Raw genomic sequence first — 112548 nt, forward strand, 5'->3', positions numbered from 1 at the left:
GGGAAGTGTGTCTGAACGACGGGAAGTGGTTAAAAAGTAGGCAGTTTAAACCGTGCCAATAGGTTTTTAGTAGCATTACGTCTTGGGTAAGATACTTGCTGAGGTGCTATGAGAAATCCGGGCTAGCATAGGTGTCGGGTCCCGTGTGATTGACCACTCGTTTAGTAAATAACTCAGGTCGCTTGGCTTGCCACTCCTTCATCGCCGCAGTCGGCGATTGATGATGCAGCGCCTTCTGGGGGATGTGGTGATTGTACAGCCAAGTGTAGCGTTTGAGCGTCTGCTCCAGATCCTCGCCTGAGGTATAGCGCCGAGTCGCCAGTACATCGCTGATACGACCGTTGAAGCGCTCCACCATACCGTTTGTCTGCGGCCTTCCCGGCTTGATCAGTCGGTGCTCGATATCCTGGGCCTGGCACTCTTGGTCAAACGGGTGGTTCCCGCTGGGCTTGCGCTCACCTGCCCGCGTGAAGCGATCGGTGAATGACTTGCCGTTGTCGGTCAGTACCGTCTGGACCTTGAAGGGAGCCTTTTCCGCCACCCGCTTCATGAACGCCCGCGCATCCTTCGCGGACTGGCTACGTCTCACCTCCAGATGGACCCAGCGCGTGGCGCGATCAATGGCGACGTACAGGTAGCGTTTTTGCTCCTCGTCGGGCATCTGGGGCAGGTGCTTGATGTCGATATGCACGTAGCCCGGTTCATAGTCTTTGAAGGGCTTGTGCCGGGGCTTCTCATCATCGCCCGCATCCCGTCGAGCCAGCTCTGCCAGCGTCGGCACCTCGCGCCGCTTGAGCATGCGATGCAGACCAGAACGTGACAAGCCAGGATTGAGAAACTCACGCGCCACGACGAGCAGATCATCCAGGCCGAGGCGAAGGAATTCGCGAGCGGCGATCAGCACCTCCTCTTGCTCGGGCGTGAGGGTGGCCAACAGGTTGTGGCGTGTGTGCGGCCGGTCATGGACATCGTCACGGTACCGCCAGCGCCGTATGGTCGCCGGGGAGACGCCATACTGGCGGGCCAGCTCGCTATCCGTGGTGCTGGAGGGGGCCGCCTGGATCTCGGCCCGGATCTTCGGTGTCGTGGTTGCCTGCTTATGCAGCTTGATGTCCATGAACCTGCTCCCGAATGAATTGCTGTAGAAGCTCTCTGGCTGCCAGCAGAGGATAACTCCTATAGCTCATTTGATCATCAGGGACCCTACACATAGGTACTACTCAATATCCTGGATTTGAATATAGATAGAAAAAATAAAAACAAATAAAAACAAATACTTAATTTAACAAGAAGGAAATAACCATTGCCCTACTACCCAAACTGCATGGGCATAAGCTAGCAAGCAACCGGCCAGTTACTAAATCATGATCGCCAAAATATTCAGGTTTCTCGCTCTGTTCCTCCTGGCAATCATGGCTGGTTCTTCCGTAACCGCAATGACAACGATGTGACCATTGTCTTGCGCGTGGACGGAGATTATGGCGAGTTAGTGAAGGCCCTTTAACGGACTAGCCCCTAGTGCTCTCTAGAGTGCTAGGGGCTTCATGACTGTCATACATCGTTAAACAATTAACGCACTTTATACTCAAGAGCCTTGATACCAATAGCATCTGTTTCAGCCAAAAAAAGAAGCTTTTTTGAGAGCTACCACATTGGGCAGCTCTTGCTTTACCTCCCGTATCACTACAAATACCCCAACTCCGCAAATGACTGGCACCCTTCGCTCGCCACCACTACGTGATCAATCACCTTGATATCCATTAGCTCCAAGGCTTCCTTCAGGCGCTCAGTGATACGCCGATCCGCATCGCTAGGCTCAGGATCACCGCTGGGGTGGTTATGAACGAGGATGACTGCGGCGGCGTTGTAGGCGAGTGCCGCCTTTAGTACCTCTCGTGGGTACACGCTGGCTGAATCAATGGTTCCGCGAAACAGCTCTTCAAAGCGGATAACACGGTGTTGGCTGTCGAGAAACAACACGCTGAAGACTTCGTACTCATAGTCCTGCAGCAACAGCTGCAGGTGCTCAAATGCCTGCGAAGGCTGAGTAATCTTGCGGCCTTTGGCGAGCTTGCGGCGTGCGAACCGCTTGGCCATGGCGATGATGTCAGTTTCCGTGACAGGTGACGTGACTAAGTAGGTGCCCGCCACTTCACCGGCTTTGAGCTTGCTATGGGGCATAATGACCTCCAAAAAAATAAAGATGTCGGGGTGGTGACCCCGGCATCTATGTCGTTAGTAGTGAGTAAGTGTTGTGATTCAGTGGGTAAGTCACGCTGCCATCACTTGGCTGATGCGTCGCTCCATCTCTTCATGAAAGACCTCAACCCGCTCGGCAATCGTGCGGATCAGAGCCTCGTCTCGGTAGGCACGTTTCACAAACAGCGGCATACCCGGCCAGTAGCTCACAAAATCGATCCATTCCCGTTCACTGACCCAGAGCCCTCCCTGGCATTGGGGCACGTGTTCGTCGGGTATTTCCCCACTGAGCAGTACCTCGATCTGAAACTTGGGCAGCTTGGTTTTGATCTCCAGCAGGCCGTTTGTCCCAATCAAGCTATCCGGTGAGTAGCCTACGTTGTGGTTAAGGATCAGGCCCACTTCTTTAGGCTTCGGTGCGCCGGTCATATCGCGATACAGCGAGCGGGCGACGCTCTCTAGCTCCTGGCCCCGCTTGGTGTGGGCATTGCCTTGAAACGGCTCGGCCAGCTCGCCGGTCATACGCTCGCCGATCAACTGGTGCATGTAGGTAATGGCTCCGGTACCCAACCCACCGGGGCCTTTGCCGTTCACCAGCAGTGCCTTGAGTTCTGACATGGTGACGCGCCCAAGACGCGCCGCCAGCCACTCAGGAGAGCCTTGTGGCATGGTGAGTATCTTCATAACGCCTCCTGTAGGCGGTGAGTGAGCAGGCTGCGCCGCTATTTCACGGCTCGCTTGGTGAGGGATGCACGGAGCTTGTCGAAATCTGCCTGAGGCACCTGAACTGCAGTGCCGTATTTGCCGCTGAACCACTCTTGGGTTGTGGCTGGGCATTGGCTGATCAAACGCTGAATCTGCCCCGCTTGAAAAGCTGTAACCCTCTTCACGGCTGCACGTGTGCTGGTCTGACCGTTATCGTCTTGCCCGCGAGTGGTGATGTTGAGCAAGGCGCACAGTACGTAGCGCTTGCCGTAGCTGGTGGACGATCCAAAGGCTTGGACCGCGTTTTTGTTACCGCTCATGTCCGCAGGTAATAGCATGCTGGTCTCTTCACGGTGACCGTCCTTGTGCATCAGCACGCCCGTCACTTGAATGCCGCGTTCCTGTGTCTGAATACGGAAGCTCACTGCGAAGCCGTGCTTTTGTAGGATGGGCCGTACGGTATCGACAATGTCTTCCAGCGTGGCATAGCAACCGTTGTTGGTTTGGCCACGCTCTTCAATGCTGGGCAACTCTGTCTGCATCCCTGCCATAGCAGCGCTGTAGGCCATCATGGCTTGACGATCCATTACCCGTTCCTGCATTTGCAGCAGGCGCTCCATTTTGTCGATATCGACGTCAGGGTTAAGCGCCGCGCGCTCGATCACTTGGATAATGGCGGTACTGTCAGTGGTCGATGAAGAAGAGGTAGGCGGCACCGCCTGGAGAGATGATGCCTCTTGAGTGACCATGTTTGTCTTGTTCGCCATGACGGCTCTCCTTAAAAACGGTATGGGGGTTAGATATCGCTGGGCAACTGGTCGGGGGAGACCGGCACGAGCCTAAGCTCCGCGCGGTAAAACTGGCCTTTCGCCATGACGTAGGTGGTGGCTTGGGTTTGGTCTTGGGTCAGCAGGCGCTCCGTGAGCTGGGTAAGGGCCACGTCGAGATCGTGGTGTAGCGTTGCCATATAGGCCTCCAAACAAAAAAATGCCCAGCCGGTTAAGGGCTGGGCGTTTATGGGGTGAAGGTAGAGAGGTAAATCAGAAGGTAACGTGGTGATCACGCGTTAATGGTTAGCTGATCAGTGCCAGCGCCGTGTTGAGCGCCTCCTGCTTCATCTGTGCGCCTTGGCCGAACCAGGCAGAGTCCATACGGGTATCGTTACTGCGAGCGCGCTTTTCATGGTAAACGTATTCAGTCACGGCATTGAGCAAGCCCCAGGCCGTGTCCTTTGCGGTCACCAAGTGAGCACCACGCCCTTCGCCCTGGTAGAGCTTCTGTACCTTGTTGAGCGCTCGGTAGTTGGGCAGTTTGGAAGGATCGTCTAACGGCGTCTCCACGCCGCACATCACCGCCTGGAAGTAGTGTTGGGCTTCACGGTGATCAATTTTCCGCTCGGCTAGGGCTTTCATGCGATACATGAAGTCATTCCACTGCGACACCGAAATGCCAAGCTGACGCTTCACGGCACGCGGATCAAACTCTGAACGGTGAGGCACCTTCACCGCTTGTGACGTACCATCGACGGCAATTTGCAACGTGTTGTTGCACACCACCCGCACCGTGGTCGGCGTGGCCATGGTGGCAAGGGTGCCATCGCAGGAAGTGGCCAACAGCAAATAGTCATTGACCTCATCCTGACCTTTGAGTGACGTGCTTAAGCCGCTACGGGCTAGCGCCCAGAACTTACGACCGCCTTTGAGCACGCCAGCGGTTTCTAGCTCATACCCGGCGTACTCGGTCAGGTCACGGTAAAACTCTAAAATCTCCTCGGGCTGCACCACCTTATAGCGCTGCGACACCACCGACAGCGGTGCTTTGGTATCTGAGCGGTAGAGCACCTTTTGCTCAGGGAATGAGTGAATGCTGCCCAGGTGGCTAGCTCCTTCGGCGATAAAGCGCACCGGCGCTTCTTCGATATGCCAGTTCATACCGGCCTGTTGCTGCCAGACCTCTAACGGTTGATGACGAGACAGCTGTTGCCCCAGGCCATGCCAAGGGGTATCGCCAACGTAAGCCATGTGTTCAACGAGATGTGCCATGAGTCATTCTCCAGACATAAAAAAAGCGCTGACCAAAGGCCAGCGCGAGAAAGTGAATAAGCGGATCATTCGCCCCACACAGGGCGAACAACGATAGGTTAAGCGTTAGGTGCTAAAGGCGGGTAGGCGTCGCGGTAGGTGCAGCCGCAAGACAAGCATAACCACGGTGTCCCGCTGCCAACTGGCAGCCACTGTTCAAACAGCGAGGTGGCCATGCGTGAGCCGGTTTGACCTCCGGCCACGGCACCCATCATGGCGGCAGGCAGTTTTGCCAATGGAAAGCGAGTCAACGCCAATGGCAGTGGGCCGGTGATGGCCGTCGCGCGCCATGCGCCAATAGCACCGCCGATCAAGGTGCTGCCTACTACGCTCACACGTTGGGCAGTCTCCAGGTTCAGCATGCGCGTTGATGCACAACGCTTACAAAGTGGGGGCATATTGAAGCTCCTATGCAGAGGAAAACGATTCCACGGGGTAGATGCACAGGAGTGATATAGATCTGAAATTGGGTGGGATACGCCGATGAGGTATTGCGTTCAGTGAGTACTTTAAAGATACTGTTTTTATATACAGCTTTTTAATGGAGGTGCCCATGACTTTGCCGGTAACATTGCTGGGACAAGCGGACGCTTTTACGGTATCGCAGCCCTTGCCGCTCTATTCCTGTGCCGTGCGCGCAGGCTTTCCCTCGCCTGCAGATGACCATTTGGATACCGATCTAGATCTTCACCGTTATGTAGTGAAACGGCCTGCTGCAACGTATTTCGTACGTTCTGAAGGAGATTCCATGATTGGTGATGGAATTCATCATGGGGATTTGCTGGTGGTGGATCGCAGTCTTGAGGCCTTGCCAGGGCGTATTATCGTGATCTGCGTGGACGGCGAGCTCACAGTAAAGCGCCTTGAGCGAGTAGGGCAGCGAACCTATCTCCGGGCAAGTAATCCTGCTTACCCGCCCATTCCCTTAGATGGTCGTGAGGCGCACGTCTGGGGCGTAGTGACTCATGTGCTTCACAGCTTTCCAGGGGCAACGCTGCAATGATGGCCCTGATCGACTGCAACAATTTCTATGTCTCTTGCGAGCGGGTCTTCAACCCGTCACTGGAAGGTCGTCCCGTAGGGGTACTATCCAATAACGATGGTTGCGTCGTCGCACGCTCTAACGAATTAAAAGCGCTGGGCGTTGAAATGGGGGCTGCCATGCACCTGTTAACGCCGGAAGTGCGCCGCCAAGCCGTCCTGCTATCCAGCAACTATGCGTTGTATGGTGACATGTCCCAACGGGTAACTGAGGTGCTGGGGGAGTTTTCACCCCATGTAGAGGTGTACTCCATCGACGAAAGCTTTGTCGGGTTTCAGGGATTTGAGGTAGACACCCTGGAGCAACGAGGCCAAGCTCTGCGGGATACGGTGAAGCAGTGGACAGGTATACCTGTGTCAGTGGGTTTTGCGCCGACTCGGGTGTTGGCCAAGGTCGCCAATCATGCCGCTAAAAAACACCCTGCATATAGAGACCAAGGTGTATGCACGTTGCTTGCAGAAGGCGCGCCTACTAAAGCGTTGTTGAAGCAGTTGCCTGTCACCGAACTATGGGGCATTGCACGCCGCACCAGCGAGCGATTACGCGTCATGGGCATTGAGACTGCCTGGGACCTGCGAGAGGCAGACCCGAAACATATCCGTCGGCAATTTAGTGTGGTGCAGGAGCGCATTGTCTGGGAGTTGCGGGGGCAACCCTCCATTCAGCTAGATGACATGAGCCAGCCTAAACAACAGATCATGGTGTCTCGTTCGTTTGGGCGGCTTACCAACGATCCCCATCAGTTAAGGGAGGCGCTACGGCATCATGCTGCCAGGGCGGGCGAAAAACTTCGTAAGCAGCAAAGCGTCACCAGCGCCGTCATGGTGTTTATCCGCACAAACTCGTTTCGGACAGATTTACCCCAATATCGTCAACGAATGGTCATTTCTCTGGATCGGCCCACTGATGATAGTCGTGAGATCATCGCCGCTGCGGTACAGGGTTTGCGTCGTCTCTGGCGAAAAGGGTACGCCTTTCACAAAGTGGGTCTCATGCTGCTTGATCTATCGCCTAAAGCTAACCGACAGCTCACCCTCACTGAAACCCTTCAGACTGATGAAGAAGACAAACGTAGCGAACGACTGATGAACACTATGGACATGCTTAACCGTGAGCTAGGCAGAGGTGCTGTGCAAATTGGCTTGGCGCGCTCTAACAACGCATGGTCACTGCGAAGCGAGCGACGAACGCCGCGTTACACCACTCAGTGGGGCGAGCTGCTAATAGCAAGGACTGGATTCAAAAAATTAAGAACACCTTAGCCATCAGGGAAGCTCTCAGATCCATGCTATGATATTTCTTTTGAGTCTATCTTTAGATTCGTTAAGATGAGAGCCCCTGCGATCAGGAGAGTCTAGCCCACTGCATCAATCACCGACTGATCAAGTCTGTTAGGTTGCAAATGAATTGCATGGTGGAGTACCTCAACAGCCGTATTAGCGACGTGCTGACGACTCGTCGCTAACTTTAGGCAGAAAATCTGGAGCATACGCGACAAGCGATACTGTTAGCTGATCAGTCACCCTGCCTTGTGGAAAGTGCTACATCATCAATCGCCGATCACGGGGATGAGGAAATGGCAGGCCGAGGGCCCCGGGTTATTTGCCAAGCTGGCAGGCAATCACATAGGGCCCTACAGCTATGACCTTGGAGGGAGCTTCTCTAGACCAAATGGGTAGTATATTGGGTAGTGAAATTATTTTTTTTATGTTTTTTTGTAATATTTAATTGATTTTTAAGATATTTTTTTATAAATCAATATTAAGATTCAGAATATTGAGTGATGAACATGAGTCGAGCGATAGCTTGGAGTGCAAGGGAGGTAGAGGCAACCGTTGCTACCTACCGGCAGATGTTAGTAGCGGAACTGAGCGGGCAAAGTTATAACAAGCGTGCACTTAACCGAACACTGATGGCACAGCTTGATGGCCGCTCGGCCGGTGCCATTGAGTTCAAGCACTGTAATATCAGTGCAGTGTTGCGCGATGCTAACTGCCCCTATGTCGATGGCTACAAGCCTCGTAGTAACTATCAACAAAGCCTAGTTGACGTTGTCGAGGAGCTGTTGCTAGGCAACGAGCTCGTTGATCGAGCAGCACGTTTGGCTGCTGATCTCCCAGTGGTGGATACCGTTGGCATCGTCGATGAACGTATCATTGTCGAACCTCCTAGAACGACACCACCGCAACAAGGCGTTCGCGAATTTCATGCTGATTATTCGGTCCGCCCGCCGCAAAAACGCGACTACCTGGCTCGGGAAACCCGCAATCGTGAGCTAGGGCTTGCAGGTGAGCACCTAGTGATGCGGTTTGAGCAGCATCGGCTGCTCCAAGCAGGGCTGGATAAGCTGGCTGAGCGGGTAGAGCACGTCGCGGTGACTGAGGGCGATGGATTAGGGTTCGATATCCGCTCCTTCGAGCCTGACGGCCGTGACCGGCTGATCGAAGTCAAAACAACCGCGTTTGCCAAGGAGTGCGCGTTTTTCATCACACCTAACGAGCTAAACTGTTCGCGCACCCATTCTGAACACTATCATTTGTTCCGCCTGTTCAACTTCCGTAAGGGCCCGAAACTATTTTTCCTGAAAGGCGATCTCCACGAACAGCTCTGGCTGGAGCCCGATAGCTACCGCGCGGGAGTGCGTTGAGCCAGATGGTTGAGTAACGCGATCAGCTTAGTTCGTTGACGTTCAACCGCTGCTCAAACTTCTAGACCCTCTTTGAGCACCTCTTCGATGGAGGAGGGCTGTTTAGCGGCGAGGGTATTGGGTTGGGTCAGCGCATAGAGCCGTGCCAGGTCATCCAGGCTTTGCCAGAGCAACAGCAGTTGGCGAAAGGATATCTGGCCGGTCGTTTCGAATTTCTTGATGGTGGGGGCGGGCACGTTGCTGCGCTGCGCCAGCGCCGCACGGGATAGCTTGGCCTGCTCACGCAACCTGCGTAGGTGGGCAGCAAAGGCCTGCTGAACATCGGTATCGTCTAACAACAGAACACGGGGCATAAGCTCACTTTCTTTATCTGGATACTACTATATCCATTTTAGGCTATTTTAGCCATTTATGGACATGGTTATATCCATCTTATGGCTGCTGAATACACCTTCTTTCAGCGCTCTTCTCCATTGCCTCGCTCACAGCCCCAACAACTCCTCAACCGGCAAATGACTGGTCGCTTTCATTTCCCTCAGCGAGAGGTTGGAGCGGATGCTCGATACCCCAGGCAGCTGGCGCAGCACCGTTTCGACGAAGTGGCTGTAGTCGTCCAGGTCTTTGGCGACTACCTGTAGCAGGAAGTCGGCCTCGCCGGTGGTGTTGTGGCAGCTTAGCACCCGAGAGCTTGATTGGATGATGCGCTCGAACTCCGCCGTCGCGGCTTCGCTGTGTTGGTTGCAGGTAATTTGCACAAAGGCCAGAACGCTGGCACCGACTTTGCGTCGATTGAAGATGGCTTGGTAGCCTTCGATTACCCCCAGTTCTTCCAGGCGTTTGTGCCGTCGCCAGCAGGTGGCTTCGCTCAGATGCAGCTGTTCAGCCAGTCGCGCATTGGGCATCCTTCCGTCTGACTGAAGTAATTCTGCTAATTTGGCGTCTTTTTTATCCAGTGAGCTCATATTGCAAGTCCCTTTCTTATACACATTATAAAAAGAAAGAATGCTTCACATTGGTTAGTGTTGTCCATGATATGGAAAGCTCATTTCAGGTCAGGCTCGCTATAGTCACTTTAGCGAATCATCCGCCTAGATATTGAGGAGTGGCCCATGAAAGCCGTCGTATTCGAGCAGTTCTCTACCCCGCCCACTATTCAGCAGGTGCCGGATCCGACTCCCGAGCCCCACGGCGTCGTGGTCAAAGTCATGGCCAACGGCGTATGCCGCAGCGATTGGCACGGTTGGATGGGCCACGACCCGGATATCCAGCTTCCCCATGTGCCGGGCCATGAGCTGTCCGGCGTGGTGGAAGCGGTAGGCAAAGACGTGACGAAGTGGCGGGTCGGGGATCGGGTGACCGTGCCGTTCGTGGGCGGCTGTGGCACCTGCCCGGAGTGCAACGCGGGTCACCATCAGGTGTGCGATCACCAGTTTCAGCCGGGCTTTACCCACTGGGGCTCGTTTGCCGAGAATGTGAGCATTCACTACGCCGACGTAAACCTGGTCGCCCTGCCGGACACCCTGACGTTCGATACCGCCGCCAGCCTGGGCTGCCGGTTCGTGACCTCTTTTCGTGCGGTGATAGACCAGGGCCGCGTGTCCGCCGGGCAGTGGGTGGCCGTGCACGGCTGTGGTGGCGTGGGGCTGTCGGCGATCATGATCGCCAGCGCAGCCGGTGCCAACGTGGTGGCGGTGGATATTTCCGAGCAGGCGCTGGCCCTGGCGCGCCAGCTAGGGGCGGTGGCTACGGTGAATGCCAATCAAGTGGCCGACGTGGTGGAAGCGGTGGTCGAGATCACCCAAGGGGGCGCGCACGTCTCGCTGGATGCGCTGGGCCACCCCACCACCTGCTTCAACTCTATTAGCAATTTGCGCAAGCGCGGCAAGCATGTCCAGGTAGGGTTGATGCTGGCAGATTACAGCACGCCTGCCATCCCCATGAGCAAGGTGATTGCCAACGAGCTGGAAATTCTGGGCAGCCACGGCATGCAGGCGCATCGCTACGGTGCCATGCTGGCGATGATCCAGTCGGGCAAACTGGCACCCGAACGGCTGATTGGCCGCCGCATTACGTTGGAGGAGTCGGTGCAGGCGTTGATCGATATGGATAAGTTCGAAGGCGTGGGAGTCACCGTCGTCACGAAATTTTGATAAAAGAGGGGGAGTTCGTTCTCATCAGAGGGTTTGCCAATGTCCCCGCTCCGCATTCTTATCCTGTACATGCTCTCGGGCCTGATTTGCCTTGTACCCCTCACTGCTCAGGCCAACACCGCCACCTGGCAAGCCCTCCAAGAGGGCGGTTTGGTCATTCTCATGCGCCATTCGCTGGCGCCCGGCATTGGCGACCCGCCGGGGTTCGTATTGGAGGCGTGCGAGACCCAGCGCAACCTCTCCAGCGAAGGTCGCGCCCATGCCGTGGCAGCGGGGCAGGCGTTACGGGAGCAGGGCGTGGCGATCGATGCAGTGTACAGCTCCCAGTGGTGCCGAGCGCTGGACACCGCTGAGCTGATGGCGGTGGGGCCTGTCATGTCTGCGCCGTGGCTGAATTCGTTCTTTCGCGGGCGTGGGGATCAGGTGGCCATTACCCAAGCGGCTCGTGAACGTATGGCGGGGTGGCAGGGGCCGGGGAATCTGTTGCTGGTCACGCATCAGGTGAATATCACGGCGCTGACCGGCGGCGGCGTCAGCTCTGGAGAAATGGTGGTCGTGCGCCCCCAAGAGGAGGGTTTTACGGTGGTGGGGCGGCTGAACGTTCCCAGCCGCTAGCGGTTTCTGTGCATTTCCTTCAATGAACCGGGGTAAATTATTCGCTCCTCATCCATCAACTGAGGTTTTACGCTGGGCGTATCGATAAGGAGGACGTTATGTCATCAGCCAATACCCCATCCGTTCGCCGCGTGGTCGCTCAGCATGCGGCTCGTCGGGACGACATCGGCGATTTGGTCACCCGTCGGCCGCTGCCGGGGCCGGGGCTGGATCAGCTCGATCCGTTTCTGTTTTTGAACCACCACGGCCCCCAGGTGTACCCGCCCAATAACCAGGGGCTGCCGTTCGGGCCGCATCCGCACCGCGGGTTCGAGACGGTCACCTTCATTTTGGAAGGCTCGCTGGCCCACGCGGATAGCGCCAAGCACCAGAGCGTGATTCACGCAGGCGGCGTGCAGTGGATGACGGCAGGCAGCGGTATCGTGCATGCGGAAATTTCGCCGGAGGAGTTTCTGCGCGAGGGCGGGCCGCTGGAAATCCTGCAGCTGTGGGTCAATCTGCCGTCACGGCTGAAGATGAGCGCGCCGCGCTATGTGGGCCTTCAAGAAGACGGCATTCCCGCCGTTCCGCTGGCAGGCGGCGGTACGCTCAACCTGATCGCCGGGGAGTGGCAAGGGCAGTCAGGCCCTATCGAGTCGCTGACCGGCGTATTCATGTCCACACTCGCCCTGCCTGCGGGTACGCGTGAGCAGCTTCCCGTCGCCCCTGGGCGGCAGGTGTTTCTATACGTGGTGAGTGGCGACGTGACGGTGGGTGGCGAGCCTGTCAAAGCGCACCATTTGATCGAAGTCGACCGCGACGGTGACCACCTCACCATCGAGGCCGCCAGCGACGCGCGCCTGCTGTTTGGCCATGGCGACGCGATCGATGAGCCGGTCTACTCCCACGGCCCCTTCGTGATGACCACCCGCGACGAGATCGTCCAGGCGGTGGAGGATTACCAGAACGGCCAATTTGGCGGGCTGGACGCGTAAGACGCCGCATGGCGGCAGAATGAGCGGTGCGCGGACCCAGCGTCGCGCGCCGTTTTCATGCCTATTCGTCCGATTTATTTGATGATTCGTCGGAATCTCGCCGTTCTTCGTTCCCTATCATGGCGCGAAATGGTTAATTTTTGTTCGCTGGCTAGACTCAAGATAGTGACTTTGCAACGCCGTGAACGAATGACAATAACCGGGACTGGGAGAGACCAATGATCAACCTGACCATCAATGGGCAGTCGCATTCACTCGATATCCCCGACACGATGCCCCTACTTTGGGCGATTCGCGATGTCGTGGGTATGAAGGGCACCAAATTTGGCTGTGGCATTGCCCAGTGCGGTGCGTGCACCGTGCATATCGATGGGGTGGCGACGCGCTCCTGCGTGATGCCGGTCTCTGCCGTCACCGGTGAAGTCACCACCATCGAAGCCATGGCGGACGACCCCGTTGGCCAAAAAGTGCAGCAGGCGTGGCTGGACCTAGGGGTCGCCCAGTGCGGCTACTGCCAGGGTGGCCAGATCATGAACGCGACGGGGTTGCTCAAGCACAACCCGACGCCGCAATCCCAGGAGATCATCGACGCCATGTCAGGCAACCTGTGTCGCTGTGGCACCTACAACCGCATTTTGGCGGCGGTGGAGCGCGCCGCCGGTGAGGAGGCCAACTCATGAGCGATTCTCGCAATGCATTGCTGCTGGCCAACGTCAGCCGTCGGGGCGTGTTGAAAGGCATCGCCGGTATGTCGGCGCTGCTGCTGGCGGCTCGCTGGGACATGAGCATGGCCAATCAACAGGCGCAGTTTGGGGCGGGCGCCATGCCGGGTGGCTGGGTGGACGATCCCAACGTGTTCATCCAGATCGATACCGATGGCCTGGTGACGTTCATCAACAATCGTGCCGAGATGGGCCAGGGGATTCGCACCAGTCTCGCGATGGTGGCGGCCGATGAGCTGGGCGCGCAGTGGGAGCAGGTGCGCGTGCAGCAAGCACCCGCCGACCAAGAGAAGTACGGTAACCAAAATACCGACGGTTCCCGCAGCATGCGCCACTGGTACGATCCGATTCGCCGCGCTGCGGCTGCGGCACGACTCATGCTACAGCAGGCCGCTGCCCAGCGGTGGGAAGTGCCGGTCTGGGAAGTCCACGCCGACTTGCACAAGATGACCCATCCGGCCACCGGGCGGGAGCTGGGCTTTGGCGAGCTCGCCGAGGCGGCGCGTGAATTGGACGTGCCGAGCAGAAATGATCTGGTGTTGAAGTCCGATAGTGAGCTGCGCTTCGTCGGCAAGGAGAGCGGCTGGGTCAACGGTGAGTTGACGTCGTCGTCGCCCAAGGCATCGGATGGCGAGGATATTGTCAGCGGTAAAGCGATCTTCGGCGCCGACGTGGCGCTGGACGACATGCTCTACGCCGTGGTGGCTCGCCCACCGGTGTACGGGGCGACCATCCAAAGCGTCGACGACAGCGAAACGCTCAAGGTGCCCGGTGTTCAACGAACGATGCGCATCGACACGGCGACACAGCCCGCGGCATTCAATCCGCTGGGCGGCATTGCGGTGATCGCCTCGAATACCTGGGCGGCCATCGAGGGGCGCAAGGCGCTGAACATCGAGTGGGATACCGGCGCCGCGGGCGATAACGCCGACTATCGTTCAGAAGCTTACCGGCAAGCGCTGGAGCAGGCGGCGCAGTCGCCGGGTAAGGTGGTTCGTCAGTCCGGCGATGTGGACGCCGCGCTGAGTAGCGCCCACCGGCGCGTCGCGGCGACGTACTATATGCCGCACATGGCGCAGGCCCCCATGGAACCCCCGGTAGCCATCGTGCGTGTCCAAGACGGCAAAGCCGAAGCGTGGGCGCCGGTTCAGCACCCCAGAGCCGCCCGCGAGGGGGTGGCCAGTGTGTTGGGGCTTGAGCTAGAGAACGTGACCGTCCATCAAACGCTGCTGGGTGGTGGCTTTGGGCGTAAGTCCAAGCCGGACTTCGTGAGCGAAGCGGCCTGGGTGGCCCAGGCGTTCGAGGGCCGGCCGGTCAAACTGCAGTGGACCCGTGAAGACGACGTGCAGCACGCCTTTTTTCACGCGGTCTCCGTGGACCATCTGGAGGCGAGTCTCGACGCCGACGGTAACGCCACGGGCTGGCTCCACCGCACCCTGTCGCCCAGCATTGCCTCGCTGTTTGCCCCGGACCCTGAGCATAAGCAAGCGTTCGAGCTGGGGATGGGCCTGAATACGATGCCGTTCGACATTCCCTCGGTGCGCCTGGAAAACCCGCCTGCCCCCGCCCATGTGCGCATCGGCTGGTTTCGCGCCGTCTACAACCTGCCTCACGCCTGGGCGATCCAGAGCTTTGCCCATGAAATGGCCGTGGCCGCTGGCCGCGACCACAAAGAGTACGCGCTGGCGTTGCTCGGCCCCGACCGCAAAACCGATAACCTGACCCTGGGGGACGGCTGGAATTACGGTGAAAACCCTGACCTGTATCCCATCGATACCGCGCGCCTGCGCCGGGTCATCGAGCGCGCCACCGAGCAAGCGGGCTGGGGCCGCGAGATGCCCGAGGGGCGTGGATTGGGGCTGGCGTTTCACCATAGCTTCGTGTCGTATACCGCGATCGTCTTCGATGTGGAAGTCGACAGCGAGGGCGGCGTGATCATCCATCAGGCGGACATCGCCTTCGATTGCGGCCCGCAGGCGAACCCCGAGCGGATCCGCTCGCAGCTCGAAGGAGCGTGCGTGATGGGAATCGGTATTGCGCTGAAGAGCGAAGTGACCTTTGAAGACGGGGTCGCCCAGCAGAGCAATTTCGACAAGTACCTCATACCCCGCATGCAGGATGCGCCCAAGGTCGTGAGGGTGCATCTCATCGACAATCCCGGTGATGCCATGGGAGGCGTCGGCGAGCCCGGCTTGCCGCCGGTCGCTCCTGCCTTGTGCAACGCGATCTATGCGGCGACGGGCAAGCGTATCCGGCAATTGCCCGTTGCTGACCAGCTGAGTACTTGAGCATGCAGAGTCTGGATGCCCAAGTTGTCGCGCAGGCCCTTGAGTGGGCCAGGGGCGGCGACACGGTTTGGTACTGCACGGTCCTGTCGACCTTTGGCTCGTCCCCACGGGAGCCGGGCTCCATCATGGTGGCCAACGCCAGCGGTGACCACGTGGGGTCGCTCTCCGGCGGGTGTGTCGAGGAGGATTTCCTCGCACGGGTGATGGCCGGTGAGTACACGATGCCCGCCGTGATCGTGCGCTATGGCGCCCCCGGGAGTGGGGATGGCCATCCCCAGGTGCGCCTGCCCTGTGGCGGCATACTCGATGTGCTGGTCGAGCGACGCGAGGCGGCGTCGGCGAACGTTCAGCATTTCGAACAGCTCAGCGCGGCGCTGGCCGGTGAGCAGGAGTTGCTGCGACGCGTCAGCCTGGCCGATGGCGCCGCGTCGCTGGCGCCCGCGAGCGCTGGCGGGCCGCGTGTGTGCTACGAGGCGCATGGGGAGAGCGTGCTCCTGCGCGTGGGGCCTGTGGCCAAACTCATTCTCGCCGGATACTCCTCGGTGGCCGAAGCGTGCGCGCACTTCGCCCTGCGGTTGGGGTATCAGGTCGTGCTATGCGATCCGCGGGAGGAGGTCACGGCCAGTGTCGAGTGGCCCGAGGGGATGACGTTCGTTCCCCAATTGCCGTCCCAGTACATTGCCCTGCCGGGGATGTGTACGTCGTCGACCGCCGTGGTGGCCGTGACCCACGATCCGCGAATCGACGACCTGGCCATGATGGAAGCGGTCAAAACCCCGGCGAGCTACATTGGCGTCATGGGCTCTCGACAAACCTCCCGAGCCAGGGCCGCGCGCCTGCGCCGAACCGGCGGGCTGAGCGAGGCAGAGATCGAGCGTATCCACATGCCCATCGGCCTCGATTTGGGCAGCAAAACCCCGGCGGAAATCGCCCTGGCGATCATGGCGGACGTTCTTCGCGTGCGACGAGGGCGCGTCTCGGTGGATAGCCAAGGCTACGAGGAGGGCGCTGACGATGACGCCATACGCGCAGGGCCAAGTCGATAAGCGCTGCTTCTACACCGGCTCGCCGCGGTAGTAGTGCCATAAAAACAGCGACCCTACGCTGCGCCAGGGCGACCAGTGCGCTACCAACTGTCGGGCCTGCTTCGGCGTAGGTTTCTCTTCCAGGCCCTTCAACCGGCCCAGCGCGACACGTAACGCAAGATCGTCGGCGGGGAAAATGTCGGGGCGCTGGAGCGAGAACATCAGGTAGATCTCCGCGCTCCAGCGGCCAAACCCACGCAGTTGGGTAATCGCGGCAATGGCCTCGTCATCGCTGAGATGCGCCAAACCATCGGCGCTAAACGTACCCGCAAGCTCCGCCTCTGCCAGTCCTTTGGCGTACTCGATCTTACGCCACGATAGCCCTGCATCGCGCAGTGCTTGGCCTTCTACGTCCATCACCGCCTTGGCATGCAGTTCGGGCAGCAGCGTATTCACCCGGCCCATGATCGCCCGAGCGGCCTCGGTGGAGATCTGCTGGCTGACGATGGTCGAAAAGAAGGTGGCAAACCCCGGGTCGCGCTGGCGCGGGTTGGGCGCGCCGACCAAGGGGTAAGCGCGGGCAATGTCGGGATCGGCGCTGGTCAAGGCCTGCATGGCGCGCTCGAGGGCACAGGGAGTCATGGCCACCTCTCTTGATCAATAGAGCATCGTAACATCCTAGCAGTTGCTACTTTGATGATGACGCGAAAGTGCAGAATGCCTTGCCCTTTGCATGCTAACTTTTTTAGCGTCGTATATTTATACTTTCGTCTAATCCTGCCATCATTTGCGGTTAACCAGGATCGTTTCAGTGAACAGGCGCTTTACACAGCGCCTGGGGAGAGAGGTATGCAAGCATCATCAACGGAGCTGGCGCGGCATCCGCGATGGGCGGAGTTCGTGCTGGCGCTGGGCGGGTTCGGCATCGGCACCAGCGAATTCGTCATCATGGGGTTGATGAACCGCGTGGCGGAAGACCTAGCCGTGAGCGTGCCGCAAGTAGGCTACTCCATCAGCAGTTATGCGCTGGGGGTCGTGGTGGGGGCGCCGCTAATCTCGACACTGGCCGCGCGGGTGCCTAAACGAGCCCTGCTGATCGCACTGATGTTGGTATTTGCTTTGGGCAACATTGCCAGCGCTATGGCCCCGGGATTTTGGTCGTTCGTCGGGCTGCGCTTTTTAGCAGGGTTGCCCCATGGGGCGTATTTTGGTGTGGCGGCGCTAGTGGCCGCCGGCGCGGTGCCGGTCGATCAACGGGCGCGGGCCATTGCCCGCGTCATGATGGGGCTGACGGTGGCCATTCTAATCGGTGCGCCGTTGGGCACCTGGGCGGGTAACCTGTTGGGCTGGCAGATCGCCTTTGCGGCGGTCGGCGGCATTGCGCTGCTCACGGCGCTGTTGATTCGCCTGTTTGTGCCTGTGCAGCCTGTCGATGCTCACGCCAGCCCGTTGCGAGAGCTTTCCGCACTGGTCAAACAGCGCGTGCTGGTGACCATTGCGATTGCCTGTATCGGCTGCGGCGGTATGTTTTCGATCTTCAGTTATGTCATGCCGACGCTGACCCAGCAGGCGGGCATGAGCGAAGCGCTGGGACCTTTGGTGTTGGTCATCTTTGGCCTGGGCTCCATCGCCGGTAACTTGGTGGGCGGGCGCATGGCGGATAAAAACCTGATGCGGGCCATTCCTACCATTTTGGTGTGGTGCGCTGTGGTGCAGGGGCTGTTCTACTTTGCTGCCAACCAGGTGTGGTCGGGACTGCTGTTCGTGGGGTTGGTGGGCACCAGCATGGCGCTGGCCCCGTCGTTGCAAACGCGGCTGATGGACGTGGCCGAAGATGCCCAAACCATGGCGGCCTCCATGAACCACGCGGCATTCAACGGTGCCAATGCGCTGGGCGCGTGGCTGGCGGGCTTGGCGATTAGCGCTGGGTTTAGCTGGTCGAGCACGGGACTGGTCGGGTCGGGGCTTGCGCTGTGTGGCCTGGTGATTTTTGCTTGGGGGCGCTGGCTGGAGAAGCGCACGGGGTCAGCGCAACCAACGGTTGCTCATGGTTGTAAATAAGGTATGGCTAAATAAATGCTGATGTCATTTAAAGTGGCAAAAAGCGCGTATCGTTCCTAGGGTGTAAAGGTGCAATCCATAAGGAGGTGACCTATGCATACTTCAGTGAATACTTCGCGTCTTGTCACGTTGAGCGCCATTGCTGCACTGACCATCGGGCTGGCGGGCTGTGGTTCCACGACCGGTGAGCGGGCAACCAGCGGTGCCGGTGTCGGGGCGGCGGTTGGTGCAGGGGCCGCTGCCGTGACCGGTGGTAGCGTCACACAAGGGGCTGTCATTGGTGGTGGTGTGGGTGCCGCCACGGGGGCAGCCACCGATGAAGAGGATATCAACCTCGAATAACTCACCTGCCTAGCGGCATAGGCTAAAACCGCGCATGCCTAGATGAAAGTGGTCGGCATGCGCGGCGTTGTACTCAGGACCAAGTACATTGCCGAACGTCTCACACGCGCCATCCCGCGCGGCTCGCAAAAACGCTCCCGCGTTACCCGTATCGTCCCAGTCGCTAATGAGCGATATTCGCTGGCCGTTCTCGAACTGAAACCCCACCACATCCAGCGCTTCGGCGGTCGCGTGCTCGCTACGTCGCCCCGTCTCACGGCCATATACGTTGCGGCAGGCAAAACTACCCACATGGTTCACTTGGGCGACCCGGCTACCCATGATGGCCTGTGCGGCAGGCTGCAACGCATGGCGTTCATACATCACCCACGCCAGCGCTAGCGGGCAGGAGGCCACGAAACTCTGGTTGAAGCGCACGCTACTGCGTTGCATGCGTACGGTATTGCTGAGTGGGCAGCTGGCGGTAGGGGTGTAATCGGCCAGTGGCGTGTAGCGCAGTTCGCCTTCGGGCACGGTGTCGAGCGCTGCGAGGCAGGCGGTGCGGTCGTCGTTCAAGCGCTTGAGCTTCAGTTGGGTAATGGGCGTGATAGGGTCATCGACGTGTAACTGCGCCCAGGGAGCCCAGTGCCGGGGAATCTCGATCATCCCTTTTTGCAGCGCCACTCCCAGCGCAATCAAGCATAAAATGAACAATGTGCTGCGCATGCTGACCTCCTTGCGGCTGTTTGGAAACGCTACAGTCCCTGCCATGGGTGTGCGATACTGCGCACCCTATGACGTCGGCAGTGGCCAGCCTGCGTGATGACGAACGACCATTTTGACTAACTAGGGAAGCGCTTCATGTCCCAGGGTACGCTGTTTATTGTTTCTGCCCCGTCGGGCGCGGGTAAAACCAGCCTCGTTCGTGAGCTGATCGAAAGCCTGGACGGTATTCAGGTGTCGGTGTCGCATACCACGCGTGCCAAACGCGAAGGTGAGGTCAATGGCGTCAATTACCACTTTACCCAAGTGCCTGACTTCGAAGCGATGATCGACCGCGGCGACTTCTTCGAGTATGCCAAGGTCTTCGACAATTACTATGGCACTTCGCGTCAGTCGGTCCAAACCTTGCTAGACGCGGGGCAAGACGTCATCCTAGAGATCGATTGGCAGGGCGCGCAGCAGGTACGCGAGCAGATGCCTTCTGCCGTGTCGATCTTCATCCTACCGCCATCGCGTAGCGAGCTGGAGCGACGTCTCTCCAGCCGTGGCACCGACGAACACGCGGTGATTGCCCGACGCATGCGCGATGCAGTCAGTGAGATGTCCCACTACGACGAGTACGACTACCTGGTCATCAACGACGACTTCACCACGGCGCTTCAGGAACTCCAATCGCTGGTGATCAGCCGCCGCTTGACGCGCGCCACCATGCAGGAACGCCACGCGCCGCTGCTCGATGCACTCTTGTCACAGGCGCCTAGCGTCGAGTAATCTATCAGGTCCTATCACCACTCTTTTCGCTGGGTCGGCGACGTTGTTCAACAACGCCGGCCCGGCGTCGTCATTACAGGAAGGCCCCATGGCTCGCGTAACCGTTGAAGATTGTCTGGAAAATGTAGAAAACCGCTTCAAACTGGTGATGATTTCCACCCAGCGTGCTCGCCAGCTGGCCCGCGGCTCCCGCGATGCTCAACTGCCCTGGGAAAACGATAAGCCCACCGTCATGGCGCTGCGCGAAATCGCCGCAGGCCTGGTGGATCACAGCGTTCTGGACGAGCCGGTCGAAGCGCCGGTGCGCGCGCGTCCCGCCATGACGCCTAGCACTCAAATCGACGATTAAGCAGGCAGCGATTAGAGGCGCGGTACATGTTCACCATCGATGACCTGGCCGATCGACTCGGCGGCTACTTACCCCCGGACGAGATCCAGCAGGTCAAGCGCGCCTTCTACTACGCCGAGCAGGCCCACGATGGCCAGCGCCGCCGCTCGGGTGAACCTTACGTCACCCATCCGCTGGCGGTCGCCAATATTCTCGCCAACATGCACATGGACCATCAAAGCCTGATGGCCGCCATGCTGCACGACGTGATCGAAGACACCGGCGTGTCCAAAAAAGCCCTGGCGGCCCAGTTCGGCAAGCCGGTAGCCGAGCTCGTCGACGGTGTTTCCAAGCTTACCCAGATCACCTTCGAAGACAAAGCCGTTGCTCAGGCGGAAAACTTCCAGAAGATGGTGCTGGCGATGTCGCGGGATATTCGCGTCATCATCGTCAAGCTGGCCGACCGACTGCACAACATGCGCACCTTGGGCGCGTTACGCCCTGACAAAAAGCGCCGCATCGCCCGGGAAACCCTGGAAATCTATGCGCGTATTGCGGGTCGGTTGGGTATCAATACCATTCGTGTCGAGCTGGAAGACCTCTCGTTCCAGGCGATTCACCCCATGCGCGCCGAGCGTATCAAGCGCGCCGTGGCCAGTGCGCGGGGCAATCGTCGCAGCGCCATGCGGGAAATTCAGTCATCTCTGCAGCAGAGCCTCGACGATGAAGGCCTGAAAGGCACGGTGATTGGTCGCCAAAAGCACCTGCTCTCGATCTACAAGAAGATGCGCGATCAGCGTAAGCCCTTCATCGAGATCATGGATGTCTTCGGTTTTCGGATCATCACCGAAGACGTGGCGAGCTGCTATCGAATCCTAGGCGTCGTGCACAACCTTTATAAGCCGGTGCCGGGGCGGTTCAAAGACTACATTGCGATTCCCAAAGCGAACGGCTATCAAAGCCTGCACACTACGCTGTTTGGCCAGCGGGGCATGCCCATCGAAGTGCAGATCCGCACCCGAGAGATGGAAGCCATGGCCAATAACGGGATCGCTGCCCACTGGCTCTATAAAGCCGGCCAGACCGCGCACCCGATTGCCGAAGGTAGCCACGCTCGCGCCCGCGCCTGGGTGAAGGGGCTTTTGGAGATGCAGCGCCACGCGGGGGATTCGCTGGAGTTCATCGAGCACGTCAAGAACGACCTGTTCCCCGACGATATCTACGTGTTCACCCCGAAAGGCGACATCATGGAGCTGCCCCAGGGCGCCACGGTGATCGACTTCGCCTACAGCGTACACACCGATATCGGCAATAACTGCATCGCCTGCCGGATCGACCGTCACCTCGCGCCGCTCTCCACGCGGCTGGAAAGCGGCCAGACGCTGGAGATCATTACTGCCCCCGGCGCGCGTCCCAATCTGGCGTGGCTGAATTTCGTCACCACGGCCAAGGCGCGCTCCGCCATTCGCCATGCGTTGAAGCATCAGCAGCAGGCGGAGGCGGTGATGCTGGGCCGTCGACTGCTCAACAAGGCGCTGGCACCGTTCGAAACGAGCCTGGAAGAGCTCGACGAAAGTATCTTCGAGCAGGCGCTCGAGCAGCTGGACGCACCGTCGCTGGATGCCTTGCTCGAGTCGTTGGGGTTAGGCAACCGCATGGCGCACGTGGTCGCGCGTCGCTTGGTGGATGTCGCCCATGGCGACAGCTTCGATAAGACACTGTCTGACAGCAACGACAAGGCCGTGGTCATCAGCGGCAGCGAAGGCATGGTGATCAACTTTGCCCGTTGTTGCCACCCCTTGCCCGGCGACCCGGTGGTAGGACATCTCTCGGTCGGTAAAGGGCTGGTGGTACACCGCAGCGAGTGTAAAAATCTCGCCGAGCGTAAAAACGATCCCGAAAAGCTGTTTGCGCTGGAGTGGTCGGAACACATCGACGAAGACTTCCCGGTGGCACTGCGTATCGAAATCGAAAGCCGCCGTGGCTTAGTGGCCGAGCTGGCGGGACTGGTGACCGATGCCGATGCCAATATCGAGCGCATTGGTATCGAAGAGCGCGACGCGCGCCTCTCCACCGTCAATCTCACGCTGTCGGTCAAAGGGCGTGTCCACCTCGCCCGCATCATTAAACGCATCCGTAACCTGCCCAACGTTGGCAAAATTACCCGTACCGCTAACTAAACACCCATGCGTCGACGGCTGGCGTTTCAAGCTGGCGGCGTCAGCCATGGCGATAATAAGCAACGTTTCATTTTTACAGGAGAAGGACACCCCATGAGCAACAAAGCGGTTATCAACACAGAAAAGGCCCCTGCCGCCATCGGCCCTTATTCCCAGGCCATCAAAGCAGGCAACACGGTGTATCTGTCGGGCCAGATTCCGCTCGACCCAGACACCATGGAAATCGTCTCGGACGATTTCGAAGCTCAGGCGCGTCAGGTCTTTACCAACCTGCAGGCCGTGTGTGAAGAAGCCGCTGGGTCGCTGGGCGATATCGTCAAGCTCAACCTCTATTTGGTCGATCTGGACAACTTTGCGATCGTCAACAAGGTGATGGAAGAGTTCTTTTCCACGCCGTTCCCGGCGCGTGCGGCGGTCGGCGTGAAGGCGCTGCCCAAAGGCAGCCAAGTAGAAGCCGAAGCCGTGATGGTGATCGGCGACTAAACGGCGTGACACCGACGCATACAAAAAGAGCGAGCCTATGAGGCTCGCTCTTTGCGTTTTCTAGCGTTCCAATCGACTCGCGGCTGGAGCGCTAGGCTTTTTGCAACTCTAAAAAACCGCCCTCTTTCAACACCTGGGCATAGCCCTCTTTGTAGGTCGGATAGCGGAAGGTGTAGCCAGTTTCGAGAATACGGCGGTTGTCGCAACGCTTGCTGGCACGACGGCGCAGCGGCGACTGCATGGTGTCGGTGGACTCCACCTTCAACTGTTTGGCCAACCACGCCATCACGTTGTGCATGGTCACCGGTTCGCAGTCGCTACCGAGATAAAGGTCGGCCAGCGGTGTGCCGCTCTCCTGGCAGCGGATCAGGTGCGCCAGAATGCCGGTGCAGTCGTCCCGATGGATGCGGTTGGAGTAGATCACCGGCGTGACGGCGGCCAGTCGGCCTTCGGCCACTTGGTGAATCAAACGATCACGCCCTGGGCCATAAATACCGGAGAAGCGCACCACGGTGCCGGGCAGCGGGTGATTGAGCAGCGCCTGTTCGGCCTCGCACATCAGGGTGCCGGAGAAACTAGTGGATTCCGTGGGGCTCTCCTCGTTGACCACCTCGCCCTCTTGCTGACCATAGACACTGGTAGAGGAGACGAAGAAGATGCGCCGTGGCGGTGTGTCGTGCTGCTCCAGTACGCTGAGCACACGCTTGAGACCGTCTGGATAGGCGCTTTGGTAAGCACTCTCTTCGAAGCGGTCTGCACTGACGGTGTAAATCACGTAGTCGGCTTGGGGCAGGGCGCTGGCGTCGGCTCCTTCCAGGTCGTTGAGATCGAGGGATAGCGGCTCGATGCCGGTATGCTCTAATGCGTTGGCTTGGCGGCGCACACCTATCACGCGATGCCCATCGTTTAGCAGCTCTTGTCCAAGCGTGACGCCGATGTCTCCACAGCCGATAATCAGTACCGTTAGTTTCACCTTGCTCACCCCTCTTGATAAATATTCCCTATCAGATACAAAGTCCCTATGAGATGTGCCATCTTCAATAGGGCTTGTCTGTCCTTTTCCGTCTCGCTAACACGATGACTCGAGCTGCAACGAGAGGATGCCACTGGCATTGCTATGACTTTAACAGAACTTCGCTACATCGTAACCCTTGCCCAAGAGCGCCATTTTGGCCGCGCCGCCGAGCGCTGCCATGTTTCCCAGCCGACGCTCTCGGTCGCCGTGAAAAAACTCGAAGACGAGCTGGACATTCCGCTGTTCGAACGCTCTAAATCCACCGTGCAAGTCACGCCCTTGGGCGAAAAGATCGTTGCCCAGGCCCAGCGCGTATTGGAACAGAGCGGTTTGATCTACGAGCTGGCCAGCGCGGGCAAAGACCAGCTCGCTAACCCGCTGCGCATCGGCGCGATTTATACCATTGGACCTTACCTATTCCCCCATTTGGTACCAGCACTGGCCAGCGCTGCCCCGCAAATGCCGCTGTATATCGAAGAGGGCATGACCGGCACGCTGCGCGCCAAGCTGCGTAGCGGCGAGCTGGACGTGATCATCGTGGCCCTACCGTTTACCGAAACCGACGTGGTCACCAAGCCGATCTACGACGAGCATTTCGAGGTGTTGATGCCTGCCAGCCACCCGTGGGTCGAGCGCGAGGCGATCCATAAAGAGGATCTATTGGAAGAGCGGCTGCTGCTGCTGGGCGAAGGCCACTGCTTCCGCGACCAAATCCTCGAAGCTTGCCCGGCGATTACGCAAAAGCTCAACAGTCCCAACAATACCCTGATTGCCGAAGGCGGCTCACTCGAGACGATTCGCCATATGGTGGCGTCCAAACTCGGCATTACCGTGCTGCCGCAGTCGGCGCTCGGCACCGACCAGTACGAGAACGCCATGCTGGTTAGCCGCCCCTTCGTGGAACCGGCACCCTCGCGCACGGTGGCCATTGCCTGGCGTGCCAGCTTTCCGCGCCCGAAGGCCATCGATGCATTGGCCAACGCGATCAGCCAGTGCCAGCAGCCGGTGCATAAGGTGAAGCAAGCCCCATGAGTGAGCTGTCCGCACCGGTGACGGCGCTCAAGGGCGTAGGCGAGGCGCTGGCCATCAAGCTGGCCCGCCTAGGCGTGGAACGCGTGAGTGATCTGCTGTTTCACTTGCCGCTACGCTACCAGGATCGCACGCGACTCACCCCCATTGGCCTGCTGCGGGCAGGCCATGAAGCGGTGGTCGAGGGGGAAGTCACCGCCAACGATATCGTCAAAGGGCGACGGCGCAGCCTGCTGATTCGTCTGCGCGACGGTAGCGGCATTTTGAGCCTGCGCTTTTTCCACTTCTCGTCTGCGCAACAGCAGCAGCTTCGCCCCGGCGTGACCGTTCGGGCGTTTGGCGAAGCGCGGGCAGGGGCCACGGGGCTAGAGATCTATCATCCGGAATACCGTCTTAGCGGCGGTAGCGAAACGCCGGTGGAGGAGTACTACACGCCGATTTACCCCACCACCGAGGGGCTGCACCAAACTCGCCTGCGTGCGCTGACCCAGCAGGCGCTGCGCCTGTTAGAGCAGGCGCCCGAAGCGCTGCCCGATGTGATTCCCGATGCCCTGCGTCAGCGCTTCCAACTGCCGGGGCTGCACGCTAGCTTGCAGTTACTGCACCAGCCGCCGCCGGACGTGGATTTGGAGCAGCTGGCCCATGGCCACCACCCCGCCACGCGACGCCTAGCGTTGGAAGAGCTGTTGGCCCATCAACTGAGCCTGCGGGAAGTGCGCCTGCGTATCCAGGCCGACGGCGCACCGGAGCTACCGTCGGGGCGCAGCCTGCAAACGCGCTTTCTGGCGCAGCTACCGTTTGCGCTCACCGGTGCCCAGCGTCGGGTGCTGGAAGAAATAGCCCTCGACCTGGCCCGCCCCGCGCCCATGCTGCGCCTAGTGCAGGGGGATGTAGGGTCGGGCAAGACGGTGGTGGCTGCTATGGCGGCGCTCTCGGCGCTGGCGGGCAACTGCCAAGCGGCGATGATGGCGCCCACGGAGATCCTCGCCGAACAGCACTACCGCGCCTTCAAAGCGTGGTTCGAGCCGCTGGGCATCGAAGTGGCGTGGTTGGCAGGCAAGCTAAAGGGCAAGGCGCGGCTGGATGCCAAAGCCGCCATTGCCGACGGCCGAGCGCGTATGGTGGTGGGCACCCACGCGCTGTTTCAAGACGACGTGCATTTCCAGTGTTTGGGGCTGGCGATCATCGATGAGCAGCACCGTTTTGGCGTGCACCAGCGCCTTGCCCTGCGTGAAAAAGGCGAAGCCGGTGGATTGACGCCCCATCAGCTGATCATGACCGCCACGCCGATTCCCCGCACCCTTGCCATGAGTGCCTATGCGGACTTGGATGTCTCGGTGATCGACGAGCTGCCGCCGGGACGCACGCCGGTGAAAACCGTGGTGGTGTCGGACGAGCGCCGCCCCGAGGTGGTCGAGCGTATTCGCAACGCCTGCCGTGACGGTCGCCAAGCGTACTGGGTGTGTACGCTGATCGAAGAGTCGGAGGCGCTGCAGTGCCAGGCCGCTGAAGTGACCCGCGATGAACTCACCCAGGCGCTGCCGGAACTGGCCATTGGGCTGATTCATGGGCGTATGAAGGCGGCCGAAAAGGCCGAGGTGATGGAGGCCTTCAAAGCCGGTGAGCTCGACCTGCTGGTGGCGACCACGGTGATCGAGGTGGGAGTCGACGTGCCCAACGCTAGCTTGATGATCATCGAAAACCCTGAGCGTTTGGGGCTTTCCCAGCTTCATCAGCTGCGCGGCCGGGTGGGACGCGGCAGCACCGAAAGCTTCTGCGTGCTGCTTTACCACCCGCCGCTCTCCAAAAGCTCTCGGGAACGGCTCGGCGTGATGCGGGAAACCACCGACGGCTTCCGTATTGCTGAAAAAGACTTGGAAATCCGCGGCCCTGGCGAGGTATTAGGGACTCGCCAAACCGGCCTCGCCCAGATGAAAATCGCCGATCTAGAGCGCGATGCCGACCAGCTAGAGCGGGTCACCGCCCTGGCTCAGGCGCTCCAGGGCAACACCGAGGTCACTACCGTGCTGGTGCGCCGCTGGCTGGGCGAGGCGGCGGGCCGCTACGGGCAGGTGTAATGGCGGTGTAGTGAGGTGGCATCGAGGCGTGGCCAAGGGTCACGTGGCCGTATCGAGCGCGTGCAGCGACTCTGCGTTCGAATCGGTCAAACGATGGGCGGCATCGCTCAAGGGGCCAAGCTGCTCGGCAATCAGGCGCAGTTGGCTTTGAATGGGCCGATAGAGCGTGATGGCCTTCTCTTCTCCGCTGCCGCCGTGCTCCCCTAGCTGGCTCAGCAGCTCGTTGGCAGGCGCGGTCAGCGGCTCCACGGGTAGGCGTTTATCCAGCTGTTCCGCTAGCTGTTCCAGTAAGGCGCTGATCCGCTTGGCCTGCGGCACGAGGGTGGCATCGTCTTCATCCTCTGCCAGCCGGTGGCGGTGGGCACCTAGCGCGGAGAGGTGGCTGAGCAGCGTGTTGGAGAGCACCAAAAAGCGCAGCCCGTTGTCGGCATCCTGCTTCCGGTAGTGCCCCGGCTCGTGGAGCATGTTGGTGAGCAGGGTCGAGAGCGCCGCATCCGCGTTGTGCGCATTGCGCCGTGCCAAGCGGTAAGCTAGGTCGTCCTGCTTGCCCTCTTCGTACTGGTGGACGATTTCGTCCAAGTAGCGGCGGTGGTTGGTCAGCACCTTGGCGGCCTCACGGTAGAGGCGGCGGCCCTGCCAGTCCGGCAGAATGAAAAATACCGCCAGTCCCGCAATCAGCGAGCCGATCAACGTATCGAACAGCCGCGGCCAGATAAGGTCGAAGCCATCCCCCACCTGGTTGAAACTGCACAGCACCAGCAGGGTGATCGAGGCCGTGGCGATCACGTAATGTTTTTCACGATTGGCAAAGAATGACACGCCCGCCGCCACGGCAATCATGCTCTGGATCAGCGGTTGGGGAAACAGGCTGATAGAGGCCCAGCCTGCCACCAGCCCGAGTACCGTGCCCACTATCCGCTGGGAGAGAAAGCGCCGCGTGGTGGCAAAGTTAGGTCGACATACGAACAGCGTGGTCAGCAAAATCCAGAACCCTTGCTGGGGGTCGAGCCACTGCAGCAGCCCATAGCCCGCTACTAGCGCGGTGGTTAGGCGCACCGCGTGGCGAAAGGTAGGCGAGCCTAGCGTGATATTGAGCCGCACCCGTTTCCAGGCCTCCTGCAGACTCGAGGGAGAGCGGTCGTAGAGCGCGCTATCTCGGCGTTCGTCGTCGGTATCCGGGTTGTGGGCGCTGGCAATCTGCGCTTCGAGAGTGGTGAGGTTGTCCGCTAAGGCATTCAACGGGCGCATCAGTGGCCGCCATTCGGGCTTGCCGCGCTCGCTCAGATTATCGATCGAGGCGCGCAGGTCGGCCAGCGCCTGCTCGCTCTGCTCGTGGCTGAAAGGGCGATTCAGCAGCAGCGATTTGGCCAGCTGGCGGCAGGCGCGGCCCTGCTGGTCGAGTAGCCGCTGGCAGCGAAACAGCACATCGTGGTGGAAAAAGGCGTCAGTAAGCGCGCTGTAGGGGTAGTGGGTGGAGCTGGCCCGTTCGTGGATATCCTGGGCGATAAAGTAAATTTGCAGGTAGCGGTTGAGCTTACGGTTACCGCGCTGGCCCTCTAGGCGGCGAAAAATCATCTCCTTGGCTTGGTTGAGCGCCTCCACCACTTGGCCGTTCTGCCGTGCTAATGCCACGCGGCGAGCTTCGACATCCACACCGCGTACCGGCTCGAACAGCGCCGACTTCAAGATCAAGAACTCCCCCAGGGCTTTGTAGACCCGCGCCATGCTCTGCTTGACCGGCTGGCGGGAGAACAGTGCACACCACACCACGGAAATCGCGCCGTACCAGGCCGCTCCGGCCAAAAGCAGCAGCTGGCGCGAGGCGACGTCTTCATCCACGCCACCGTGCTGCTCGATATTGATCATGGAGTAGATCGACAGAATCAGCGTGCCCGAGGCAATCGTCGCGTAGCGCTGGCCAATCGCCCCCAGCATGATCAGCGTGAAGGTAGAGAGCGCCAAGCCGACCGCAAATAGCCACGGCCACGGAAACAGCCACTGCACCACGAACGACGCCGATGCAAAGCAGAGCAGCGTCACTACCAGTGCCTGCAAACGCCCTTGCCAGCTATCGTCGGTCTCGGAGAGGGCACTGGCAATGATGCCCAAAAATAGCGGAATGACCAGTGCCACATCCCCCGCTAGCCCGCTCAACAGCAGCGCCCCGCTGAAGGCGATGAACACCCGCAGGCTGTAAGCGAACTTGTCCAGTGTCCAAAGGCGGCGCAGGGAATGGGTCAGGGGCATAGAGGCTCGTGTGACAAGTGATGTTAGACTTTAGTCTTGGTTAGTATAGAGGCATCGCAACGATGATGTCGCTCTTGACCTATCAACGCTAATGCTATCGCGGCCATGTGTTCTAAAAATTAGTGCACCAAAACGCTATGATTGAAACAGTAACCTTTCGATACTCGGAGTGACTCTAAAAAAAATAGGATCACTCCCATGGATCTAAAACTGCTGCTGGACTGGCGTCTACATCTTCTGGTGATACTGACGTCGATGTTTTCCGAGTGGATCGGCATCATTCGGATTCCGCTTGGGCCGGGAACATTACTACTATTACCACTCCTCTACGCGTTTATCATTGGCGTACTCTTCAATCCTCATCTCTTTTCAGCAATGGGCAAGGCCATTCCCAAGCCGGTGAGTCATGCCGCAGGCCCCATCATTCTGATCGCCATTTTGCCGTTCATTGCCAAGTTTGGCTCCACCATTGGGCCAGCGATCGAGCAAATTATCGCGGCGGGTCCTGCGCTGATTCTTCAAGAGCTGGGGAATCTTGGCACCATGCTGATCGCGCTGCCCTTTGCGGTACTCGTGCTCAAAATGGGCCGGGAAGCGATTGGTGCGACCTACTCCATTGCCCGCGAACCCAACATTGCCATTATTTCAGACCGTTACGGGCTAAGAAGCCCTGAAGGCATCGGCATTATGGGCGTGTACGTGGTGGGTACTATGTTCGGTACGCTCTACTTTGCCCTGATGGCGGGCTACATCGCCTCGCTAGATATCCTCGATATCCGCGCGCTGGCCATGGCCTGCGGTGTCGGCAGTGGCAGCATGGTAGCGGCATGCTCGGCAGCGTTGGCAGAAGCCGTCCCTGCCGCCAAAGATGAGCTGCTTGCCTTTGCCGGCGCCAGCAATCTGCTCACCTACGCCACCGGATTGTATGTATCGCTCTTTATTGCGCTACCGGTCACCGAGTGGATGTTTACGCGTTTGAAGGGTACCCGTCAGGAGGTTCGCCATGAAAACTCATGAGAGCACCGTCGATCAGTTCGACGCTGAGGCATTAAAAGAGCTGCGCCCTGAACAGCAGCTAGGTAAAACAGCCCTTGTGCTGGCGGCTGTCTGTGTGGCGGCGTGGTTTAGCAACATCGTCAACGGCTCGCCTTTGTTGGATGCGCTGCCTGGCATGCTGATTTTGTATGTCATGGTCATCATCGGCTTAGTGGTCGGGCGGCTATGCCCTTTTTATCTGCCTAGTGTGGCGTGGGTCTCGCTGATTAGTATCATCGCGACGCTCCCCGTCTTTCCGGGTAACGGCTGGATCATTGGGCAGTTGGCAGAGGTGAATTTCTTGGCGGTGGTCACCCCCGTACTGGCGTATGCCGGACTAGCGCTGACCCACCGTGAATTCTCGATGTTCAAGCAGACCGGCTGGAAGCTGGTCATTGTGGCCCTTCTCGTCTTCACCGGCACCTTTATTGGGTCGGCGGTGGTGGCTCACGTGATGCTTTAAGGAATACAAAACATGGCGACGTCAATACCCTTGCCTGATAGTAAAGAACTCACCGCTTGGCGACACGATTTCCACCAGCATCCGGAAACGGCGTTCGAGGAGCAGCGCACGAGTGCACGTATCGCCGCGCTGCTCGGTGAGTGGGGCTTTGAAGTGACCACTGGAATCGCTGGAACGGGCGTGGTCGCCGCGTTGGACGGTCAGCAGGGTGAAGGTAAAACGATCGGCCTTCGGGCCGATATCGATGCCCTGGATATCCGTGAAGAGACCGGGCTTGCCTACGCCTCGCAGACGCCGGGCAAGATGCACGCCTGCGGTCACGATGGCCATACCACGATGTTGCTGGGGGCGGCCTGGGCGCTGAAGCAGCAGCCCGACTTCAAAGGACGGGTGGTGTTCATCTTCCAACCCGCCGAAGAGAACGAAGGCGGTGGCCGTGCCATGGTGGAGGACGGCCTGTTCGAGCGCTTTCCGATGGACGCGGTGTACGGCCTGCACAACTGGCCTGGGCTGCCCGTTGGTGTGGCAGCGGTGCACGATACCGACGTCATGGCCGCGTTTGATATTTTCAGCCTGACATTGACCGGTAAAGGCTGCCATGCAGCGATGCCGCATCTAGGCATTGATACGGTGCTGGCGAGTTGCCAACTGATCAGCCAACTGCAAGGCCTGATAAGCCGTGAAACGCCACCGGATAAATCGGCGGTGCTGAGTGTGACCAGCATCAATGCGGGAGACACGTTCAATGTGATTCCCGAGCAGGTGGCGCTGCGCGGCACGCTACGCTGTTTCGATATGGCGCTGAAAGAACGCCTAGAAGCGCGTTTCAAACAGGCGATTGCGAGCTTGGCCGACTTCCATGGTTTAGCCGTTGAGCTGGATTACCAGCGTTGCTACCCCGCCACGATCAATACGCCAGCGCATGCCCAGCACTGCGCAACGGTATTAGCGGGCTTGCTAGGCCAAGAAAATGTGCTGCGTAACCCGCCACCTAGCATGGCGTCCGAAGATTTCTCGTTCCTGCTTGCCGAACGGCCCGGTGCTTACATCTGGATGGGCAACGGTGAGGACTCGGCGTCGCTGCATAACCCCCACTACGATTTTAACGATGCGCTATTGCCGCTAGGAACGCGCTACTGGGTGGAGTTGGTCAAAGCGCTCTTGGTCTAAATAGCCAAACGATTTAACTCGCGTTATTCGCTTCCTTATGCCCACTGGGTAGGGGAGCGTCTACCCAGCATTCAGCGTTTTCTGCACTGTAAGGAGTTTTGTGATGCCTCAAACCTCAAGGTCTTTATCGTTGACGGTGATTGGGTTGGGACAGATGGGCGGCAATATGGCGCTCACGCTTAAAGCAGCAGGGTTTGCTGTAACCGGCACGGATGTCTTTGACGCCGCGCGTACCAAGCTCGCATCACTTGGCTTGAATGTTGTGACGCCTGATGCCCTACCAGCCAGTGATGTCTACCTTCTATCGCTGCCGACCTCAGCCCATGTGCGTGAGGTGCTTGAAACCTCCCCTGGTTTACTCGCGCGGGCGCCTCGGGGCAGTGTGATTGTCGATACCTCTACCAGTGACCCTGCCGTAAGTCGTGAATTGGCTGAAAAAGTGATGGCCGCAGGGCTTCATTGGCTGGATGCCCCGGTCAGCGGCGGCCCCAAAGGGGCGGCCAGCGGCAAGCTAGGCATGCTGCTAGGCGGCGATGAAACCACCATTGAACGGGTCAGGCCGATGTTGGAGGCGATGTCCGCCAAATGCACCCATGTGGGTGGCCCAGGCAGCGGCCATGTGGTGAAACTGGCCAATAACTACCTGTGTGCGGCGCACCTGATCACGACCGCCGAGGCAGTTGCCATGGCCGCCCAAGCTGGTGTTGACCCCGCTGCTTGTCTGGCAGGCATCAATAGCGGCTCCGGGCGTAGCGCTATCAGTGAGGTGAATTTCCCCGAGTGGGTGCTGAGCGAGCGCTTCGACTCTGGCTTTACCACGGGATTGATGCGTAAAGACCTGCGCCTGGCGCGGGAGGCGGCTGAGCAGTTGGGCCTTCCTTTACCGCTGCTACAAATGGTTGTCGATGCTTGGCACGACAACACCGAACAGCCCACCGATAGCGATGACTTCAACCATATCACCACGCCGATTTTAGCCCGTGCCAGCCAAGCGGAGGGTAACCAATGAATTCACTCAGCCAACACGCCAGCGACCAGCTTGCCGCACTCCTAAACGGCTTTGGGTTAGCGGCAAAAACGCCGTTGAGCAACTGGATCGATGGTGATCTGGTGGCCGGAGAAGGTGAAGAGATCACGCTGATCAACCCGGCGACGGGGGATGCGCTGGTCAGCTACCGCGATGCGGGTGTGGGCTTGATTGAGCGGGCGACACAAGCGGCGCAGCGGGGGCAACGCGAATGGATGGCGCTGACCGCCAGCGAGCGTGGGCGGCGCATGAATGCTGCCATACGTGCGCTAGAAGGCCATGAAGAAGCGCTGGCGCAGTTAGAAAGCGTGGTGGCCGGTAAGCCTATTCGTGACTGCCGGGCCGAAGTAGGCAAAGTGCGCGAGATGTTCGAATACTACGCGGGCTGGTGCGACAAGCAGCACGGCGAGGTCATTCCAGTGCCTACCTCGCATCTTAACTATGTGCGCCACGTGCCCTATGGGGTGGTGGGGCAGATCACGCCCTGGAACGCGCCGATGTTCACCTGTGCCTGGCAGCTGGCACCGGCCATGGCGGCGGGCAACGGGGTGGTGCTGAAACCTTCCGAGCTGACCCCTTTCACCTCGGTCGTGATTGCCAAACAACTCGAACGTGGTGGGCTACCTAAGGGGTTGATCAATATCGTCAATGGGCTGGGCAAAACGACCGGCGCGGCGCTGACCGACCATCCCGCCATAGGCAAATTGGTATTTGTCGGCTCGCCCCAAAGTGGACGGATGATTGCCGAGGCGGGGGCCCGCCGCCTGGTGCCCAGCGTATTAGAACTGGGCGGTAAATCCGCCAATATCGTGTTTGCCGATGCCAAGTTAGACGAAGCGGTAGCTGGCGCCCAGGCGGCCATCTTTGCGGCGGCGGGCCAAAGCTGTGTGGCAGGATCGCGCCTGTTGATCGAGCGTTCGGTATTTGAGCAAGTCACTACGCGTTTGGCTCGCGCGGCGGAGCAGATTCACGTGGGCCTGCCCAGCGATGAAGCCACCCGTATGGGGCCGCTTCAGAATCGCCGTCAATTCGAGCAGGTAACGCGCATGATCGAGGCCGCAGAAGCGCAAGGCGCGAGAGTGCTGACGGGTGGCAAACGTCCTGAAGGTTTGCCTGACGACGCCCAGGGCTATTTTATCGCGCCTACCGTGCTGGTGGATGTCACCCCTGATATGGAGATTGCCCAACAAGAGGTCTTTGGGCCAGTGCTCGTCGCGATGGCCTTTGACAATGAAGAGGAAGCCATTCGATTGGCGAACGACACCCGCTTTGGTTTGGCAGGTGCGGTATGGAGCCAGGACGTGGCGCGGGCACATCGTGTGGCCGGTCAGCTGCGTGCTGGCACGGTATGGATCAATAGCTACAAGGCCATCAGCGTGATGTCACCGTTCGGTGGCTTTGGTGACAGCGGTTTTGGTCGCTCCAGCGGGTTGGATGGCCTACGCGAATACACCGTGCCACAAAGCGTCTGGGTGGAAACCGCGCCAGAAGCCAGCGTGGCGTTTGGTTATGGCAGTGGCGTCGGCTGATCTAACGCCGGGTCGCGGAAGGCTTGCATCCAGCGCTGTAGATGGCGCAGTAGCAGGATGCTGGCCTTGGGCTGTTGGCGCCCTACACGGGTGACCATGTGGGCCTGAGAGCGCTGAAATAGCGGGTGATCGACGGGGCGTGCTACCAGCGTTCCCACTTCCAGGTCGTGGGCGACGGCAAACGCGGGCAGCAGGGTAATGCCCATGCCGCTGCGGACATATTGCGCCAGAATCACCATGGAGTTGGTGTTCATCGCCATGCGGGGGGCAATGCGAGCCTGCTGGAAAGCTTGATCGACCATTTGACGCACGCCATGGGTGGTATCCCACATGGCCATCGGCTGATCGCTAAGCTGAGTTAGCGTGAGCGGGGTGGCTTGGCAGGTCAAGGGATGACTGGGCGAGAGAATCGCCATCAGCGGCTGCGGGCTGGAGGCCCAGAAACGAAGTTGGGGATGAGTACGCTCATGGAACATCAAGCCAATGTGGCTGTGATCGCCCACCACCGCCTCGATGATGCCCGAGGTACCCGCCGTGTGGATGTCGAGCTGAATGCCCGCATAGCGTTGAGTGAACTCATGCAGAGGAGAAGCCACCAAGTCGCTGACAAACCCTTCGCCAACGGTCAGGGATATCTTGCCGGTCTCCATGCGCTGATAGGACTCCAGCGAGGCAATGAATCCTTCATCGAGGGCGCCACGACGTTCACAATACTCAAGCAGCATCTCACCTACGGGAGTAGGTGAGATGCCGTCGCGCTGGCGCTCCATGAGCGTCGCACCCAGGGCCTCTTCCAGCAGCGCAATTTGCCTGCTGACGGCCGAGGGAGCGATATCCAAGCGCGCTGCCGCTCGGCGCACAGAACCAGATTCCAGGGTAACGCGGAAGTACACTAAGCGTTGATGAGGTATGTCCATCGATAGCCGTTATACCTCTGCGGGATTGCCCCTTGACTGTTCGTTCCATGCCGCAAAGCTTGCTACAAATACTTCAACAATTTTTGCAGCTTGTTCATATCGGAGGAGTCGCCGACGAGGCGGACGTCTCCTGCCACCATGCCGTCCAGAAACGCCTGCTGGGTAGGCTTCTTGAGAATACGCAGCGCCGCGTCTTGATCGCGAAAGCGCAGCTCAAGATCTAGATCGACGGGCAACCCCTTGCCGGTGGTGATGCCGTTAGGCGCCATCCGGTAGTAGCGGGCGGTGCTTAAGTCTTCCGTAGCGACACCCCAGTCCAGGCCGCGCATGCGCTCGAGCTGCTCACGAAAGCGCGGCTTGCGGCGCAGGGCTCGCTTGAGCATAAAGCCCAGCAGCCACAGCGTCAGCGAAAGCTTCATTAGGAAACGGCGTCCTTGAGCGCTTTGCCTGGCTTGAATGCCACGTTTTTGCTGGCCGGAATCTGCAGCGGTGCGCCGGTTTGCGGGTTTTTACCGGTGCGGGCAGCGCGCTCGCGAACGGTAAAGGTGCCAAAACCGATCAAGGCGACGTCTTCGCCCTTGGCGACGCTGTTGGTGATTTCGTCCAGAATGACGTTGAGCACTTGTCCCGCTTTGTCTTTGGACAGGTCAGCACTTTCAGCAATCGCGGCAGCGAGTTCAGGTTTGCGCATAAAGGAATCTCCCTTGTGAAAAAACAGACATCAATGTTGTTGGTTGCTCGGCTTACCCCAGCAGGCGGAGCTTTTTTAGCCTAGTCGCGAACGCGGCGAAAATCAGCCTAGCAGGGTGGGGGCGGCTCTGGAAAGCTCCACTTTCCTTCTCACACAGCCGCCTGTCAACGCAAAACCAATCAAACGACCGTCTTTATCTTCGGCCAAGGCGGTGAAATCGTCACCGTCGCCTTCGATTCGCCAGCGTTTGGGTGGCTGCGTTGGGGGGTAGGCCACGATGGGCAGTAGCGGCGTTTTGACCACCACGGGCCATGCGCCAAAGCGAACCGCGGTAGGCGTGCCAGTGAGCGTCGCCGCCAACGCTTTAACGCTGGCTTGCAGCGGCTGGACATACATGGCGTTCACACCGTCGATACAGGCTGCATCACCCAGGGCATAAACGTTAGGCTGGCGAGTGCGGAGGTGGCGGTCGACGTGAATGCCGCTGGCACTTACGGTTAGGCCAGCGGCCTCTGCTAACGCCGTGCGTGGTATCAAGCCGGTGGCGAAGAGGACGAGATCTACCGCGTGCCGCTCGCCGTTATCCAAGTGCAAAGCTACGGCGTTGTCGGCCGCTTGGGAAAGCGTGTCCAAGCTGCGCCCTAGTGCGAGGCGAATGCCTGCCGCGTGAAACGCATTGGCCAGCGCATGACCCAGTGGTTCGGGCAGCAGCCGCGGCAGTGGGGCGCTCTCCGGCGCGATTACGGTGAGTTGGTGTCCGCCTGCGTGCAAGTCATTGGCGAATTCACAGCCAACGAGCCCGGCCCCAATGATCGCCACGCGGCTCGGCTGAGTGAGTGCTTCATGCAGGTGCCGGTAGTCGTCTAAGTCATTGACGGTAAAGCAGCGCTCCGCCAGTGCGCTGGGCACGCTGAATGGCCTGCGAGGGGCGGCACCGGTGGCCAGCACCACGTCATCGTAACGAAGCGTGGCGCCGCTGCTCAGGTGTAGCGTTTGGTTATCCACATCTAGATGCGTCACTTGGGTGTGGGTAATGACCTCGGCATTGAGTTCGTCTGCCAGTGCACTGGCATCGCGCTGGGCGAGCTTGTCAGGGCCGAGGCGTTTGGCAAAGCCGGTGGAAAGCAGGGGCTTGCTGTAGTCATCGCCGCTGTCTGCACTGATCAGCGTGATAGTGCGTGTATCTCCCTGGCGTCGCAGGGTACGCGCTAGCCCCACGCCTGCCATGCCGGTTCCGACGATCGCCAGAGCAGTTGAGTGAGGAGAGGGCGTGGAAGAGGTCGTGTGTGAGTTGGGCATACCGTCCCCTGACGTCGGTGGAACAAAAGCCTATAAACCACCATGTTACACTAGCTCACTCTCAATTGACTGCCCTGGAGGCCTAGGTGACCGCCCCCGAGTTTTCACTCTTTCCTCAGTGGCTGCCGGTGGCCGCTGCTCGGCCAGCCATGAGCGCGCCTTGGTGGCAGTGGGTCGCCTCCACGGATTCGTTGACCGCCCGCCTGATGGCCGCCGGTAAGCCGGGCGCATTTCGGGTGCGCGTGTTGCGCCAGACCATCGGCCTGCCCCAGCGCGATGAAGCCCTTGCCCTGGGCATTGCACACCGCCGCTATGCGTGGCTGCGTGAGGTGGCGCTGTGTATCGATGAAACGCCGTGGGTCGTGGCGCGTTCGGTGGCATCGCTTCACCACCTGCAGGGCAAAGGGTTGGGCAACTTAGGTGAGCGTTCGCTAGGCAGCTGGCTATTCCAGAAGCCTGATTTGGTGCGCGGGCCGCTGGAAGTAACGTCGGCCGCGCCGCCATTCAACCGGCTGACGCTGGGATCGTCGGCCAGTAGCCTTTGGGGGCGGCGCTCCGTCTTTGAGCACGGCGGGCTGTCGTTGCTGGTGCAGGAGTACTTTTTATCCACCATGACAGATGCACTGAGCCTGCCGTCGCGCTAGGCTAACGCAGCGACTTTTTCGACGAGGTAAGCATGAGCATGGACCGTTCTCTGTTGCGCCCAACCGGGTGGGCCCGCCTGACCGATTTCCTACAGCTAATGCGCTTGGACCGGCCGATAGGTACTTGGCTGTTGATGTGGCCAACGCTATGGGCGCTGTGGATCGCCTCGGACGGGGTGCCGGGCCGCGATGTACTGCTGATCTTCATTGCCGGGGTGTACGTAATGCGCGCGGCAGGCTGCGTGGTGAACGACTACGCCGACCGCCACTTCGATGGCCATGTAAAGCGCACCCGGCAGCGGCCGCTGGCCACCGGCCGTATTAGTGAAACCGAGGCGCAGCTGCTGTTCGTGGCGCTGGTGGCGGCGGCCTTCGTGTTGGTCCTGTTGACCAATTGGTTTACCGTGCTGCTCTCCTTCGGCGGTGTGCTGCTAGCGTTCATTTATCCTTTCATGAAGCGCTATACCCACTTTCCCCAAGTGGTCCTGGGGGCGGCGTTCTCCTGGGCGATTCCGATGGCGTTTGGCGCCGTGCTCGGCGAGGTGCCACTCGTGGCGTGGCTACTGTTCAGCGCTAACGTGCTATGGACAGTGGCCTACGATACCCAGTACGCCATGGTCGATCGCGATGACGACCTGAAGATCGGCATCAAATCCACGGCGGTGCTGTTTGGCAGTGCCGACCGTCTCATCATTGGCTTGCTGCAGCTTGCCACCCTAGCGTTGTTGATTTGGGTGGGGCTGATGGCGAGCCTGGGCGGTTTCTTCTGGCTCGGTGTGGTCGGAATGGCGGTAACCTTTGCCCATCAACAGCGTTTGATCGTTCACCGGGAGCGTGATCGCTGTTTCCAAGCGTTTTTGAATAATCACTGGTCGGGGCTCTTGGTCTTTGCCGGCATTGCTCTAAGCGAGTGGCCCGTGGCTGGCTAATATTGCTGGGTGTCATAGAATTGTCATTAAGTCATGGTGTTATCGTCACAGACATGTCATTGAACCGTTTTCGCATACATGAGCTTTCTTAGCACACCGTGAGGCCCTGGAATGACCGCCAAGACCGTACTGATCGTCGATGATGAGGCGCCCATTCGCGAGATGATCGCTGTGGCGCTGGAAATGGCTGACTATCGCGTGCTTGAAGCGGATAACGCCCAGGATGCCCACGCGATGGTCGTAGATCATCAGCCCGACCTGCTGCTGCTGGACTGGATGATGCCTGGCACCAGCGGCATCGAATTGGCACGCCGTCTCAAGCGCGAAGAGGCTACTGCGGAACTGCCGATCATCATGCTGACCGCCAAGGGCGAAGAGGATAATAAGATCCAAGGTCTGGAAGCGGGCGCCGACGATTACATCACCAAGCCGTTTTCGCCCCGTGAGCTGGTAGCGCGCCTGAAAGCCGTTCTGCGTCGGGCGACCCCGCGCGGCGTGGAAGATCCCATCGAAATCAATGGGCTGCTGTTAGACCCGGTGAGCCATCGTGTTAGCGCGCATGGCAAGGCGCTAGAGATGGGCCCTACCGAGTATCGATTACTGCAGTTTTTCATGACCCACCAAGAGCGTGCCTATACCCGTAGCCAGCTTCTCGATCAGGTGTGGGGCGGCAACGTGTACGTAGAGGAGCGCACGGTGGACGTGCACATTCGCCGGTTGCGTAAGGCGCTAGGGGAGGCGCACCAGAATTTGATTCAAACAGTGCGGGGCACTGGGTATCGTTTCTCTGCTCGGGTGTAGTCGTGCGCCTGTGGAGCCGTGAATGGTGGCGCATTACCTGGCTGGCGCTATTGGGCATGTGCCTGGGGTGGCTGGTGGGGTATCCCGGTGTGGGGCTCGCCGCTGGCCTCTTATTCTGTTTGATTTATCACTTGCGCCAATTAAAGGCGCTGTTCCAATGGCTGACGCTTCACCCTCACGATGAGCCGCCCGCGGCAACGGGGCTTTGGGGTGAGCTTTTCGATCGTCTCTACCGCTATCAAAAGAGCCAACGCATCACGCAAAGCCGCCTGCGGGCGACCCTTGCGCGTATTCAGGAATCCTCGGAAGCGATGCGTGATAGCGTCGTGATGCTGGATCGGCATGGTGATTTAGAGTGGTGGAACAGCGCGGCTACCGAGATGTTGGGCCTGCAAACCGCCCATGACCGCGGGCAGCATATTACCAACTTGCTGCGCGACCCACGCTTCATTAGCTACTTCAATGCCCGGGAGTATGGCGAGCCGCTAACACTCACCTCACCCATCGATGAGCGGCGTATTCTGCAGTATCAAATCACGCTCTATGGTGATGACGAGCGCTTGGTCATGGCCCGGGACATTACGCGCTTGCATCGCCTCGAACAGATGCGCCGTGACTTCGTAGCCAACGTGTCTCACGAGCTGCGCACACCGCTGACCGTGCTGTCGGGTTACTTGGAAACCTATGGCGATTTGAAAGAGCTGCTGCCGCCCCGTTTGGGCAAAGGCATCGGTCAAATGGAGGAGCAGACCAAGCGCATGCAGAACTTGGTCAACGACCTGCTACTGCTCTCTAGGCTCGAAATCGATCGAGGGGGAGAAGATCACCAGCCGCTTGCCGTCGGGCCGATGCTGGAGAGTATTCGCCGCGATGCGCTGGCGCTGTCTCACCAGCAACACAGCGTGCAGATCGTACTCGATTGCGAAGCGCGCCTAATCGGCAGTGAGCAGGAGCTGCGCAGTGCGATCTCCAACTTGGCATTCAACGCAGTGCGCTATACGCCGGAGGGAAGTCAAATCACGCTCCGCTGGGCGGCTCTGCCCAATGGCAGTGCCTGCATCGAAGTGGACGACGACGGTGAAGGGATCGATCCGGTCCATATCCCGCGTCTCACCGAACGCTTCTACCGCGTCGATAAGGGCCGCAGCACCGCCACCGGTGGCACTGGGCTGGGCCTGGCCATTGTAAAACACGTTCTCCTGCGCCACGATGCGCAGCTCCAAGTGGAGTCGTTGCCCGGTGAAGGGGCACTGTTCCGTTGCGTATTCCCGGCCACTCGGGTGGTCAACGATTAAAAACGCCGCTCGGCCACTCGTTTCACCGGCCTCACCTCGTACACTCAATCCTTCCTCATTCGTCGATTTGCATAATCTATGTACAAGTGTGTCATATTGGCATGTAAGCATGGTCAAACACCGCGCATGTGCCATATGTAGCCAATTAACTCGCTATGAAATCGCGGCTGAAGCTATTTTGGCATGGCTTTATTTTTTTATAAACTATTGTATTTACATGTATTTTTCTATTTTTTTGAAATTTTGGCATGTCGGATGCAAAAATTCTGGTAAGGAAGATTACCGCAGGAACTGGTAAGACATGAAGTCGCTCTTCCTTACTAAAGCGGTATTTCACAGCGATCGAGGAGGCGGAATATGATGTCCAAGGAACTACTCAAGAAAGCTGGTATTTTAGGTGTAACGTTTGGTTTGGTAGCAAGCCCATTGGCTTTTGCCCAAGAGCCTGCTGACCCGGCCGACAATATTTCTCCAGATGAGCAGCCGGTAGAATCTCAATCCAGCAATACTGGAATGACATCTGATCATGGCAACCAAGATTTAACCCATGACGAAGGCGATAACGCCAGCGATATGGAGCCGAATTCCATGAGCGATGACTCGGATGCGACATACGACAGCACCGAAGAGCTTCCGGAAGAAAATAGCGGCATGTAAGTTGTAACATTTATTTGCAAAGCTGTTAAAAACTCTTACGCTTAGGAGTGAGCATTTAAGGGGCAAGGATGTCCTATAGCAAGGATGCTCAAAGATTCATGGAAAGAATCAGATAACGATCAATACGCTGGTCAGGGGATATACCAAGGTTGGCACCCCGCAAAAGGATAGGAAGCCAGACGTCAGTATCGTTGACAAGTAAGAGTGACCAAGACCCCGCCCTGCGGGGTCTAATTTTTTGTGCCTGCGGCATATGCAGAGGGTATGTAAGGTTTTCTTTAGAACGAGCCTGCATGAAAGTCTGCGGAATCTTTCTTAAGGTGAGTCATTCTGCGCCACGTACACGGCGCATGTGTCATTATTGCACAATATATTTGAGGTATTTTTTACGTTGCTGCATTATATTGCGCACAATGTAATTTGTATAAATACATGTTTATAAAATAATTTTTTATTTTCTATGTAATTTGGCATCTTGTGTGCACTAACTAGGTGTTAAGTTAGCCATTAGTCGTAGGCGCTCATGTGTTCTGGTTCTGGCCTACGCCGACTGGCTCCACGTTAAAGGAGTACGTAGCGATGTTATTTAACGAGTTAGCGAAAAAGACGGCTGTTCTAAGCGTTGCATTCGGTTTGGTTGCAAGTCCAATGGCCTTTGCCCACACGTCCATTGAATTGAATAAAGACCGTTCTGCAGGTCACGATATTATCGAGCCAAGCTCGCACAATACGTCAGGTCCGGCCCAGTACTCTACTAGTGACCTGATCCATGACGAAGGTGACACGCTGGATTACTCTACGTCTAGCAGCGCCAACGACTCAACCGATACAGCCACCCGCAAAACGGGCTATGACGCCAATGAGCTGAACCGCGACGAAGGTGACGGTATCCGTTGGTAAGCTCAGCGCTATATCCCTAAAACCCCGCCTAGGCGGGGTTTTTTGTGTCTATGCCTCCCACTGACGCGACGTCAAGGATTCACTACATCCTGTGTGCCGCGATAATGCCCGTCCCACATGAGCACTGCTCCTGCGACGGCGCCGGGTATCAAAAACAGGTTGGCAAGGGGAATCCAGGTAACCAGCATGATCAACCCGCCGTAGGTAAGGCTGGGCCACCAGCGTCGCGAGAGGCGGCTGCGCATATCACGAAACGTGACTTTGTTATTATCCATTGGATAATCCAGATAGGTGATCGCCATCACCCAGGCGGAAAACAGCGCCCACAAAAGCGGCGCAAGTAGGTTGAGGCCGGGAATCCAGCTGAGCATGAACAGCGCCGCCATGCGCGGCAGAATATAGCCCAGCTTGACCAGCTCGCGCCCCAGTGCGTCGATGGCCGTTTTAGCCAGTCCGCGATCGTCCAGCGGTTCCCGCCCGGTGGCTTGTCGCTCGACTTTTGCGGCAAGAAAGCCGTAAAACGGTGCGGCAATGAGGTGAGTCACGAGGGTGAAGGTGAAAAAGATCACCACCAGCAGGCTAACGAAAAAGAGCGGCCAAATCAGCCAGGAGAGCCACTCCAGCCAACCGGGCACCATGGTCATGGCGCTATCCAACCAGCCTGAAAAGCCCTGGAATACGACGCTGAGCATACTGGCGTAGACGATGAGGTTGACCAGGATGGGGAGGAAAATGTAGCGCCGCAGCCCTTTTTGATACACCAAACGCGTGCCTTGGCTCAACGCCGTGATGGCATCCACCATGTTGTCTCCTTTAAAAACGCCCAGATGAGTCATCTGGGCGTATTGCAGGAGCAATGACCTGTCAGGTCAAGGCTTTTTCAGCATCTTCTGATCTAGGGTGTCGGGGTCGCTGTGGCGAATATCCAAGCCTTTCACCAGGTAGACCACGTACTCCGCCAGATTATTGGCGTGGTCGCCCACGCGCTCCAATGCTCGGAGAACCCACATGATGCTCAACACGGAACTGATCGAGCGCGAGTCTTCCATCATGAACGTCATCAGCGAGCGCATGGCGCTGCCGTATTCGTCATCCACGGACTCGTCTTCCCGCACGACCTGCATGGCAAGCTCGGTATCGAAGCGGGCAAAGGCCGTCAGCGCATCGCGTAGCATCTTACGCACGTGTTCACTGATATGTCGCACTTCTACCAAACCACGAATACTGCTGCTGTTCTCACTCAGCAAAAGTGCGTTACGGGCTATTTTGCTGGCTTCGTCGCCTATCCGCTCGAGATCCGACGTGGCGCGAATGACCGCTAGTACCAAGCGCAGGTCAGAGGCGGCTGGCTGACGACGCGCTAGGACGCGGGTACATTCGTCATCGATCTGTAGCTGCAGGTCGTTGACCTGGCGGTCGTTGTCACGCACTTTTTCGGCGAGACGGCTGTCGCCTTCCAGCAGCGCGTGAACGGCATCTTGCACCTGTTTTTCCACCAGACCGCCCATGGCCATCAGGTGGGTTTTCAGCTCTTCCAGCTCCTGGTTGAACTGGCGAGAGATATGCTGGCTGTGGGTATCGCTCGTAATATCCATTGAGCACTCCTGACGTAACGTCGGTTGGGCCTAGGTCATGCGGCCGGTGATGTAATTTTCGGTGCGCTGTAAACGCGGGTTGGTGAACACTTGATCCGTTGGCCCGTATTCAACGAGTTCACCTTGCTGCAAAAAAGCCGTGTAGTCGGATACCCGTGCGGCTTGCTGCATATTGTGCGTCACTAATACCAGCGTGAGCTGGGATTTCAGGTTACGAATCAGCTCTTCGATTTTCAGCGTCGAGATCGGATCCAGCGCCGAGGCGGGCTCGTCGAGCAGCAGCACGTCGGGCTGTACGGCGAGCGTCCGGGCAATCACCAAACGCTGCTGCTGACCCCCGGATAGCTGCCACGCCGAGCGATGCAGGCGATCTTTCACCTCGTCCCACAAAGCCGCGGACGTCAATGCCCACTCGATGATGTCGTCGCGTTTGCGCTTGGGCATGCGCCCTTGCAAACGCAGCCCAAAGGCGACGTTTTCATAAATGGACATTGGGAATGGGTTGGGCGTCTGAAACACCATGCCCACACGGCGACGCAGTTCGGTGACGTTCATCTGTGGGGCGTGAATGTCCTGACCCTCCAGCTGAATCTGACCTCGATGCGTCACCGACTCGTTAAGATCGTGCAGCCGATTGATAGCACGTAGTAACGTCGATTTTCCGCAGCCCGACGGGCCGATGAAAGCGGTGACTCGGTGGCGAGGCACATCGAGCGTTAGGTCGCGCAACGCCGTTTTCCCCGCATAGGCGAGGTGAAACTGGTTGATGCTCAAACAGCAGGTCTCGGCAGTAAAGCGAGTCACCGATGCATGAGGCGGGTTGGCGGACGATAACGCTAGCATTCGTTTCCTCGTTGACGCCTTAAATAATGACGCAGAAATATGGCAGTTAGATTAAGCACGAGCACGATCAATACGAGCAGCAGCGCAGTAGCAAACACCAGGGGAATGGCGGCCTGGACATCTTCGCCGTGAAAAGCGGTATCAAATAAATGATAGCCAAGGTGCATGAATTTGCGCTCTAGGTGCAAGTAGGGAAACTCGCCATCCACAGGCATTTGGGGAGCCAGCTTGGCGACGCCCACCAGCATCAGCGGGGCGACTTCGCCAGCGGCTCGGGCCACGGCCAAAATCACGCCGGTGAGCATGGCCGGGGTCGCCATGGGCAGCACCACGCGGACCAGCATTTCCAGGCGGGTGGCGCCCAGTGCGACCGCACCTTCTCGCTGCGCATCGGGAATGCGTGCCAGGCCCTCTTCGGTGGCCACGATGACGACCGGCAGGGTGAGCAGCGCCAGGGTCAGCGATGCCCAGAGCAGACCGCCTGTGCCAAACGTGGGGGAAGGCAGCGTATCCTCGAAAAACCAGCTGTCGATGGAGCCCCCGATCCCGTAAACGAAAACGCCCAAGCCAAACACTCCGTAAACGATCGACGGCACACCGGCAAGGTTGCGTACGCCGATACGCACCAAGCGAGTCAGGCGGTTTTGATGCGCGATTTCATTGAGATAAATGGCGGCCAGTACGCCAAACGGCGTCACGATGACCGACATCAGCATCACCATCATGACCGTACCGAAGATGGCGGGCCACACGCCGCCGCCGGTATTGGCCGAGCGGGGACCTTCGCTAAGAAATTGCCATATACGCTTGCACCAAACGGCGACTTTTTGGCTCCAGGACATGGCGTTTGGTGCTTGAAATCGAGTGACGCCCGCTAACGGTTGGCTCACGGTGTCGCCCTGGGCGGAAGTGAGCTGCAGCCGTGCGATCGGCCGTTGTCCGTCAGGCAATCTAAGCGCTTGTGCAACGAATGCCCAGGCAGCCTCACCCTCAAAACGCTGACCTGCGCTCTCGACGACGTCTAGGCGCCCGATGAAGTCTCCCCATGGAGCACGCTCCAAGCGGATGAGGTCGTTGGGCTCCGCAACGGCGGCGATATCGCCGAGGGCGACCCAGCGCCAGCTGTCGCCGTCAAGATCCCGGTTGCCGGTAAAGTAGAGGCGTTCTGTCCCTGCTGCGTTGGGCAGCGGGGCTTCCCGCACCGGCTGACCGATCACCGTCTCCCCAGAGCGCAGAGTGACTTGTTCCAGCGTGGCAGGCCAAAAGTGGCCCAGGCCACGGGCGGCCAGCAACGTCAGAAGTGTTGCCAGCATCAGCAGCGACAGCGCAACGCTAGCGGCGCATAGCCAAGGCCACAACAGGCTGCCCACGGACGTAAGGCGGGGGGACTTCCGGTGCCAGCGCATTAGCGACTCCCACCGATGCGCTGATAGCGCTGACGTAGGCGTTGGCGCACCATCTCAGCAAGGGTGTTAACCAAAAAAGTAAAGAGAAACAGCGTCAGAGCTGCAAAAATCAGTAGGTGATAGGTCATCCCACCGGGAGCGGCTTCTGGAAGCTCGATAGCAATCGATGCCGATAGCGAGCGCAACCCTTCGAAGGGACTTGCGCTGAGCAGCGCGGTATTGCCGCTGGCCATCAAGACGATCATGGTTTCGCCCACCGCGCGCCCGGCACCTATGATGACGGCCGAGAAGACTCCTGGGCCTGCGGTAGGCAGCGCGACTTTCCACAGCGCCTGCCAGCGACTGGCACCCAGTGCTTGAGCGCCCTCCATCAAGCTGGCAGGCACATCGGCGAGCGCGTCCTCGGCCAGCGAGTAGATGCTAGGAATCACCGCAAACCCCATGGCGATCCCCACGATCAGCGCGTTACGGGTGGCGTAATCGAGGCCGTACTGCTGATCGAGCATGAGCCGTAGGTCGCCGCCGAACCAGAGCTGTTCCAAGAGCGGTGCCAACCACAGCGCCAAGGTGATCATGATGGCGAGCCAAGGCATCAGCCAGAGGCCCGCCCAAGAGAGCGGCAGCCACCGACGCATACGCGAACCGGCGAAATACCAGAGCGAGCCTGCCACTCCAGCGCTTAGCGGCAGCCATATAAACACCAGTAGTGTACTGGCGAGATGACGCTCTACCCAAGGTGCCAGCAGCAAACCGGCAATGAAGCCCACGACCACGCCGGGAATGGCTTCCATAAGTTCCAATAGCGGCTTGATACGGCTGCGTAGCCGTGCCGACATGAACAGCGCTGAGTACATGGCCGCGCCCAGCGCGATGGGGGTCGCGAACAGCATGGCAGCGAGGGCCGCTTTGAGCGTGCCCCACGCCAGTGGCGATAACGTGCTGAGAGATAAGGTGTCGCCAAACGACAGCAGCGGTAGCGTTTCCCATATTAGAAACACGCCAATGGCAAGAATGGCCAATAGAACACCGATACCACCGGCGGTAATCAGGCCAGTGGCAATACGGTCATGAATGAGGCGCAGCGGCTGACGCGAAAGAGGTAGCCGTGGGGGAGTCATGTCGACATCATAAAGAAACAGGTAGCGTCGCAAAAAAGTACGTACATGGCAGAAGTTCTTCACCCTACGGCATGTTTATGACAGTTAAATGACAATCTAACGCGTCAGCAGCGGCGGCTGTCGCAGCGCTTGGGGCAGCGGTACGAAGCCCGCTGCTCGAACGATTTGCTGACCTTCGTCGGAGAAGATCAGTTCGATGAACGCCTGTTCGGCAGGCGGTAGCGTCTCCCCTGGCGGCAGATTCACGTAGAGGTAGAGGTTTCGCGATAACGGATAAGTGCCGTCCTGGATCGTCGAGACAGTTGGCCGGATAGCGCGGCCGGCCTCGTCGATCAGCGGCAGGGCACGAACCATTGCATTCACGTGGTTATAGCCTGCGTAGCCCATGGCATTGGGTGACTCGCCTACGGCGGCGATCACCGCCGACGAGCCAGGGTGTTCGCTGATATCGCGACGGAATTGGCCGTTGCATAGAGCCCGGTCCAGAAACAGCCCGTGGGTGCCAGAGGCCAAGTTACGGCCATGTAGCGCAATCTTGCCGTAGGGCCACTGCGCCACAGGCAGTAACTCTTCCCAGCGACGGATTGGCTGCTGCCCCCCACACGACAAGGTGGTGGAAAAAATCGCATCGGCCTGCTCGCGGGTGAGCGATGCCAGAGGGTTGTGGCGGTGAACCACCAGCAGTAGGGCATCTCGGGCAACGCTCAATTCACGGGGCGGGTAGCCGTAGCGCTCGATGAACTGTTGGCGCTCGGTATCGGTCATGGGGCGCGACATCGGGCCAAAGCGCGTCGTTCCTGCCACTAGCGCGGTCGGTGCACTGGCAGAGCCACCTGCTTGAAACTGCAGCGTAATATCCGGGTAGCGGTGGTTGAGTGCTTCCCCCCAGCGGAGCATCAGCCCCGCCATGGTGTCGGAGCCTACGGCACCCAAGGTGCCGCTCACTGGTGCAGGTTGCCCCCAGGCAACCGTGGAGCAGAGCAGCACGCCCATGGCCACCCAACGGCGACAACAGCGATGAATCCGCTCGCAATGGCACGCCCAACGATTGCCCTTCAAACATCCCCCCTCTTATGATTAACTATCGCTACCCTGTTGCGATGCAGCAACGTGATGCACTTGCGTAGTGCCGGTTTTGAGTACCGGTTTTACTACAGCGTTTCACTACAACAATAACCTTACAAAGCGACCACCTTATGACACCGCTGGATACCGACTTGGACGACGTACCGGCCCCCAAAGGGCAGCTCACCTTAAAGTTACTGGCTTCTCGGCAAGATACCAATCTCTATGGCGATATTCCTGGCGGCTGGTTAGTGAATCATATGGACCAAGCGGCGGAGCTGGCTGCCGGGCGTGAAGCCGGTGGCCGCACCGCGACGGTCGCCATCGAAGCCATGGATTTTTTGAGCCCGGTGCGGGTCGGGTCCATGGTGAGTGTCTATACCCAAGTGCAGGATATTGGCCATAGCTCGATCAAAATCGATGTCGAGGTGTGGGTGCGCCCACCCCATGGCCGCCACATTGAAGAGCGCCAGAAAGTCACCGAAGCGCGTTTCGTCATGGTGGCGTTGGACGATAACGGTCGTATCCGTGCCGTCCATGGCTAGTTCGTCACATCGTAAGCGTGACCTTATAGCAAAAAAGGGCGCCGAAGCGCCCTTTCACATTGGCTAATACGTTAAGCACCGACATTGTCGCGGCTTTTCAGGTAGGCGTACTCCCCTACGTCACTAAACGGGCGCACCACTTCCTGGAAGGCCGAATAGGACTCGTAAACGCGGCGAGACTCTTCATCGCTCTCGACCTGACGCTGAATCGCCTGCTTGGATGACTCGTACAAGGCCGCCATGACGTCTTCTGGGAACGTACGTAGCTGCACGCCGTGCTCTTCCACCAGCGTTTCCAGTGCCTGAGCATTGCGGTAGGCAAACTCGCTGATCATCGCTAGGTTAGAAGCGCGCGCCGCTTCACGGATCACGTCCTGCAAGTCTTCCGGCAGCGCGTTCCAGGCATCCAGGTTGACGGTGCCTTCGAGAACGGCAGTGGGCTCGTTCCACACGGACGTGTAGTAGTAATCCGCCACTTGATGCAGGCCGAACGCTAGGTCGTTATAGGGGCCGACCCAGTCCGCCGCGTCGAGCGCACCGGTTTGCAGTGAGGTAAAGATTTCAGAACCGGCCATGTTGACGGTACTGACGCCGATGCCGTTCATGGCTTCCCCGGCGAGCCCCGGCAGGCGCAGCTTGAGGCCCTGCATGTCCTCGAGGGAGTTGATCTCTTTTTTGAACCAGCCCGCCATCTGCGTACCGGTGTTGCCCACGGCAAAGGGTTTCAGATTGTGGTTGGCGTAGATCTCATCCCACAGCTCTTGGCCACCGCCATGATATAGCCACGCGTTCATTTCGGTGGTAGTCATGCCAAAGGGCACGGCGGTGAAGAACTGAGAGGCAGCCACTTTGCCGCGCCAATAATAAGAGGCGGAGTGGCCCATTTCGGCGGTGCCTGCGGCGACGGCGTCAAATACTTCCAGTGCTGGCACGAGCTCGCCTGCACCATGAACGCGAATGCGCATACGGCCGTTCGAGAGCTGCTCCACTCGGCGGGCAAAGTCGTTGGCGCCAGTACCGAGGGCAGGGAAGTTCTTCGGCCAGGAGGTGACCATATCCCACGTGTAGGTTTCGTTAGCGCTGGCGGTAGAAACAAAGGGGGCAGCAGCGACACCGGCGGCGCCTAGGCCGGCGGTTTTCAAAAATTGGCGGCGTTGCATGGCGGGCATGACTCCGAAATTATAGGCTGTTTTTTTATAAGCGCAGTGAGCGCAGTGTCCGCCTGCCAGTATGCGCTAAGCCGCTTTTATAGGGCAAGTCCCTGTCTTCACTTGCCCTTTTACGAGGTGAAAACGGCGCTACGTTCAAAGCGGTGTCAGTTTGGCAAAACCGAGCACGAGCCACTTCACGCCTTCGCCATCGAAGCTCACCTGCACCCGCGCACGGGCGCCTTCTCCCTCGGCGTTGAGAATGATGCCCTCGCCGAAGACCGGGTGCTCGACTCGCTGGCCGACGTGCAGCGCAGGGAGCTCGCCGTCGCTCTCGATATTGGTTTGGGCAAAACTTTGCCGCGAGGCGGTCACCGGGCGAGATACATGGCCTCGCAGGCGGACCTCCTCCAGCAAATGAGGCGGCAGCTCACGCAAGAAGCGCGACGGGCGTGGAAACACTTCTTTACCGTGCAGTCGGCGGGTTTCCGCGTGGGTGAGGTAGAGCTTCTGCATGGCGCGTGTGACGCCCACGTAGCAAAGCCTGCGCTCCTCTTCGAGCCGCCCAGGCTCTTCCACGGACATCTTGTGGGGAAACAGCCCCTCTTCCACGCCCGCGATGAACACCACGGGAAACTCCAGGCCCTTGGCCGAATGCAGCGTCATCAGTTGCACGCTGTCCTCGAACTCTTCGGCTTCGTGGTCGCCCGCGTTGAGGGCGGCTTCTGATAAGAAGGCTTCCAGTGCTGCCATGCCTTCGCCCGCTTCCGGGGTTTCGAAGGCGTCGCCATGGGTGAAGGCGCGGGCGGCGGTGACCAGCTCTTCCAGGTTTTCGACGCGGGCCTGGCCCTTTTCACCACGCTCATTTTGATGGTGTTCGATCAACCCGGTATGGGCAGTGACATGATCGATGATTTCATGTAGCGGTAGCCCGGCGGCGTCGTTATCGAGCTGCTCGATCAGGTTGGCGAAGGCTTGAACGGCGTTGCCCGCGCGGCCTTTCAAGGTGCCATCCTGGATCGCGTCGTGGAGCGCCTGCCAGAGCGAGACACTCTGCTCGCGGGCGCGGTGGCGAACGATTTCCACCGTGCGGGTGCCGATGCCTCGGGTGGGGACGTTGATGACGCGTTCGAGGGAGGCATCGTCGTCACGATTGAGCAGCAGGCGCAGGTAGGCCAGGGCGTTCTTGATCTCCAACCGCTCATAAAAGCGGTGGCCGCCGTAGATGCGGTAGGGCATTCCTTGGCGAATCAGCGTCTCTTCCAGCAGCCGCGACTGGGCGTTGGAGCGGTATAGGATGGCCACATCACGACGGTGGAAGCCTTCATCGACCTTCTCTTTGATGGTGTCGACGATGTAGCGGGCTTCTTCCAGGTCGTTGAACCCGGCGTAGACCGAGATCGGTTCGCCCTCGATACCATCGGTCCATAGGTTTTTGCCCAGCCGCTCGCTGTTGTGGCTGATCAGCGCGTTGGCGGCGTCCAAAATGGCGCTGGTCGAGCGATAGTTCTGCTCCAGACGCACCGTGTGGGTATCGGGAAACTCCTCTTCGAAGCGGCGGATGTTTTCCACTTTGGCGCCCCGCCAGCCGTAAATCGACTGGTCATCATCGCCCACCGCCGTCATCGGCGTTTGCTGGCCGGTCAGCAGTTTCAGCCACGCGTACTGCAGAGTATTGGTGTCTTGGAACTCGTCCACCAGCACATGGCCGAAACGCTCGCGATAGTGGTTCAGCAGCGGCGGGTTGTCGCGCAAAAGCTCCAGGCTGCGCAGCAGCAGCTCGCCAAAATCCACCAGCCCGCCGCGTTCGCAGGTGAACTGATAGCGCTCGTACAGCTCGACCATCTGTGCCAAATAGCCATCACCGTTGACGTTGACTTGGTGTGGCCGCAGCCCTTCCTCTTTGCAGCCCGCAATGAACCCCTGCACTTGGCGGGGCGGGAAGCGCTCGTCGTCGATCGAGTAGTCTTTGAGCAGCCGTTTGATCAGGCGGAGCTGGTCGTCGGCGTCGATGATTTGGAAGTGTTGCGGCAGGCGGGCGTCTTGCCAATGGGTGCGCAGCAGCCGGTGGGCAATGGAGTGGAAGGTGCCGACCCACACGTGGCGCATGGAGATGCCCAGCAGCGCTTCCAGGCGCGTGCGCATTTCGCGCGCCGCTTTATTGGTAAACGTCACCGCCAGCAGCGCGTAAGGAGAGAGCCCCTCGGCCTGCATCAGCCAGGCAATGCGGTGAACCAGCACGCGGGTTTTACCGGAGCCCGCGCCCGCCAGTACCAGTAGGTTGCCCTGGGGGGCACTGACGGCCTCTCGCTGGGCGGGGTTGAGCTGATCGAGTATCGCCGTGACGTCGTCCATATAAGCCGCTGCCGGTTCGAAAAATGGGCGGCCAGTTTAGCACAGCCCGCTCACTGGCTGGGTATACAGCGTACGTCGCGTTGGGCTGCGTTTATTGATCGTCTGGGTAACGCAGCGTGGTCAGGCTCTTTTTCACCGCTTTGAGCTGTTCGGCAAGCTTGGGGCCGCGGGTTTTGGCCACGCCAACGGCCAGCACGTCGATCAGCACTAGATGCGCGATGCGCGAGCTGAGCGGCGTGTAAATCTCGGTATCTTCGTGCACATCGATGAACAGCGGCAAGCTCACTTCGTGGGCCAGCGGAGACTCGCTGGGGCACAGGCCAATCACCGTGGCCCCCGCTTCGCGGGCCAAACGTACGCTGGCCACCAGCGCCTTGGTGCGCCCGGTTTGCGAAATCGCCACCACTACATCGCCCTCTTGCAGCGTCACCGCCGACATGTTCTGCATGTGCGGGTCGGCGTAGGCAGAGGTCGAGATCTGCAGGCGAAAGAACTTGTGCTGGGCATCGAATGCCACGGCACCGGAGGCGCCAAAGCCGTAAAACTCCACCCGGTTGGCCATGGCCAGCGCGTTCACGGCCCGCCCCAGCGATTCGTTGTCGAGCCGGTCGCGTACCGACAGCAGCGTGCCCACGGTGGAGTCGAAAATGCTGTGGGAAAACTCCGCCACCGAGTCGCTATCGTTCATGGAGAACTGGGCAAACTGGCTGCCACTGGCCAGCATCTGAGCGAGCTGGAGCTTGAAATCCTGAAACCCGTTGCAGCCAAGGGCGCGACAGAAGCGCACCACGGTGGGCTCGCTCACCTTCGCCTCGGTGGCCAGGTCCACGATCCGCATATGGATCACTTCATCGGGATTACGCAGCACGAACCGCGCTACCTTTTGCTCGGAGCGACGGAAATGCTCCATGCGGCGTCTCATTTCATCGAACAGGGCGCGGCTCACGTTCAGCTCCTTAAATTCTTGATCGTGCTTATGAGGCCTAGGTGGCCACAGTATGCCTGAGTGACGGGAAGAGGGTAGCGGTAATCATCCACCGGGGCTGCCGTTAAAAGGGCGTTAACCCATTTCTTCAAGATTCGTCATCATTTTGTCAAGTAGGTTATAGTAAGAAGTGACGTGCCGCACTGCATCATTCAAAAAATCAGTGGTCACGGATGCAGGTGGACGTAGGCAACTTCACCTGGAGGAGCGTCGATCATGAGAAACGTCGAACGAATGACCTCGGTAAAAAGCGAATTGCTCGACATATTCATGAGTATGGAGGTCGATGAGCATGCCCAACGTCGGCGCAGCGCCGCCCAGCGTAGCCTAAGAGCACGCAGAGGGATCGAGCTGCATCGGGAGTTCCAGAAATTGTCGCGGGATATCGCTCCCTTGCCGGACGATGACGAACCGCAAGAGAGCGAATTGCACTAAAACAGCGTGTGATGATACGGCCCCGCCAGCTTCGCAGGGCCGTGACGGCTTAGATCAAGCCGGCCACGAACACGGCGATGACACCTGCGGGCGCGACGAAGCGTGCGAGTATGTTCCATACGCCCACACCAGCGGCTGACAACCCAAGCTCAGCCTCGACGCTCTTGCGCTCTAAACACCAGGCGGCGAACAGGATCGCGCCCAGGCCGGTCAGCGGCAGGAGAATCTTGCTGGTAAAGGTGTCGAGCAGGTCGAAGATATTCAAGCCAAACAGCAGCACGTCCGACCATACGTTGAACGAGAGCAGGGCGGCAACGCCTAGCGCCCACACCGCAATGCCGCTCGCAAACGTCGCTACCAAACGCGACATCGAGGTACGCTCTTCCAAGGTTTCCACCACCGGCTCCAGCAGCGAGATGGCCGAGGTCAGCGCTGCAAACGTAAGCAGCAGGAAGAACATCAGACCCAGAATCGTACCGCCGGTCATGTTGCCGAACGCCAGCGGTAGCGTCACAAAGATCAGGCCGGGGCCTTCGCCTGCGCTCAAGCCGTTGGCAAACACGATCGGGAAGATCGCCAAGCCAGCCAGCAGGGCAATGGCAGTATCCAGTATGATCACGGTGCGCGCGGTGCTGATCAGGTTGACGTCTTCGCCCAGGTAAGAGCCGTAGGCCATCATGATGCCCATGCCCAGCGAGAGGGTGAAGAACGCTTGGCCCATGGCCGCTAGTACCACGCCGCCATTTAGCGCTGACCAGTCCGGGCTGAACATGAAGCTCAGGGCTTCACCGAAGTAGCCGCTGGTCATGCCGTAGCCGACCAGGATCAGCATCAGTACCACCAGCGCAGGCATCATGGTGCGAGCCGCGCTTTCCAGGCCTTTGGTAACGCCGCGGGCCACGATGCCGATCACCAGCACCATGAAGGCGGTATGCCACAGCAGCAGTGTCGTCGGGCTGCCCAGCATGCCGCTGAACAGCGCACCAATGCTGTCCGCATCTTGGCCGTTGAAGGTGCCAATCACCGAGCTCAGGGTGTAGTTCAACGACCAGCCGCCGATCACGCTATAAAACGACAAGATCAAGAAGGCGGCGAGAACACCGCTCACCCCGATCGTTGCCCAAGCGCGCGTCTTGCCGTGGCTAGCGGCCAAATCGGACATGGTATTGATGGGATTTTTCTGGCCGCGACGGCCAATCATCCATTCGGCGACCAAAATGGGCAGGCCCACCAGCGCGACGCATGCCAAATACACCAGTACGAACGCCGCACCGCCGCTGTCGCCCACCATGTAAGAGAAGCGCCAGATATTGCCCAGGCCAACGGCGGAACCCGCAGCCGCCAGCACGAAGCCCATGCGTGACGACCACTGTGCATGTGCAAGTTTTGCCATAAATCACCTATGTGAAGTTCGATTGTAATGAGTCGTTGTCGGCGCACTGCACCGATTTTCGGAAATAGAGAGATTGCCAGCGTGCTTTTCCGAAAGAACGCGCAATTTATCCGATCATAGGGGGGCTTGCCAGTCAGCTATTCTAAAAAGAGGCCTTAGAATAGCTGGCTCTGCTTTTCGTCAGCAAAAGGCTCGAGTGCCGGTAGTGAAATGCGCCGTTGGAGGGTGTGGTACAGATGGCGAGCCATCTCTGGCGACGCTCGGTTATCGGCTGTATGCACAAATAAGAAAGGGGTTTTCCCCTGACTTATCCACAGGGCGAGGCGGTCTACCCACGGCTCGAAGTAGCGAGTATTGATGGCTTTGTCAATATGGCCAATGAAGCGAATGATCGGTTGCTCTGCCGTGGAAAGCACGTGTAGCGGGAGTTTCGGCTTTTCCTGCTGAGCGTGAGCGAGACCTGCATGGCCATTCGCAGGGGTCGAGAACACGGGGCGCACATCGAGCATCACACGGTTGGCGCCATAAGTTATCAACAATTGGTTGAAGGCTTTCTCCTCCTCACCCTTGTGGAAAAAAACAGGGTGGCGCACCTCCACGGCGCAGGGCAGATGCGCTGGCCAGTGGGCAAGCAGCGCTTCCAGCTTGGGCAGCTCGGAAGGGCCAAAATCTCGGGGTAGCTGCACCATGGTCGGACCTAGCCGGTCATGAAGCGGGGTCAGTGCGGCGATGAACTTCCAAGCAGCGGTCAAATTGCCGAGGCGCTGGTCATGCGTCACGCTCGCGGGCAGTTTGAAGCAGAAGCGAAAGTGCGCTGGGGCTTGGCGGGCCCAAGCAGCGATGGTGTCGGATTTGGGCGCACCGCTGTAAAACGTCGTATTGCCCTCGACGCTGGAAAACACTGCCGCGTAGTCGCTCAGCAGATCGGTTTTGGCCTGGCGCGGGTAGAGGCCACCCTGCCAATCCTGATTGGCCCACATGGGCAAGCCAAGATAGAGCGGTAGGGGCGAGCATGGGGCGGTCATCGCAACGGTAGCCTTTGTCGACAGTAGCCAAAGTAACGTATAAAAAAGTGAGTGTAACCTTAACATCGCCCGCTGTGGCGGTGGTGCACGGCGTGTTCATGAAGATAACGGCCACATTTATGAAACTCTCCCCGTCGCTACAGCGCTACTATGGCGATCATTACAACGCTCACAAGACAATCGACAGGAACGCCCCATGGATGCTGCTTATGTAAGCGCCGACGATATTCGCGATCACTTCTCCAAAGCGATGTCGGCGATGTATCAACAGGAAGTACCGCAATACGGCACGCTGCTCTCGCTGGTGGAGCGTGTGAATCGTGACGTGCTGGCAAACGATGCCGACCTCGCCCGCTCACTCGAAGCGTCCGACGAGCTGGCGCGCCTGAGCGTCGAGCGTCATGGAGCGATCCGGGTCGGCCTGCCCGAAGAGCTGGCGCTGCTGCGGCGCATGTTTGCGGTCATGGGCATGTATCCGGTGGGTTACTACGACTTGGCGGTTGCCGGTGTGCCGGTGCACTCCACGGCCTTTCGTCCGGTGGACGACGACGCGTTGAGGCGTAATCCCTTTCGTGTCTTTACCTCGTTGTTGCGTCTAGAGCTCATCGAAAACGCAGCGCTTCGCGAGCAGGCGCGGGAAATTCTCTCCCATCGTGAGATCGTCACCCCCGAGGCGCAAGCGCTGATCGCCCGCTGCGAAGCGCAAGGGGGCTTGAACGCTGCCGATGCCGAAGCGTTCGTGCAGGCCGCGCTCGATACGTTCCGCTGGCATCACGATGCCACCGTCGACCGCGCCACCTACGACCGTTTGCATCAAGAGCATCGGTTGATTGCCGACGTGGTGAGTTTTCACGGCCCGCATATCAATCACCTGACGCCGCGCACCTTGGATATCGATGCGGTACAGCAGCAGATGCCGAGTGTCGGCATCGACCCTAAGGCGGTGATCGAAGGCCCGCCCCGTCGACGCTGCCCGATTCTGCTTCGCCAAACCAGCTTCAAAGCGCTGGAAGAGACGATTACCTTTGCCGATAGCGTGGCCGGTCATCACACCGCCCGCTTCGGTGAAATCGAGCAGCGCGGCGTTGCCTTGACGCAGAAAGGACGAGCGCTCTACGACCAGCTCTTGGCCCAGTCGCGGCAGTTACCCGCTGCCCAGGATAACGCCACCCACCAAGCGCAGCTGGCCGAGGTGTTTCAAGCGTTCCCTGATGATCTCGATACGCTGCGTCGTGAAGGGCTCGCGTTCTTCCACTACTACGCCGCTCCTGACGCTAAGGTATCGCTGCCTGAACACATCGATGCGGAGACCTTGGAAGCACTCGTCGATCAGGGAGCGTTGTTCTGCCAACCCATGATCTACGAAGATTTCCTGCCGGTCAGCGCGGCGGGTATCTTCCAGTCCAATCTGGGCGGCGAGGAGCGCGACGAATACGCCAGTCAGGCCAACCAAGCGCAGTTCGAGCACGACCTAGGGGCCGATGTGATCGATGAGATTGCGCTCTACGCAAGCCGCGAGCAGGCATCGCTGGACGCGGCGCTGGCAGTGCTCAAGGGAAGGTGTTAGAACGTGGCGACCAACGTTTGCCATGATTCGATCACATCACCTTAGGAGGGCACGATGCAGCAGGACAAAGTATTGGTGTTACATGGGCCTAATCTCAATCTACTGGGCACACGTCAGCCAGAGATTTATGGCTTCGACACCCTAGACGACGTGAATAACCTGCTGCGCGAAAAAGCGGTGATGGGCGGCTGGGAGATCACGTGCCTGCAGAGTAACCACGAAGGAGCGCTCATCGATGCCATCCACGCGGCGAGGGTGGACGGCACCCGGGCCATCATCATCAATCCGGCGGCCTATACGCATACCTCGGTGGCGATTCTCGATGCATTGAACGCCTTCGATGGCCGCGTCATCGAAGTGCATCTCTCCAACGTGCATAAGCGCGAGTCGTTTCGTCACCACTCCTACGTCTCGCTACGCGCCGATGGCGTGATTGCGGGGCTCGGCGTGCAGGGCTACAAAGCGGCGCTCGAGGCGGTGATGGCTAGTTGATGGTCGCGCGTATGTGGGCGACTTTGCTCTGTATCACCGGTAAGTAAACGTTCACCAACGTGTCGAGGTCGACCCGAGCCGCGTTGGTGCTGATGTTGATGGCTCCCATCAAGTGCTGTTTAGCGTCGTACACCGGTACCGCTATGGAGCGTAGGCCCGAATCCAACTCCTGATCCGAAATGGCATACCCTTGCTGTCGTGCCTCGACGATGCGGTGGCGCAGTTCGTTGACATCGGTCACGGTTTTATCGGTGAAGGGCTCGAGCGTAATCGTCGCCAAAAAGCGATCGAGTGCTTCATCGCTGAGCTGAGCCAGCAGTATGCGCCCCATGGAGGTGTACGCGGCGGGCAGCCGTGTGCCTACCGATAGGGTGATGGCCATGAGGCGGTGTTTGGCAGCCGAGCGCGCGACATAGGTCACGTCGTGACCGTCTAGCACGCCCAGCGAGGACGACTCGCCTGTCTCGGCGGTGATTTCTTCCAAGTATTGCTGAATGACGCCTTGGTAATTATTGGCGGACAAAAACGCATAGCCTAGCTGGAGCACGCGGGGCGCTAGCTCGAAGTAGCGCTGCTCCTTGCGTACGTAGCCCAAGGCATGCAGCGTCAGCAAAAAGCGTCGCGCTTTGGCCCTATTCATGCCGGTGCGCGAGGCGACTTCGCTCAACGTCATGCGCGGGTGCTCAGCGTCGAATGCTTGTATGACCTCCAAACCGCTGGCTAAGGCAGTGACAAAGTCGCGGCTCTCCGTACTAAGCATCTCTTCTTGCATGTTCGATATCCACTGTGTTCGAAAGCATCCGAAAAGGGTAACGTAAAAAAGTTCGTTATGCGAACTTATAGAGTTGTCCCGGTGCTTTGGGTCTTATTGGACGAAATGCTACTAAAGTTGTGTTTTTTAAACGCTTAACAACGACGTAATCTCAATGCATATACTGCGAATATATGTACGTGATACGAACAATAATTAACGCACAGGATGATAATAATGAACAAGCTCCTCCGCACTGCCTGTCTCGCTGCCGTCGGTAGCACGCTCACCTTGGGCCTGACGGTATCGTCTGCCACGGCCAACGAGTGGCCCACCGATGACATCCGCTTGGTGGTCCCCTACGCGCCGGGCGGTACCACGGATGTACTTTCTCGGCGCGTCGCTGACCTTCTGCAACAAGAGCTCGATGCGAATGTCGTCGTCGAAAACCGCCCGGGTGCGGGTTCGACGGTAGGGACTGGGCGTCTTGCTCGCGGTGGCCGGGACGCCGATCACACCATTCTCATGGCGTCTCCAGGCCATACGATTGGGGCAGCCATTTATCCCGACCTGAGCTATGACCCGGTGAACGACTTCGTTTTCCTGCAAAACATGATCGACATTCCCAACGTCATGGTGGTGCCCGCCGACAGTCCCTATGAAAGCGTCATCGAGTTCGTGGAAGCCGCCAAAGAAGAGAACATGACGTTTAGCCACAGCGGCGTGGGCAGCTCCATCCATATGTCTGGCGAGCTGTTCAAAACGTTGACCGAGACCAACATGACGGCCGTACCGTTTGCGGGAAGTGGCGCCGCGCTGCCTGCGCTGCTGGGAGGGGACGTGGATGTCTCGTTCGAGAACATGCCCACCGTGCTCTCGCATATTCGCTCGGGTGATTTGCGCGCACTGGCCGTCACCTCCGCCGAGCGCTCTGAATTCTTGCCGGACGTGCCCACGCTGTCTGAAATCGGGGAGTATAACCTCGATCAGTTCATCACCACGGCGTGGTTTGGCTTGATTGCGCATAACTCCTTCCCCGAAGAAGCCCAGAGCGTCATGCAAGAGGCCCTGAACAAGGTCATGGAACGTGAAGAGTTTTTAGACTTCGTCGAACAGCTAGGCGCTGAACCGGGTCAGGTATCCGGCGAGGAGTTCAAGCAGTTCATCGTTGCGGAAGTAGAGCGCTGGGAAAACGTTGCCGAGCAGGCGGGTATTAGCCAGTAAGTCACACCACTTCACGTTGTGCACTGGGGCGAGAACCTGCGTTCTCGCCTTTCTTGTTTCCCTGGGGAATGCCGTCATGACACGCTCAGATGCTAAGCGAAGGATAAAAGACGTCAATGATGTGATAGCAGGGGGCATCCTGCTGTGCTTCTCATTGGCGCTGGTGTTCTATCTGGTGCCGAACTACATCAATGAACCGCCGATTCTACAAAACCCCATGATGTCACCGCGCTGGCTACCGGGGATCGTAGGCTGGCTGATCGTGCTGTTTTCGGTTCTGCTGATTCTGCAAGGGTTTCTGCTCGACAGACGTCACGAAGACGACGAACGACAGATCGAGAAAGGTCCAACGCGGCGCTTCGTGCTGATGGTGGCGGCGCTATTGACCTATGTCGCGCTGTTCGAAGCGATGGGGGCGGTATTCACCGGTATCCTGGCAACGCTCATCCTGTTCTTGGCGCATCCCGTGCGTACCTGGTGGGCCTATAGCTTGGCTTTTGTCTTTCCTATCGCAGTGACACTTCTCTTCGTCAACGTGATGAATGTACCGCTTCCACTATCGCCGATCGGTTTCTGATGGGCTGTCAACGTTTCGGGTGAGCTATGGAAAATTTTTCGGAAGTCGTCGCGCTGTTCTTTAGTTTGGACAACTTCGTCGCCATTGCGCTAGGGGTCGTGATCGGCGTAGTGGTGGGGTCGATTCCTGGGTTGACCGCCACCATGGCGGTCGCGCTCGCGCTGCCGTTCACCTTCTCCATGCAGCCGGTGGCGGCGATTTTGCTGCTCGTGGGCATCTATAAAGGGGGCATGTACGGCGGCTCGATTACGGCGATTTTGATCCGAACGCCCGGCTCCCCCGCCTCCGCCTGTACCCTGCTCGATGGCTACCCCATGGCACAACAGGGGCATGCCAAGAAGGCACTGAAAACGGCGCTCTACTCCTCCGTCATTGCCGATTTCATCTCGAACATTGCGCTGATCTTTTTTGCCGCCTACTTGGCGAAAATCGCCTTGAATTTTGGCGCACCGGAATTCTTCTGGCTCATCTGTTTTTCGCTCACCATCATCATCTCGTTGGCCAGCGGCTCGATGATCAAGGGGTTGATGGCGGCACTGCTGGGTATTCTGCTCTCGTTGGTAGGGCTGGACGACGTCTTCGGCTCTCAGCGGTTTACCTTTGGCAATTACAACTTGATGGACAGCATCTCGTTCATTCCGCTGCTGATCGGCCTATTTGCCATTCCAGAAATCATCGAGTTCTACCGCAGAAAAGCGCTACCGCATATCAAAGCGAAAGCGAGCGGGGCGGGTTTGGCCTTTTCTGAATTGAAACGCTGTATGACGACCATCGTGCGGGGGAGTTTGATCGGCGTGATCATTGGCGCCATTCCCGGTACGGGCGCCACGGCGGCGGCGTTCATTTCTTATAGCGATGCCCGCCGACGCTCCCCTCGCAAGGCGAATTTCGGTAAGGGCGAAGTGGAAGGCGTCGCGGCGGCCGAGGCCGGTAACAATGGCGTCGCCGGTGCCACGATGATTCCTCTGCTATCGCTCGGTATCCCCGGCGACGTGATCACGGCCATCATTCTGGGCGCCTTCATGGTTCACGGCCTGACGCCCGGCCCGCTCATGTTCCAAGAGAATCTATCGCTGATCTACGCGCTCTTCATGGGCATCATGTTCAGCTCGGTGGTTCTGCTGGTGGTGGGCAACGTCGCCATCAAGTACTTTTCGCTCATTGCCGACATTCCCAAGTCGATCCTCTTTCCCATCGTCTTGATGTTCTGCGTTTACGGAGCGTATGCCGTGAACAACGACACCTTCGACGTATGGCTCATGCTGGCGTTCGGGGTGTTGGGGTATGTCTTCAATCGGGCGGCGATACCGGCAGCGCCCTTTTTGATCGGCTTCATTCTCGGCCCGATGTTCGAAGACAACCTGCGCCGCTCGCTGCTGATCGGCCACAACGACTTGTCCATCTTCGTGCGCGGGCCGATTACCTGGGCCTTCATTGCCCTGACGGTAGGGTCGATTGGCCTGGCGCTTTACCGCTTCCTGTCCGCACGCCGCGCCGCACGAGCTGCCACCGACCCATCGTGAAACAAGGCCAGTGGCGTCACCGCTACACTGGGCGGCAGCGGTTACCCGACCGTGACGCCGCCGCACACATAGAGCGTTTGGCCGGTGATGAAACCGCTGCGCTCGTCGCAAAAGAAGCTGACTGCCTGGGCCACGTCTTCCGGCTGGCCCATGCGCCGTAGCGGAATGTTGTCGATGATGCGTCGCGCACGCTCAGAGTCGGGCGGATTGTTTTGCCAAAAGGCACTGGTCGCGATGGGGCCTGGCGCAACGCAGTTGACGGTGATGCCGTGCTCGGCCAGCTCCAGCGCCCAGGTGCGGGCCATGGATTGCAGCGCCCCCTTGGTGGCGCTGTAAATGGAGCGCGCTTCTTTGCCGAGCACCACGCGGCTGGCGTTCACGACGATGCGTCCGCTACCTTGCGCCTTCATGGCGGGCAGCACCGCTTGAGTGCAGATCAGCGCCGAGCGGACGTTCAGCTGCATCAGCGTATCGAAATCCTCGAGGGTCGCCTCCTCTAGCAGGGCGGGCGCCACGATGCCGACATTGTTGATCAGCCGGGTGACGGGATAGCGCTTGGCGATATCCGTCATGAGGTGGCGGGTCGTTTCGGCGTCGGCAAGGTCGATTTGGTAGGCGTCTGCCTGTAGCGATTCCGCTTCCGGCTCGACGATATCCAATACGATGACCCGATAGCCATCCTGCTGAAGGCGCAGGGCAATGGCTTGGCCGATATTACGTGCTCCACCCGTGACGACGGCAACGTCGTGTTGGGAACGTTCGTGACTCATTCATGCTTCCTCGTGTGCGATGTGGCAAGAGGCTCAAAAGGCGACTAAATCACTCAGTGTCATGAGCCAAATCAGCAGGCTAAGCGTAAAAAAGGAGGCGACCGTCGCGACGAGCATGGCGGCAGCGCTCACGTCTCCCAGGTGGTAACGCTGGCCCAATAGAGGATAGATGCTAATCATCGGTGCCGCGGCAAAGAGCAGCGCGCCTGCCATGTAGACGGGCTCGATACTCGGTACCAGGAGACACGCGACCAAAATGGCCAGCGGGTGAAGCAGTAGCTTGCCCACCACGATTTGGCCCACGTCCCTCATCATACCTTGTGCACGCAGACCAAATAGCGAGCCGCCAATCACGAAGAGGGCGGCGGGCCCGGCGGCTTCGGCCAGCATGTGGATCGCTTTCTCGATGGGGAGGGGCATGTCGATACCCGTGCCTGCGATGACGACCCCGACGGTCAAGCCGATCAGCAAAGGATTTTTCGCCAGATTCCGTGCCGTTTGTCGCAGGGTCTGCCACACGTTCGAGCCCTGCTGGTTGCCCATTTCGGCAAGAATGAGCGCGGCGGGAATGATCAGCAGGTTTTCCACCAGCATATTGAGCGCTAAGAGCACCGCTGCCGGTGAGCCGATGACCATGGCGGCGACCGGGTAGCCGACGAATCCGCTATTGGAGGCGGTCATGCCGAGTGCCTGCATGGCGCTCGCGTTCAGCGGTTGGCGCTGTAGTTTCCAGCAGAGGACCAAGCCCGCGCACAGCACGAAGAGCGATCCCAAACCATACGCCAGCAGGTAGCTCGGCTGAAAAATGTCGCTCAGCGGCTGCTGGGTCAGCGCGCGAATCACCAGGGCGGGCAAGGCGCAGTACAGCACGAAAACGCCCACGCCTTGCAGCTGTTCGCGTTGAATGATCCCGCCCCAGCGCGCCACATAGCCAATACCCATGAGCAAAAAAATGGGCGTGGTAATGGCTAGAATATCGAGCATGGTCGGCTCCCCGGTGCGGCGCGCAATGAACGTTCGATGAGCGAATTATTGTACGCTAATTTCCGGGGGTGTCATGAAGCGCGCTGGGGTTTTTGTGCAACGAGTTGCTCGACGTAGTGAGTGCGCAGGGGGATCACGTGCGGTGTGATCTGCTCTGGGTCGAGCTGCCCCTGAGTAAAAAACCGAAACGCATCCACTCCCTGAAAGACGAACAGGTCGACGCCGGAGAGCGTGTTGGCATGGGCCTCGTGCGCCGCCTTCAAGAGCTCGGTATGGGCCGGAATGTACACCGCATCGAATACCCAGTGCTGGGCACCCAGGCCTGCGGTGTCGATGGGGCAGCCGGGATGGTTGATGTGGCCAATGGGGGTGCAGTTCACGACCCCTTGCCAGGTGGGCAGCTCGCGCGTTGCCTGTTCGGCTGACACGCACGTGGCGGCAATGCCCATGGCATTCAGATCCTGGCATAGGGTGTCGGCACGCTGTGCGTCGCGCTCCAAAATATGGATGCAGCGGGCTGACAGCTCGCCGAGCGCGCACGCGACGGCGCGTCCCACGCCACCGGCACCGATCAACAAGACATCGCCCGCCGGCTGGTGGCCAAACGAGTGACGGTAGGCGCTGATGAACCCGGTATAGTCGGTGTTTTCGGCACGCAATCCCTGTTCATCGAACAAGAGCGTATTGGCGGTGCCGACCCGCTGTACACCGGCTCCACAGATGTCGGCTAATTTGGCGGCTGTCTCTTTGAAGGGAAAGGTGACGTTGGTGCCTCGGTATCCTTCTGCGCGCAGCCGCTGAATGGCGCTGGCAAAGTCGAAATCCGCGATCCCCAGGCTGTCGACCAAGTCGTAGCGGACGGCTAGGCCCAGCGATGCGCCTAGGCGTTCGTGCAGGTCGGGAGATTGTGATTTGGCGATACCTTCGCCGACGAGTCCTAATGTGATCATGCGGGGCGCTCTCCCGTGTCGCTATCGATATCTGAGGCTGCGCGAGCGGCTTCCAGGCGTTGCTGTGCCGTGACCCGCACGAAGGCATTCGGCGCGCCTAGCCCCTGGTAGCCCTCTCGCTGCACTAATTCGATGAAGAAGGCTTTGTGGTTGGGTTGCGTATAGAGCTGATGGAAGTCGCCGTGAGCGTCCTGATCGAACAGGATGTGGTGCTCCTGCATCCAGGCATGGGTTTGCGCCGGTAGGTCGAAGCGCGCCGCCAGGTCGCGGTAGTAGTTGCTGGGTATCGGCAGCATGGGGGTGTTTGCCTTATGTAACGCAGCACTGGCATCACGCAGGGACGTGGTGCTTAGAGCGATATGGTGAACGCCCGACCCACCATATTGACGAACAAAACGATTGCTGGCCGTGTCCGGTGAGGCGCTGGCATTGAGCGCTAAACGAAAACGACCATTGCCGTTTTGCAGTACTTGGCTTTGAATCAAACCGCGCGGGTCGGTGACGTCGAACGAGGGAGTCACCTCTAGTTGGAAGATGGCGCGGTACTGCAGCATCAGCGACAGGTAGTCATGGTAGGAGAGCGCCACGCTGATATGGTCGATATCCACCAGCGATCCTTGGGGCACCGGCTGGCGCTCTAGGGGAAACTCGCGATCCCATGTACGGCTCAGCTGCGAGTCATCGATGATATACGAGAGGCTGCCATCGACGTTGCGCAGCGCGCTCATACGGTGACTCGCGCCCACGTCTTCAGGCTCGACGATCTCGTAACCGAGTTTATCTGCCCGCTTGAACGCTTCATAAGCGTTACCCACCCGCAGGCCAATCGCCGTGACGGCCGTGGCGTCACGGCCCGGTACGCGCCCGGTAAAGCTCGACTCGGTATTCAGCACCAGGTTGACGTCGCCCGCCGCCCAGCGCTCGGCGTCCAGCGTGTGGTGCCGACCGACGCAGGCCATGCCCAGGGCGCTCAGCAGCTCGCGCAGCGGCGTCAAGTCCTCGGGCTCGACGGCGATTTCGAGAAAGGCGACGGACTCGATGGGCTGCGGCGCGGGAATGCCGCTATCGCTCTGCATGCTGCGCAGCAAGTGGTAGGAGCGCAGCCCATCGCGCGCGGTTTGGTCGCTGTGGCCCATGCGGAACACATCGTTAAAGATCTCATGGGAGAGCGGGCCGTCGTAGCGCGTCTCGTCCAGCATGGCCATGAAACGATCCATCTGTAGCTCGCCCTGTCCCGGAAAACAGCGGTAGTGTCGACTCCACGACAGGTGATCCATCGACAGGCGCGGCGCATCGGCGGTCTGTACCAAAAAGATACGGTCACCGGGAATGCGGCCCAGGGTGCCTAGCTCCGTCTGGCGCGAGAAGATATGGAAGGTATCCAGCACCAGGCCTACATGCGGGTGCGCCGCCCGGCGTACCACTTCCCAGCTATCGCGGTAGTCGTGGATGTGTCGGCCCCAGGCCAGGGCTTCGTAGGCCACGCGTAACTGCCGTTTTGCGGCGCGTTCGCCCAGCTCGAAAAAGTCATCGGCCGCGCGGCTAATGCCTGGCAGGGCATCCGGGTGGACGGTGCTGCAGGCCATCAGCAAATCGGTGCCGAGCTCTTCCATTAGATCGAACTTATGCTCGGCTCGATCGAAGGCGCGCTCCCGCGCGCGGCCCTGCAGTCCTTCGAAGTCACGAAAAGGCTGGAGAGTGACCAGCTTCAGCCCACGGGAGCGGATGAGCTCGCCAGCTTCCCGTGGCGTGCCTGAGAAGGCCGTCAAGTCGTTTTCGAACAGCTCGAGCCCCTCGAAACCCGCCTGAGTAATAGCATCGACTTTTTCCTCCAGCGAACCGCTGAGGCAAACGGTAGCAATCGATGAGTACATGGCATCATGCTCCTTGTAAGAGTGGCGATCAGTAGCCCGCCAAACGCGGCAGGAACGTGACCAAGGACGGTACGAAGGTAATCAGCAGCAGGATCAAGAACTGAACGGCGAGCATGGGCATGATGCGACGGATAATGGGCCCCATGCCTACGCCCGACACGGAGTCCGCCACGAAGAGGCAGAGCCCCATGGGCGGTGTGATCAGTCCCATCATCAGGTTGAAGATCACCACGATGCCGAAGTGCAAGGGATCGATGCCCAGCGCCATGGCAATCGGATGAAGAATGGGAACGAGCACCAAAATAGCGGCAATCCCTTCCAAAAATAGCCCGACCACCAGCAGCAGAAGAATGACGGCAATGAGGAACGTCCATTGGGTATCGATGCTCATCAAGGCCCATTCCGTCAGCATGTTGGGTACGCGCTCGAAGGTTAACACCCAGTTGGCGGCGGCAACGGCGCCCATGATGACCATGATCACCGCGCTGTCGCGCATAGCGCGGGCAAAAATGGCGGGTAGGTCGATCAGTTTGATGTTGCGGTAGAGCACCACGCCGAGAATCAGCGCGTACACCACGGCAAACGCAGCGGCCTCGGTGGGGGTGACCATGCCCGCGAGAATGGCGCCCACCACGAATACCGGCATGAGTGCGGGGAGCAGACCATGCAGTAACGCATGACGCCGTGACTGTTGCTTTACCGTCGCCGTGCTCAGGTCGCCTGCAAAGAAGTACACGTAAATCGACAGCCCAAGGGCGAGTAGGACACCAGGGACGATGCCGGCCAAAAAGAGCCCTGGCACGGAGACGCCCGAGACCGTCAATGCATAGATGATGACCGGAATGCTCGGCGGAATGATGGGACCAATCACGGACGACGCCGCGGTGAGGGCGGCGGCAAAGTCACGCGGGTAGCCCTCTTTTTCCATCGAGGGAATGAACACCCGGCCAAGCGCGGACGTATCCGCAATCGCAGAGCCGGACAGTCCGGCAAAAATCACCGATGCCCAGATATTGACGTGGGCAAGCCCCGCCTTGAGGCGGCCCACGATGGCGCTGGCGAGGTTGATGATGCGGTGGGTGATACCGGCTTCGTTCATCAGCTCGCCCGCTAGAATGAAGAGCGGAATGGCCAGCAGCGGAAACGACTCCATGCCACCAAAGAACTGCTGCGAGACGATGCGAATGTGGTAGGGCAAATCGCCGGCGCCCATCAGGACCGTGAGCGAACCGAGGATGGCAAAGGCAAACGGCACGCCCAGTAACACGAGGGCGATGAGCAGTATGAAAATCATGAGGACGCCTCCTCATGAATGGGCTGACTCAAGCGCAGCGCACCCATGACGAGTGCTGAAAGACTTAGTAACCCACCGCCCAGCAGCATGGACGCTTGGAACAGCCACATGGGCATGCCGGTACTCGACGACGTGCGCCCGCCTCGCGCCGAGATGAACTCGACCGCCGACACCATCAAGCCGATTCCCACGGCGAGTACCACGACGTCGACCGCCGCCGCCTGCCAACGCACCCAGTGGGCGGGCAGTAAACGGCGAATGAGATCGAAGCCGATGTGTTTGTCTTGTAAATAGGCCCAGGACATACCGAACATCAGGCCGTAAATCATCAGGTAAATAGCGGTGTCTTCTCCCCAGCTAATGGAGCCGCCGTAGGTGTAGCGGGCAAAGGCATTACCTGCGACCAGCAGGAAGATCAGCATCATGGCAAGCCCCGCCAGGCTGCCATTGAAAAGTATGAGGCCGCGATGTATTCGGCGGAGAAGAGCAGGCATAAGGGCACCTTCGATCGATGGTCAGGCACGCAAGGAGGCGAGTAGGCGCGGCGGCCTACTCGCAAGCACTTACATTGAACGGCGGTTAGAAGCGTGAGGAGGCGTCATCCACGGCGGCAGCGAGACGGTCGATCCACTCGGCTTCATCGCCCAGCTCGTTGCGCAGGTAGGCCTGAACCGGTGGCTGTGCGGCTTCGCGGAAGGCGTCCATCTGCTCGGCGGTGGGCTGAGTGATCTCCATGCCTTCTGCCTGCAGCTTGGTGATGCCCTCGGCGGAATTGAACTGCTGGATGGCGCGACCGGTGGTGCCTGCCACCACTGCCGCGCGCTTCACGGCGGCTTGCTCTTCTTCGGAGAGCGACTGGAAGATCTCATCGTTGATCAGGATGTGATCGACACCGTACACATGGCGATCGAGGGTCAGGTAGTCCTGGAACTCGTAGAAATTGTTGCCGTAGATCACCGAGATGGGGTTCTCTTGGCCATCGACCACGCCGGTCGCCAGCGCCGTCGGTACTTCACCCCAGGCAATTCCCTGCGGCACTCCGCCGAGTGCGCTGACCATTTCCAAGTAGAGAGGGATGGTTTGTACTCGGAACTTCAGCCCCTGCATGTCCTCGGGGGTATGAATGGGGCGCACGGAGTTGGTGAAATGACGGAAGCCGGTTTCGCCATAGGCCAGGGTGCGCAGGCCGGTTTGCTCTAGGCAGTGTTCGGCGAGTGCCGTACCGAATTCACCGTCCATGACTTCCCAGGCAACGGGCGCTGACGGGAAGGTGTACGGAATGTCCGTGACGGCGACGGCCGGGCAGAAGTTCGCATAGGCGCCGGACACCATCGCAATGCTAATGGTGCCATCCTGCGCGCCTTCGATGAGTTCGGTTTCCCCACCTAACGCACCCGCCGGATAGAGCTCGACCGTGAGGTCGGTTTCGGCTTCGACGAGGTTTTTGAAGACCTGACCGGCGGCCCCTTTTTTGGAGGTCGTCCAGTCGTCGGGGTCCACATGGGCAAAGCGCAGGGTTTGTGCCGAGGCATGCGCCGCCGTCAGCAGTGCTGCCGACGCAATCGCCACTGTCAGCGTGCGTTTCATGGATGTCGTTGGTAGTGAGAGCATGGGGCGTAGAGACATTATTGTTGTCCTCTTATCGAGCCATTGTCATGGGGTTTGAAAAGCCATGAAGGTGATGCACATGGCCATTTCACCGTGTCCAAAACAACAATGTACGAAATGGTACGTTCAGTCAATATATGGCATACTAGACCAAAGACGATCATGATAATAAAGGCCCTCTCGATGACCGCCACATCCAACGCTTCTTCGTCCTCTTCTCCGCGGCGCGGCCGTAAAAACGATCCCGAGTCTGTCCAGGCCGATATCCTGGCCGTCGCCACGCGCGAATTCTCGGAAAAAGGCTTGTCAGGGGCGCGCATAGACGAAATCGCCGAAAAGACGCGTGCCTCCAAGCGCATGATTTACTACTACTTCAAAGACAAAGAGACGCTCTACTTGCATACGCTGGAAGCGGCGTATCAAAAAGTGCGTTTACAAGAAACGGAGCTGCAGCTAAACCATTTGGCTCCGGTAGAGGCGCTGAGCCGATTGGTGCGGTTTACGTTCTGCCATCACGCCAACAATCCCGACTTCATTCGCCTGGTGATGATCGAGAACATCCATCATGGCCGCTATCTGGCGCAATCGAAACTGATCCAATCGCTGAACGCAGGCGTGATCGATGCGCTTACCAACGTCTACAGCCGCGGTGTCGAGGCGGGCTGTTTTCGTGAAGGGCTCGACCCCCGCGAGCTGCACTGGCTGATTAGCGCACTCTCATTTTTCAACGTCTCCAACCAGCACACGTTTTCGCGCATTTTCGACTGGCAACAAATGACGCCGGAGAATCAGCGCAAATTGGAAGACCATGTCACGGACATGGTGATGCGATACGTGTTGCCGGATGACACCACGATGGCAATCCCCTAGCAACGTCATCGTGAGCAGCGTAGCGCCTATTGTTAAATTTTGGTTGCTTGATAGGTAGCGGTCTCTTTAGCCTATAGTTCGAAGAGCGAACATAAGTACAAATGCGTGCGCTCAGGACCCTTGCCTCTTGGCACGCAGTTGCCAAGGCGTTGCTAACGGAGACGTCGTTGCCATGCCCGCCATCTTTACCCAACACCCCTTCATGAGCCAGCCTGCCTTGGACGCCTGTGATGAGCAGGCCATGGTGAAGGCCATGCTGGCTTTCGAGCTCGCCCTGGCGGAAGTGCAGGAAGCCAGCGGAGCCGTACCTGCCGGGGTGAGCCAGCAAATACGCGACCAGTTAGAAAAGGCCACCTTCAGCGTCGATGCCCTGGCAGAGGGCATTGCCAGTGGTGGCAATGTGGCGATTCCCTTCGTGAAGCAGGGGCGCTCACTGCTCCCGAACGAGCTGAAACGCTACTGGCACCAAGGAGCGACCAGCCAGGATGTCGTCGATTCGGCGCTGATGCTGCTACTGACACCGCGCTTGGCCGCGCTGAACGACCTACTGCTGCGCTGCCGTGCGGCGGCGCTGGCGTTGATGAGCGCGCATGGGGATACCGTGATGGTGGGGCGTACGCTGATGCAGCAGGCGCTGCCGATCACCTTCGGAGTAAAGGTGGCCCACTGGGCGATTGGCCTAGAGCAGAGTCGACGCCGCTTGATGGACGTGGCGCTGCCCGTACAGTTCGGCGGCGCAGTGGGCGTGCACTCGGGCTGGGGGCATTTGGGGCTCGACTGGATGGACGCGCTGGCCGAGCGGCTAGGGTTGGCGTCGCCGGTGCTCCCCTGGCATACCGACCGCTACCCGATCCATGCCCTCGGTACGGCATTGGATGCCGTCGCGGGAGCCGCTGAAAAAATCGCCCTGGATGTGTCGCTACTGACGCAAACCGAAGTGGGCGAAGTGGCGGAGCCCTCCGCGCCCGGCATGGGCGAGTCCTCGTCGATGCCGCATAAGCGTAACCCGGTACGTAGCGCACTGATCAAGGGAGCCGCGCGGCTCGTGCATGGCCATACCAGCGTCGTGATGAGCGCTGCGGCGCAACCTCTCGAGCGTGGACTGGGCGAATGGCATGCCGAGTGGGCGCCGTTGATCGAAAGCGCTCTACTGGTAGAAGGCGCCTTGGAGCAGGTCGCCGTGCTGCTGGAGGGGCTCGACGTGAACGCTGAGAACATGGCGCGCAATTTGACGGCCACGGGCGGGGGCATCATGGCCGAACCGGTCGCCCGATTGTTGGCACCCGCCCTAGGTACTGAGAAGGCCAAAGCCGTTAGTGCCGACGCGGCGGAGACCGCGCGTCGAGAAGCCCGCGCCTATGCAGACGTGCTCTCGAGCCATCCTGACGTGAAAGACGTCATCGACGCCGATGCGCTGCGAGATGCCTGCGACCCAGCTTTATACCTTGGTAGCAGCAAGGAGCAGGTGAAGCGTGCCCGTGCCTGGCTGATGTCGGATTAAGCGTTTGTTTATCAAGATTTTTTTGATTCAAGCGGTTTGTCTGTACCGTTCGCCCGCTGTCTGGGAAACGCCACCGCCATTTGACCCGATAGGTGTTCGGAAGTAACTTGTTCGTATTGAGAATCTGTGTTCGTCTGACGAACAAATACCAACAAGTATGGCAACGACCAGCTAAGAGGCACCCATCATGGCCGAGTTTCTCAGCTTGCATGACGCGGTAGCGCGCCTCGTCGAAGACGGCGCTACCGTGGCCATGGAAGGCTTTACCCACCTGATTCCTTTTGCGGCAGGTCACGAAGTGATCCGTCAGAAAAAGCGTGACCTGACGCTGATTCGCATGACCCCTGATATCATTTACGACCAAATGATCGGCGCGGGCTGTGCCAAAAAAGTCATCTTCTCCTGGGGCGGTAACCCTGGTGTCGGCTCGCTGCACCGCCTGCGTGATGCCGTCGAGAAAGGCTGGCCGTGCAAGATCGAGATTCTGGAGCATAGTCACGCGGCGATGGCCTGCGCCTTCGAAGCGGGGGCGGCCGGGTTGCCGCTGGCGGTGTTCCGCGGCTACATCGGCAGCGAGCTGCCCAGCGTCAACGACCAGATCAAGTTCATCGACTGCCCGTTCACCGGCGAGCGGTTGGCAGCGGTTCCTGCGGTGCGGCCGGATGTGTCGATCATTCACGCCCAGCGGGCGGATCGCCAGGGCAACGTGTTGGTCGAGGGTATCGTCGGGGTACAAAAAGAAGCGGTACTGGCCGCCAAGCACAGCATCGTCACGGTGGAAGAGATTGTCGATGACCTGGGGGCGACTCCCAACGCCTGCGTGATTCCCAGCTGGGCCATTAGCGCCATCGCCGTCGCCGAAAAAGGGGCGCTGCCTTCTTATACCCACGGCTACTACGGCCGCAGCAATCGCTTCTACAAAGAGTGGGATGCCATCGCACGCGACCGCGACACCTTTACCCAGTGGCTCGACGACAACGTCTTTAATGCAGGAGGCCAAGCCTGATGAGTCTGGAATACACCTCTTCTGAAATGATGTCGGTCACCGCGGCGCGGGCGCTCGAAAACGGCATGACCTGCTTCGTCGGCATCGGCCTGCCTTCTGAAGCCGCGAATTTGGCGCGTCTCACCCATGCGCCGGACGTGGTGCTGATTTACGAATCCGGCACGCTGCAAACCAAGCCCGATACCCTGCCGCTCTCGATAGGCGATGGCGAGCTGTGCGAGTCGGCGCTGACCACCGTGGCGGTGCCGGAGATGTTCCGCTACTGGCTGCAGGGCGGCAAAGTGAGCGTGGGCTTTTTGGGCACCGCGCAAATCGACCGCTTTGCCAACCTGAATACCACGCTGATCGGCGACTACAAAGCGCCCAAGGTTCGCCTGCCGGGCGGTGGCGGCGCGCCGGAAATCGCCACCAACGCTGGCGAGGTGTTCATCACGCTGAAGCACTCCAAGCGCGCCTTTGTAAAAGACGTCGATTTCGTGACCACGCTAGGCTTTGGCCGCGACGGCAAAGGCCGCGACAACGTACCCAACATCGGCAAAGGCCCGACTCGGGTGATCACCGACCTGTGCGTGATGAAGCCTGACCCCGACACCAAGGAGCTGGTGGTCGTCTCGCTGCATCCTGGCGTTAGCCGCGAAGACGTCATCGATGCGACCGGCTGGGACATCCGTTTTGCCGAGCAGCTCGACAGCACTCCCGAGCCCAGTGCCCACGAGCTGACCATTTTGCGCGAGCTAAAAGCCCGCACCGAGCAAGCCCACGCGGGCGCATGAGGAGTTTGCCATGAGTGACGTTTATCTATGTCATCCCCGCCGCACCGCGATTGGCCGCTTTGGCGGCACGTTGGCGAGCGTGCGTCCGGATGATTTCGCCGCCACGATTTTTAAAGCGGTATTAGCGGAAGCGCCGAGTCTCGACCCCGCCGCCATCGAAGAAGTGTTCATGGGCTGTGCCAACCAGGCCGGAGAAGATAACCGCAACGTGGCGCGGATGTCGTCGCTGCTGGCGGGCATTCCCACCTCGGTGCCCGGCACCACGATGAACCGCCTGTGCGGTTCGGGCATGGATGCGGTGGGCACGGCGTTTCGCGCGGTCAAAGCCGGTGAGATGGCGCTGGCGCTGGCAGGCGGCGTGGAATCCATGTCTCGCGCGCCCTACGTGATGGGCAAGGCCGACAGCGCCTTTTCCCGCGGCCAGAAAATCGAAGACACCACCATCGGCTGGCGCTTGGTCAACCCGCTGATGAAGAAAACCTTTGGCATTGACTCTATGCCGGAAACGGCAGAAAACGTCGCCGAACAGTTCAATATCTCTAGGGAAGACCAGGATGCGTTTGCGCTGCGCTCCCAGCAGAAAGCCGCGGCGGCCCAAAAAGCTGGGCGTTTTGCCCAAGAGATTACCGCCATCGAGATTCCCCGCCGCAAGCAGGAGCCGCTGATCTTCGATCAGGACGAGCACCTGCGGGAAACCACGTTGGAAAAACTAGCGGCGCTGCCGACGCCGTTCCGTGATGGTGGCAGCGTCACCGCTGGCAACGCCTCCGGTGTGAACGACGGCGCGGCAGCCATGCTGGTCGCCAGCGAGGCGGCGGTCAAGCAGCACGGTCTCAAGCCGATGGCGAAAATCATCGGCATGGCCACGGCGGGCGTCGAGCCGCGCATCATGGGCTACGGCCCGGTACCAGCGGTGCAGAAACTGCTCGAACGCACCGGTATCTCGATGGATGAGATCGATGTATTCGAGTTCAACGAAGCGTTCGCCGCCCAGGCGCTGGCCTGTATGCGCGACTTGGGCCTTGAAGACGACGACCCCCGTGTGAACCCCAACGGCGGCGCGATTGCGCTTGGCCACCCGCTGGGTATGTCCGGTGCGCGCTTGTTGATGACCGCGGCTCATGAGCTGCACAACAGCGGCAAGCGCTACGCGCTGTGCACCATGTGTGTAGGTGTTGGGCAGGGAATTGCTACCCTGATCGAACGCGTTTAACGGAGACCGTCATGGCGTTTCATACCATCAATGGCCGCAGCGTGGCTTACCGCCTGCTCGGCGCAGAAGGCAATCCGTTGGTCGTACTGGCGCACCCGTTGGGCATGAGCCAAGCGGTGTGGGATGACGTGATTCCCGCACTGCTGCCCCGCTATCGGGTGCTGACCTGGGATCTCCCCGGCCACGGTGCCAGCCAGGCGGTGAGTGGGGAGCACATTACCCCTGCTGATCTCGCGGCGGAGGCATTGGCGCTGGTAGACCTGGCGGGCGCGCAGCGCTTTCACTTTGCCGGTACCTCCATTGGAGGGGTAGTGGGCCAGCAGCTGATTGCCGAGCATGGCGACCGCCTGCTCTCCGCAGCGCTGACCAACACCGGCGCCGTGATTGGCAACCCGGATCTCTGGAACACGCGCGCCGGCCGCGTGCGCCAGGAAGGCCTAGCGGCGATGTCTGAAGAGATCGTGCCGCGCTGGTTTGCTCCAGCGGCGTTCGAGGCAAGCCCCGCGCTGAAAGCGGGCTGGTGTACTCAGATGGGCCGTGGCGACGATGAATCCTACGCCCAGCTGTGCGAAATGCTGGGTCGCGATACCTTTACTGGCAAGCTCTCAGGCAAGAGTACGAAAGTGCAGCTGTTTGGCGGCAGTGAAGACATGGCCACGCCCCCCGCGACGCTGGACGCCCTGGCGACAGAGCTCGATGGCGCACCGCTAGAGATTTTTGACGGCGTTGGCCATGTGCCTTCGGTGGAAGCCCCGGCGCTGTTTGCGGAGAAACTGCGCGCCGTACTAATGAGGGATTTAGGCGACGTAGCCAACCACGGCGTGGCTTATGCGACCGGCTTGGAGACGCGCAAGCAGGTATTGGGCGAGGAGCACGTCGCGCGCTCCACCGCCAACGCCAACAGCCTGGATGCGCCCTTCCAGCAGATGATTACCCGCTTGGCCTGGGGCGAGCTGTGGAGCAACGACGATCTCACCCGCCGTGAGCGCAGCATGATCACCACCGGCATTCTCGCCGCCCTGGGTCGCGAAGAGCTCACGCTGCACCTGAAAACCGCCAAGCGGATTGGACTGACCGACGCCGAGCTGCGCCAAGTGCTGATGCATGTGGCGATTTACGGCGGCGTTCCGGCGGCCAACCACGCCTTTGCCCTCGCCAAAGAGCTGGGGTGGGGCGAGTAGCGAATCAACATCATGGATAAGAGGTAAGGGCGATGACCCACGACAACAAACGCTTTGTGGCACGCGACCGCAACTGGCATCCGCCCGCCTATGCGCCAGGCTACAAAACCTCCGTACCGCGCTCGCCGCAGCAGGCGCTGGTGAGTATGCAGCAACCCACTGCTTCCGAACTGACCGGCCCGGACTTTAGCCACCTGCGCATGGGACCCCACGATAACGACCTGCTGCTGAACTTCCGCCAGGATCCAGACCGGGGCGGACTTCCCCAGGGCGAGCGCATCATCATGTTTGGCCGCGTGGTCGACCAGTTTGGCAAGCCAGTACCGCACACCCTGGTAGAAATGTGGCAGGCCAACGCCGGTGGGCGCTACCGCCACAAAAACGATAAGTACCTGGCACCGCTGGACCCTAATTTCGGCGGTGTAGGGCGCTGTTTGACCGACGAGCAGGGCTTTTATCGTTTTCGCACCATCAAGCCCGGCCCCTACCCGTGGCCCAACGATATGAATAGCTGGCGGCCTGCGCATATTCACGTCTCGGTCACCGGGCCTGCGATCTCGACGCGGCTGATCACCCAGATGTACTTCGAGGGCGACCCGCTGATTCCTCTGTGCCCCATCGTGCACACACTCAGGGATCCCGACGCGGTGGACACCATGATCGGCCGACTCGACATGGCCCATAGCAAACCGATGGACTGTCTGGCCTATCGCTTTGACATCGTGGTGCGCGGTGAGCTGCAGACCTATTTCGAAAACCAGTAAGGCTAGGGGAACCTCATGAAACAGCCCGCTATTCAGCCCAATACCCAGCCGGCCCGCGATCTGATGCTGCGGGAAACCGCCTCGCAAACGGCCGGCCCCTACGTGCATATCGGCCTTGCCCTCGCCGCGGCGGGTAACCCCGTGCGCGACGAGGAAATCTGGAACGAGATGGCCAAGCCCGACGCCGAGGGCGAGCATATCGAGGTCGTCGGCACCGTGATCGACGGCAACGGCGACCTGGTACGCGATGCCTTTCTGGAAGCATGGCAAGCCGACGCCAATGGTGATTACCAGGCCGATTATGACCTGAGCAAACCGTTCAACAGCTTTGGCCGCACCGCCACCACCTTCGATCACGGCAGCGAGTGGTCGCTGACCACCATCAAGCCCGGCGCGGTGAAGCACCCCAGCGGGCAGTTGATGGCGCCACACATCAACCTGACGCTCTTTGCCCGTGGAGTGAACATCCACCTGCAAACGCGGCTCTACTTCGACGATGAGGCTGAAGCGAACGCTCAGTGCCCGGTGCTTTCGCGCATCGAGTCGCCAACGCTCCGCCAAACGCTGATCGCCCAGCGCGAAGAGGTGGGTGGCAAGGTGCGCTACCGGCTGGATATCCGACTACAGGGTGAAGGCGAGACGGTGTTTTTTGATTTTTGATTTTAAGCAGGCGGGTATGAACACAATGATATGGGCAGCCAATTGGCTGCCCATACGCTATGGTTGAAACGACGATTAATTCAAATCTAAGCCGGGCAGCTTTGCTGTAAATCCATCGCAGCTTCGTAGATTTCATTGGCAGAACCGCCAATGTCATCCAAGTAATCATCAATGGTTTGCTGCAGCACAGGGCCCCATTCAGGATCTTCCAGCGCGTCTTCGATGACCACAAACGCATGCCCCGCTTCAACAGCTTCTTCACGGCCTTGGCGTATCATCTCGTCGTAAACCTCCGCCGCGCGAAGCGACCACTCCAAGCCGCTGTGGTCATCAATCACCTGCTGTAAATCGGCTGGCAGGCTGTCGTAGCTGCGCTGACTCATGGTGGCGAACAGCGAAAGGTCATACAGGGGGACTTCGGTGTGGTACTGCGCCAGTTCATTCAGCCGGAAGGTCTTCATGCCTTCCCAGTTGAAACTGAGACCGTCGACGACACCACGCTGCATGGAGGTAAACACATCCGGCGCTGGCATACCCACCGCCTGGGCACCAAGGCGCTCGAACATATCACCCACCACTGGCGTGGGGCGGCGTAGGCGAAGCCCCTCAAGATCCGCCGGTGTTTCAATCAGCTGGTTTTTGGTATGCAGGTAACCGGGGCCGGTGGTAAACAGGAACAGCGGGCGTGTATCGGCGTACTCCTGCTCAAAATGCCCCTGATCGTAAAGCGACTGGAGAATGCAGGCCCCTTGGCGCGCGCTTGCTGACACCCCCGGCAGCTCGACGACTTGTGTGAGCGGAAAGCGGCCGGCGGTATAGCCCTGGGCGGAAGCGCCTATATCGGCGATGCCCATCACCGCGCTTTCGTAGGTTTGAGCCGATTTTGCCAGCGTCTGGCTGGGGAACACTTCTACCTGCAACTCCCCGTCTGACGCCTCTTCTACGCTTTCTGCCCAGGCTTGAAACAGTTCACGGTCTATCATGGAGCCGCCCGGCCAGACGTGAGCTACCCGCAGTGTGGTGCTGGCTTCCACGACGGGGGCTACGAATGAAGCGGCGAACACGCCAAGTAGCGTCGCCTTGGCTAGGTGAGTGGGTATTTTTTTCATTGTCGTTATCCTGATGGCTAGTCAACGGGGCACGTTTTTATGATTGTTTTTGCAACTTTCCTGAAACGGTGTTGAGACGGTTTAAAGATCCAACACAAGGGTTTTGCTCTTGGCTCTGGAGCAGCAAGGTGTGAACTGATCGTTGGCCGCGTGCTCATCGTCATCCAGGTATAAATCCCGGTGGTCGGGTTCGCCTTCGAGTACACGGGTGAGGCAGGTGCCGCAGACTCCCTGCTCGCAGGAGACCATGATGTCGATGCCATTTTCCGCCAGCACTTGGTAGACGGTTTTGTCGGCAGGCACGGTCAAGGACGCGCCGCTGCTGGCAATGCGCACTTCGAAACTACCGTCATCAGCAGATGTTGTCTCAGCGCCTGCAAAGTACTCGGTATGCAATTGGTCGGCTGGCCAGCCGCACTGTTTGCCAGTGGACAAGACGGCGTTAATAAAGCCACTAGGGCCGCAGACGTAGACCTGTGCGTCAGCTTCTGGCTCACTAAGTAGCTTTTCCAGATCAAGAGGCGGGGAGGCGGTGTCGTCGTCCAGGTAGAAGTAGGCTCTATCGGCGAAACCCGATGTGTTGATACGCTTGCGAAAGGCCATGCGCTCGGCGGAGCGGGCGCAGTAATGCAGCTCGAAATCCGCCTCGGTGCGTGCCAATCGCTCCGCCATACACAGCAGCGGGGTGATGCCAATCCCGCCCGCCAGTAGGTAAGTGCGCTTTGCGGGTTTGAGCGGGAAGTGGTTTTTGGGCGCGCTGATGAGTAGCAGGCTGCCCACTTTAATCTCGTCGTGCATGGCGATGGAGCCTCCTCGGGAGGCCTCATCACGCAACACGCCGATCAAATAGCGATCCCGCTCTTCAGAGTGGTTGCACAGCGAGTATTGTCGGATGACCCCCTCTTTCACCTGAACATCAATGTGGGCGCCGGCGCTAAAGGGGGGCAGCGGACGACCATGCGGGTCGGCCAACTCAAAGGTGGCAATGCCCAGCGCCTCTTCATGGCGAGCTTTTACCTCGACAATAAGCGATAGAGAGGGGTGGCTCATGCCGTTGCCTCCTGGGGTTGCTCGGCCTGCTCCTCTTTTAAGATGCGATCAATAATGCGGCGCGCTTGTACGCCCCCGCCGTCAATATTGAGTTTCAGCAGTTGGCGGTCGGGGTATTTGAGCAGGTTGCGCTGCTGTGCCTCGAGCATCTCAAGATCTTCTTCGAAGATCTTGCCCTGGCCCTCGCGGATCTTGTCGGTGAGCGCCTGATCTTCCGGCTTGAAGTTGCGGGCCATGCCCCAGAAGTACCAGATAGAGGTATCGCTCTCCGGAGTGATAAAGTCGACCACGATGCTGGATGCTTTTACATCTGCCGGTGCTTTAGCGCCGCCATTGCCCGCGTGGGCCACACCGACATCAATGTGCACATGGCTAGGAGGGGTAAAGCGGCAAATTTGCCAGCGGTCGACGGGAACGTCATCAGCAAGTCCGTTACCTCTGAGGGCGGCCTGCCAGAAAGGCGGCGCGGGTATATTCTCCATCTCGCGGCTGGTGACCACCTCATCGCCGTTAACCGTCGTTTCCGGTGCCGCTTCTTCTATCTCGGGTTGACCAATGCTGGAGGCGTGCACATAAGTCTCGTGGGTAAGATCCATGAGATTGTCGATCATCAGGCGATATTCACACTGAATATGGTAGAGGCCGCCGCCATAGGCCCAGTCCGGGTTGTTGGCCCAGTGCAGCTCGGGAATCAGGTCGGCGTCCGCTTTCTCGGGGTCGCCGGGCCAGATCCAAATAAAGCCGTGGCGCTCTTCGACGGGGTAGGCGCGATTGCTTGGAAAGCCGCGAACCCGCTGGCCGGGCATGCTGTCGCATTTACCGCTGCAGTTCATTTCAAGGCCGTGGTAGCCGCACACCAGCTTGCCATCACGTACAAAGCCCAAAGAGAGTGGAGCGCCACGGTGGGGGCAGAAGTCTTCGACGGCGGCCAAACGGTTTTCGTCACCGCGAAAGAAAACTAGTTGCTTGTTGCAAATAGTTCGCCCGAGCGGTTTCTCTGTAAGCTCATCGGGGGTGCAGGCAACGTACCAGGTATTCAAAGGAAAGGGGGCTTGTTGAGTCACGGTAAACTCCTTTTTGGTTTAGTCTTGTCATTATGATTATTGGATCCAAAGTAAAGGCTAGGAAGGTTTTTGTCGTCAACCTATACTTTCGTAGAGCCCGTCTATAGAGCGTAAAACAGTGTTGATATGAGAGAAAAAATAAATGAGTAGCAACGATAGAAGTGTCGTCAGTCGGCTGCGTAAATTGATCAGTGAGGGGGCATATGCTCCAGGGGAGCGCCTTGGTGAAGTCGCGGTTGCGGAGCAGCTGGGTGTTTCGAGAACGCCGGTAAGGCTGGCTTTTCGAACTTTGGAACAGGAGGGGTTGCTGCAGCAGGCGGGCAAGCGTGGGTTTATGGTGCGCGAGTTTACCCAAGCAGATGTGCACTGTGCGGTTGAGGTGCGTGGGGTGCTGGAGGGGCTGGCTGCTCGGCGCCTGGCTGAGCAAGGGCTGCCGCCTAGCGTCCATAAGGAATTGAATTTTTGGATCCAAAAAGGAAAAAAGCTAATTGCCAAAGGGTACCTTGTAGAGTCCGATATCAATCAATGGAGTGAGCTTAATGCTCACTTCCACAGCATTATCATTCATTCCATCGGTAGCGGTGTCGTGGCAGATGCCATTGCACGAAATAATCATCTACCCTTTGCCGCCGCTGACTCCATCATCATTGATCGCGATGACTTAGAGCGAGAGTTTAAAAAGCTACAGTTAGCGCAACTCCATCATGAGCTTATATTTCAATCGCTTAGCCAAGGAGAGGGAGCGAGAGCAGAAATGCTGATGCGTGAACATGCGCTGATTGGGCTGCGTTACCCTGAGCTGCTGGCGGGTACTAGATAAAAAGGTGGATTCTTTAGTTGTAATATGTAATTAAACAAAAGTATTAATTTATATAAAATATTTAAAATCAATGGTTTATATTTTTATTTGGATGGTTTTCTCAATTTTAATTGACATGATTATGTTTTTTGGCAACTTTGGTACGTAGTGCGGATCAGCGTTCGCATTAAGAACAATTACAACTAACCACTACGACCAAAGCAGAGACAAACAATGAAAATTAATCACTTTGTTGCATGCGCCCTTCTCGCTCCCTGTGCGCTTGCTGCCCAAGCTCATGCGTTTGATGTGGTAGAGGCTGGACAGCCTGTTGTGACCGGTGAACCAAGCCGTGTCGGCCCGCCCTGGAATCATCGATCAACGATGAATATTCCAGGCACCCAAACCGATATCGCCTTTGGCGGGTACGTCAAGCTCGATGCGTTTTACGACTTCGACTATGACCTGGGCACATCAACGGATCCTTACGCTGTTATGAATCCGGGTAATCGAACCGGTGGTCGAACCAGCTTTACAGCCTATGAGTCTCGCCTGAATTTCCGTACCCACACCGCCACTGACTATGGGCGTTTAACCACTTACTTCGAAGGGCATTTTGTGCCCGATGGTAAGTTCGGGCTGCGCCATGCGTATGGCGAGCTGAATGGTTTTCTCGCCGGGCAAACATGGTCAAATTTCATGAGCTTCGTGGGCGGCACACGCACCCTGGCACTAGGGGATCCTAAGGGCTACGCCTTTGAGCGGCAGGCTCAGCTGCGCTATACGCAGCCTGTCGGGGAGGGGAGTTTCTCTGTTGCCTTGGAAAACCCTACCACGGTCATTGCCCGCAACGATGCTTCAGTAGCTGATGGGGAGAGCCAGCTTCCTGATTTGACGCTGCGCTATGAATATAAGCGTTTATTCGCGATCTCCGGGATAGCGCGCCAGCTTTCGACCAATAACATCACCAATACCATTGATGACGACGCCACCGGGTACGGCGTGCAGGCGCAGTTCAATTTGCCCTTTACTGCCTCCACCAGCTTGCGCGGCAGTGCCACCTATGGTGAGGGTATCGGTAACTATATGGGCAATCCCGGCAACATAGGGCACCGCAACGCACCTGATGTCTATGTGCAGGGTAACAATCTTGAAACGATTGAAACCCAGGCATTTGGTCTCTCGCTTAATCACTACTGGACGGATCGCTGGTTCAGCTCTGTAGGAGTTTCACGGCTTGAGCAAGACTTACCTGCCGCTTATGGCAATCATTTTGAAACCCTTGACTATGGGTTTGCCAATGTGATCTGGGACGTTACCGAGCGTATGTCAATCGGTCTTGAATACCAGTATGCGGATATCGAGCAGGTCAATGGTGTCTCCAACGATGCGAGTCGCCTTCAAGCGAGTGCCACCTTCCAGTTCTAGCGCTCTGAGCATTACCGTGAGGAAATGCCGTGCTGCTGTTTCGATCACGCCTTAGGCTGGCGCTCTGCCAGCCTTTTTTGGGCCACATATGCACTAGCCTGTTTTATCCCGCGGCGCAAAAGGGCGTATTTTACGCTCTCAACGTGTGGCTTATACGGTTGAGTGTTCCAGCAGGATGGCCATGCCTTGACCTCCGCCAATGCAAACTGCCGCTATGCCGTAGCGCAAGCCATCACGTTTGAGCTGTTGGGCTAGTGTCATCGCTAAGCGTAAACCCGTAGCGGCCAATGGGTGGCCAATGGCGATAGCACCGCCCTGTACGTTGAGCTTAGTCAGGTCGATATCCAGCTCGCGGGCGACAGCGAGCACTTGGGCGCCCTGAGCTTCATTGATCTCGATTCGGTCAATATCGTTGAGCGTGAGGCCGTTATGCTCCAGCAGCAACCGAATGGCGGGGGCGGGCCCAATGCCCATGATCTCGGGGGCTACGCCAACCACGGCCGTGGCGCATAGGCGCGCTAGAGATGATCTGGCTGCGTGGGGGCCTGCCATGACCAGCGCCGCTGCAGCGCCGTCGACAACGGCGGCGCTGTTGCCTGCCGTTTGGAGACCCCCAGCATATACCGGCGATAATTGACTCAACACCTGTCGAGGCGAAGGCCGAATATGGGTGTCCTGGTTGACGCTGGTGATGTTGTGCGGTAGACGAATGCGCCTATCGCTATAGCCGGGGAGGGAGAAGGTTTCGTTTTCAACCGCAATGATCTCCGCAGAAAGGGCACCTTGCGCTTGGGCCTCGACCGCTAGTGAGAAGCTGCGCTCAGCGTAGGCGTCTACCTGCTCGCGGGTGATGGCGTAGCGCTGCGCCAATGTTTCGGCAGTCTGAATCATCGACAGATTGGGTGCCGGGTCCATTAGCGCTTCCCATAGGAAGTCTTTGAAGGCTACCGATGCGCCCAGCCCAAATCCGTCGCGATGGGTGTAGGCTGCAATCGGATTGCGGGTCATGGATTCCGTGCCGACGCACAGCACACAATCGGCTTGTCCGAGCGCAATCTGTTCTGCGGCTTGTTTCAACAGTTCAAAGCCGGTACCGCAGACGCGCTGAGCGTGCAGTGCAGGCACTTCCTGAGGGACGCCCGCATACAGTCCAATATGACGAGGGAGTAAGTAGGCGTCGAAACTCGCTTGGGCCACGGATCCAGCGATTACCGAATCGACGTCTGCCGGTGCAAAACCGCTCACGCTGAGCACTTCCTTGGCAACCTTGATGCCCAGGTCAGTGGGCGATACCGCCCCCATCACACCTTGCAAGTCGGTGAACGGCGTGCGTACAGCGGCAACTAAATGGGTATCCTCGAATGCCGTATAGTGTCCGCGAGTCATCGTTATTCTCCCCAAATTACGTAGCGAGCGGCAACAGACCGCCCATGCGCTCCAGTCGTTGTGGCTGTCGTTCTGATGTTGAAAGGCCTGGTGATAAAAAGTCCTGCTATTAAGAGGCTGAGTGATTCGGGGATAGGATAATGCGCGGATCCTGGGGGGGCTCTGCGTATAGGCTGGCCACGAGATCCGAGTAGCGCTCGCGCACAAGCCGTTGGTTTACCGAGCCTTTGTCGGTCAGCTCCCCACGGTCAATGGAGAGCGGTTGATTGAGTATTAGCAGGCGCTCCAGCCGCATGGAACTTGACTGGCCGCGGCAGTGAGTGATCAGGCGCTGTGCGAACCACTCATGCAGGCCGGCGTCTGAGGCCAGAGTATCAAGAGGTGTGCCCACTTTGCCCAGCTGCTGCTCACAGGCGGTAAGGTTCAGCACGACGATACCCGTCAGGTAGTCGCGCCCTTCGCCGACCACCACGACGTCCTGTATCAGCGGTGCGAAGTGTTCCACAAGGTGCAGTCGCAGGGTGCCCACATTGACCCAGGTGCCGGTCACCAGTTTGAAATTCTCGCTTAGACGACCGTCAAAGATGAGTCCCCGTTCAGGGTGATTGGGATCAACGAGACGCATGGCATCTCCGGTACAGTAGTAACCTTCGTGGTCAAACGCTTCGCTAGTTCGCTGTTTGTCGCGCCAGTAACCTGGTGTGATGTTGAGGCCCTTGAGGCGCGCCTCCCACTTATCGTCCGTCGCCACCAGTTTCAGCGCCATGCCTGGCACAGGCTTACCGATCAAGCCCGGTGTGTCGCTAGGCTCTTCGGTGCAAAAAGCCAGGCATGCTTCGGTAGAGCCCAGTCCTGTCAGCATGGGAACGGCGGCTCCGAGCGTCTGTTTACCGAGCGTTGCCAGAGCGGTGCGCACATGGGCGGGAAGCACGGCGCCCCCGAAATGCAGCATTTTCAGGTCGCGGAAAAAGGCCTCGCGCAGGAAATCATCGTTGCGCAAATGCTCCACCAGCGCTTCGAATCCCTTGGGAACATTGCAGTAAAATGTGGGCGATATCTCGCGCAGGTTCTCGATGGTTCGCTGCACCCCCTGAGCGGTGGGGTTGCCATCATCAATGTATAAAGCCCCACCGTTATGGATCGCCATCCCCAAAATCGTATTGCCGCCGAAGGTGTGGTGCCAGGGCAGCCAGTCGACTAACACCGGGGTGTGCTGCTCTAGAAAGCTCAGCTGTTTCGCTAGCATGGCTTGATTGCTACACAGCATACGGTGAGTATTGATCACCGCTTTGGGCATACCCGTCGACCCTGAGGTAAACAGTAGTTTGGCGATCGTGTCAGGCGTCACGTTTGCGTGGGCATCATCCACCTCGTCAGTGGCTAGCGTCGCGGTGAGTGAGCCAAGGGCCAGGGCTCGTTGGGCAGGTATCTTGGCTACACAGGTAACGTCATCATTGCAAACGGCCGTCAATGCCCGGCTGAAGCGCGCCTCCTCATCGACAAATAGCATTCCTGGGGTCACCAGCTCCACCGTGTGTCGCAGCTTAACGAAATCTTCTGATAGCAGCGCGTAAGAGGGTGACACCGGCACGTAGGGAATACCCACATGCATGGCGGCACAGGCAAGCAGAGCATGCTCGATGCTATTTCCCGACAGCACCATCAGTGGGCGCTCCGTCGACAGGCCATGATCAATCAGTGCTTGTGCCAGACGGATCACCTGTGGCATTGCTTCACCAAAGGTGAGCGTTCGCCACTTGTGCTGGCCCTTTTCTCGTTCGCCCAAAAAAATATTCAGGGGTGTTTTGTTGGACCAGTGGGCAAGGCGCTGGGTCATGCCGTGTGGGTAAGCGGGAGCGTCGCCACCATTTAGGCGATGCTCTTTTAACGTGTCGGTCAGCGCAGGGGGGAGGGGCATGAGCGGCTCCATAGCAAACGATCTTGGATTTGTTGTGTACGGTCATCTTGGCGAATATAGTTATAGTTGTTAACTAATTGGTTGGCTAGGATGCGTATTTAAGACCATAGTTGTAATTATTCGAACGAGATAGGAAGTAGCGTATGTCCATATCTAAGAAGAGCACGTCGATCCAGCAAGTCGAGCCCGACGAAAAAGAGCCGACTTCCGTTGCCGGGCTAGTGCTCGAAAATCGTCTTGGTTACGCCCTGAGAAGAGCGCAGCTTACTGTTTTCAAGCATTTTAACGAGGCCATGCAGGAGCATGAGATACGCCCTGCGCAGTTCTCTTCGCTCGTAGTGATCGAGGGGTATCCAGGTATCACCCAGACTAATTTGGCCAAGATGCTGGATATTGATCCACCTAGGGTCGTTAGCCTCATAAATCATCTTGAGGAAAGGGGGCTGGCTTTGCGGGTGAGATGTAAGAGGGACAAGCGCTCTCACGGGATTTTTCTTAGCAAGAAGGGAGAAGCTCTGACCGAGCAGCTAAAAGCGCTGGCTGAGCAGAGTGATATACATGCAACTCAATCACTTAGTGAAATAGAAAGGCGCCAGCTACTGTCTCTTTTAGTGAAAATATACGCTCCGGAAACCAGCGAGGAATAAAACTTTAGGCGCATTTTTGTCGGTAACGCTTGCATGCTCTCTCGAAGACATTTAATTGTATTATGTAACTAGTTTGGAGTGAAGGCCTCGTGGTGCGTAGCGTCAGGTAGGGTTCAACCAGACAGCAAACTCCAAAAACAAGAGACGAAGCGATGAGCAGCTTAGCGACGGTTCCGACAATCGGCACTGCATGGATGCGCCGTAGCCTTGAGATTCCCTGTAGGGTTGCCGCGATAAGCGGCGGATTAATGATCACTGCACTCGCTATCATCACCGTCGTTAGCATTCTTGGTCGGTGGGTAGCCGGTGCGCCAGTATTAAGCGATATCGCTATGCTGGCGTGGGTGGGGCCCATCACCGGCGATTATGAGCTGGTGGAAATGGGCACGGCCATTGCCGTTTTTCTATTTCTACCTTACTGCCATCTTCGCGGTGGGCATGTCACGTTGGATCTACTGGTCATGCATGCGCCGACCATGATCCAACGCTTGCTTGCCGTTGTCGCCGAAACGCTGTTTTTGGTAGTGGCAGGGTTAATGACTTGGCGCCTCTATCACGGCTTGCTCGATAAACGCCGCTATATGGAAACCAGCATGCTGCTGGATATACCGCTCTGGTGGGGGTATGTCGGCGGCCTGGTGGGTTTCGCGCTATTGACGCTGGTATGTCTCTATCGCACCTGCAATGCCTTTACGTATACCCCGCCGCAGAGCGATTCGGCGCAAGAAAATGCCGATCAGGGAGGTATGTGATGACACCTCTCACGTTGGGCGCTAGCGGTTTTGTAGTGCTGCTCTTTATGATGGCGGCGCGTATTCCTATCGGCCTGGCCATGCTGGTCGTGGGCGCCGTAGGCATGATGCTGATCACCGGCCCGATGGGCATTCTAAATGGCTTGAAGTCGCTGCCTTACGAGCACTTTTCCAGCCATACACTCTCCATCATTCCACTATTTCTGCTGATGGGGCAGTTCGCGGCGAGAGCCGGTCTTTCTCGAGCCATGTTTCAGGCAGCCAACGACTGGCTGGGCCATCGTCGCGGTGGGCTAGCGATGTCGACGATTGGCGCCTGCGGTGCATTTGGTGCCATTTGCGGCTCGTCACTGGCGACCGCCGCCACCATGACCCAAGTGGCGCTTCCCGAAATGGAGCGGCAAGGCTACCGCGGTAGCCTGGCGACTGGCGCCTTGGCCGCGGGCGGCACCCTGGGTATTTTGATTCCTCCCTCGGTGGTGCTGGTGATCTACGCCATTTTGGCAGAACAAAACATTAACGAAATGTTTGCCGCTGCCCTCGTGCCGGGTTTGCTAGCGGTATTCAGCTATATGCTGGCCATCTCGCTTTATGTGCGCTTTTTTCCTGACAGTGCACCAAGCAAGGCAAAAACCTCCCGCGGCGAGCGCTGGCGCTCACTACTAGAGGTATGGCCTGGCGCGGCGATCTTTATCGTGGTGATTGGGGGCATCTATACCGGTATCTTTACACCTACCGAAGCCGCCGCCGTCGGTGCGGTCTCCACCGGTGCCCTAGCAATGACGCGAGGTGGGCTGCGCTGGAACGGCCTGCGGGACTGCGTCCTTGAAACCGCGGTGACCTCGGCGATGATCTTTTTCATCGTCCTGGGCGCCAGTATCTTCAATAGCTTCCTTGCATTGACTCAGCTACCCCAAATGACTGCTGGTTGGATCGTAGGGCTCGAAATCAGCCCCTGGGTGGTGCTGGCGGGTATTCTGTTCTGCTATTTGGTGCTCGGCTGCTTTATGGACAGCCTCTCGATGATCCTGCTCACCGTGCCTATCTTTCTGCCCATCGTCACGGGCATGGACTTCGACATGCCCGCCACGGATGTGGCGATATGGTTCGGCATCTTGGCGCTGGTGGTCGTCGAGGTTGGCATGATCACGCCGCCAGTCGGGTTGAACATCTTCATTATTCACTCCATGGCTCCCCGCATTCCTTTAACGGAAACCTTTAAAGGCATCCTGCCTTTTTTAGCGGCCGATCTTATTCGCATTATTTTGCTGGTGCTCTTCCCAGCCATCTCGCTTGGCTTCGTTTATTTAATCAATTGAGCAAGGAGGTTCGACATGTCCCATGACGCGTTTCAACGAATGCCGACGCCTACTTTTATCGCGCGCTTAACGGTTGATGTCGATGCCCCGCTGGAGCTGGGTGAAAACGCTCAAGGCAAGCGTCGCTTCATTGCGATCACCGGTGGTCAGGTGCGTGGTGAGCGGTTGAACGGCGTGGTTCTGCCTGGCGGTGGCGATTGGCAAACCCTGCGCACCGATGGGGTGGCCGAACTGCATGCCCGCTACTTTCTTGAAACCGATAGTGGCGAGCGTATCGAAGTGGATAACACCGGATTTCGGCACGGTGCGGCTGCGGTGATGCAGCGCCTTCAGCGCGGTGAGCCCGTTGCGCCTGATGAGTATTACTTTCACACCACGCCGCGCTTTTATACCTCCAGCCCAGACTACGCCTGGCTAACACGTACGATCTTTATCGGCGCTGCCGAGCGTACCCGTGAGAACGTGTTGATCGATTTATTCGCGGTGAATTAAGCCCTTGTACTCAGCCGCTTAAACAATAACCACAACAAGCACAACGAGGTACTTCTGGTGATCCAACAGACCGCTTCAACACTCAACCGGCGTTTACTCGCATTCGCTATCGCTTTACCACTGGTGTGGAGTGCTGGGCAGGCCAGCGCCCAGGAGGCCGAGTATACGCTTAGGCTGCATCATTTCTTCCCCTCTTCCGCGCCCGTTCACCAGGAGTATTTTATTCCCTGGAAAGAGGCCATCGAGGAGGCGTCCAACGGGCGCTTGGAGGTTGAGCTCTATCCCTCAATGCAACTGGGCGGTACGCCCCCGTCGCTTTATGACCAAGCGAAAGACGGTCAGGTAGATATTATCTGGACGGTGCTGGGGTATAACGCCGGTCGCTTCCCTAGGGCAGAGGTCTTCGACTTGCCGTTTATACCCACCACCGGTGCTGCGACAAGCCAGGCCGCCCATGAGTATGCAATGACGCACATGCAGGATGAGTTAGAGGGCGTCTATCCCATCGCCGTCCATACCCATAGCCCAGGGGCGCTGCACACCAAAGAGACGCGCATCGAATCGCTCGACGACATAGAGGGGCTCAAGATGCGCGGCCCCAGCCGGTTGGTAAACCGCTATCTTGCCAAACTGGGCGCTGAGCCCATTGGTATGCCCGTCGCCCAGGCACTGGAGGCGTTATCACGGGGAGTACTGGATGGAACGGTGATCCCTTTCGAAGCGATTACCGCCATGGGGTTAGCGGATATTACCACCGAACATACGGTCTTCAGCGGTGATCATGCGCTCTATACCACGATGATGATCGTCGCCATGAACCAGCGTAAATACGACGCGCTGCCCGCCGACCTACAAGCGATTATCGACGCTCATTCCGGCATCCAAGAGGCCCGCAAAATTGGTCAGATCATGGATGACGCTGACCAGGTGCAGATTCAGGCCATTCAGGATGGCGAACAGCCCGGCACGATTACCCAGTTAGATAGTGAAGAGACTGCCCGTTGGCAAGCCGTGGGACAGGAAGTGGCTAATGAGTGGATCGCCGATGCCGAAGAGAAAGGGCTCGATGGTGAAGCGCTATACAACGACGCCCGACAGTTAATCGACCAGTTCACCGCTGAGTAGGCGTTTAACCATTAACGTTTGAAGACGTTGTTTGATAAAACCCAAGGAGCAAGAGATGAGTAACTACCAAGATCGCTGGCAAACCGTCAAAGTTAACGTCGAAGAGGGTATTGCCTGGGTGACGTTGAATCGCCCTGAAAAGCGCAACGCCATGAGCCCAACGCTTAACCGTGAAATGATCGATGTGCTGGAGACCATCGAACTGGATCAAGAGGCCCACGTGTTGGTATTGACAGGCGAAGGCGAATCCTTTTCGGCCGGTATGGATCTCAAAGAGTACTTCCGCGAGATTGATGCCAGCCCCGAGATCGTGCAAGTCAAGGTGCGCCGGGATGCCTCTACCTGGCAGTGGAAGCTGCTGCGCCACTACGCCAAGCCCACCATCGCGATGGTCAATGGTTGGTGCTTTGGCGGGGCTTTCTCGCCATTAGTGGCCTGTGACTTGGCGATTGCCGCCGATGAGTCGGTGTTTGGTCTCTCCGAAATCAACTGGGGTATCCCTCCCGGTAACCTGGTGAGTAAAGCCATGGCCGATACTGTGGGCCACCGGGAAGCGCTCTACTACATCATGACCGGGGAAACCTTTACCGGCACCCAGGCAGCCAAGATGGGGCTGGTTAATAGAAGTGTGCCGCTCTCCAAGCTACGCGAAGCCACCCGCGAGTTAGCCGCTACGCTGCGTGATAAGAACCCCGTTGTGGTGCGTGCCGCCAAGACTGGCTTCAAAATGTGCCGCGAACTGACCTGGGAGCAGAACGAAGAGTACCTCTACGCCAAGCTCGATCAGGCACAGCAGCTTGACCCGGAGCAGGGTCGCGCCCAAGGGCTTAAACAGTTCCTCGATGACAAGACCATCAAACCGGGGTTGGAGAGCTACCAGCGGTAAGGGCTTTATAACAATACTCGACCACCCTTTTGAGGAGAGTCAGATCATGGATCTTAATCTTTTAATTGGTAGTGAGCAGTGTGCTGCTCGCCAAGGCGCGACCTTTACTCGAACTAACCCTCTCACCGGTGATGTTGTCACCCAGGCTGCGGCGGCATCCGCTGGCGATGCGGTTCGGGCGGTTGAAGCGGCTGCACAGGCATTCCCTGCCTGGTCAGCGACAGGCCCTGGCGAAAAGCGCGCCAAGCTGCTTAAGGCGGCAGAGTTTATGGAGGCGCGCCAAGAGGACTTTATCGAACGCATGGTGGACGAAACCGGCGCTACGCCAGGCTGGGCAGGCTTTAATGTCATGGTCGCCGCCAGCATTATGCGCGAGGCGGCGTCGCTGACCACGCAGGTAGGCGGAGAGGTTATACCCTCTAACGTACCCGGCAGTTTAGCGATGGGCGTGCGGGTTCCCTGCGGCGTGGTGGTGGGGATCGCCCCCTGGAACGCGCCGATCATTCTGGGTACCCGTGCCATTGCCACCCCGCTGGCGTGTGGCAACACGGTGATTCTCAAGGCCTCGGAACAGTGCCCCGCGACCCACCATCTGATCGGGGAGGTGCTGATCGAGGCGGGGTTGGGCGATGGCATCGTCAACGTGGTGACCAATGCGCCGCCGCAGGCCGCCGAGGTCGTCGAGGCGCTGATCGAGCATCAAGCCGTACGGCGTATCAACTTCACCGGCTCTACCCAGGTGGGGCGCATCATTGCCGAAAAAGCAGCGCGTCATCTCAAGCCGGTTCTGCTGGAGCTGGGTGGCAAGGCGCCGTTCGTGGTGCTTGACGATGCCGATCTGGACGCTGCCGTAGAGGCCGCCGCCTTTGGCGCCTTCTTCAACCAGGGCCAGATCTGTATGTCCACCGAGCGGTTGATCGTGGTGGATGCGGTCGCCGACGCCTTCGTCGACAAGCTGGCCCGCAAGGCGCAGACGCTGCGCGCGGGCGACCCCCGTGGTGAGGGCAATGCGCTGGGTACGCTGGTCAATCGCGAAGCGGGCGAAAAGCTCAACGCCCTGCTGGACGACGCCCAACAGCATGGCGCTCGTTTAGCCTGTGGTGGCAAGGCCGAAGGCGTCATTATGCAGCCCACTGTGGTGGATGGTGTTACCAAGGCGATGCGCCTGTATGGCGAAGAGTCGTTTGGCCCGGTCGTCGCGCTGATGCGCGTCAAGGACGAAGAGGAAGCCCTACGCGTGGCCAACGATAGCGAATATGGCCTTTCGGCCGCCGTGTTCAGCCGCGACACCGCCCGGGCGATGCAGTTTGCCCAGCGCATCGAGTCGGGTATTTGCCACATCAACGCCCCCACCGTGCACGACGAGCCCCAGATGCCCTTTGGCGGCGTTAAGTCGAGCGGCTATGGACGCTTTGGCGGTAAGGCCGGGGTCGAGGAGTTCACCGATCTGCGCTGGATGTCCCTGCAGCTTGGCCCACGCCATTACCCCATTTAGATAAGCGGCTGACACTGTTTTTTTAACAAGGCTATAAGTAAGGAGGTTACTATAATGACAATAAAACCCACACTCGCCAGCCTCGCGTTGTTAAGCGGCCTACTCCTTAGCGGTAGTGGCTATGCCCAAGGCTCGGTGACGCTGCGTTTGCATCACTTTGCTGCTCCTACCACGCCAGTGCAGACCGAGTATCTGGAGCCTTGGGCTAAGCGACTGGAGGAGCAGTCCGAAGGGGCTATCAAGGTGGAAATATTCCCTGCCATGCAGCTAGGTGGGTCGGCTCCCTCGCTCTACGACCAGGCCAAGGACGGGGTAGTCGATATTGCCTGGACGCTGCTCAGCTATACGCCGAATCGCTTCCCCGAGTCTGAAGCATTCGATCAACCCTTCCTGCCCACAACGGGGGAGGCGACCAGTATGGCGGCCCATGAGTTCGCAACAACGCATATGCAAGATGCCTTCGAGGGTGTTTACCCTATCGCTGTATTCGCGCACACGCCGGGCAAAATTCATACCAGAGGTGCGTCGATAGAGAGTGCCGAGGACTTGAGAGGGTTAGCTATGCGCGCGCCCTCCAAGACCATGAATCGTTACTTTGGTCTTCTCGGCGCTCAAGCGGTGGGTATGCCGATGCCACAAATTCCGGAAGCGATTTCCCGCGGGGTGATCGATGGGCTGACGCTGCCCTTCGAAAGTGCGGCGGCCTTGGGGGTGCTGGATATCGCCCAACACCACACCTTTTTCGAGGGTGAGCAGGGTTTATACACCGCGATGATGGTGCTGGGCTTGAACCAGGCTAGCTATGACTCACTGTCGCCGGAACTGAAACAGGTGATTGACGATAATGCCGGGCTTCAAGAAGCGCAGCGTATCGGCCAGGTCATGGATCAAGCAGAAGAAAAGGCGATTGAAGCCATTGAAGCGAGTGGCGAAGGTGAAATGTTCTACATCGCTCAAGATTCAATGGCGCCCTGGCAGGAGGCGGCCGAGACGGCCACGGCTCAGTGGATTGACGACATGGGTAACCGAGGCTTTGATGGCCAACTGCTCTATGATGAGGCGACCCGACTGGTAGAGAAGTATACCGAGCAGACAATGTAGCCTGTATTTGCGTTTGTCAGTAGGCCGTCTTCGTATTAGTGAAGGCGGCTTTTTTTATGGATGTATCAGGAGAGAGCAAATCGTGTGGGTATTTGGTCATTCGACGATGGTCGTGAATCTATCTGGTAAAAGTCTAATTTTTTGATTCTATTTTGCTGTTAGTAAAGATCAGAGGGCTGGAACACGGCTTGATAGTGATGGCGCGGGTAGCAAGGCGTCCTATGCTGCTTGGACATAGACGAATGTCGATTAGCCTTACGCCTGATAGTGGACTAATGTGATCCCTTAAAGCGAACTAGTATTCGCTCTGCGAACTTACAATAATCCAAATAAGCCTGGAGTCCCCCATGAAAAATACCTTTGCTCGGTGCGTGCTGGCAGCCGCCATTGCAGGACTTTCCATTAGCGCTGCGCAGGCAGAAACCACTCTACGTATGGCCCACTTCTGGCCTGGCCCGTCGGGCGTCAACCAGGACGTGTTGCAGGCCTGGGCTGATACCATTGCCGAAGAGTCCAACGGCGAGCTGACCATTCAGATGTTTCCCGCCGGTACGCTAGCCAAACCGGACTCCATCTACGAAGCCGCCGCTAACGGTATTGCCGATATTGGGGCTACCGCCCAGGGCTATACGGCGGGCCGTTTCCCGCTGTCGCAAATCGTTGAGCTACCGGGCGTCGCCAGCACCGCGACCCAAGGGGCGTGTGTGTTGCAGACGCTCTACGACGACGGCCATTTGGACAGCGAATACGAAGATACTCGTCCGCTTTTCATGTTTACCACGGGCCCGGGTGGCATCCACACCATCGATACCGACGTGCAAACCCCCGCCGATCTGCAGGGGCTGCGCATTCGTCGCCCCACCGCAGTGGCGGGTGAGATGCTGGAAAATATGGGGGCGAGCCCGGTGGGCATGCCTGCACCCGACATCTATACCTCCATGCAGCGCGGCGTGATCGAGGGCTTGAGTTTTCCGTGGGAGGGCTTGAAAGGCTTCCGTGTCAACGAACTCGTCAATTACCACACCGAAGTACCGTTTTACACGCTAATCTTCGTGGCCACCATGAATCAGCGCAGCTACGACAGCCTGACCCCCGAGCAGCAGGCGGTGATCAACAATAACTCCGGTATGAAGTGGGCCGAAAACGCCGGTGCAGTGTTTGACCGACTCGACGTAGAAGGCAAGCAAGAGGCCGTCGATGCGGGCCACACGATTCGCGAAATCGAAAACCCGCTGGAGCATCCAGATTGGCAGGGCCCCCTTCAAACAGGTATCGAAAACTACCTGACGCAGTTGGAAGAGCGTGGTCTCGATCAGGCGCGCGACGTCTATCAGGCGGCGTTGGCAGCCAGCGAGTCTTGCAGCGCCCAATAGGGGTAATGTGTCATGCAGTCTACTTTTTATCGGGCCAGCCATTGGCTGGCCCTCATTTGTCGCTTAGTGGCCGGGGTCGCTTTGATTGGCCTGCTGGGGGTCACCATGGCCGATGTCAGCACACGCTATCTTTCCCGGTTGACCGAGGGCGCGATTGCGCTGCGCGTATCCGGAAGTGTGGAGCTGGTGAGCTACTTGATGCTGTTCGCGCTACTGGCCGCGATGGCGGCCAATGTCGAAAAAAGCCAAGTAGTGGTGGAGGCGTTCTCTCACCGCTTGCCACAAGCCATCAAGAATCGTGTGCAAGGCGTCTTTTTGCTCGGTTTCATGGCGCTGGGGTTGGTCCTGTTCGTTGGGCTGCTGGATTCTGCTGCCGCCGCGACGCGTCACGGGGAGGTCACCCAAGACCTGCGATTGCCCATGGGGCCGATTTACCAATTGGCAGCGGTGCTGAGTTTGCTATTGGGATTGCGCAGCGCCATTCACGCCTTGCTAGGCATGATCTATGCGGCCGGTGAGGAGGCAGCTCATGGGGAGTGAAGCGATTGGTGCCATTGGGCTAGGGCTGTTATTGGTACTGATGATTCTGCGCGTCCCGGTCGCGTTGACCATGCTGATCGTCGGTGTGGTGGGGTTTGCTCAGATCATCAGTTGGGACGCCGCCGTTGCACAGTTGAAAACCGTACCGGTCGAGGTGCTCTCCAACTATAGCTTCAGCGCCGTACCCATGTTCATTTTAATGGGCGTACTCGCGGCTCACTCGGGGATGGCCGGTAAGCTGTTTGATTCGACTCGGATCATTTGCGGTGGCTGGAAAGGCGGCTTGGCCATTGCAGCGGTGGGCTCTTGCGGCATCTTTTCCGCCATCTCCGGTTCATCGCTGGCTACGGCGAGCACCATGACGCGAGTGGCACTGCCCGAAATGGAGCGCTACGGCTATAACCGTGGCTTGGCGACCGGTGCGCTGGCCGCTGGCGGCACACTGGGCATCATGATTCCGCCCAGTATCGCGCTGCTGATTTACGCCATTCTTACCGAACAGTCCGTGGGCGATATGTTCATGGCGGGGCTGATTCCCGGCCTGCTGGGACTGGTGATGTACTCGCTGACCATTACCGTGGTGATGTATCTGCGCCCCTCCCTGGCGGTAGCGGGTCAACCCACTGCCTGGAAAGAGAAGCTGCTCTCGCTGACCGGTTTGGTACCGTTCTTTGGCGTCTTCCTGGTGATGATTCTAGGGATCTATTTCGGTGCCTTTACGCCCACCGAGGGGGCCAGTGTCGGCGCCTTCGCCACGCTGCTCTACGCCTTGGCGAAGGGCATGCGCGGTGCCCAGCTATGGCACAGCGTACAGGAGACGCTGGCGCTTTCTGCGGTGGTGTTCTTCATGCTGGTCGGGGCGGAAACGCTGGGTTACTTCATTTCCGTATCGCGCATTTCGTTCTCCATCACGGATCTGCTCTACGGCATGGACCTCACGCCCATCGTCGTGGTGCTGTGCATCCTGGCGCTCTACTTCGTGCTGGGGATGTTCATGGACTCCATCGCCATGCTGGTGATCACCGTGCCGGTGGTCTACCCGATCATTCAGGCGATGGGTATCGACCCGGTGTGGTTCGGTATTTTAACCGTACTGACCGTTGAGCTGGGCCTCATGACCCCGCCGGTGGGGATGAACGTGTTCGTCATCAAAGCGATGGCACCGCATGTCGGGCTAGGGGAGATCTTCAAGGGCGTGACACCCTTTGTCGTGTCTGATTTGCTCCGCTTGACGCTGTTGATCCTCTTTCCGGTGCTGTCGACCTTCTTTTTGCTATAAGGCGTGTTAACGCCCTTGCGATTGTCGCGTTCTGAAATCGCGAGGTGACAGCGCCGTATTACGTTTGAAAAAGCGCGTGAAATAGGCCGGTTCGGAGAAGCCCAAGCTGTCAGAAACTTGCCCAATGGTCATGTTGGTGTAGGTAAGCTGGCGCTTGGCCTCTAGCAGTAGCCGTTCGTGTAGCAACTGTAGGGCGCTGCGCCCGGCGAGTTGGCGGCAGAGCATGTTCAAATGTGCACTGCTCACCCCCACTTGCCCGGCCAGCCACTCGATGCTGGGCTGCTCACGATAGTGCGTTTCGATGAGTGTTTGAAACTGCTCGACGTGTTGCTGCCCCTTGTCATTTTGGCGAGGGGTATAGCGCTTTTTAGGGCTACCGCCCGCATGGCCAAGCCGCGAAAGCTCGACGACGAGTGCCTGGATTAGCGCTTCGAGTAGCAGGCTGCGTCCTGGCGCTGGCTGGCGATACTCTCGGTCGATCTGCGTTACTAGCGTGGTAATGCGTGCTTGCTCATGAGCCAGCGATAGGCGAAAGAAATCGGCCTTTCTAAGGGTGCTGCTTTCGCCCAGCAGGGTATGCAAGTGTTCGGCCAGCGGCTTGGCTAGCGTAATGATGTGTCCTTGTACGTCGGGTGAAAAGTGAAAGCCGTGAATCGCCATGGCGGGAACGACAATGGCGGCCACGCTCTGCAGCTCATGACGCGTACCCTCCAACTCCAGCGATACGCTCCCCTGATCGATCAATAAAATATGCACCAAGTCGGCATGGCGATGGGGGCGGATACGCCAGTCATGCAGGCGGCTGCGCTCGGGAATGGACTCACAGTGGAGCAAGTCGGGCGTCGGCCAGTGCTGCGTTTCGCCATAGAGCTTGAAGACGGGAACGGGAGCGTTCGACGAGGGCGTCATGGGGGCTCTCCTTTACGACTAAGGTTGAGTGATGCAATGTAGAATGTCCAATAATTGATCTAGATCATGCCTTATTAAGCGACGTGTTTCATTGAAAAATACAAGTTATCTGATTTTGACAATGACAACGACGAGGCATCCCTATGAAAACGAAGGTCGCCATTATTGGGGCCGGGCCGTCAGGCCTACTGCTGGGGCAACTGCTCCAGCGTCAAGGTATCGATAACGTGATTGTCGAGCGTCGCAGCGGTGAGTATGTGTTGAGCCGTATCCGCGCAGGTGTGCTCGAGCAGGGCATGGTCGATCTGTTGCGTGAAGCAGGTGTGGACCGGCGCATGGATGAAGAGGGCCTGCCCCACGACGGTTTCGAGCTCGTGTTCGATAACCGCCGCGTGCGCATTGCGCTGGACGAGCTGACCGGCGGCAGCAAGGTCATGGTCTATGGCCAAACCGAGGTCACGCGGGATCTGATGGAGGCCCGCGCCGCCGCTGGTGCGACTACGCTCTATGAGGCAGAAAACGTCCAGCCCCACGATCTGGAGAGCGATAGTCCGTACCTTACCTTCGAGCACCAAGGCAAAACCGTCAGGCTCGACTGCGACTACATCGCGGGCTGCGATGGCTACCACGGCGTCTCCCGCCAAGCGATTCCCCAGGGCCGCATCCAAGAGTTCGAAAAGGTGTATCCCTTCGGCTGGTTAGGGCTACTCTCGGATACGCCGCCGGTGTCCGATGAGCTGATCTACGCGCGCCATGCGCGTGGCTTTAGCCTATGCAGCATGCGCTCCGCCACTCGCAGCCGTTACTACCTGCAAGTACCGCTGGACGAAAAAGTAGAAGACTGGTCGGACGAGCGTTTTTGGGAGGAACTCAAGCGGCGCTTGCCGGACGATGTGGCGCAAAAGCTTGTGACAGGGCCCTCCATCGAGAAGAGTATCGCGCCGCTGCGTAGCTATGTGGTGGAACCGATGCAGTATGGGCGGCTATTCCTCGTGGGCGATGCCGCCCATATCGTGCCTCCCACGGGCGCCAAGGGACTCAATCTGGCCGCCAGCGATGTCAACACACTCTATCGCTTACTGGTCAAGGTCTATCAGGAAGGCCGTACCGATCTGATAGAGCGCTATTCGCAAACCTGTTTGAAGCGTATCTGGAAAGCAGAGCGTTTTTCCTGGTGGATGACCTCCATGCTGCACAACTTCTCCGATGAGGAGGATTTCAATAGTCGCATGCAGCTGGCCGAACTGGACTACGTGACCAGCTCAGCGGCAGGGCTGACGACCATCGCAGAAAACTATGTGGGGCTGCCTTACGAATCGCTCGAATAAGCGACGCTGACGCTCTTCCTCTTTGCCCAAACCCCACGGTTTGGGTTTTTTTATCTGACCGCTGCCTCTTGTCGCTCTGTTGGCCTTGGCCCATTCTTCTTTCTGGGCAGTGTCGCCCTTGAGCGTTTCATTAGCTGGGTGAGGAGAGAGGGCGTATGGCTAAGTTTTTTCGGGAGTTCCGCGAGTTTGCCGTCAAGGGCAACGTCATCGACATGGCGGTGGGCATCATCATTGGCGGAGCGTTTACGCTGATCGTGCAAAGCCTCGTCAAAGACGTCATGAACCCCCTGATTGGTTTACTGGTGGGCGGTATCGATTTTTCGAACCTATTTGTCGTGTTACGGGAGGGCGTGGCGGAGGCCCCTTATGCCACTTTGGCGGACGCCCAGGCGGCGGGAGCGGTGACGCTGAACGTGGGATTGTTCATTAACGCGGTGGTGAGCTTCTCCATCGTCGCGTTCGTGGTGTTCTTGCTGGTGCGCACCATCAACCGTTTGAAGCGTGAAGAGGCGGTGGCGCCCGCTGATCCGACTGAAAAACCGTGCCCCTACTGTTTGATGGTGGTACCGATCAAGGCCGTTCGCTGCGGGCATTGCACCTCTGAGCTACAGGTAGCGACGCCAGAGAAACCGATGGAATCCGTGTGATTCGCGGTCAGCTCTCCTGGCGAGTCGCCATCAAAAAGGGTGCCCAATGGGCACCCTTTTTGACGTTGAAGAGGGCCGTTAAGCCGTCTTTTTCGCCGCTTTCTTATCCGTTTGCTTACTATCACTGGCATCGCTCGGCTGTGGCAGCGACGGCAATGATTTCGCCAGCATATCGACGCTGTGGCGATAGTAGAGCTGGCTCTTGTTATGCTCGCCTAGGCTTGCGTAAAGGCGCGCAAGCTCGGCGCATACTTCGCCGTTGGGGCGCTGGCGCTGGCTGGCTTCGAAGTACTCCAGCGCTTTCTCCCACTGGCCCACACGCAGCGACAGGCGGCCACAGGCGAGCAGCAGTTCGGGGTCGTTGGGGCGCTCTTGCAGCCATTTCTCTGCCTTGGCGAGCTGACGTGCGGCGTCCACGTTGAGCAAACCGTAGCGTTTGACCAAGCGTGCATCCCAGTGATGATCCAGCGAGTGGTTCAGCAGGCGTTCGGCAATCGGCTCTTCGTTGGCGTGCAGCAGTGCTTCGGTGTAGAGCACGATCAGCTCGGTATTGCCGCGCAGGTAGTCAGGCATATCGGCCCACAGCCCGCGAACCCGTTCGATGTTGGTGGGGTTTTGCGCTTCGAAGATGATCAGCTCACGATACGCCTTGAACTCCAGCTGTTCACGCTCTTGTTGCGTAATCAGCTTTTGCGCCGCCAGGCGTGGAATCAAGCGGCGCAGGCCCTCCCAGTCGTTGACACTAAGGTGGACCTGTTTCAGCAGCTTCAGCACCTGGGGATGATTGGTGAGCTGCTTGTCCAAGCGGTTGAGGATGGCCAGCGCCTCTTCCGGCTGCTGACGGTCGATCATCAGCTGCGCCTGCATCAAGCCGATGGCGGTATCCGCGCCGTCGGTAGTCAACTGGGCCTGGTTCAGGTGCTCTTGGGACTTCTCATGATGGCCCTGGTAGTGCGCGGCCAACGCTGCCGAGAGGTAGTTAACGAGCGGCGTGCTAGAGTCGTCCGCGGCGCGAACCAAGGTTTTCTCCGCTTTCTTCCAGCGGCCCTCGGTAAGTGCCACCAAACCACGCACGGTACGTTTCATGGCGCGGCGGTTGCGAGCACGGCTATTCCAGGTACGGAAGCGGCCCACCGGACGAATGATGCCAGTGAGCAGGCGCAGCGCGAAGTGCAGGACGATAAAGGCACCCAGTAGCAGCACTAGCCCAAACCAGAACGAGGTTTGTACCGACGTGTCGCCCACTCGAATCAGCCAGTAACCGGGCACCGACATCATCAGATGCCCAAAGAGCGCGCCAACCGCAAGGCCCGCGACGATCAGCAGGATGAGTTTTCTCATGCATCACCTCCATCCTGACGACGGGACTCGAAACGGTTGTCGATGAAGCTGGCCAGCGCTTGCTGTGAGGCGCTGATATCCGGCAGCTCGGGCTTTACTTCGGCCTGCTTCAGCTCTTGAAGGCGGGCTATGACGCTCTGGGTCTCTTCACGTTCGGTGTCGTAGTAGCCGTTCAGCAGCTCCAGGGCTTTGTCGATGCTCGCTTCGTACAGCTCGGGCTCCTCTTTGAGCAGCGCCAGCTGAGACTGCTCGAGAATCAGGCGCAGGCTCTGGCGCAGGTAGGACTCCTGCTCCGGCGTGATCAGCGCTTCCAGGGCTTCATCATGCTGGCGAATGACCACGAGATCTTTTAGCTCTTCACCGAAGCGGGCGAGCTGGCGCTGGAAGGTGCCGGTAGGCGGCTGCTCAATGCTCGACGTCACGGCGCGCTCTTCGATCTCTTGAGATAGGCGCAGACCCGCTACGCGCTCTTGCTGGGCATTCAGAGCTAAGTAAATGCCTGTGCGGTCCACTTGAGGAACGGCGTCCAGCGCGGCGAGCTCGTTGGCAATTTCACGACGCACGGGCGTTAGCGCCGGGTTATCGGCATCGGCCAGACGGGCATCGGCGGTGCGCAGCAGAGCGGCGGCACCTTCCACATCACCCTCCAGCTGCAGGCGCTGATTCGCCAAACGCAGCAAGTAGGCCGCTTCGGCGTGAAGCCAATCGCGCTCGTCGGTGTCCTGCTCTTGTGAGAGCTGCGTCAGCACCTCGTCCAGCGTGCTGTTGACGTCGCTGCGATAGCTATCCAGCTCGCTGCGCAGTTCGCTCACGGTACTCTCCAGCGCTTGGCTTCGTTCGGCTTCGCCCTCTTCGATCCGTGACTCAAGCTCGCTGACCGCTTGCTGGGAAGCGCTGTTTTGCGCTTGCTGGGCCAATTCGTCCAGGCGCTGCTGCTGACTATCCAGGCGCTGCCAGCCTTGCCAAGTGATCAGGCCCAGGGCGAGTGCCAGGATAATCACCAACGCGATGGCAAGACCGCCGCCTTTGCTGCCGCCACTACCGGCTGTAGAGGCGGGCGGGATTGGCTTACCGGCACTGCCCGACGAAGCGGCTGGCTTGGTGTCGGCGGCGCTGTTCTTGGCGTCCTTAGTGTCCTTCGTGTCCTTGGTGTTGCTAGCGGCGGACGTTTTGGCCGAGTCAGACGTCGGCCCGTTATTGCTCGCCGTGCCGGTTTGCGGTGCCGAAGAGGCACTGTTGGCACTCTTATGGCGGCGGCGCGAACGGCTATTTTTGGCCGCATAAGACGAGGAGGCGCTGCTAGCAGTCGACTCGCTTTTCGACGATGATGCCGCAGTATCGCTCGACGGCGTGTTCGCTTGGGATGTATCGGCAGACGTATTGTTGACGCCTTCCTGCTCGTTTGGTTGTTTGCTCATCTGTCGCTAGCCCTTATTAAGTTCCTTGATCGACATCGGCACCCTATGGGTTGCAGGACCGATCCAACGCGGCCACCAGCGCAGCCGGCGTTGCTCCCGACGCCACCTTGAGGTCACAAAAACCCAGTTTACCGGCCAGTGTAGCTAAACGGTGACTGGAAACGATTAGCGGTTGGTTCAACGCTGCTGGACCACACCATTTTGCCAGATATTCAAGCAGTTCGCCGCTGGTGACGATGAGCGCCCGGTAGTCACCACCGTGAAGGCGCTCGCGCAGGGCGGGGAGCGGCGGTTGATACACACGCCGATAGACTGCTAGACGCGTCACCTGGGCGCCGCGTGCTGTCAGCGTGTCGGCGATGAGCGTGCGACCGCCTTCACCGGTCACCAGCAGCACCCGCTGGTGCGCCAATTGGCGAAGCGACGCCAACGAGAGCAGCGCTTCACTGGTGTCTTCACCCCGATGGGGCGGGGGTATACGAACCTTAACCCCGAGCTGGTCGGACAGTATGCTGGCAGTGGCCCGCCCAACGCTATAGTAATCGATGCCAACGGGCAGCTGTGGCCAGTAGCGATCCAATGCCTCGCTCAAACAGTGTGCGGCAAAGGGGCTGACCACTACTATCTTATGGTACTGATCGATATCCAACCATATTTGGCGTTGGGCCGCCGCTTCGGGCAAAGCCTCCAAGCGCATGACGTCAAGGGACTCTACCCAGTCGTGGCGTTCGCGCAGGGCATCCGCCAGGGCTTGTCCACGCTCTCCTGGGCGGCAAATCAGAACCGGTTGGTTCATACGTGGCGACCGTAGACCTCTGCCAAGATATCGCCAGCGCCTTGATCTAGAAGCTCTTCGGCAATTCGGATGCCGAGCGCTTCCGGCTCGTGAATCGAGCCACGCCCCTCGGCTCGCAGCACTTCTGTGCCTTCTGGGTTGCCGACGAGCCCGCGAAGCCACAGCGTTTCGTTGCCTTTATCCAGAATGGCGTGTCCGGCTATCGGCACTTGGCAGCCGCCTTCCAGGCGCGTGTTCATGGCGCGCTCGGCGCGCACGCGGGTGGCGGTATCCTGATCGTCCAAGGGGGCCAGTAGCGCAATCAATTCGGGGTCGTGCAAGCGACATTCAATGCCTAGTGCGCCCTGGCCGCAGGCGGGCAGGCAGATTTCGGGGGGCAGTGCTTGGGCGATTCGCGCGTCGAGCCCTAGGCGCTGCAGGCCAGAGGTGGCCAGAATGATAGCGTCGAACTCGCCATCGTCGAGCTTACCAAGGCGAGTCTGGACGTTGCCGCGCAGGTTGAGGATTTGCAGGTCCGGACGGGCTTCACGCATTTGTAGGCCACGACGTAGGCTGGCGGTACCGATGCGCGCACCTTCGGGCAGCTCGTCGATGCTGTTATAGTGGTTGGAGACGAACGCATCGGTGGGGTCTGCTCCCTCTAAAATCACCGATAGCCCCAAGCCTTCGGGGAAGTGCATGGGTACGTCTTTCATGGAGTGCACGGCAATATCGGCGCGACCATCCAGCATGGCGTCTTCGAGCTCCTTGACGAATAGCCCTTTGCCACCAATTTTGGAAAGGGGCGTATCGAGGATTTTGTCGCCTTTGGTGGAGAGGGGGACAAGCTCGACGTCCAGTCCACTATGGGCCGCCATCAAGCGGTCGCGGACGTACTCGGCCTGCCACATGGCCAACTGACTTTTACGTGTGGCAATGCGCAATTTAGTGATGGATGACACCTGATTCTCCCTTTGCCGCTGACACGGCGCGTCGAACTGTGATAATTCTCATCATAAAGCACCCAGCCACACAGTAAAAATAACCGGCCATATTTAGGGCCAGCGCTGACCGCGTTTAACGCCTGCTAGGAAACGCCATGCCCTCTGTCGAACCGCAAGGCAAGCTAGACCAATTCTTCCTGTTATCGCAGGATTTGCTCTGCTGCATTGACTTTGCGGGCACGCTGCTGAGCGTCAATCCTACCTTCGAGTCGTTGCTCGGTTACCCAGCACATGCGCTATTGGGTAAGCCTTGTGGTGTCGTCGTCGAGCCACGCGATCATCCCGTGATCGAAGCGGCACTAGCGAGCTTGTGCCGTGGTGAGAAGGTAAATACCTTCGACGTATGCGCGCGGACGGTCGAGGGCCAGCGTATTTGGCTTGAGGTATCGGCCTCCAGCGGCGACCAAGTCATTTATGTCATCGCACGGGACGTTACGCGGCGAAAAGCGGTCGAAAAGCAGTTGAGGCGCAACCAGCGGTTGTTTCGCATTGCCGGTGAAACGGCCCATATCGGGGGCTGGTACATGGACCTGGCCGTAGGGCTACCCATATGGTCCGAAGAAGTGTGCCGTCTGCACGACATGCCGGTGGGGCACCAACCCACCCTCGACGAAGCGCTCGGCTTCTATACGCCTCGTGTGCAGCCGCGTATTCGTTCCGTCTTTACTGCTTGCTGCGAGCAGGGCGTGAGCTTTGACGAAGAGCTCGAAATCGTGACCCGAGAAGGGCGGCGACGTTGGGTGCGCGTGATTGGCCGCGCGGTGCGTGACGAGCTGGGCCAGATCATTCAGGTGCAGGGCTCGACTCAAGACATCACCGAACGTAAAGACACCGAGCGGCAGCTCACCTTGCTGGAGCGCAGCGTCGAGTCCAGCACCAACGGCGTGGTGATCGTGGATGCCCAGCGCCCCGATTTGCCCATGGTCTACGTCAATGCCGCTTTCGAGCGCATCACCGGCTACTCGCGTGACGATGTGCTGGGCCGCAACTGCCGCTTCTTACAGGGCGTCGACACCGATCCCGCCACCCTGGCGCAGCTTCGCAAAGGCATCGAAGCGCAGCGCGATGTGCATGTGGTGATTCGCAACTACCGTCGCAGTGGCGAACCGTTTTGGAACGATCTTTATATTTCGCCAGTGCGCGACGAAGAGGGCGTGGTGACGCACTTCATTGGCGCGCAAAACGACATCACCGCCCAGCGTGAGTACCAGGCTCAACTCAGCCATAACGCCAACCACGACGCGCTGACGGGGCTGCCCAATCGGCTCATGCTCGATCAGCGCTTGGCCCAAGGGTGCCTGCTCGCCAGACGCTATCATCGCTATTTGGCCGTACTGTTCATCGATCTGGATGACTTCAAACCCATCAACGACACTCTTGGCCATGAGGTCGGTGACTTTATCCTGCGCGAAGTGGCCAAGCGCCTAGAAGAAGAGCTGCGGCCTTGGGACACCGTGGCGCGCTTTGGTGGCGACGAATTCATCGTCTTGCTCCCGGACTTGGCGCAAGAGGATGACGTGCTACAGGTCGTCGAGCGGCTGCTGACGCGAGTGTCTGCTCCCTACTGGTATCGCGGCAGCGAGCTGCGCATTACCGCCAGTATCGGTATCGCCACCGACGACGGCACGATTCGAGCGCCGCGCCAGCTGATCCAGCAGGCCGACCTGGCCATGTACAAGGCCAAGCGGCGAGGGCGTAACACCTTCCAGTGGTACACCGACGAGCTCAATCGCAAGGTCACCGAGCGGGTGAGCTTACGCCATGCGCTGCAGCAGGCCATCGAACAGCGGCAGTTCGAACTACATTATCAGCCGCAAATTCATCACAGCGGTCGAGTCGCCGGGGTCGAAGCGCTCATTCGTTGGCACCACCCCGAGCGTGGCAACATCCCGCCGGGGCAGTTCATTTCGCTGGCCGAGGATACCGGTCAAATCATTCCAATCAGCGAGTGGGTGCTAGAGACGGCCTGTCGCGATGCGATGGTGCTCAATGCGCAGAGTGCGACGCCCATGACCATGGCGATCAACGTCTCGCCCATGCAGTTTCAGCGTCCCGGCTTTTTGGACTCGGTGAAGAACGTGTTGGCGCGCAGCGGTTTGCCACCGGCCTTGCTGGAGCTTGAACTGACCGAGGGCGTGCTCATGGATAGCGCCGAGCACACCATTCAAGCGCTCAAAGCACTGCGCCAGCTCGGTGTGCATATCGCCCTCGATGACTTCGGCACCGGCTTTTCCAGTCTGAGCTACCTGAAACGGTTGCCCATCAACAAATTGAAGGTCGACCGCTCGTTCGTACGCGACGTGGCGACCGACTCCCGTGATGCGGCCATCGTCGAGGGGGTCGTCACCATGGCCGACAAGTTGGGACTAGAAGTCCTCATCGAAGGTGTCGAAACGGCCGAGCAGTTTCATCATCTGCGCATGCTGCAGTGCGATCACTTCCAAGGCTACTACTTCGCTCGCCCGATGGCGTTGAGCGTGCTCAAGCACTTCTTGGACTCGCCATTCGCCGCCACGGCCAGCGCCGCTGATCCCATCTCCTGAGCGTGACGGCTGCAAAACGGCATGCCGTTCCAGGCGGTGACTCTGGTACACTTTCTTTTAACGACTCCATTAGATTTGTCAGCAGGATATCTCTCCGATGAGCCAAGCTACGAACCAGTCTTGGGGCGGTCGCTTCAGCGAGCCCACCGATGCCTTTGTTGCGCGTTTCACCGCGTCCGTGACGTTTGATCAGCGCCTAGCGCGCCAGGATATTCAGGGCTCGATCGCCCATGCCACCATGCTGGCGCGGGTAGGCGTGCTGACCGACGACGAGCGCGATGCGATCATCAACGGTTTGACCGAGATCCAGGGCGAGATCGAACGCGGCGAGTTCGACTGGTCGGTGCCGCTGGAAGACGTGCACATGAACATCGAAGCACGCCTGACCGACAAAATCGGCATTACCGGCAAGAAGCTGCACACCGGACGCTCGCGCAACGACCAGGTGGCCACTGACATTCGTCTGTTCATGCGCGATGAGATCGACGTGATCGAAGCGGAGCTGACACGCCTGCGCGACGGCATGATCGAACTGGCCGAGCGCGAAGCCGACACCATCATGCCAGGCTTCACCCACCTGCAAACCGCGCAGCCGGTCACCTTCGGCCATCATCTGCTGGCGTGGCAGGAAATGCTGGCCCGCGACCATGAGCGGCTTTTGGACTGTCGTAAGCGCGTAAACGTGATGCCGCTGGGCGCCGCGGCCCTGGCGGGCACGACTTACCCAATCGACCGCCACGTCACCGCGGACCTGCTCGGCTTCGACCGCCCGGCGGAAAACTCGCTGGATGCGGTGTCGGATCGCGATTTCGCCATCGAATTCACCAGTTTTGCCAGTATCTTGCTGATGCATCTCTCCCGCATGAGCGAAGAGCTGGTGCTGTGGACCAGCGCCCAGTTCGACTTCATCGACCTGCCCGACCGCTTCTGCACCGGTTCCTCCATCATGCCGCAGAAGAAGAATCCCGACGTGCCCGAGCTGGTGCGCGGTAAAACCGGGCGTGTCTATGGCCACCTGATGGCGCTGCTGACGCTAATGAAATCGCAGCCGTTGGCCTACAACAAGGACAACCAGGAAGACAAAGAGCCGCTGTTCGACGCCGTCGACACCGTGCGCGACTGTCTGAAAGCCTTTGCGGACATGGTGCCCGCCATCGAGCCCAAGAAAGAGAGCATGTACGAAGCGGCGCGTCGCGGCTTCTCCACCGCGACCGATCTGGCGGATTATCTGGTACGTAAAGGCGTCGCGTTCCGCGATGCTCACGAGATCGTGGGGCTGTCCGTCGCCTACGGTCTAAAAACCAAGAAAGACCTCTCAGAAATGAGCCTGGAAGAGCTTCAGCAGTTCTCCGATACCATCGAGCAGGACGTGTTCGAGGTGCTGACCCTGGAAGGTTCGGTGGCGGCCCGTAACCACATTGGTGGCACAGCGCCCGACCAAGTACGCGCGGCCGCAAGCCGTGCCCGTGAAGCGCTGGCGGCGCTCAAGGGGACGTCATGAAGCGCTATACGATCACACTCGGCGCGCTGCTGCTGGCCTCGCTGCTACTCGTCGGCTGTGGCCAGAAAGGGCCGCTCTATTTGCCTGACGACACAACCGATTCGGCCGCCGAGCAGGAGGGGTAATGGATCACTTTAACTACCGCGACGGCGTGCTCTACGCCGAAGACGTTCCGCTAACGCAACTGGCGGACAAGCTGGGCACGCCCTGCTACGTCTACTCCAAAGCGACGTTGGAGCGCCACTTTCGCGCTTACACCGAAGCGCTGGGCGGCCATCCGCACCTGATCTGCTACGCGGTGAAAGCCAACTCCAACCTAGCCGTGCTGGGCCTGCTGGCCCGCCTAGGCGCCGGTTTCGATATCGTCTCCGTGGGCGAGCTGGAACGGGTGCTAAAAGCCGGTGGTAACCCCAGCAAAGTCGTGTTTTCCGGGGTCGCCAAGCAGCCCCAGGAAATGGCGCGGGCGCTGGAGGTCGGCATCAAGTGCTTCAACGTCGAGTCGCGCCCCGAGCTCGAGCGCTTGAACGCCGTGGCAGGGGAGCTGGGCCAAGTCGCCTCGGTATCCCTGCGCGTCAATCCCGACGTGGACGCGGGTACCCACCCGTACATCTCCACCGGTTTGAAGGACAACAAGTTCGGCATTCCCGTCGACGACGCGTTGGAGGTGTACCAGTTGGCCGCTAGCCTGCCCAACCTGCGGGTGACGGGACTGGATTGCCACATCGGTTCACAGCTCACCGAAACTGCGCCGTTCCTCGATGCCCTGGAGCGCCTGCTGGTGCTCATGGAGCGCCTGCGCGAGCACGGCATCGAGATCGACCACCTCGATTTAGGCGGTGGCCTGGGCGTGCCCTACCGCGACGAGAAACCACCCCAGCCGTTCGACTACGCCAGCCAGCTGTTGGCGCGCCTCTCCCGCTGGGAAGGCGGTGAAACGTTGACGCTGCTGTTCGAGCCGGGCCGCTCCATCGCCGCCAACGCTGGGCTGATGCTCACCCGCGTCGAGTTTTTGAAACCTGGCGAGACCAAGAACTTTGCCATCGTCGATGCGGCCATGAACGACTTGATTCGCCCGGCGCTGTACCAGGCGTGGCAGGCGATCGTGCCGGTGGACACCCGCCAAGCACGGGACACCGCCACCTACGACGTGGTAGGGCCGGTGTGCGAAACGGGCGACTTCCTGGGCAAGGAGCGCGAGCTGGCGATTGCCGAGGGCGATCTGTTGGCGGTGCGCTCCGCCGGTGCTTACGGCTTCGTCATGGCATCCAATTACAATAGCCGTCCCCGTCCCCCCGAAGTGATGGTGGATGGTGATACGTTTCACGTGGTGCGCGCTCGGGAAGCGCTGGAAAGCCTGTGGGCCGGCGAGGCGCTGCTGCCCGAAGGAGCGCGCTGATGCTGCTGCACTTCACTAAAATGCACGGCTTGGGCAACGACTTCATGGTGGTGGATCTGGTCACCCAGCGGGCGCGCCTGCGCGACGAGCAGATTCGCCAGCTGGCGGACCGGCGCTTCGGCATTGGCTTCGACCAGCTGCTGATCGTCGAGCCGCCCCGCGATCCGGACATGGATTTTCGCTACCGTATCTACAACGCCGACGGTAGCGAAGTGGAGAACTGTGGCAACGGCGCGCGCTGCTTTGCCCGCTTCGTGCGCGACCAGCGCTTGACCCACAAGCATGACATTCACGTCGAAACCGCCGGAGGCCCGCTGGTGCTCCACGTACAGCACGACGGCATGGTACGCGTGGACATGGGCAGGCCGCGCTTCAACCCAACCGCGCTGCCTTTCGAGGCGCCGGGTGACCAGCCGCTGCACGAGGTGGAAGCCGACGGTGAGACGCTGCAGCTTGGTGTGGTGTCCATGGGCAACCCCCATGCGGTTCTCCAGGTCGAGAACGTCGATAGCGCGCCGGTGGAGCGCCTGGGGCCACTGTTGGAGGCGCACCCGCGCTTTCCCAAGCGGGTCAACGTGGGCTTCATGCAGGTGGTCTCGCCCAGCGAAATTCGCCTGCGGGTATTCGAACGAGGCAGCGGTGAAACCCTGGCCTGCGGCACCGGTGCCTGTGCGGCGGTGGCCAGCGGTATTCGTCAGGGGCTTTTGAAGAGTCCGGTGAAAGTGCATTTGCCCGGCGGGCAACTCAGCATCGAGTGGCCGGACCCTGAGGCGTCGCTGGTCATGGTGGGCCCCGCCACGCGGGTGTTTGACGGTCGGGTATCACTCAACTAATGCGAGGAGAACGGCGATGTCTCAAGCTCCTGAACCGCGTAAAACGCTCGATCCGGATCAAGTAGCGTTTTGGCTGGCCCGGCACCCCGATTTTTTCATTGGTCGTGAAGGGCTGCTGCAGCAACTCAAAGTGCCGCATCCGCATATCGACGGCGCCGTATCGCTATTAGAGCGTCTGGTGATCGACCTTCGCCAGCGCGCCGAAACGGCGGAAGGGCGGCTTGAACATTTGCTGGAAACCGCGCGGCACAACGAGTCGCAGTACCGCCGACTGCGGGAGACGCTGCTCAGCTTGGTCGAAGCGGAAGACCGCGATGCCCTCGCTCAAGCGCTGGCGACCCAGTTGAGCGAGCGTTTTCAAACCCCCGCGATGGCGTTGTGGTGCCCCGCCTCGTTGAGCGATGCGGAACCGGCGCCGCCTCAGCCACCGCGCCACGTGCTGGATCAGCACGCCAGCACCCGCTTAGCAGCGCTGCTGGATGGTCGAACCAGCCGCTGCGCCAAGCTAAGCGTCAGCGACTGGAAGTGTCTGCTGCCCCATACCAAAGCGCCCC

At 58.9% G+C, this 112548-nt stretch carries 110 protein-coding genes (1 of these 110 only partly in view); 64 read left to right on the forward strand and 46 right to left on the reverse strand.

Annotated features, from left to right (window positions below):
- Nucleotides 1-106: 106 nt before the first annotated feature.
- From MHM37_RS05050 to MHM37_RS05080, 7 genes are all read right to left on the reverse strand, one after another.
- Nucleotides 107-1117, reverse strand: coding sequence for an IS481 family transposase (locus tag MHM37_RS05050; RefSeq protein WP_239296350.1), 1011 nt, complete (start codon nt 1115-1117; stop codon nt 107-109).
- A gap of 566 nt (nt 1118-1683) precedes the next feature.
- A complete protein-coding gene (gene radC, locus MHM37_RS05055; RefSeq protein WP_153843593.1) occupies nt 1684-2181 on the reverse strand; it encodes a DNA repair protein RadC in 498 nt (165 codons plus the stop codon).
- A gap of 90 nt (nt 2182-2271) precedes the next feature.
- On the reverse strand, nt 2272-2883 hold the full coding sequence (locus MHM37_RS05060; protein ID WP_153843592.1) for a lambda exonuclease family protein: 612 nt from the start codon (nt 2881-2883) through the stop codon (nt 2272-2274).
- Between the two features lie 38 nt (nt 2884-2921).
- A complete protein-coding gene (locus MHM37_RS05065) occupies nt 2922-3671 on the reverse strand; it encodes an ERF family protein (RefSeq protein ID WP_239286578.1) in 750 nt (249 codons plus the stop codon).
- Nucleotides 3672-3700: 29 nt separating this feature from the next.
- Entirely contained in the window at nt 3701-3871 is a 171-nt protein-coding gene (locus tag MHM37_RS05070; RefSeq protein ID WP_153843590.1) for a hypothetical protein, read from the reverse strand.
- Nucleotides 3872-3977: 106 nt separating this feature from the next.
- Entirely contained in the window at nt 3978-4946 is a 969-nt protein-coding gene (locus MHM37_RS05075) for a DUF932 domain-containing protein (protein ID WP_239296349.1), read from the reverse strand.
- A 98-nt stretch (nt 4947-5044) separates the two neighbouring features.
- Nucleotides 5045-5383 (reverse strand): hypothetical protein, encoded by a 339-nt coding sequence (locus MHM37_RS05080; RefSeq protein ID WP_153843588.1) that lies wholly within the window; start codon nt 5381-5383, stop codon nt 5045-5047.
- 155 nt (nt 5384-5538) lie between these two features.
- Here MHM37_RS05080 and umuD point away from each other — a divergent pair, with 155 nt between their 5' ends.
- The 3 genes from umuD to MHM37_RS05095 all read left to right on the forward strand — a co-directional run bounded on the left by umuD (nt 5539) and on the right by MHM37_RS05095 (nt 8674).
- Entirely contained in the window at nt 5539-5988 is a 450-nt protein-coding gene (gene umuD, locus MHM37_RS05085; protein WP_153843587.1) for a translesion error-prone DNA polymerase V autoproteolytic subunit, read from the forward strand.
- Entirely contained in the window at nt 5985-7289 is a 1305-nt protein-coding gene (locus MHM37_RS05090; protein ID WP_153843586.1) for a Y-family DNA polymerase, read from the forward strand. The genes umuD and MHM37_RS05090 overlap by 4 nt, the downstream gene beginning before the upstream one ends.
- Nucleotides 7290-7939: 650 nt before the next feature.
- The gene (locus tag MHM37_RS05095) at nt 7940-8674 is read left to right on the forward strand and encodes a DUF3883 domain-containing protein (RefSeq protein WP_218013967.1); all 735 of its coding nucleotides are present in this window, start codon (nt 7940-7942) and stop codon (nt 8672-8674) included.
- A gap of 53 nt (nt 8675-8727) precedes the next feature.
- Here MHM37_RS05095 and MHM37_RS05100 read toward each other — a convergent pair whose 3' ends face one another.
- Together MHM37_RS05100 and MHM37_RS05105 are read right to left on the reverse strand one after the other, a co-directional pair.
- Nucleotides 8728-9027: a helix-turn-helix transcriptional regulator gene (locus MHM37_RS05100; protein ID WP_139526139.1), complete on the reverse strand. Its 300-nt coding sequence runs from the start codon at nt 9025-9027 to the stop codon at nt 8728-8730.
- 129 nt (nt 9028-9156) lie between these two features.
- On the reverse strand, nt 9157-9636 hold the full coding sequence (locus MHM37_RS05105; RefSeq protein ID WP_239296348.1) for an Lrp/AsnC family transcriptional regulator: 480 nt from the start codon (nt 9634-9636) through the stop codon (nt 9157-9159).
- A gap of 147 nt (nt 9637-9783) precedes the next feature.
- Here MHM37_RS05105 and MHM37_RS05110 point away from each other — a divergent pair, with 147 nt between their 5' ends.
- The 6 genes from MHM37_RS05110 to MHM37_RS05135 all read left to right on the forward strand — a co-directional run bounded on the left by MHM37_RS05110 (nt 9784) and on the right by MHM37_RS05135 (nt 16469).
- Complete coding sequence (locus MHM37_RS05110; RefSeq protein ID WP_239296347.1) at nt 9784-10824, forward strand: zinc-dependent alcohol dehydrogenase family protein; 1041 nt, start codon at nt 9784-9786, stop codon at nt 10822-10824.
- 39 nt (nt 10825-10863) lie between these two features.
- Complete coding sequence (locus tag MHM37_RS05115; protein ID WP_139526136.1) at nt 10864-11439, forward strand: histidine phosphatase family protein; 576 nt, start codon at nt 10864-10866, stop codon at nt 11437-11439.
- 98 nt (nt 11440-11537) lie between these two features.
- Nucleotides 11538-12413, forward strand: coding sequence for a pirin family protein (locus tag MHM37_RS05120; RefSeq protein WP_239296346.1), 876 nt, complete (start codon nt 11538-11540; stop codon nt 12411-12413).
- Between the two features lie 218 nt (nt 12414-12631).
- The gene (locus tag MHM37_RS05125) at nt 12632-13093 is read left to right on the forward strand and encodes a (2Fe-2S)-binding protein (protein ID WP_139526134.1); all 462 of its coding nucleotides are present in this window, start codon (nt 12632-12634) and stop codon (nt 13091-13093) included.
- Nucleotides 13090-15423 carry a molybdopterin cofactor-binding domain-containing protein gene (locus MHM37_RS05130; protein WP_239296345.1) on the forward strand — a complete coding sequence of 778 codons (2334 nt, stop codon included), beginning with the start codon at nt 13090-13092 and terminating at the stop codon, nt 15421-15423. The genes MHM37_RS05125 and MHM37_RS05130 overlap by 4 nt, the downstream gene beginning before the upstream one ends.
- A gap of 2 nt (nt 15424-15425) precedes the next feature.
- The gene (locus MHM37_RS05135; protein ID WP_139526132.1) at nt 15426-16469 is read left to right on the forward strand and encodes an XdhC family protein; all 1044 of its coding nucleotides are present in this window, start codon (nt 15426-15428) and stop codon (nt 16467-16469) included.
- Nucleotides 16470-16478: 9 nt separating this feature from the next.
- On the opposite strand, the gene MHM37_RS05140 is transcribed toward MHM37_RS05135, so the two are convergent.
- On the reverse strand, nt 16479-17090 hold the full coding sequence (locus MHM37_RS05140; RefSeq protein WP_239296344.1) for a DNA-3-methyladenine glycosylase 2 family protein: 612 nt from the start codon (nt 17088-17090) through the stop codon (nt 16479-16481).
- A 207-nt stretch (nt 17091-17297) separates the two neighbouring features.
- Here MHM37_RS05140 and MHM37_RS05145 point away from each other — a divergent pair, with 207 nt between their 5' ends.
- Together MHM37_RS05145 and MHM37_RS05150 are read left to right on the forward strand one after the other, a co-directional pair.
- Nucleotides 17298-18509: an MFS transporter gene (locus MHM37_RS05145; protein ID WP_239296343.1), complete on the forward strand. Its 1212-nt coding sequence runs from the start codon at nt 17298-17300 to the stop codon at nt 18507-18509.
- A 93-nt stretch (nt 18510-18602) separates the two neighbouring features.
- The gene (locus MHM37_RS05150) at nt 18603-18851 is read left to right on the forward strand and encodes a hypothetical protein (protein ID WP_139526129.1); all 249 of its coding nucleotides are present in this window, start codon (nt 18603-18605) and stop codon (nt 18849-18851) included.
- Between the two features lie 9 nt (nt 18852-18860).
- Here MHM37_RS05150 and MHM37_RS05155 read toward each other — a convergent pair whose 3' ends face one another.
- Nucleotides 18861-19556 (reverse strand): extensin family protein, encoded by a 696-nt coding sequence (locus tag MHM37_RS05155; RefSeq protein WP_239285758.1) that lies wholly within the window; start codon nt 19554-19556, stop codon nt 18861-18863.
- 135 nt (nt 19557-19691) lie between these two features.
- Between MHM37_RS05155 and gmk the strand changes: the two genes are divergently transcribed.
- The 4 genes from gmk (at nt 19692) to MHM37_RS05175 (ending at nt 23315) form a co-directional block, all read left to right on the forward strand.
- On the forward strand, nt 19692-20324 hold the full coding sequence (gmk, locus tag MHM37_RS05160) for a guanylate kinase (RefSeq protein ID WP_153843578.1): 633 nt from the start codon (nt 19692-19694) through the stop codon (nt 20322-20324).
- 88 nt (nt 20325-20412) lie between these two features.
- Nucleotides 20413-20673: a DNA-directed RNA polymerase subunit omega gene (gene rpoZ, locus MHM37_RS05165; protein ID WP_139526126.1), complete on the forward strand. Its 261-nt coding sequence runs from the start codon at nt 20413-20415 to the stop codon at nt 20671-20673.
- A gap of 26 nt (nt 20674-20699) precedes the next feature.
- Nucleotides 20700-22832 (forward strand): RelA/SpoT family protein, encoded by a 2133-nt coding sequence (locus MHM37_RS05170; RefSeq protein WP_139526125.1) that lies wholly within the window; start codon nt 20700-20702, stop codon nt 22830-22832.
- Between the two features lie 93 nt (nt 22833-22925).
- Nucleotides 22926-23315, forward strand: a complete 390-nt coding sequence (locus MHM37_RS05175; RefSeq protein ID WP_139526124.1) for a RidA family protein — start codon at nt 22926-22928, stop codon at nt 23313-23315.
- A gap of 91 nt (nt 23316-23406) precedes the next feature.
- On the opposite strand, the gene MHM37_RS05180 is transcribed toward MHM37_RS05175, so the two are convergent.
- On the reverse strand, nt 23407-24288 hold the full coding sequence (locus MHM37_RS05180; protein WP_139526123.1) for an SDR family oxidoreductase: 882 nt from the start codon (nt 24286-24288) through the stop codon (nt 23407-23409).
- Between the two features lie 144 nt (nt 24289-24432).
- On the opposite strand from MHM37_RS05180, the gene MHM37_RS05185 reads away from it, so the two are divergent.
- Nucleotides 24433-25362: a hydrogen peroxide-inducible genes activator gene (locus MHM37_RS05185; protein WP_139526122.1), complete on the forward strand. Its 930-nt coding sequence runs from the start codon at nt 24433-24435 to the stop codon at nt 25360-25362.
- Entirely contained in the window at nt 25359-27437 is a 2079-nt protein-coding gene (gene recG, locus MHM37_RS05190) for an ATP-dependent DNA helicase RecG (protein WP_239296342.1), read from the forward strand. Before MHM37_RS05185 ends, recG begins: the two co-directional genes overlap by 4 nt.
- A 39-nt stretch (nt 27438-27476) precedes the next feature.
- On the opposite strand, the gene yccS is transcribed toward recG, so the two are convergent.
- Nucleotides 27477-29684, reverse strand: coding sequence for a YccS family putative transporter (gene yccS, locus MHM37_RS05195; RefSeq protein ID WP_139526120.1), 2208 nt, complete (start codon nt 29682-29684; stop codon nt 27477-27479).
- 198 nt (nt 29685-29882) lie between these two features.
- Between yccS and MHM37_RS05200 the strand changes: the two genes are divergently transcribed.
- The 5 genes from MHM37_RS05200 (at nt 29883) to MHM37_RS05220 (ending at nt 34908) form a co-directional block, all read left to right on the forward strand.
- Nucleotides 29883-30701: a DUF3100 domain-containing protein gene (locus MHM37_RS05200; RefSeq protein WP_139526119.1), complete on the forward strand. Its 819-nt coding sequence runs from the start codon at nt 29883-29885 to the stop codon at nt 30699-30701.
- On the forward strand, nt 30688-31182 hold the full coding sequence (locus MHM37_RS05205; protein ID WP_139526118.1) for a hypothetical protein: 495 nt from the start codon (nt 30688-30690) through the stop codon (nt 31180-31182). The genes MHM37_RS05200 and MHM37_RS05205 overlap by 14 nt, the downstream gene beginning before the upstream one ends.
- 12 nt (nt 31183-31194) lie before the next feature.
- Entirely contained in the window at nt 31195-32352 is a 1158-nt protein-coding gene (locus MHM37_RS05210; protein WP_239296341.1) for a M20 aminoacylase family protein, read from the forward strand.
- A 103-nt stretch (nt 32353-32455) separates the two neighbouring features.
- Nucleotides 32456-33361 (forward strand): NAD(P)-dependent oxidoreductase, encoded by a 906-nt coding sequence (locus MHM37_RS05215; RefSeq protein ID WP_239296340.1) that lies wholly within the window; start codon nt 32456-32458, stop codon nt 33359-33361.
- A complete protein-coding gene (locus MHM37_RS05220; RefSeq protein ID WP_239296339.1) occupies nt 33358-34908 on the forward strand; it encodes an aldehyde dehydrogenase family protein in 1551 nt (516 codons plus the stop codon). Before MHM37_RS05215 ends, MHM37_RS05220 begins: the two co-directional genes overlap by 4 nt.
- Here MHM37_RS05220 and MHM37_RS05225 read toward each other — a convergent pair.
- The 4 genes from MHM37_RS05225 to MHM37_RS05240 form a co-directional block, all read right to left on the reverse strand.
- Nucleotides 34887-35825: a LysR family transcriptional regulator gene (locus MHM37_RS05225; RefSeq protein ID WP_153843574.1), complete on the reverse strand. Its 939-nt coding sequence runs from the start codon at nt 35823-35825 to the stop codon at nt 34887-34889. The genes MHM37_RS05220 and MHM37_RS05225 overlap by 22 nt on opposite strands.
- Before the next feature lie 62 nt (nt 35826-35887).
- Nucleotides 35888-36244 carry a hypothetical protein gene (locus MHM37_RS05230; RefSeq protein ID WP_044629301.1) on the reverse strand — a complete coding sequence of 119 codons (357 nt, stop codon included), beginning with the start codon at nt 36242-36244 and terminating at the stop codon, nt 35888-35890.
- Nucleotides 36244-36516 (reverse strand): HU family DNA-binding protein, encoded by a 273-nt coding sequence (locus tag MHM37_RS05235; RefSeq protein ID WP_018918476.1) that lies wholly within the window; start codon nt 36514-36516, stop codon nt 36244-36246. Before MHM37_RS05235 ends, MHM37_RS05230 begins: the two co-directional genes overlap by 1 nt.
- Nucleotides 36517-36618: 102 nt before the next feature.
- A complete protein-coding gene (locus MHM37_RS05240) occupies nt 36619-37815 on the reverse strand; it encodes an FAD-dependent oxidoreductase (protein ID WP_153843573.1) in 1197 nt (398 codons plus the stop codon).
- 86 nt (nt 37816-37901) lie between these two features.
- Here MHM37_RS05240 and MHM37_RS05245 point away from each other — a divergent pair, with 86 nt between their 5' ends.
- The 6 genes from MHM37_RS05245 (at nt 37902) to MHM37_RS05270 (ending at nt 43041) form a co-directional block, all read left to right on the forward strand.
- Entirely contained in the window at nt 37902-38459 is a 558-nt protein-coding gene (locus tag MHM37_RS05245; protein ID WP_231125625.1) for a chorismate lyase, read from the forward strand.
- Nucleotides 38460-38497: 38 nt separating this feature from the next.
- A complete protein-coding gene (ubiA, locus tag MHM37_RS05250) occupies nt 38498-39388 on the forward strand; it encodes a 4-hydroxybenzoate octaprenyltransferase (RefSeq protein ID WP_239296353.1) in 891 nt (296 codons plus the stop codon).
- 111 nt (nt 39389-39499) lie between these two features.
- A complete protein-coding gene (gene phoB / locus MHM37_RS05255; RefSeq protein ID WP_054640735.1) occupies nt 39500-40189 on the forward strand; it encodes a phosphate regulon transcriptional regulator PhoB in 690 nt (229 codons plus the stop codon).
- Between the two features lie 2 nt (nt 40190-40191).
- Nucleotides 40192-41484 (forward strand): phosphate regulon sensor histidine kinase PhoR, encoded by a 1293-nt coding sequence (gene phoR / locus MHM37_RS05260; RefSeq protein ID WP_139526112.1) that lies wholly within the window; start codon nt 40192-40194, stop codon nt 41482-41484.
- 357 nt (nt 41485-41841) lie between these two features.
- Nucleotides 41842-42141, forward strand: coding sequence for a hypothetical protein (locus tag MHM37_RS05265; protein WP_331250800.1), 300 nt, complete (start codon nt 41842-41844; stop codon nt 42139-42141).
- A gap of 579 nt (nt 42142-42720) precedes the next feature.
- A complete protein-coding gene (locus tag MHM37_RS05270) occupies nt 42721-43041 on the forward strand; it encodes a hypothetical protein (RefSeq protein ID WP_139526111.1) in 321 nt (106 codons plus the stop codon).
- A 71-nt stretch (nt 43042-43112) separates the two neighbouring features.
- Here the strand turns inward: MHM37_RS05270 and cysZ are convergent, their stop codons facing one another.
- The 6 genes from cysZ to MHM37_RS05300 all read right to left on the reverse strand — a co-directional run bounded on the left by cysZ (nt 43113) and on the right by MHM37_RS05300 (nt 48996).
- The gene (gene cysZ / locus MHM37_RS05275; protein ID WP_139526110.1) at nt 43113-43844 is read right to left on the reverse strand and encodes a sulfate transporter CysZ; all 732 of its coding nucleotides are present in this window, start codon (nt 43842-43844) and stop codon (nt 43113-43115) included.
- A 66-nt stretch (nt 43845-43910) separates the two neighbouring features.
- On the reverse strand, nt 43911-44636 hold the full coding sequence (gene phoU / locus MHM37_RS05280) for a phosphate signaling complex protein PhoU (protein WP_139526109.1): 726 nt from the start codon (nt 44634-44636) through the stop codon (nt 43911-43913).
- A gap of 30 nt (nt 44637-44666) precedes the next feature.
- Nucleotides 44667-45479 (reverse strand): phosphate ABC transporter ATP-binding protein PstB, encoded by an 813-nt coding sequence (pstB, locus tag MHM37_RS05285; RefSeq protein WP_139526108.1) that lies wholly within the window; start codon nt 45477-45479, stop codon nt 44667-44669.
- Entirely contained in the window at nt 45473-46885 is a 1413-nt protein-coding gene (gene pstA, locus MHM37_RS05290; RefSeq protein ID WP_239296338.1) for a phosphate ABC transporter permease PstA, read from the reverse strand. Before pstA ends, pstB begins: the two co-directional genes overlap by 7 nt.
- The gene (locus tag MHM37_RS05295; RefSeq protein WP_239296336.1) at nt 46885-48003 is read right to left on the reverse strand and encodes an ABC transporter permease subunit; all 1119 of its coding nucleotides are present in this window, start codon (nt 48001-48003) and stop codon (nt 46885-46887) included. The genes pstA and MHM37_RS05295 overlap by 1 nt, the downstream gene beginning before the upstream one ends.
- A 96-nt stretch (nt 48004-48099) precedes the next feature.
- Entirely contained in the window at nt 48100-48996 is an 897-nt protein-coding gene (locus MHM37_RS05300) for a phosphate ABC transporter substrate-binding protein (RefSeq protein ID WP_239296352.1), read from the reverse strand.
- 203 nt (nt 48997-49199) lie between these two features.
- Between MHM37_RS05300 and MHM37_RS05305 the strand changes: the two genes are divergently transcribed.
- The gene (locus MHM37_RS05305; RefSeq protein WP_139526105.1) at nt 49200-49613 is read left to right on the forward strand and encodes an acyl-CoA thioesterase; all 414 of its coding nucleotides are present in this window, start codon (nt 49200-49202) and stop codon (nt 49611-49613) included.
- Between the two features lie 71 nt (nt 49614-49684).
- Here MHM37_RS05305 and MHM37_RS05310 read toward each other — a convergent pair whose 3' ends face one another.
- The 3 genes from MHM37_RS05310 to hexR all read right to left on the reverse strand — a co-directional run bounded on the left by MHM37_RS05310 (nt 49685) and on the right by hexR (nt 54062).
- Nucleotides 49685-50773, reverse strand: coding sequence for a TRAP transporter substrate-binding protein (locus MHM37_RS05310; RefSeq protein ID WP_139526104.1), 1089 nt, complete (start codon nt 50771-50773; stop codon nt 49685-49687).
- A 144-nt stretch (nt 50774-50917) separates the two neighbouring features.
- Nucleotides 50918-53116, reverse strand: coding sequence for a DNA helicase II (gene uvrD, locus MHM37_RS05315; RefSeq protein WP_239296334.1), 2199 nt, complete (start codon nt 53114-53116; stop codon nt 50918-50920).
- Nucleotides 53117-53207: 91 nt separating this feature from the next.
- On the reverse strand, nt 53208-54062 hold the full coding sequence (hexR, locus tag MHM37_RS05320; protein WP_139526102.1) for a transcriptional regulator HexR: 855 nt from the start codon (nt 54060-54062) through the stop codon (nt 53208-53210).
- A gap of 255 nt (nt 54063-54317) precedes the next feature.
- Between hexR and MHM37_RS05325 the strand changes: the two genes are divergently transcribed.
- A complete protein-coding gene (locus MHM37_RS05325; protein WP_062374507.1) occupies nt 54318-54536 on the forward strand; it encodes a hypothetical protein in 219 nt (72 codons plus the stop codon).
- A 49-nt stretch (nt 54537-54585) separates the two neighbouring features.
- Here MHM37_RS05325 and MHM37_RS05330 read toward each other — a convergent pair whose 3' ends face one another.
- Both MHM37_RS05330 and MHM37_RS05335 read right to left on the reverse strand, forming a co-directional pair.
- On the reverse strand, nt 54586-55929 hold the full coding sequence (locus tag MHM37_RS05330; RefSeq protein WP_153843566.1) for a sodium-dependent transporter: 1344 nt from the start codon (nt 55927-55929) through the stop codon (nt 54586-54588).
- 155 nt (nt 55930-56084) lie between these two features.
- Nucleotides 56085-56954: a DUF72 domain-containing protein gene (locus MHM37_RS05335; RefSeq protein WP_239296333.1), complete on the reverse strand. Its 870-nt coding sequence runs from the start codon at nt 56952-56954 to the stop codon at nt 56085-56087.
- 196 nt (nt 56955-57150) lie between these two features.
- Here MHM37_RS05335 and MHM37_RS05340 point away from each other — a divergent pair, with 196 nt between their 5' ends.
- A complete protein-coding gene (locus MHM37_RS05340) occupies nt 57151-58521 on the forward strand; it encodes a VOC family protein (protein WP_239296332.1) in 1371 nt (456 codons plus the stop codon).
- Nucleotides 58522-58575: 54 nt separating this feature from the next.
- Entirely contained in the window at nt 58576-59013 is a 438-nt protein-coding gene (gene aroQ, locus MHM37_RS05345) for a type II 3-dehydroquinate dehydratase (protein ID WP_139526098.1), read from the forward strand.
- On the opposite strand, the gene MHM37_RS05350 is transcribed toward aroQ, so the two are convergent.
- Nucleotides 59006-59785: an IclR family transcriptional regulator C-terminal domain-containing protein gene (locus tag MHM37_RS05350; protein ID WP_239285768.1), complete on the reverse strand. Its 780-nt coding sequence runs from the start codon at nt 59783-59785 to the stop codon at nt 59006-59008. The two genes, aroQ and MHM37_RS05350, sit on opposite strands and share 8 nt — an antisense overlap.
- Nucleotides 59786-60001: 216 nt before the next feature.
- Here MHM37_RS05350 and MHM37_RS05355 point away from each other — a divergent pair, with 216 nt between their 5' ends.
- From MHM37_RS05355 to MHM37_RS05365, 3 genes are all read left to right on the forward strand, one after another.
- On the forward strand, nt 60002-60988 hold the full coding sequence (locus MHM37_RS05355; RefSeq protein ID WP_239285770.1) for a tripartite tricarboxylate transporter substrate binding protein: 987 nt from the start codon (nt 60002-60004) through the stop codon (nt 60986-60988).
- Between the two features lie 76 nt (nt 60989-61064).
- A complete protein-coding gene (locus MHM37_RS05360) occupies nt 61065-61565 on the forward strand; it encodes a tripartite tricarboxylate transporter TctB family protein (protein ID WP_239285772.1) in 501 nt (166 codons plus the stop codon).
- 26 nt (nt 61566-61591) lie between these two features.
- Nucleotides 61592-63088: a tripartite tricarboxylate transporter permease gene (locus tag MHM37_RS05365; RefSeq protein ID WP_153843558.1), complete on the forward strand. Its 1497-nt coding sequence runs from the start codon at nt 61592-61594 to the stop codon at nt 63086-63088.
- Between the two features lie 41 nt (nt 63089-63129).
- Here the strand turns inward: MHM37_RS05365 and MHM37_RS05370 are convergent, their stop codons facing one another.
- The 7 genes from MHM37_RS05370 to MHM37_RS05400 form a co-directional block, all read right to left on the reverse strand.
- Complete coding sequence (locus MHM37_RS05370) at nt 63130-63858, reverse strand: SDR family oxidoreductase (RefSeq protein ID WP_153843557.1); 729 nt, start codon at nt 63856-63858, stop codon at nt 63130-63132.
- 33 nt (nt 63859-63891) lie between these two features.
- Nucleotides 63892-64842, reverse strand: coding sequence for an AEC family transporter (locus MHM37_RS05375; protein ID WP_153843556.1), 951 nt, complete (start codon nt 64840-64842; stop codon nt 63892-63894).
- A gap of 71 nt (nt 64843-64913) precedes the next feature.
- Entirely contained in the window at nt 64914-65792 is an 879-nt protein-coding gene (locus tag MHM37_RS05380; RefSeq protein ID WP_239296331.1) for a shikimate dehydrogenase, read from the reverse strand.
- Nucleotides 65789-67666, reverse strand: a complete 1878-nt coding sequence (locus MHM37_RS05385; protein ID WP_239296330.1) for a sugar phosphate isomerase/epimerase and 4-hydroxyphenylpyruvate domain-containing protein — start codon at nt 67664-67666, stop codon at nt 65789-65791. Before MHM37_RS05385 ends, MHM37_RS05380 begins: the two co-directional genes overlap by 4 nt.
- A gap of 28 nt (nt 67667-67694) precedes the next feature.
- Complete coding sequence (locus MHM37_RS05390; protein WP_139526089.1) at nt 67695-68960, reverse strand: TRAP transporter large permease; 1266 nt, start codon at nt 68958-68960, stop codon at nt 67695-67697.
- Nucleotides 68957-69454 carry a TRAP transporter small permease gene (locus MHM37_RS05395; protein ID WP_153843552.1) on the reverse strand — a complete coding sequence of 166 codons (498 nt, stop codon included), beginning with the start codon at nt 69452-69454 and terminating at the stop codon, nt 68957-68959. The genes MHM37_RS05390 and MHM37_RS05395 overlap by 4 nt, the downstream gene beginning before the upstream one ends.
- Before the next feature lie 85 nt (nt 69455-69539).
- Entirely contained in the window at nt 69540-70586 is a 1047-nt protein-coding gene (locus MHM37_RS05400) for a DctP family TRAP transporter solute-binding subunit (RefSeq protein WP_153843551.1), read from the reverse strand.
- A 165-nt stretch (nt 70587-70751) separates the two neighbouring features.
- Between MHM37_RS05400 and MHM37_RS05405 the strand changes: the two genes are divergently transcribed.
- From MHM37_RS05405 to pcaG, 8 genes are all read left to right on the forward strand, one after another.
- A complete protein-coding gene (locus MHM37_RS05405) occupies nt 70752-71438 on the forward strand; it encodes a TetR/AcrR family transcriptional regulator (protein WP_196781569.1) in 687 nt (228 codons plus the stop codon).
- Between the two features lie 172 nt (nt 71439-71610).
- Nucleotides 71611-72939 carry an adenylosuccinate lyase family protein gene (locus tag MHM37_RS05410; RefSeq protein WP_239296329.1) on the forward strand — a complete coding sequence of 443 codons (1329 nt, stop codon included), beginning with the start codon at nt 71611-71613 and terminating at the stop codon, nt 72937-72939.
- Nucleotides 72940-73126: 187 nt separating this feature from the next.
- Nucleotides 73127-73945, forward strand: a complete 819-nt coding sequence (locus MHM37_RS05415) for a CoA-transferase (RefSeq protein WP_153843548.1) — start codon at nt 73127-73129, stop codon at nt 73943-73945.
- A 5-nt stretch (nt 73946-73950) separates the two neighbouring features.
- Nucleotides 73951-74718: a CoA-transferase subunit beta gene (locus MHM37_RS05420; protein ID WP_343218245.1), complete on the forward strand. Its 768-nt coding sequence runs from the start codon at nt 73951-73953 to the stop codon at nt 74716-74718.
- Nucleotides 74719-74728: 10 nt separating this feature from the next.
- The gene (gene pcaF / locus MHM37_RS05425) at nt 74729-75931 is read left to right on the forward strand and encodes a 3-oxoadipyl-CoA thiolase (protein ID WP_239296327.1); all 1203 of its coding nucleotides are present in this window, start codon (nt 74729-74731) and stop codon (nt 75929-75931) included.
- An 11-nt stretch (nt 75932-75942) separates the two neighbouring features.
- A complete protein-coding gene (locus MHM37_RS05430; protein ID WP_239296325.1) occupies nt 75943-77112 on the forward strand; it encodes an alpha/beta fold hydrolase in 1170 nt (389 codons plus the stop codon).
- A 32-nt stretch (nt 77113-77144) separates the two neighbouring features.
- The gene (gene pcaH / locus MHM37_RS05435; protein ID WP_239296323.1) at nt 77145-77876 is read left to right on the forward strand and encodes a protocatechuate 3,4-dioxygenase subunit beta; all 732 of its coding nucleotides are present in this window, start codon (nt 77145-77147) and stop codon (nt 77874-77876) included.
- 15 nt (nt 77877-77891) lie between these two features.
- Nucleotides 77892-78536: a protocatechuate 3,4-dioxygenase subunit alpha gene (gene pcaG / locus MHM37_RS05440; protein ID WP_239296321.1), complete on the forward strand. Its 645-nt coding sequence runs from the start codon at nt 77892-77894 to the stop codon at nt 78534-78536.
- An 86-nt stretch (nt 78537-78622) separates the two neighbouring features.
- On the opposite strand, the gene MHM37_RS05445 is transcribed toward pcaG, so the two are convergent.
- The 3 genes from MHM37_RS05445 to MHM37_RS05455 all read right to left on the reverse strand — a co-directional run bounded on the left by MHM37_RS05445 (nt 78623) and on the right by MHM37_RS05455 (nt 81759).
- Entirely contained in the window at nt 78623-79645 is a 1023-nt protein-coding gene (locus tag MHM37_RS05445; RefSeq protein WP_239296320.1) for a TRAP transporter substrate-binding protein, read from the reverse strand.
- 81 nt (nt 79646-79726) lie between these two features.
- Nucleotides 79727-80695, reverse strand: a complete 969-nt coding sequence (locus tag MHM37_RS05450) for a PDR/VanB family oxidoreductase (protein ID WP_239296319.1) — start codon at nt 80693-80695, stop codon at nt 79727-79729.
- Entirely contained in the window at nt 80692-81759 is a 1068-nt protein-coding gene (locus tag MHM37_RS05455; RefSeq protein WP_239296318.1) for an aromatic ring-hydroxylating dioxygenase subunit alpha, read from the reverse strand. Before MHM37_RS05455 ends, MHM37_RS05450 begins: the two co-directional genes overlap by 4 nt.
- Nucleotides 81760-81901: 142 nt before the next feature.
- Here MHM37_RS05455 and MHM37_RS05465 point away from each other — a divergent pair, with 142 nt between their 5' ends.
- Together MHM37_RS05465 and MHM37_RS05470 are read left to right on the forward strand one after the other, a co-directional pair.
- Nucleotides 81902-82579 carry a GntR family transcriptional regulator gene (locus MHM37_RS05465; RefSeq protein ID WP_239379727.1) on the forward strand — a complete coding sequence of 226 codons (678 nt, stop codon included), beginning with the start codon at nt 81902-81904 and terminating at the stop codon, nt 82577-82579.
- A gap of 213 nt (nt 82580-82792) precedes the next feature.
- Nucleotides 82793-83986 carry a DcaP family trimeric outer membrane transporter gene (locus MHM37_RS05470; protein WP_239296317.1) on the forward strand — a complete coding sequence of 398 codons (1194 nt, stop codon included), beginning with the start codon at nt 82793-82795 and terminating at the stop codon, nt 83984-83986.
- 150 nt (nt 83987-84136) lie between these two features.
- Here the strand turns inward: MHM37_RS05470 and MHM37_RS05475 are convergent, their stop codons facing one another.
- Nucleotides 84137-85372 (reverse strand): thiolase family protein, encoded by a 1236-nt coding sequence (locus MHM37_RS05475; protein WP_239296316.1) that lies wholly within the window; start codon nt 85370-85372, stop codon nt 84137-84139.
- Nucleotides 85373-85481: 109 nt separating this feature from the next.
- A complete protein-coding gene (locus tag MHM37_RS05480) occupies nt 85482-87290 on the reverse strand; it encodes a feruloyl-CoA synthase (protein WP_239296315.1) in 1809 nt (602 codons plus the stop codon).
- A gap of 143 nt (nt 87291-87433) precedes the next feature.
- Here MHM37_RS05480 and MHM37_RS05485 point away from each other — a divergent pair, with 143 nt between their 5' ends.
- The 11 genes from MHM37_RS05485 to MHM37_RS05535 all read left to right on the forward strand — a co-directional run bounded on the left by MHM37_RS05485 (nt 87434) and on the right by MHM37_RS05535 (nt 98299).
- Nucleotides 87434-87937, forward strand: a complete 504-nt coding sequence (locus tag MHM37_RS05485) for a MarR family winged helix-turn-helix transcriptional regulator (protein ID WP_139526072.1) — start codon at nt 87434-87436, stop codon at nt 87935-87937.
- Nucleotides 87938-88185: 248 nt separating this feature from the next.
- Nucleotides 88186-88689, forward strand: coding sequence for a TRAP transporter small permease (locus tag MHM37_RS05490; protein WP_239296314.1), 504 nt, complete (start codon nt 88186-88188; stop codon nt 88687-88689).
- Nucleotides 88689-90008, forward strand: a complete 1320-nt coding sequence (locus MHM37_RS05495; RefSeq protein WP_239296313.1) for a TRAP transporter large permease — start codon at nt 88689-88691, stop codon at nt 90006-90008. Before MHM37_RS05490 ends, MHM37_RS05495 begins: the two co-directional genes overlap by 1 nt.
- A gap of 15 nt (nt 90009-90023) precedes the next feature.
- Nucleotides 90024-90500: a DUF3237 domain-containing protein gene (locus MHM37_RS05500; protein ID WP_239296311.1), complete on the forward strand. Its 477-nt coding sequence runs from the start codon at nt 90024-90026 to the stop codon at nt 90498-90500.
- A 57-nt stretch (nt 90501-90557) separates the two neighbouring features.
- Nucleotides 90558-91625: a TRAP transporter substrate-binding protein gene (locus tag MHM37_RS05505; RefSeq protein ID WP_239296309.1), complete on the forward strand. Its 1068-nt coding sequence runs from the start codon at nt 90558-90560 to the stop codon at nt 91623-91625.
- A 55-nt stretch (nt 91626-91680) separates the two neighbouring features.
- The gene (locus MHM37_RS05510) at nt 91681-92511 is read left to right on the forward strand and encodes a p-hydroxycinnamoyl CoA hydratase/lyase (RefSeq protein WP_239296308.1); all 831 of its coding nucleotides are present in this window, start codon (nt 91681-91683) and stop codon (nt 92509-92511) included.
- Between the two features lie 46 nt (nt 92512-92557).
- On the forward strand, nt 92558-94006 hold the full coding sequence (locus MHM37_RS05515; protein ID WP_239296307.1) for an aldehyde dehydrogenase: 1449 nt from the start codon (nt 92558-92560) through the stop codon (nt 94004-94006).
- A 54-nt stretch (nt 94007-94060) separates the two neighbouring features.
- A complete protein-coding gene (locus MHM37_RS05520) occupies nt 94061-95107 on the forward strand; it encodes a TRAP transporter substrate-binding protein (protein ID WP_239296306.1) in 1047 nt (348 codons plus the stop codon).
- A 347-nt stretch (nt 95108-95454) separates the two neighbouring features.
- The gene (locus tag MHM37_RS05525; protein ID WP_239296305.1) at nt 95455-96480 is read left to right on the forward strand and encodes a TRAP transporter substrate-binding protein; all 1026 of its coding nucleotides are present in this window, start codon (nt 95455-95457) and stop codon (nt 96478-96480) included.
- 12 nt (nt 96481-96492) lie between these two features.
- On the forward strand, nt 96493-97020 hold the full coding sequence (locus tag MHM37_RS05530; protein ID WP_219862253.1) for a TRAP transporter small permease subunit: 528 nt from the start codon (nt 96493-96495) through the stop codon (nt 97018-97020).
- Nucleotides 97010-98299 (forward strand): TRAP transporter large permease, encoded by a 1290-nt coding sequence (locus MHM37_RS05535; protein ID WP_219862252.1) that lies wholly within the window; start codon nt 97010-97012, stop codon nt 98297-98299. Before MHM37_RS05530 ends, MHM37_RS05535 begins: the two co-directional genes overlap by 11 nt.
- Nucleotides 98300-98305: 6 nt before the next feature.
- Here the strand turns inward: MHM37_RS05535 and MHM37_RS05540 are convergent, their stop codons facing one another.
- Entirely contained in the window at nt 98306-99208 is a 903-nt protein-coding gene (locus tag MHM37_RS05540) for a helix-turn-helix domain-containing protein (protein ID WP_239296304.1), read from the reverse strand.
- 143 nt (nt 99209-99351) lie between these two features.
- Here MHM37_RS05540 and pobA point away from each other — a divergent pair, with 143 nt between their 5' ends.
- Both pobA and mscL read left to right on the forward strand, forming a co-directional pair.
- Nucleotides 99352-100536: a 4-hydroxybenzoate 3-monooxygenase gene (gene pobA / locus MHM37_RS05545; RefSeq protein ID WP_153843543.1), complete on the forward strand. Its 1185-nt coding sequence runs from the start codon at nt 99352-99354 to the stop codon at nt 100534-100536.
- Nucleotides 100537-100691: 155 nt separating this feature from the next.
- On the forward strand, nt 100692-101183 hold the full coding sequence (mscL, locus tag MHM37_RS05550) for a large conductance mechanosensitive channel protein MscL (RefSeq protein WP_153843542.1): 492 nt from the start codon (nt 100692-100694) through the stop codon (nt 101181-101183).
- Nucleotides 101184-101261: 78 nt separating this feature from the next.
- On the opposite strand, the gene MHM37_RS05555 is transcribed toward mscL, so the two are convergent.
- From MHM37_RS05555 to hemC, 4 genes are read right to left on the reverse strand one after another with little or no spacing between them, the layout of a single operon-like run.
- Nucleotides 101262-102524 carry a heme biosynthesis HemY N-terminal domain-containing protein gene (locus MHM37_RS05555; RefSeq protein WP_139526059.1) on the reverse strand — a complete coding sequence of 421 codons (1263 nt, stop codon included), beginning with the start codon at nt 102522-102524 and terminating at the stop codon, nt 101262-101264.
- A complete protein-coding gene (locus MHM37_RS05560) occupies nt 102521-103942 on the reverse strand; it encodes a uroporphyrinogen-III C-methyltransferase (protein WP_168444477.1) in 1422 nt (473 codons plus the stop codon). The genes MHM37_RS05555 and MHM37_RS05560 overlap by 4 nt, the downstream gene beginning before the upstream one ends.
- A gap of 43 nt (nt 103943-103985) precedes the next feature.
- Entirely contained in the window at nt 103986-104738 is a 753-nt protein-coding gene (locus tag MHM37_RS05565) for a uroporphyrinogen-III synthase (protein ID WP_153843541.1), read from the reverse strand.
- Nucleotides 104735-105679, reverse strand: a complete 945-nt coding sequence (gene hemC / locus MHM37_RS05570) for a hydroxymethylbilane synthase (protein WP_139526057.1) — start codon at nt 105677-105679, stop codon at nt 104735-104737. The genes MHM37_RS05565 and hemC overlap by 4 nt, the downstream gene beginning before the upstream one ends.
- 137 nt (nt 105680-105816) lie before the next feature.
- Between hemC and MHM37_RS05575 the strand changes: the two genes are divergently transcribed.
- The 6 genes from MHM37_RS05575 to MHM37_RS05600 form a co-directional block, all read left to right on the forward strand.
- Nucleotides 105817-108264 (forward strand): EAL domain-containing protein, encoded by a 2448-nt coding sequence (locus tag MHM37_RS05575; protein WP_153843540.1) that lies wholly within the window; start codon nt 105817-105819, stop codon nt 108262-108264.
- A gap of 97 nt (nt 108265-108361) precedes the next feature.
- The gene (argH, locus tag MHM37_RS05580) at nt 108362-109765 is read left to right on the forward strand and encodes an argininosuccinate lyase (protein WP_139526055.1); all 1404 of its coding nucleotides are present in this window, start codon (nt 108362-108364) and stop codon (nt 109763-109765) included.
- Nucleotides 109762-109890 (forward strand): lipoprotein, encoded by a 129-nt coding sequence (locus tag MHM37_RS05585; protein WP_239296303.1) that lies wholly within the window; start codon nt 109762-109764, stop codon nt 109888-109890. The genes argH and MHM37_RS05585 overlap by 4 nt, the downstream gene beginning before the upstream one ends.
- Nucleotides 109890-111161 carry a diaminopimelate decarboxylase gene (gene lysA, locus MHM37_RS05590; RefSeq protein ID WP_239296302.1) on the forward strand — a complete coding sequence of 424 codons (1272 nt, stop codon included), beginning with the start codon at nt 109890-109892 and terminating at the stop codon, nt 111159-111161. Before MHM37_RS05585 ends, lysA begins: the two co-directional genes overlap by 1 nt.
- Nucleotides 111161-111994 (forward strand): diaminopimelate epimerase, encoded by an 834-nt coding sequence (gene dapF, locus MHM37_RS05595; protein WP_239296301.1) that lies wholly within the window; start codon nt 111161-111163, stop codon nt 111992-111994. Before lysA ends, dapF begins: the two co-directional genes overlap by 1 nt.
- Before the next feature lie 16 nt (nt 111995-112010).
- Nucleotides 112011-112548, forward strand: the 5' portion of a protein-coding gene (locus MHM37_RS05600; RefSeq protein WP_239296300.1) for a DUF484 family protein. 188 nt of this gene lie beyond the right edge of the window; only the first 538 of its 726 coding nucleotides appear in the window; its start codon is at nt 112011-112013; the stop codon falls past the right edge of the window.

It is taken from the genome of Halomonas sp. MMH1-48 (assembly GCF_022348105.1).
In the GTDB taxonomy this organism is placed as follows: domain Bacteria; phylum Pseudomonadota; class Gammaproteobacteria; order Pseudomonadales; family Halomonadaceae; genus Vreelandella; species Vreelandella piezotolerans.

Excerpts from the sequence above, each read along its gene's own strand:
- umuD (WP_153843587.1), top strand. The coding sequence starts at position 5,539 with ATGACTTTGCCGGTAACATTGCTGGGACAAGCGGACGCTTTTACGGTA.
- MHM37_RS05105 (WP_239296348.1), bottom strand. The coding sequence starts at position 9,636 with ATGAGCTCACTGGATAAAAAAGACGCCAAATTAGCAGAATTACTTCAG.
- MHM37_RS05300 (WP_239296352.1), bottom strand. The coding sequence starts at position 48,996 with ATGGGCGTGCTGCTCTGCTCCACGGTTGCCTGGGGGCAACCTGCACCA.
- MHM37_RS05520 (WP_239296306.1), top strand. The coding sequence starts at position 94,061 with ATGACAATAAAACCCACACTCGCCAGCCTCGCGTTGTTAAGCGGCCTA.
- MHM37_RS05450 (WP_239296319.1), bottom strand. The coding sequence starts at position 80,695 with ATGAGCCACCCCTCTCTATCGCTTATTGTCGAGGTAAAAGCTCGCCAT.
- MHM37_RS05170 (WP_139526125.1), top strand. The coding sequence starts at position 20,700 with ATGTTCACCATCGATGACCTGGCCGATCGACTCGGCGGCTACTTACCC.
- MHM37_RS05480 (WP_239296315.1), bottom strand. The coding sequence starts at position 87,290 with ATGCCCCTCCCCCCTGCGCTGACCGACACGTTAAAAGAGCATCGCCTA.
- MHM37_RS05395 (WP_153843552.1), bottom strand. The coding sequence starts at position 69,454 with ATGCCTGCTCTTCTCCGCCGAATACATCGCGGCCTCATACTTTTCAAT.
- MHM37_RS05500 (WP_239296311.1), top strand. The coding sequence starts at position 90,024 with ATGTCCCATGACGCGTTTCAACGAATGCCGACGCCTACTTTTATCGCG.
- MHM37_RS05265 (WP_331250800.1), top strand. The coding sequence starts at position 41,842 with ATGATGTCCAAGGAACTACTCAAGAAAGCTGGTATTTTAGGTGTAACG.
- MHM37_RS05155 (WP_239285758.1), bottom strand. The coding sequence starts at position 19,556 with ATGCGCAGCACATTGTTCATTTTATGCTTGATTGCGCTGGGAGTGGCG.
- rpoZ (WP_139526126.1), top strand. The coding sequence starts at position 20,413 with ATGGCTCGCGTAACCGTTGAAGATTGTCTGGAAAATGTAGAAAACCGC.
- recG (WP_239296342.1), top strand. The coding sequence starts at position 25,359 with ATGAGTGAGCTGTCCGCACCGGTGACGGCGCTCAAGGGCGTAGGCGAG.
- MHM37_RS05475 (WP_239296316.1), bottom strand. The coding sequence starts at position 85,372 with ATGACTCGCGGACACTATACGGCATTCGAGGATACCCATTTAGTTGCC.
- MHM37_RS05175 (WP_139526124.1), top strand. The coding sequence starts at position 22,926 with ATGAGCAACAAAGCGGTTATCAACACAGAAAAGGCCCCTGCCGCCATC.
- MHM37_RS05185 (WP_139526122.1), top strand. The coding sequence starts at position 24,433 with ATGACTTTAACAGAACTTCGCTACATCGTAACCCTTGCCCAAGAGCGC.
- radC (WP_153843593.1), bottom strand. The coding sequence starts at position 2,181 with ATGCCCCATAGCAAGCTCAAAGCCGGTGAAGTGGCGGGCACCTACTTA.
- pcaF (WP_239296327.1), top strand. The coding sequence starts at position 74,729 with ATGAGTGACGTTTATCTATGTCATCCCCGCCGCACCGCGATTGGCCGC.
- MHM37_RS05230 (WP_044629301.1), bottom strand. The coding sequence starts at position 36,244 with ATGAAGCTTTCGCTGACGCTGTGGCTGCTGGGCTTTATGCTCAAGCGA.
- MHM37_RS05530 (WP_219862253.1), top strand. The coding sequence starts at position 96,493 with ATGCAGTCTACTTTTTATCGGGCCAGCCATTGGCTGGCCCTCATTTGT.
- MHM37_RS05090 (WP_153843586.1), top strand. The coding sequence starts at position 5,985 with ATGATGGCCCTGATCGACTGCAACAATTTCTATGTCTCTTGCGAGCGG.
- MHM37_RS05485 (WP_139526072.1), top strand. The coding sequence starts at position 87,434 with ATGTCCATATCTAAGAAGAGCACGTCGATCCAGCAAGTCGAGCCCGAC.
- MHM37_RS05205 (WP_139526118.1), top strand. The coding sequence starts at position 30,688 with ATGAAAACTCATGAGAGCACCGTCGATCAGTTCGACGCTGAGGCATTA.
- yccS (WP_139526120.1), bottom strand. The coding sequence starts at position 29,684 with ATGCCCCTGACCCATTCCCTGCGCCGCCTTTGGACACTGGACAAGTTC.
- dapF (WP_239296301.1), top strand. The coding sequence starts at position 111,161 with ATGCTGCTGCACTTCACTAAAATGCACGGCTTGGGCAACGACTTCATG.
- MHM37_RS05495 (WP_239296313.1), top strand. The coding sequence starts at position 88,689 with ATGACACCTCTCACGTTGGGCGCTAGCGGTTTTGTAGTGCTGCTCTTT.
- MHM37_RS05390 (WP_139526089.1), bottom strand. The coding sequence starts at position 68,960 with ATGATTTTCATACTGCTCATCGCCCTCGTGTTACTGGGCGTGCCGTTT.
- MHM37_RS05140 (WP_239296344.1), bottom strand. The coding sequence starts at position 17,090 with ATGACTCCCTGTGCCCTCGAGCGCGCCATGCAGGCCTTGACCAGCGCC.
- MHM37_RS05340 (WP_239296332.1), top strand. The coding sequence starts at position 57,151 with ATGGATGCTGCTTATGTAAGCGCCGACGATATTCGCGATCACTTCTCC.
- pobA (WP_153843543.1), top strand. The coding sequence starts at position 99,352 with ATGAAAACGAAGGTCGCCATTATTGGGGCCGGGCCGTCAGGCCTACTG.
- MHM37_RS05125 (WP_139526134.1), top strand. The coding sequence starts at position 12,632 with ATGATCAACCTGACCATCAATGGGCAGTCGCATTCACTCGATATCCCC.
- MHM37_RS05305 (WP_139526105.1), top strand. The coding sequence starts at position 49,200 with ATGACACCGCTGGATACCGACTTGGACGACGTACCGGCCCCCAAAGGG.
- MHM37_RS05560 (WP_168444477.1), bottom strand. The coding sequence starts at position 103,942 with ATGAGCAAACAACCAAACGAGCAGGAAGGCGTCAACAATACGTCTGCC.
- pcaH (WP_239296323.1), top strand. The coding sequence starts at position 77,145 with ATGACCCACGACAACAAACGCTTTGTGGCACGCGACCGCAACTGGCAT.
- uvrD (WP_239296334.1), bottom strand. The coding sequence starts at position 53,116 with ATGGACGACGTCACGGCGATACTCGATCAGCTCAACCCCGCCCAGCGA.
- MHM37_RS05430 (WP_239296325.1), top strand. The coding sequence starts at position 75,943 with ATGGCGTTTCATACCATCAATGGCCGCAGCGTGGCTTACCGCCTGCTC.
- argH (WP_139526055.1), top strand. The coding sequence starts at position 108,362 with ATGAGCCAAGCTACGAACCAGTCTTGGGGCGGTCGCTTCAGCGAGCCC.
- MHM37_RS05210 (WP_239296341.1), top strand. The coding sequence starts at position 31,195 with ATGGCGACGTCAATACCCTTGCCTGATAGTAAAGAACTCACCGCTTGG.
- MHM37_RS05325 (WP_062374507.1), top strand. The coding sequence starts at position 54,318 with ATGAGAAACGTCGAACGAATGACCTCGGTAAAAAGCGAATTGCTCGAC.
- MHM37_RS05540 (WP_239296304.1), bottom strand. The coding sequence starts at position 99,208 with ATGACGCCCTCGTCGAACGCTCCCGTTCCCGTCTTCAAGCTCTATGGC.
- MHM37_RS05135 (WP_139526132.1), top strand. The coding sequence starts at position 15,426 with ATGCAGAGTCTGGATGCCCAAGTTGTCGCGCAGGCCCTTGAGTGGGCC.
- MHM37_RS05410 (WP_239296329.1), top strand. The coding sequence starts at position 71,611 with ATGCCCGCCATCTTTACCCAACACCCCTTCATGAGCCAGCCTGCCTTG.
- MHM37_RS05215 (WP_239296340.1), top strand. The coding sequence starts at position 32,456 with ATGCCTCAAACCTCAAGGTCTTTATCGTTGACGGTGATTGGGTTGGGA.
- MHM37_RS05050 (WP_239296350.1), bottom strand. The coding sequence starts at position 1,117 with ATGGACATCAAGCTGCATAAGCAGGCAACCACGACACCGAAGATCCGG.
- cysZ (WP_139526110.1), bottom strand. The coding sequence starts at position 43,844 with ATGGTGGATGCCATCACGGCGTTGAGCCAAGGCACGCGTTTGGTGTAT.
- MHM37_RS05400 (WP_153843551.1), bottom strand. The coding sequence starts at position 70,586 with ATGTCTCTACGCCCCATGCTCTCACTACCAACGACATCCATGAAACGC.
- MHM37_RS05585 (WP_239296303.1), top strand. The coding sequence starts at position 109,762 with ATGAAGCGCTATACGATCACACTCGGCGCGCTGCTGCTGGCCTCGCTG.
- phoU (WP_139526109.1), bottom strand. The coding sequence starts at position 44,636 with ATGGATATTACGAGCGATACCCACAGCCAGCATATCTCTCGCCAGTTC.
- lysA (WP_239296302.1), top strand. The coding sequence starts at position 109,890 with ATGGATCACTTTAACTACCGCGACGGCGTGCTCTACGCCGAAGACGTT.
- MHM37_RS05235 (WP_018918476.1), bottom strand. The coding sequence starts at position 36,516 with ATGCGCAAACCTGAACTCGCTGCCGCGATTGCTGAAAGTGCTGACCTG.
- ubiA (WP_239296353.1), top strand. The coding sequence starts at position 38,498 with ATGGACCGTTCTCTGTTGCGCCCAACCGGGTGGGCCCGCCTGACCGAT.
- MHM37_RS05270 (WP_139526111.1), top strand. The coding sequence starts at position 42,721 with ATGTTATTTAACGAGTTAGCGAAAAAGACGGCTGTTCTAAGCGTTGCA.
- MHM37_RS05295 (WP_239296336.1), bottom strand. The coding sequence starts at position 48,003 with ATGACTCCCCCACGGCTACCTCTTTCGCGTCAGCCGCTGCGCCTCATT.
- MHM37_RS05525 (WP_239296305.1), top strand. The coding sequence starts at position 95,455 with ATGAAAAATACCTTTGCTCGGTGCGTGCTGGCAGCCGCCATTGCAGGA.
- MHM37_RS05220 (WP_239296339.1), top strand. The coding sequence starts at position 33,358 with ATGAATTCACTCAGCCAACACGCCAGCGACCAGCTTGCCGCACTCCTA.
- aroQ (WP_139526098.1), top strand. The coding sequence starts at position 58,576 with ATGCAGCAGGACAAAGTATTGGTGTTACATGGGCCTAATCTCAATCTA.
- MHM37_RS05225 (WP_153843574.1), bottom strand. The coding sequence starts at position 35,825 with ATGGACATACCTCATCAACGCTTAGTGTACTTCCGCGTTACCCTGGAA.
- MHM37_RS05535 (WP_219862252.1), top strand. The coding sequence starts at position 97,010 with ATGGGGAGTGAAGCGATTGGTGCCATTGGGCTAGGGCTGTTATTGGTA.
- phoB (WP_054640735.1), top strand. The coding sequence starts at position 39,500 with ATGACCGCCAAGACCGTACTGATCGTCGATGATGAGGCGCCCATTCGC.
- MHM37_RS05110 (WP_239296347.1), top strand. The coding sequence starts at position 9,784 with ATGAAAGCCGTCGTATTCGAGCAGTTCTCTACCCCGCCCACTATTCAG.
- MHM37_RS05240 (WP_153843573.1), bottom strand. The coding sequence starts at position 37,815 with ATGCCCAACTCACACACGACCTCTTCCACGCCCTCTCCTCACTCAACT.
- MHM37_RS05150 (WP_139526129.1), top strand. The coding sequence starts at position 18,603 with ATGCATACTTCAGTGAATACTTCGCGTCTTGTCACGTTGAGCGCCATT.
- pstB (WP_139526108.1), bottom strand. The coding sequence starts at position 45,479 with ATGCTAGCGTTATCGTCCGCCAACCCGCCTCATGCATCGGTGACTCGC.
- MHM37_RS05370 (WP_153843557.1), bottom strand. The coding sequence starts at position 63,858 with ATGAGTCACGAACGTTCCCAACACGACGTTGCCGTCGTCACGGGTGGA.
- MHM37_RS05380 (WP_239296331.1), bottom strand. The coding sequence starts at position 65,792 with ATGATCACATTAGGACTCGTCGGCGAAGGTATCGCCAAATCACAATCT.
- MHM37_RS05415 (WP_153843548.1), top strand. The coding sequence starts at position 73,127 with ATGGCCGAGTTTCTCAGCTTGCATGACGCGGTAGCGCGCCTCGTCGAA.
- MHM37_RS05510 (WP_239296308.1), top strand. The coding sequence starts at position 91,681 with ATGAGTAACTACCAAGATCGCTGGCAAACCGTCAAAGTTAACGTCGAA.
- MHM37_RS05515 (WP_239296307.1), top strand. The coding sequence starts at position 92,558 with ATGGATCTTAATCTTTTAATTGGTAGTGAGCAGTGTGCTGCTCGCCAA.
- MHM37_RS05555 (WP_139526059.1), bottom strand. The coding sequence starts at position 102,524 with ATGAGAAAACTCATCCTGCTGATCGTCGCGGGCCTTGCGGTTGGCGCG.
- MHM37_RS05330 (WP_153843566.1), bottom strand. The coding sequence starts at position 55,929 with ATGGCAAAACTTGCACATGCACAGTGGTCGTCACGCATGGGCTTCGTG.
- MHM37_RS05365 (WP_153843558.1), top strand. The coding sequence starts at position 61,592 with ATGGAAAATTTTTCGGAAGTCGTCGCGCTGTTCTTTAGTTTGGACAAC.
- gmk (WP_153843578.1), top strand. The coding sequence starts at position 19,692 with ATGTCCCAGGGTACGCTGTTTATTGTTTCTGCCCCGTCGGGCGCGGGT.
- mscL (WP_153843542.1), top strand. The coding sequence starts at position 100,692 with ATGGCTAAGTTTTTTCGGGAGTTCCGCGAGTTTGCCGTCAAGGGCAAC.
- MHM37_RS05350 (WP_239285768.1), bottom strand. The coding sequence starts at position 59,785 with ATGCAAGAAGAGATGCTTAGTACGGAGAGCCGCGACTTTGTCACTGCC.
- MHM37_RS05575 (WP_153843540.1), top strand. The coding sequence starts at position 105,817 with ATGCCCTCTGTCGAACCGCAAGGCAAGCTAGACCAATTCTTCCTGTTA.
- MHM37_RS05360 (WP_239285772.1), top strand. The coding sequence starts at position 61,065 with ATGACACGCTCAGATGCTAAGCGAAGGATAAAAGACGTCAATGATGTG.
- MHM37_RS05565 (WP_153843541.1), bottom strand. The coding sequence starts at position 104,738 with ATGAACCAACCGGTTCTGATTTGCCGCCCAGGAGAGCGTGGACAAGCC.
- MHM37_RS05080 (WP_153843588.1), bottom strand. The coding sequence starts at position 5,383 with ATGCCCCCACTTTGTAAGCGTTGTGCATCAACGCGCATGCTGAACCTG.
- MHM37_RS05120 (WP_239296346.1), top strand. The coding sequence starts at position 11,538 with ATGTCATCAGCCAATACCCCATCCGTTCGCCGCGTGGTCGCTCAGCAT.
- MHM37_RS05070 (WP_153843590.1), bottom strand. The coding sequence starts at position 3,871 with ATGGCAACGCTACACCACGATCTCGACGTGGCCCTTACCCAGCTCACG.
- MHM37_RS05095 (WP_218013967.1), top strand. The coding sequence starts at position 7,940 with ATGGCACAGCTTGATGGCCGCTCGGCCGGTGCCATTGAGTTCAAGCAC.
- MHM37_RS05355 (WP_239285770.1), top strand. The coding sequence starts at position 60,002 with ATGAACAAGCTCCTCCGCACTGCCTGTCTCGCTGCCGTCGGTAGCACG.
- MHM37_RS05100 (WP_139526139.1), bottom strand. The coding sequence starts at position 9,027 with ATGCCCCGTGTTCTGTTGTTAGACGATACCGATGTTCAGCAGGCCTTT.
- MHM37_RS05145 (WP_239296343.1), top strand. The coding sequence starts at position 17,298 with ATGCAAGCATCATCAACGGAGCTGGCGCGGCATCCGCGATGGGCGGAG.
- MHM37_RS05405 (WP_196781569.1), top strand. The coding sequence starts at position 70,752 with ATGACCGCCACATCCAACGCTTCTTCGTCCTCTTCTCCGCGGCGCGGC.
- MHM37_RS05445 (WP_239296320.1), bottom strand. The coding sequence starts at position 79,645 with ATGAAAAAAATACCCACTCACCTAGCCAAGGCGACGCTACTTGGCGTG.
- MHM37_RS05375 (WP_153843556.1), bottom strand. The coding sequence starts at position 64,842 with ATGCTCGATATTCTAGCCATTACCACGCCCATTTTTTTGCTCATGGGT.
- MHM37_RS05490 (WP_239296314.1), top strand. The coding sequence starts at position 88,186 with ATGATCACTGCACTCGCTATCATCACCGTCGTTAGCATTCTTGGTCGG.
- MHM37_RS05075 (WP_239296349.1), bottom strand. The coding sequence starts at position 4,946 with ATGGCACATCTCGTTGAACACATGGCTTACGTTGGCGATACCCCTTGG.
- MHM37_RS05465 (WP_239379727.1), top strand. The coding sequence starts at position 81,902 with ATGAGTAGCAACGATAGAAGTGTCGTCAGTCGGCTGCGTAAATTGATC.
- MHM37_RS05115 (WP_139526136.1), top strand. The coding sequence starts at position 10,864 with ATGTCCCCGCTCCGCATTCTTATCCTGTACATGCTCTCGGGCCTGATT.
- MHM37_RS05310 (WP_139526104.1), bottom strand. The coding sequence starts at position 50,773 with ATGCAACGCCGCCAATTTTTGAAAACCGCCGGCCTAGGCGCCGCCGGT.
- MHM37_RS05065 (WP_239286578.1), bottom strand. The coding sequence starts at position 3,671 with ATGGCGAACAAGACAAACATGGTCACTCAAGAGGCATCATCTCTCCAG.
- pcaG (WP_239296321.1), top strand. The coding sequence starts at position 77,892 with ATGAAACAGCCCGCTATTCAGCCCAATACCCAGCCGGCCCGCGATCTG.
- MHM37_RS05470 (WP_239296317.1), top strand. The coding sequence starts at position 82,793 with ATGAAAATTAATCACTTTGTTGCATGCGCCCTTCTCGCTCCCTGTGCG.
- MHM37_RS05200 (WP_139526119.1), top strand. The coding sequence starts at position 29,883 with ATGGATCTAAAACTGCTGCTGGACTGGCGTCTACATCTTCTGGTGATA.
- MHM37_RS05385 (WP_239296330.1), bottom strand. The coding sequence starts at position 67,666 with ATGTACTCATCGATTGCTACCGTTTGCCTCAGCGGTTCGCTGGAGGAA.
- MHM37_RS05335 (WP_239296333.1), bottom strand. The coding sequence starts at position 56,954 with ATGACCGCCCCATGCTCGCCCCTACCGCTCTATCTTGGCTTGCCCATG.
- MHM37_RS05060 (WP_153843592.1), bottom strand. The coding sequence starts at position 2,883 with ATGAAGATACTCACCATGCCACAAGGCTCTCCTGAGTGGCTGGCGGCG.
- pstA (WP_239296338.1), bottom strand. The coding sequence starts at position 46,885 with ATGCGCTGGCACCGGAAGTCCCCCCGCCTTACGTCCGTGGGCAGCCTG.
- MHM37_RS05130 (WP_239296345.1), top strand. The coding sequence starts at position 13,090 with ATGAGCGATTCTCGCAATGCATTGCTGCTGGCCAACGTCAGCCGTCGG.